114 protein-coding genes, 4 tRNA genes and 1 pseudogene (1 of these 119 only partly in view) are annotated in these 109407 nt (G+C 68.7%); 54 read left to right on the top strand and 65 right to left on the bottom strand.

From position 1 onward, the window contains the following. A protein-coding gene (locus tag DD542_RS22215) for an arginine/lysine/ornithine decarboxylase (RefSeq protein WP_066159646.1) crosses the window boundary here: on the bottom strand, nucleotides 1–231 show its 5' portion. The gene continues 2064 nt to the left of window position 1, outside the view; 231 of the gene's 2295 nt are visible here — the first part of the coding sequence; its start codon is at nucleotides 229–231; the stop codon falls past the left edge of the window. A gap of 159 nt (nucleotides 232–390) precedes the next feature. Here DD542_RS22215 and DD542_RS22210 point away from each other — a divergent pair, with 159 nt between their 5' ends. The 4 genes from DD542_RS22210 (at nucleotide 391) to DD542_RS22195 (ending at nucleotide 2862) form a co-directional block, all read left to right on the top strand. After that, nucleotides 391–816, top strand: a complete 426-nt coding sequence (locus DD542_RS22210; RefSeq protein ID WP_066159643.1) for an NfeD family protein — start codon at nucleotides 391–393, stop codon at nucleotides 814–816. A 51-nt stretch (nucleotides 817–867) separates the two neighbouring features. After that, nucleotides 868–1785: a stomatin-like protein gene (locus DD542_RS22205; protein WP_066159640.1), complete on the top strand. Its 918-nt coding sequence runs from the start codon at nucleotides 868–870 to the stop codon at nucleotides 1783–1785. A gap of 39 nt (nucleotides 1786–1824) precedes the next feature. Beyond that, a tRNA-Ser gene (locus DD542_RS22200) sits at nucleotides 1825–1914 on the top strand. A 351-nt stretch (nucleotides 1915–2265) separates the two neighbouring features. Beyond that, nucleotides 2266–2862, top strand: a complete 597-nt coding sequence (locus DD542_RS22195; protein WP_127807104.1) for a hypothetical protein — start codon at nucleotides 2266–2268, stop codon at nucleotides 2860–2862. Between the two features lie 13 nt (nucleotides 2863–2875). Here the strand turns inward: DD542_RS22195 and DD542_RS22190 are convergent, their stop codons facing one another. Beyond that, nucleotides 2876–3757, bottom strand: coding sequence for a DUF364 domain-containing protein (locus DD542_RS22190; RefSeq protein WP_127807103.1), 882 nt, complete (start codon nucleotides 3755–3757; stop codon nucleotides 2876–2878). Further along, a complete protein-coding gene (locus DD542_RS22185) occupies nucleotides 3754–4581 on the bottom strand; it encodes a helix-turn-helix transcriptional regulator (protein WP_127807102.1) in 828 nt (275 codons plus the stop codon). Before DD542_RS22185 ends, DD542_RS22190 begins: the two co-directional genes overlap by 4 nt. Nucleotides 4582–4693: 112 nt before the next feature. Between DD542_RS22185 and DD542_RS22180 the strand changes: the two genes are divergently transcribed. The 3 genes from DD542_RS22180 to DD542_RS22170 all read left to right on the top strand — a co-directional run bounded on the left by DD542_RS22180 (nucleotide 4694) and on the right by DD542_RS22170 (nucleotide 7515). Then, nucleotides 4694–5095: a hypothetical protein gene (locus DD542_RS22180; RefSeq protein WP_127807101.1), complete on the top strand. Its 402-nt coding sequence runs from the start codon at nucleotides 4694–4696 to the stop codon at nucleotides 5093–5095. A gap of 102 nt (nucleotides 5096–5197) precedes the next feature. Further along, nucleotides 5198–6361, top strand: coding sequence for a YjgN family protein (locus DD542_RS22175; RefSeq protein ID WP_164868456.1), 1164 nt, complete (start codon nucleotides 5198–5200; stop codon nucleotides 6359–6361). Nucleotides 6362–6372: 11 nt separating this feature from the next. Continuing rightward, on the top strand, nucleotides 6373–7515 hold the full coding sequence (locus tag DD542_RS22170) for a M48 family metallopeptidase (RefSeq protein ID WP_127807099.1): 1143 nt from the start codon (nucleotides 6373–6375) through the stop codon (nucleotides 7513–7515). Between the two features lie 7 nt (nucleotides 7516–7522). On the opposite strand, the gene yegQ is transcribed toward DD542_RS22170, so the two are convergent. Then, on the bottom strand, nucleotides 7523–8902 hold the full coding sequence (gene yegQ, locus DD542_RS22165) for a tRNA 5-hydroxyuridine modification protein YegQ (RefSeq protein ID WP_127807098.1): 1380 nt from the start codon (nucleotides 8900–8902) through the stop codon (nucleotides 7523–7525). A gap of 113 nt (nucleotides 8903–9015) precedes the next feature. Between yegQ and DD542_RS22160 the strand changes: the two genes are divergently transcribed. From DD542_RS22160 to DD542_RS22130, 7 genes are all read left to right on the top strand, one after another. Further along, complete coding sequence (locus DD542_RS22160) at nucleotides 9016–11916, top strand: aconitate hydratase (RefSeq protein ID WP_241559623.1); 2901 nt, start codon at nucleotides 9016–9018, stop codon at nucleotides 11914–11916. 65 nt (nucleotides 11917–11981) lie between these two features. Then, nucleotides 11982–12914 carry a trypsin-like peptidase domain-containing protein gene (locus DD542_RS22155; RefSeq protein WP_127807096.1) on the top strand — a complete coding sequence of 311 codons (933 nt, stop codon included), beginning with the start codon at nucleotides 11982–11984 and terminating at the stop codon, nucleotides 12912–12914. Nucleotides 12915–12930: 16 nt separating this feature from the next. Further along, nucleotides 12931–13932, top strand: a complete 1002-nt coding sequence (locus DD542_RS22150) for a MoxR family ATPase (RefSeq protein WP_127807095.1) — start codon at nucleotides 12931–12933, stop codon at nucleotides 13930–13932. Nucleotides 13933–13945: 13 nt separating this feature from the next. Next, nucleotides 13946–14974 carry a DUF58 domain-containing protein gene (locus DD542_RS22145; RefSeq protein WP_127807094.1) on the top strand — a complete coding sequence of 343 codons (1029 nt, stop codon included), beginning with the start codon at nucleotides 13946–13948 and terminating at the stop codon, nucleotides 14972–14974. Continuing rightward, nucleotides 14971–16038 (top strand): VWA domain-containing protein, encoded by a 1068-nt coding sequence (locus DD542_RS22140; RefSeq protein ID WP_066149801.1) that lies wholly within the window; start codon nucleotides 14971–14973, stop codon nucleotides 16036–16038. The genes DD542_RS22145 and DD542_RS22140 overlap by 4 nt, the downstream gene beginning before the upstream one ends. Before the next feature lie 168 nt (nucleotides 16039–16206). Further along, nucleotides 16207–17430, top strand: coding sequence for an FAD-dependent monooxygenase (locus DD542_RS22135; RefSeq protein ID WP_127807093.1), 1224 nt, complete (start codon nucleotides 16207–16209; stop codon nucleotides 17428–17430). 22 nt (nucleotides 17431–17452) lie between these two features. Continuing rightward, nucleotides 17453–18436 carry a tripartite tricarboxylate transporter substrate binding protein gene (locus DD542_RS22130; RefSeq protein ID WP_079366996.1) on the top strand — a complete coding sequence of 328 codons (984 nt, stop codon included), beginning with the start codon at nucleotides 17453–17455 and terminating at the stop codon, nucleotides 18434–18436. Here the strand turns inward: DD542_RS22130 and DD542_RS22125 are convergent. The 4 genes from DD542_RS22125 to kynB are packed head-to-tail and all read right to left on the bottom strand — an operon-like array spanning nucleotide 18423 to nucleotide 22342. Next, nucleotides 18423–19514 (bottom strand): crosslink repair DNA glycosylase YcaQ family protein, encoded by a 1092-nt coding sequence (locus DD542_RS22125; RefSeq protein ID WP_127807092.1) that lies wholly within the window; start codon nucleotides 19512–19514, stop codon nucleotides 18423–18425. The genes DD542_RS22130 and DD542_RS22125 overlap by 14 nt on opposite strands. 17 nt (nucleotides 19515–19531) lie before the next feature. Beyond that, entirely contained in the window at nucleotides 19532–20410 is an 879-nt protein-coding gene (gene kynA / locus DD542_RS22120; RefSeq protein WP_127807091.1) for a tryptophan 2,3-dioxygenase, read from the bottom strand. 11 nt (nucleotides 20411–20421) lie between these two features. After that, nucleotides 20422–21696, bottom strand: coding sequence for a kynureninase (gene kynU / locus DD542_RS22115; protein WP_127807090.1), 1275 nt, complete (start codon nucleotides 21694–21696; stop codon nucleotides 20422–20424). 19 nt (nucleotides 21697–21715) lie between these two features. Next, nucleotides 21716–22342 carry an arylformamidase gene (gene kynB / locus DD542_RS22110; protein ID WP_127807089.1) on the bottom strand — a complete coding sequence of 209 codons (627 nt, stop codon included), beginning with the start codon at nucleotides 22340–22342 and terminating at the stop codon, nucleotides 21716–21718. Nucleotides 22343–22533: 191 nt separating this feature from the next. Between kynB and DD542_RS22105 the strand changes: the two genes are divergently transcribed. From DD542_RS22105 to DD542_RS22095, 3 genes are read left to right on the top strand one after another with little or no spacing between them, the layout of a single operon-like run. Further along, nucleotides 22534–22842, top strand: a complete 309-nt coding sequence (locus DD542_RS22105) for a FeoA family protein (protein ID WP_079367123.1) — start codon at nucleotides 22534–22536, stop codon at nucleotides 22840–22842. Further along, nucleotides 22839–24713: a ferrous iron transport protein B gene (gene feoB, locus DD542_RS22100; protein WP_127807087.1), complete on the top strand. Its 1875-nt coding sequence runs from the start codon at nucleotides 22839–22841 to the stop codon at nucleotides 24711–24713. The genes DD542_RS22105 and feoB overlap by 4 nt, the downstream gene beginning before the upstream one ends. Continuing rightward, the gene (locus DD542_RS22095; RefSeq protein ID WP_127807086.1) at nucleotides 24710–24898 is read left to right on the top strand and encodes a hypothetical protein; all 189 of its coding nucleotides are present in this window, start codon (nucleotides 24710–24712) and stop codon (nucleotides 24896–24898) included. The genes feoB and DD542_RS22095 overlap by 4 nt, the downstream gene beginning before the upstream one ends. Before the next feature lie 6 nt (nucleotides 24899–24904). Here the strand turns inward: DD542_RS22095 and DD542_RS22090 are convergent, their stop codons facing one another. Genes DD542_RS22090 through DD542_RS22075 form a run of 4 tightly spaced genes read right to left on the bottom strand, consistent with a single transcriptional unit; the run spans nucleotide 24905 to nucleotide 28347 of the window. Then, nucleotides 24905–25834, bottom strand: coding sequence for a class I SAM-dependent methyltransferase (locus tag DD542_RS22090; protein ID WP_127807085.1), 930 nt, complete (start codon nucleotides 25832–25834; stop codon nucleotides 24905–24907). A 12-nt stretch (nucleotides 25835–25846) separates the two neighbouring features. Then, on the bottom strand, nucleotides 25847–26167 hold the full coding sequence (locus DD542_RS22085) for a YkgJ family cysteine cluster protein (protein ID WP_079366989.1): 321 nt from the start codon (nucleotides 26165–26167) through the stop codon (nucleotides 25847–25849). 8 nt (nucleotides 26168–26175) lie between these two features. Beyond that, complete coding sequence (gene argF, locus DD542_RS22080) at nucleotides 26176–27123, bottom strand: ornithine carbamoyltransferase (protein WP_127807084.1); 948 nt, start codon at nucleotides 27121–27123, stop codon at nucleotides 26176–26178. Nucleotides 27124–27141: 18 nt separating this feature from the next. Beyond that, nucleotides 27142–28347 carry an aspartate aminotransferase family protein gene (locus DD542_RS22075; protein WP_066149836.1) on the bottom strand — a complete coding sequence of 402 codons (1206 nt, stop codon included), beginning with the start codon at nucleotides 28345–28347 and terminating at the stop codon, nucleotides 27142–27144. Between the two features lie 215 nt (nucleotides 28348–28562). Between DD542_RS22075 and DD542_RS22070 the strand changes: the two genes are divergently transcribed. From DD542_RS22070 to DD542_RS22045, 6 genes are all read left to right on the top strand, one after another. Beyond that, complete coding sequence (locus DD542_RS22070; RefSeq protein WP_079366988.1) at nucleotides 28563–28892, top strand: DUF3579 domain-containing protein; 330 nt, start codon at nucleotides 28563–28565, stop codon at nucleotides 28890–28892. Between the two features lie 69 nt (nucleotides 28893–28961). Then, nucleotides 28962–29789 (top strand): TIGR00266 family protein, encoded by an 828-nt coding sequence (locus tag DD542_RS22065; RefSeq protein WP_066149842.1) that lies wholly within the window; start codon nucleotides 28962–28964, stop codon nucleotides 29787–29789. Nucleotides 29790–30109: 320 nt separating this feature from the next. Beyond that, nucleotides 30110–30292, top strand: a complete 183-nt coding sequence (locus tag DD542_RS22060) for a hypothetical protein (RefSeq protein WP_127807083.1) — start codon at nucleotides 30110–30112, stop codon at nucleotides 30290–30292. Nucleotides 30293–30397: 105 nt separating this feature from the next. Then, nucleotides 30398–30922: a GNAT family N-acetyltransferase gene (locus DD542_RS22055; RefSeq protein ID WP_127807082.1), complete on the top strand. Its 525-nt coding sequence runs from the start codon at nucleotides 30398–30400 to the stop codon at nucleotides 30920–30922. A 66-nt stretch (nucleotides 30923–30988) separates the two neighbouring features. Continuing rightward, complete coding sequence (locus tag DD542_RS22050; RefSeq protein WP_127807081.1) at nucleotides 30989–31414, top strand: GFA family protein; 426 nt, start codon at nucleotides 30989–30991, stop codon at nucleotides 31412–31414. A gap of 8 nt (nucleotides 31415–31422) precedes the next feature. Continuing rightward, nucleotides 31423–31983, top strand: coding sequence for a dihydrofolate reductase family protein (locus tag DD542_RS22045; protein ID WP_127807080.1), 561 nt, complete (start codon nucleotides 31423–31425; stop codon nucleotides 31981–31983). A gap of 24 nt (nucleotides 31984–32007) precedes the next feature. Here DD542_RS22045 and DD542_RS22040 read toward each other — a convergent pair whose 3' ends face one another. Next, complete coding sequence (locus tag DD542_RS22040; protein WP_127807079.1) at nucleotides 32008–32802, bottom strand: MBL fold metallo-hydrolase; 795 nt, start codon at nucleotides 32800–32802, stop codon at nucleotides 32008–32010. An 89-nt stretch (nucleotides 32803–32891) separates the two neighbouring features. On the opposite strand from DD542_RS22040, the gene DD542_RS22035 reads away from it, so the two are divergent. Next, a complete protein-coding gene (locus tag DD542_RS22035) occupies nucleotides 32892–33863 on the top strand; it encodes a helix-turn-helix domain-containing protein (protein ID WP_084397330.1) in 972 nt (323 codons plus the stop codon). Nucleotides 33864–33937: 74 nt separating this feature from the next. Here the strand turns inward: DD542_RS22035 and DD542_RS22030 are convergent, their stop codons facing one another. Together DD542_RS22030 and DD542_RS22025 are read right to left on the bottom strand one after the other, a co-directional pair. Beyond that, nucleotides 33938–34354, bottom strand: coding sequence for a VOC family protein (locus DD542_RS22030; protein WP_127807078.1), 417 nt, complete (start codon nucleotides 34352–34354; stop codon nucleotides 33938–33940). A gap of 102 nt (nucleotides 34355–34456) precedes the next feature. Next, entirely contained in the window at nucleotides 34457–35215 is a 759-nt protein-coding gene (locus tag DD542_RS22025; RefSeq protein WP_127807077.1) for a DeoR/GlpR family DNA-binding transcription regulator, read from the bottom strand. A gap of 99 nt (nucleotides 35216–35314) precedes the next feature. On the opposite strand from DD542_RS22025, the gene DD542_RS22020 reads away from it, so the two are divergent. Both DD542_RS22020 and DD542_RS22015 read left to right on the top strand, forming a co-directional pair. Beyond that, complete coding sequence (locus DD542_RS22020) at nucleotides 35315–35935, top strand: NUDIX domain-containing protein (protein WP_127807076.1); 621 nt, start codon at nucleotides 35315–35317, stop codon at nucleotides 35933–35935. Between the two features lie 100 nt (nucleotides 35936–36035). Further along, nucleotides 36036–36875 carry a DUF3047 domain-containing protein gene (locus tag DD542_RS22015; RefSeq protein ID WP_127807075.1) on the top strand — a complete coding sequence of 280 codons (840 nt, stop codon included), beginning with the start codon at nucleotides 36036–36038 and terminating at the stop codon, nucleotides 36873–36875. 6 nt (nucleotides 36876–36881) lie between these two features. On the opposite strand, the gene DD542_RS22010 is transcribed toward DD542_RS22015, so the two are convergent. After that, on the bottom strand, nucleotides 36882–37571 hold the full coding sequence (locus DD542_RS22010) for a DUF4286 family protein (RefSeq protein ID WP_127807074.1): 690 nt from the start codon (nucleotides 37569–37571) through the stop codon (nucleotides 36882–36884). Then, nucleotides 37568–38542 (bottom strand): LysR family transcriptional regulator, encoded by a 975-nt coding sequence (locus tag DD542_RS22005; protein WP_241559622.1) that lies wholly within the window; start codon nucleotides 38540–38542, stop codon nucleotides 37568–37570. Before DD542_RS22005 ends, DD542_RS22010 begins: the two co-directional genes overlap by 4 nt. 114 nt (nucleotides 38543–38656) lie before the next feature. Between DD542_RS22005 and DD542_RS22000 the strand changes: the two genes are divergently transcribed. Both DD542_RS22000 and DD542_RS21995 read left to right on the top strand, forming a co-directional pair. Continuing rightward, on the top strand, nucleotides 38657–39256 hold the full coding sequence (locus tag DD542_RS22000; protein WP_127807072.1) for an NAD(P)H-dependent oxidoreductase: 600 nt from the start codon (nucleotides 38657–38659) through the stop codon (nucleotides 39254–39256). 69 nt (nucleotides 39257–39325) lie between these two features. Then, nucleotides 39326–40210 carry a pirin family protein gene (locus DD542_RS21995; protein WP_127807071.1) on the top strand — a complete coding sequence of 295 codons (885 nt, stop codon included), beginning with the start codon at nucleotides 39326–39328 and terminating at the stop codon, nucleotides 40208–40210. Nucleotides 40211–40217: 7 nt separating this feature from the next. On the opposite strand, the gene DD542_RS21990 is transcribed toward DD542_RS21995, so the two are convergent. From DD542_RS21990 to DD542_RS21975, 4 genes are read right to left on the bottom strand one after another with little or no spacing between them, the layout of a single operon-like run. Beyond that, nucleotides 40218–41648, bottom strand: a complete 1431-nt coding sequence (locus tag DD542_RS21990; protein WP_127807070.1) for a phosphatidylserine/phosphatidylglycerophosphate/cardiolipin synthase family protein — start codon at nucleotides 41646–41648, stop codon at nucleotides 40218–40220. Further along, on the bottom strand, nucleotides 41648–42361 hold the full coding sequence (locus DD542_RS21985) for a YebC/PmpR family DNA-binding transcriptional regulator (protein ID WP_066155989.1): 714 nt from the start codon (nucleotides 42359–42361) through the stop codon (nucleotides 41648–41650). The genes DD542_RS21990 and DD542_RS21985 overlap by 1 nt, the downstream gene beginning before the upstream one ends. A gap of 57 nt (nucleotides 42362–42418) precedes the next feature. Then, entirely contained in the window at nucleotides 42419–43453 is a 1035-nt protein-coding gene (locus DD542_RS21980; protein WP_127807069.1) for a putative sulfate exporter family transporter, read from the bottom strand. A gap of 17 nt (nucleotides 43454–43470) precedes the next feature. Next, entirely contained in the window at nucleotides 43471–44451 is a 981-nt protein-coding gene (locus DD542_RS21975; protein WP_127807068.1) for a tripartite tricarboxylate transporter substrate binding protein, read from the bottom strand. 137 nt (nucleotides 44452–44588) lie between these two features. Between DD542_RS21975 and DD542_RS21970 the strand changes: the two genes are divergently transcribed. The 4 genes from DD542_RS21970 (at nucleotide 44589) to DD542_RS21955 (ending at nucleotide 48702) form a co-directional block, all read left to right on the top strand. After that, the gene (locus DD542_RS21970) at nucleotides 44589–45629 is read left to right on the top strand and encodes an AraC family transcriptional regulator (RefSeq protein ID WP_127807067.1); all 1041 of its coding nucleotides are present in this window, start codon (nucleotides 44589–44591) and stop codon (nucleotides 45627–45629) included. Nucleotides 45630–45748: 119 nt separating this feature from the next. Then, on the top strand, nucleotides 45749–46729 hold the full coding sequence (locus tag DD542_RS21965) for a quinone oxidoreductase (protein ID WP_127807066.1): 981 nt from the start codon (nucleotides 45749–45751) through the stop codon (nucleotides 46727–46729). 20 nt (nucleotides 46730–46749) lie between these two features. Next, complete coding sequence (locus DD542_RS21960; RefSeq protein WP_127807065.1) at nucleotides 46750–47598, top strand: TauD/TfdA family dioxygenase; 849 nt, start codon at nucleotides 46750–46752, stop codon at nucleotides 47596–47598. A 45-nt stretch (nucleotides 47599–47643) separates the two neighbouring features. Further along, nucleotides 47644–48702: a 3-keto-5-aminohexanoate cleavage protein gene (locus tag DD542_RS21955; protein WP_127807064.1), complete on the top strand. Its 1059-nt coding sequence runs from the start codon at nucleotides 47644–47646 to the stop codon at nucleotides 48700–48702. Between the two features lie 32 nt (nucleotides 48703–48734). On the opposite strand, the gene DD542_RS21950 is transcribed toward DD542_RS21955, so the two are convergent. Continuing rightward, nucleotides 48735–50879 (bottom strand): xanthine dehydrogenase family protein molybdopterin-binding subunit, encoded by a 2145-nt coding sequence (locus tag DD542_RS21950; RefSeq protein WP_079365194.1) that lies wholly within the window; start codon nucleotides 50877–50879, stop codon nucleotides 48735–48737. 2 nt (nucleotides 50880–50881) lie between these two features. Then, nucleotides 50882–51346, bottom strand: a complete 465-nt coding sequence (locus DD542_RS21945) for a (2Fe-2S)-binding protein (RefSeq protein ID WP_066155958.1) — start codon at nucleotides 51344–51346, stop codon at nucleotides 50882–50884. A gap of 185 nt (nucleotides 51347–51531) precedes the next feature. On the opposite strand from DD542_RS21945, the gene DD542_RS21940 reads away from it, so the two are divergent. Further along, on the top strand, nucleotides 51532–52797 hold the full coding sequence (locus tag DD542_RS21940; RefSeq protein ID WP_206610700.1) for an Hsp70 family protein: 1266 nt from the start codon (nucleotides 51532–51534) through the stop codon (nucleotides 52795–52797). Between the two features lie 8 nt (nucleotides 52798–52805). Here DD542_RS21940 and DD542_RS21935 read toward each other — a convergent pair whose 3' ends face one another. From DD542_RS21935 to DD542_RS21915, 5 genes are all read right to left on the bottom strand, one after another. Beyond that, the gene (locus DD542_RS21935) at nucleotides 52806–53717 is read right to left on the bottom strand and encodes a sugar phosphate isomerase/epimerase family protein (RefSeq protein ID WP_079365197.1); all 912 of its coding nucleotides are present in this window, start codon (nucleotides 53715–53717) and stop codon (nucleotides 52806–52808) included. A 3-nt stretch (nucleotides 53718–53720) separates the two neighbouring features. Continuing rightward, a complete protein-coding gene (locus tag DD542_RS21930; protein ID WP_066155949.1) occupies nucleotides 53721–54641 on the bottom strand; it encodes a 4-hydroxyphenylpyruvate dioxygenase in 921 nt (306 codons plus the stop codon). A gap of 28 nt (nucleotides 54642–54669) precedes the next feature. Next, nucleotides 54670–56163, bottom strand: coding sequence for a tripartite tricarboxylate transporter permease (locus tag DD542_RS21925; protein ID WP_079365198.1), 1494 nt, complete (start codon nucleotides 56161–56163; stop codon nucleotides 54670–54672). Continuing rightward, complete coding sequence (locus tag DD542_RS21920) at nucleotides 56160–56672, bottom strand: tripartite tricarboxylate transporter TctB family protein (protein WP_127807062.1); 513 nt, start codon at nucleotides 56670–56672, stop codon at nucleotides 56160–56162. Before DD542_RS21920 ends, DD542_RS21925 begins: the two co-directional genes overlap by 4 nt. Before the next feature lie 77 nt (nucleotides 56673–56749). Further along, entirely contained in the window at nucleotides 56750–57739 is a 990-nt protein-coding gene (locus DD542_RS21915) for a tripartite tricarboxylate transporter substrate binding protein (protein ID WP_066155940.1), read from the bottom strand. A gap of 167 nt (nucleotides 57740–57906) precedes the next feature. Between DD542_RS21915 and DD542_RS21910 the strand changes: the two genes are divergently transcribed. Beyond that, complete coding sequence (locus tag DD542_RS21910; protein ID WP_127807061.1) at nucleotides 57907–58737, top strand: IclR family transcriptional regulator C-terminal domain-containing protein; 831 nt, start codon at nucleotides 57907–57909, stop codon at nucleotides 58735–58737. Here the strand turns inward: DD542_RS21910 and DD542_RS21905 are convergent. The 3 genes from DD542_RS21905 to DD542_RS21895 form a co-directional block, all read right to left on the bottom strand. Beyond that, complete coding sequence (locus DD542_RS21905; RefSeq protein WP_066155937.1) at nucleotides 58734–59903, bottom strand: MFS transporter; 1170 nt, start codon at nucleotides 59901–59903, stop codon at nucleotides 58734–58736. The two genes, DD542_RS21910 and DD542_RS21905, sit on opposite strands and share 4 nt — an antisense overlap. Further along, nucleotides 59896–60996: a chorismate synthase gene (gene aroC, locus DD542_RS21900; protein WP_127807060.1), complete on the bottom strand. Its 1101-nt coding sequence runs from the start codon at nucleotides 60994–60996 to the stop codon at nucleotides 59896–59898. Before aroC ends, DD542_RS21905 begins: the two co-directional genes overlap by 8 nt. Nucleotides 60997–61066: 70 nt before the next feature. Further along, a complete protein-coding gene (locus DD542_RS21895) occupies nucleotides 61067–61537 on the bottom strand; it encodes a CBS domain-containing protein (RefSeq protein ID WP_066155932.1) in 471 nt (156 codons plus the stop codon). A 120-nt stretch (nucleotides 61538–61657) separates the two neighbouring features. Between DD542_RS21895 and DD542_RS21890 the strand changes: the two genes are divergently transcribed. Both DD542_RS21890 and DD542_RS21885 read left to right on the top strand, forming a co-directional pair. Beyond that, nucleotides 61658–62968 carry an O-acetylhomoserine aminocarboxypropyltransferase gene (locus DD542_RS21890; RefSeq protein ID WP_127807059.1) on the top strand — a complete coding sequence of 437 codons (1311 nt, stop codon included), beginning with the start codon at nucleotides 61658–61660 and terminating at the stop codon, nucleotides 62966–62968. Next, nucleotides 62968–63786, top strand: a complete 819-nt coding sequence (locus tag DD542_RS21885) for an alpha/beta hydrolase (RefSeq protein WP_127807058.1) — start codon at nucleotides 62968–62970, stop codon at nucleotides 63784–63786. Before DD542_RS21890 ends, DD542_RS21885 begins: the two co-directional genes overlap by 1 nt. On the opposite strand, the gene DD542_RS21880 is transcribed toward DD542_RS21885, so the two are convergent. Continuing rightward, a complete protein-coding gene (locus tag DD542_RS21880; RefSeq protein WP_066155922.1) occupies nucleotides 63723–64061 on the bottom strand; it encodes a DUF2917 domain-containing protein in 339 nt (112 codons plus the stop codon). The two genes, DD542_RS21885 and DD542_RS21880, sit on opposite strands and share 64 nt — an antisense overlap. A 358-nt stretch (nucleotides 64062–64419) precedes the next feature. Further along, nucleotides 64420–64791, bottom strand: a complete 372-nt coding sequence (locus DD542_RS21875) for a Mor transcription activator family protein (RefSeq protein ID WP_127807057.1) — start codon at nucleotides 64789–64791, stop codon at nucleotides 64420–64422. Between the two features lie 119 nt (nucleotides 64792–64910). On the opposite strand from DD542_RS21875, the gene DD542_RS21870 reads away from it, so the two are divergent. Genes DD542_RS21870 through DD542_RS21855 form a run of 4 tightly spaced genes read left to right on the top strand, consistent with a single transcriptional unit; the run spans nucleotide 64911 to nucleotide 67065 of the window. Continuing rightward, complete coding sequence (locus DD542_RS21870; RefSeq protein WP_164868455.1) at nucleotides 64911–65240, top strand: DUF935 family protein; 330 nt, start codon at nucleotides 64911–64913, stop codon at nucleotides 65238–65240. 9 nt (nucleotides 65241–65249) lie between these two features. Continuing rightward, nucleotides 65250–65537 (top strand): DUF4031 domain-containing protein, encoded by a 288-nt coding sequence (locus DD542_RS21865; protein ID WP_127807055.1) that lies wholly within the window; start codon nucleotides 65250–65252, stop codon nucleotides 65535–65537. After that, entirely contained in the window at nucleotides 65534–66403 is an 870-nt protein-coding gene (locus DD542_RS21860) for a phage minor head protein (protein ID WP_127807054.1), read from the top strand. Before DD542_RS21865 ends, DD542_RS21860 begins: the two co-directional genes overlap by 4 nt. After that, complete coding sequence (locus DD542_RS21855) at nucleotides 66400–67065, top strand: hypothetical protein (RefSeq protein ID WP_127807053.1); 666 nt, start codon at nucleotides 66400–66402, stop codon at nucleotides 67063–67065. Before DD542_RS21860 ends, DD542_RS21855 begins: the two co-directional genes overlap by 4 nt. 851 nt (nucleotides 67066–67916) lie before the next feature. On the opposite strand, the pseudogene DD542_RS21850 reads toward DD542_RS21855, so the two are convergent. From DD542_RS21850 to trpE, 12 genes and pseudogenes are all read right to left on the bottom strand, one after another. Then, nucleotides 67917–68447: pseudogene (locus tag DD542_RS21850) on the bottom strand (GTP-binding protein); the annotation flags it as partial. A gap of 43 nt (nucleotides 68448–68490) precedes the next feature. Then, nucleotides 68491–68565 (bottom strand) — tRNA-Thr (locus DD542_RS21845). A gap of 78 nt (nucleotides 68566–68643) precedes the next feature. Further along, nucleotides 68644–68717, bottom strand: a tRNA-Gly gene (locus DD542_RS21840). 33 nt (nucleotides 68718–68750) lie between these two features. Then, nucleotides 68751–68836, bottom strand: a tRNA-Tyr gene (locus tag DD542_RS21835). A 17-nt stretch (nucleotides 68837–68853) separates the two neighbouring features. Further along, complete coding sequence (locus DD542_RS21830; protein ID WP_127807052.1) at nucleotides 68854–69651, bottom strand: uracil-DNA glycosylase; 798 nt, start codon at nucleotides 69649–69651, stop codon at nucleotides 68854–68856. 9 nt (nucleotides 69652–69660) lie between these two features. Next, nucleotides 69661–70461, bottom strand: a complete 801-nt coding sequence (gene trpC, locus DD542_RS21825; RefSeq protein ID WP_127807051.1) for an indole-3-glycerol phosphate synthase TrpC — start codon at nucleotides 70459–70461, stop codon at nucleotides 69661–69663. After that, complete coding sequence (locus tag DD542_RS23625; protein WP_157576303.1) at nucleotides 70454–70597, bottom strand: hypothetical protein; 144 nt, start codon at nucleotides 70595–70597, stop codon at nucleotides 70454–70456. Before DD542_RS23625 ends, trpC begins: the two co-directional genes overlap by 8 nt. 8 nt (nucleotides 70598–70605) lie before the next feature. Then, a complete protein-coding gene (trpD, locus tag DD542_RS21820) occupies nucleotides 70606–71673 on the bottom strand; it encodes an anthranilate phosphoribosyltransferase (RefSeq protein ID WP_079367427.1) in 1068 nt (355 codons plus the stop codon). A 15-nt stretch (nucleotides 71674–71688) separates the two neighbouring features. Beyond that, the gene (locus tag DD542_RS21815) at nucleotides 71689–72342 is read right to left on the bottom strand and encodes a LysE family translocator (protein ID WP_079367426.1); all 654 of its coding nucleotides are present in this window, start codon (nucleotides 72340–72342) and stop codon (nucleotides 71689–71691) included. A 19-nt stretch (nucleotides 72343–72361) separates the two neighbouring features. Beyond that, the gene (gene ltaE, locus DD542_RS21810; protein ID WP_127807050.1) at nucleotides 72362–73435 is read right to left on the bottom strand and encodes a low-specificity L-threonine aldolase; all 1074 of its coding nucleotides are present in this window, start codon (nucleotides 73433–73435) and stop codon (nucleotides 72362–72364) included. Then, entirely contained in the window at nucleotides 73432–74025 is a 594-nt protein-coding gene (locus tag DD542_RS21805; RefSeq protein WP_079367423.1) for an aminodeoxychorismate/anthranilate synthase component II, read from the bottom strand. Before DD542_RS21805 ends, ltaE begins: the two co-directional genes overlap by 4 nt. Next, nucleotides 74022–75521 carry an anthranilate synthase component I gene (trpE, locus tag DD542_RS21800; protein WP_127807049.1) on the bottom strand — a complete coding sequence of 500 codons (1500 nt, stop codon included), beginning with the start codon at nucleotides 75519–75521 and terminating at the stop codon, nucleotides 74022–74024. The genes DD542_RS21805 and trpE overlap by 4 nt, the downstream gene beginning before the upstream one ends. A 363-nt stretch (nucleotides 75522–75884) precedes the next feature. Here trpE and DD542_RS21795 point away from each other — a divergent pair, with 363 nt between their 5' ends. Next, on the top strand, nucleotides 75885–76490 hold the full coding sequence (locus DD542_RS21795) for a chalcone isomerase family protein (protein ID WP_066156688.1): 606 nt from the start codon (nucleotides 75885–75887) through the stop codon (nucleotides 76488–76490). On the opposite strand, the gene gph is transcribed toward DD542_RS21795, so the two are convergent. Then, nucleotides 76480–77187, bottom strand: coding sequence for a phosphoglycolate phosphatase (gph, locus tag DD542_RS21790; protein WP_127807048.1), 708 nt, complete (start codon nucleotides 77185–77187; stop codon nucleotides 76480–76482). The two genes, DD542_RS21795 and gph, sit on opposite strands and share 11 nt — an antisense overlap. Further along, nucleotides 77187–77864: a ribulose-phosphate 3-epimerase gene (gene rpe / locus DD542_RS21785; protein ID WP_066156694.1), complete on the bottom strand. Its 678-nt coding sequence runs from the start codon at nucleotides 77862–77864 to the stop codon at nucleotides 77187–77189. Before rpe ends, gph begins: the two co-directional genes overlap by 1 nt. An 80-nt stretch (nucleotides 77865–77944) precedes the next feature. On the opposite strand from rpe, the gene apaG reads away from it, so the two are divergent. Genes apaG through DD542_RS21755 form a run of 6 tightly spaced genes read left to right on the top strand, consistent with a single transcriptional unit; the run spans nucleotide 77945 to nucleotide 83628 of the window. Then, on the top strand, nucleotides 77945–78346 hold the full coding sequence (apaG, locus tag DD542_RS21780) for a Co2+/Mg2+ efflux protein ApaG (protein ID WP_079367445.1): 402 nt from the start codon (nucleotides 77945–77947) through the stop codon (nucleotides 78344–78346). A gap of 25 nt (nucleotides 78347–78371) precedes the next feature. After that, nucleotides 78372–80420 carry a site-specific recombinase gene (locus DD542_RS21775; RefSeq protein ID WP_127807047.1) on the top strand — a complete coding sequence of 683 codons (2049 nt, stop codon included), beginning with the start codon at nucleotides 78372–78374 and terminating at the stop codon, nucleotides 80418–80420. A 4-nt stretch (nucleotides 80421–80424) separates the two neighbouring features. Continuing rightward, nucleotides 80425–81387 (top strand): thiamine-phosphate kinase, encoded by a 963-nt coding sequence (gene thiL / locus DD542_RS21770; RefSeq protein ID WP_079367420.1) that lies wholly within the window; start codon nucleotides 80425–80427, stop codon nucleotides 81385–81387. A 34-nt stretch (nucleotides 81388–81421) separates the two neighbouring features. Then, a complete protein-coding gene (locus DD542_RS21765) occupies nucleotides 81422–81952 on the top strand; it encodes a phosphatidylglycerophosphatase A (protein ID WP_079367419.1) in 531 nt (176 codons plus the stop codon). Between the two features lie 3 nt (nucleotides 81953–81955). Beyond that, on the top strand, nucleotides 81956–82444 hold the full coding sequence (locus DD542_RS21760) for a CinA family protein (RefSeq protein ID WP_066156705.1): 489 nt from the start codon (nucleotides 81956–81958) through the stop codon (nucleotides 82442–82444). Nucleotides 82445–82452: 8 nt separating this feature from the next. After that, nucleotides 82453–83628: a DNA alkylation repair protein gene (locus tag DD542_RS21755; RefSeq protein WP_127807046.1), complete on the top strand. Its 1176-nt coding sequence runs from the start codon at nucleotides 82453–82455 to the stop codon at nucleotides 83626–83628. An 18-nt stretch (nucleotides 83629–83646) separates the two neighbouring features. Here the strand turns inward: DD542_RS21755 and DD542_RS21750 are convergent, their stop codons facing one another. After that, a complete protein-coding gene (locus DD542_RS21750) occupies nucleotides 83647–84426 on the bottom strand; it encodes a UPF0149 family protein (protein ID WP_127807470.1) in 780 nt (259 codons plus the stop codon). A gap of 61 nt (nucleotides 84427–84487) precedes the next feature. Here DD542_RS21750 and DD542_RS21745 point away from each other — a divergent pair, with 61 nt between their 5' ends. Next, the gene (locus DD542_RS21745; RefSeq protein WP_127807045.1) at nucleotides 84488–86107 is read left to right on the top strand and encodes an FMN-binding glutamate synthase family protein; all 1620 of its coding nucleotides are present in this window, start codon (nucleotides 84488–84490) and stop codon (nucleotides 86105–86107) included. Between the two features lie 3 nt (nucleotides 86108–86110). On the opposite strand, the gene DD542_RS21740 is transcribed toward DD542_RS21745, so the two are convergent. The 8 genes from DD542_RS21740 to argS form a co-directional block, all read right to left on the bottom strand. Next, nucleotides 86111–86548, bottom strand: a complete 438-nt coding sequence (locus tag DD542_RS21740; protein ID WP_127807044.1) for a putative toxin-antitoxin system toxin component, PIN family — start codon at nucleotides 86546–86548, stop codon at nucleotides 86111–86113. Next, nucleotides 86545–87873 carry a THUMP domain-containing protein gene (locus DD542_RS21735; protein ID WP_079367415.1) on the bottom strand — a complete coding sequence of 443 codons (1329 nt, stop codon included), beginning with the start codon at nucleotides 87871–87873 and terminating at the stop codon, nucleotides 86545–86547. The genes DD542_RS21740 and DD542_RS21735 overlap by 4 nt, the downstream gene beginning before the upstream one ends. After that, nucleotides 87870–89489: an RNA polymerase factor sigma-54 gene (locus tag DD542_RS21730; protein ID WP_127807043.1), complete on the bottom strand. Its 1620-nt coding sequence runs from the start codon at nucleotides 89487–89489 to the stop codon at nucleotides 87870–87872. Before DD542_RS21730 ends, DD542_RS21735 begins: the two co-directional genes overlap by 4 nt. A gap of 12 nt (nucleotides 89490–89501) precedes the next feature. Further along, the gene (lptB, locus tag DD542_RS21725; protein ID WP_066156716.1) at nucleotides 89502–90251 is read right to left on the bottom strand and encodes an LPS export ABC transporter ATP-binding protein; all 750 of its coding nucleotides are present in this window, start codon (nucleotides 90249–90251) and stop codon (nucleotides 89502–89504) included. A 35-nt stretch (nucleotides 90252–90286) separates the two neighbouring features. Beyond that, nucleotides 90287–90886, bottom strand: coding sequence for a lipopolysaccharide transport periplasmic protein LptA (gene lptA, locus DD542_RS21720; RefSeq protein WP_066156719.1), 600 nt, complete (start codon nucleotides 90884–90886; stop codon nucleotides 90287–90289). Nucleotides 90887–91063: 177 nt separating this feature from the next. Further along, nucleotides 91064–91702, bottom strand: coding sequence for a thiol:disulfide interchange protein DsbA/DsbL (locus tag DD542_RS21715; RefSeq protein ID WP_066156722.1), 639 nt, complete (start codon nucleotides 91700–91702; stop codon nucleotides 91064–91066). Nucleotides 91703–91772: 70 nt separating this feature from the next. After that, nucleotides 91773–92441, bottom strand: a complete 669-nt coding sequence (locus DD542_RS21710; protein ID WP_066156725.1) for an SPOR domain-containing protein — start codon at nucleotides 92439–92441, stop codon at nucleotides 91773–91775. Nucleotides 92442–92455: 14 nt separating this feature from the next. Then, a complete protein-coding gene (argS, locus tag DD542_RS21705) occupies nucleotides 92456–94129 on the bottom strand; it encodes an arginine--tRNA ligase (protein ID WP_127807042.1) in 1674 nt (557 codons plus the stop codon). A gap of 115 nt (nucleotides 94130–94244) precedes the next feature. On the opposite strand from argS, the gene DD542_RS21700 reads away from it, so the two are divergent. After that, nucleotides 94245–94610, top strand: coding sequence for a PsiF family protein (locus tag DD542_RS21700; RefSeq protein WP_127807041.1), 366 nt, complete (start codon nucleotides 94245–94247; stop codon nucleotides 94608–94610). Here DD542_RS21700 and DD542_RS21695 read toward each other — a convergent pair whose 3' ends face one another. The 4 genes from DD542_RS21695 to eat are packed head-to-tail and all read right to left on the bottom strand — an operon-like array spanning nucleotide 94611 to nucleotide 99217. Then, complete coding sequence (locus DD542_RS21695; protein ID WP_079367411.1) at nucleotides 94611–95519, bottom strand: HTH-type transcriptional regulator ArgP; 909 nt, start codon at nucleotides 95517–95519, stop codon at nucleotides 94611–94613. A 43-nt stretch (nucleotides 95520–95562) separates the two neighbouring features. Continuing rightward, nucleotides 95563–96390, bottom strand: a complete 828-nt coding sequence (gene eutC, locus DD542_RS21690) for an ethanolamine ammonia-lyase subunit EutC (RefSeq protein ID WP_127807040.1) — start codon at nucleotides 96388–96390, stop codon at nucleotides 95563–95565. Continuing rightward, on the bottom strand, nucleotides 96387–97781 hold the full coding sequence (locus tag DD542_RS21685; protein WP_127807039.1) for an ethanolamine ammonia-lyase subunit EutB: 1395 nt from the start codon (nucleotides 97779–97781) through the stop codon (nucleotides 96387–96389). Before DD542_RS21685 ends, eutC begins: the two co-directional genes overlap by 4 nt. A 41-nt stretch (nucleotides 97782–97822) precedes the next feature. Then, nucleotides 97823–99217 carry an ethanolamine permease gene (gene eat / locus DD542_RS21680; protein ID WP_127807038.1) on the bottom strand — a complete coding sequence of 465 codons (1395 nt, stop codon included), beginning with the start codon at nucleotides 99215–99217 and terminating at the stop codon, nucleotides 97823–97825. Between the two features lie 240 nt (nucleotides 99218–99457). On the opposite strand from eat, the gene DD542_RS21675 reads away from it, so the two are divergent. The 4 genes from DD542_RS21675 (at nucleotide 99458) to DD542_RS21660 (ending at nucleotide 103858) form a co-directional block, all read left to right on the top strand. After that, nucleotides 99458–100471 carry a helix-turn-helix domain-containing protein gene (locus DD542_RS21675; protein WP_127807037.1) on the top strand — a complete coding sequence of 338 codons (1014 nt, stop codon included), beginning with the start codon at nucleotides 99458–99460 and terminating at the stop codon, nucleotides 100469–100471. A gap of 115 nt (nucleotides 100472–100586) precedes the next feature. After that, nucleotides 100587–101228, top strand: a complete 642-nt coding sequence (locus DD542_RS21670; protein WP_127807036.1) for a LysE family transporter — start codon at nucleotides 100587–100589, stop codon at nucleotides 101226–101228. A gap of 151 nt (nucleotides 101229–101379) precedes the next feature. Next, nucleotides 101380–103047 carry an NAD(P)/FAD-dependent oxidoreductase gene (locus DD542_RS21665; RefSeq protein ID WP_127807035.1) on the top strand — a complete coding sequence of 556 codons (1668 nt, stop codon included), beginning with the start codon at nucleotides 101380–101382 and terminating at the stop codon, nucleotides 103045–103047. A gap of 4 nt (nucleotides 103048–103051) precedes the next feature. Further along, nucleotides 103052–103858 (top strand): carbon-nitrogen hydrolase family protein, encoded by an 807-nt coding sequence (locus tag DD542_RS21660; protein ID WP_206610699.1) that lies wholly within the window; start codon nucleotides 103052–103054, stop codon nucleotides 103856–103858. On the opposite strand, the gene DD542_RS21655 is transcribed toward DD542_RS21660, so the two are convergent. From DD542_RS21655 to DD542_RS21635, 5 genes are all read right to left on the bottom strand, one after another. Then, nucleotides 103849–104640 (bottom strand): trypsin-like serine protease, encoded by a 792-nt coding sequence (locus DD542_RS21655; protein WP_164868454.1) that lies wholly within the window; start codon nucleotides 104638–104640, stop codon nucleotides 103849–103851. The two genes, DD542_RS21660 and DD542_RS21655, sit on opposite strands and share 10 nt — an antisense overlap. A 4-nt stretch (nucleotides 104641–104644) precedes the next feature. After that, nucleotides 104645–105643 (bottom strand): LysR family transcriptional regulator, encoded by a 999-nt coding sequence (locus DD542_RS21650; protein ID WP_066156759.1) that lies wholly within the window; start codon nucleotides 105641–105643, stop codon nucleotides 104645–104647. 83 nt (nucleotides 105644–105726) lie between these two features. After that, complete coding sequence (locus tag DD542_RS21645) at nucleotides 105727–106113, bottom strand: DUF4189 domain-containing protein (RefSeq protein WP_164868453.1); 387 nt, start codon at nucleotides 106111–106113, stop codon at nucleotides 105727–105729. 111 nt (nucleotides 106114–106224) lie between these two features. Next, nucleotides 106225–107142 (bottom strand): hydroxymethylglutaryl-CoA lyase, encoded by a 918-nt coding sequence (locus DD542_RS21640; RefSeq protein ID WP_127807033.1) that lies wholly within the window; start codon nucleotides 107140–107142, stop codon nucleotides 106225–106227. Between the two features lie 7 nt (nucleotides 107143–107149). Next, the gene (locus tag DD542_RS21635) at nucleotides 107150–108370 is read right to left on the bottom strand and encodes a CaiB/BaiF CoA-transferase family protein (protein WP_127807032.1); all 1221 of its coding nucleotides are present in this window, start codon (nucleotides 108368–108370) and stop codon (nucleotides 107150–107152) included. A gap of 121 nt (nucleotides 108371–108491) precedes the next feature. On the opposite strand from DD542_RS21635, the gene DD542_RS21630 reads away from it, so the two are divergent. Further along, nucleotides 108492–109406, top strand: coding sequence for a LysR family transcriptional regulator (locus tag DD542_RS21630; RefSeq protein WP_127807031.1), 915 nt, complete (start codon nucleotides 108492–108494; stop codon nucleotides 109404–109406). Nucleotide 109407: the final 1 nt, after the last annotated feature.

Here is a 109407-nt window from a genome sequence, read left to right as displayed (position 1 = left end):
TGGGTCCAGATCAGGCCCCGGGGTGAACTCCTCGTCGTCGATGGACAGGATGAAGGCGCTGGCGCGCGACTGCTGCTGCGCAAACTGTGAAAGGTCGCCGTAGCTCGTCACGCCCACCACTTCGAAGCCTTCGCTTTCAATGGCCTGTGCCAGGGCGCGGATCCCCAGGCCAGACGTGTTTTCGGAACGGAAGTCCTCGTCGATGATGACGATGGGAAAGCGGAATTTCATCGCGTATCTCCAGCCGGTGCGAGCCGGGGCGGGTGGGAAGGGCCAGGAAGCGGGCAAGTGTACGGAAATCACATGACGCTGAACTTCTGTCGCAGGGCTTTTGACGCAGAATGTGGCGCTTGCCAGACATGGTGTGGCATCTATCGAGGAGGATGTTCAATGGACGAGTCGACCATGTGGTGGTTGATGGCTGCGGCGCTGGTGGCGCTGGAGCTTTTTACCGGCACCTTCTACCTGCTCATGCTGGCGGTCGGGCTGGCTGCCGGTGCCCTCGCCGCCCACCTGGGACTCTCTTTCTCCGGACAGCTGGTGGCTGCAGCCTTGATCGGGGCGGCAGCCGTGGTCATCGGGCACCTGCAACGCCGCAAACGCAAAGGAGATCCATCGGTCCGGTCCCTGCGCAGCGTCAACCTGGACGTCGGGGAAACGCTGCACGTGGACAACTGGCAGTCCGATGGCACCGCCAGCGTGCGCTACCGGGGCGCACAGTGGACCGCCGTGCTTGAACAAGGCCAGGTGGCGGAAGCCGGCAATTACAGGGTCACGGAACTGGTGGGCAACCGGCTCAAGGTCGAGAAGGCCTGATCTCCCAACAACCTTCCATCATCAATCTTCCAACTGTACAGGGACATCACCATGGAAATCGCACTGTTTCTTTTCATCATCGCGGCGATCTTCATCATCCGGGCAGTCAAGGTCGTGCCCCAGCAGAATGCCTGGGTGGTCGAACGCCTGGGCAAGTACCACGCATCGTTGGCACCGGGTCTCAACTTTCTGGTGCCCTTCATCGACAAAGTCGCCTACAAGCACAGCCTCAAGGAGATCCCGCTGGATGTGCCCAGCCAAGTCTGCATCACACGCGACAACACCCAGCTGCAGGTGGACGGCATCCTCTACTTCCAGGTGACCGACCCGATGCGCGCCAGCTACGGCTCTTCCAACTACATCGTCGCCGTGACCCAACTCGCACAGACCTCGCTGCGCTCGGTGATCGGCAAGCTGGAACTCGACAAGACTTTCGAGGAGCGCGACATCATCAACGCGCAGGTGGTGCAGGCCATCGACGAGGCGGCGCTGAACTGGGGGGTCAAGGTGCTGCGCTACGAGATCAAGGACCTGACGCCACCCAAGGAGATCCTGCACGCCATGCAGCAGCAGATCACGGCCGAGCGCGAAAAGCGCGCACTGATTGCCGCCTCCGAGGGCCGCCGTCAGGAGCAGATCAACATTGCCACCGGCGAGCGCGAGGCCTTCATTGCCCGCTCGGAGGGTGAAAAGCAGGCCGCCATCAACCAGGCCCAGGGCGAGGCCGCAGCAATCACCGCAGTGGCTGATGCCACGGCCCAGGCCATCGAGCGCATCGCCACCGCCATCCGGCAACCAGGCGGCGAGCAGGCCGTCCAGCTCAAGGTGGCCGAACGCGCCGTGGATGCCTACGGCAAGGTGGCTGCCGACGCCACCACCACGCTCATCGTCCCCGGCAACATGAGCGAGGTCTCGGCTCTCATCGGCTCAGCCATGCAGATGATCGGCACGACCAAGGCAAAGGCCTGAAAACAACGCCCTGCAGCCTGCTACAATCGCAGGCTTCGCGGAGAGGTGGATGAGCGGTTTAAGTCGCACGCCTGGAAAGCGTGTGTGGGCTAATCCCCACCGCGGGTTCGAATCCCGCCCTCTCCGCCACGATCAACATAGGCCCCTTGTGGGCCTTTGTTTTTTAAGGACTTTTTGGAAATCAACAGCTTGCGGTAGGTCGTCATGGGTGTCGGCGCCGACTGAATCTTGACCCACCCTGCCGATTGAACTTTGACCCAGGGCTGGTGGCCGGAACCGCGTGATAGCAATGCCCCGCAACTCACGTTGCGAGGCATTGTGCACAGCTCTTCAGCGTCTTGTTAGTGTTCTGACACGGACTGTTCGGGGCCGTTTTTCATGGCTGGTGACGGTTTGGCACAGGGTGGCCGCCGCTAACATCCGGCCCGGACGTGGCGGGACGTCCTGCCACGCCTTTCAATACATCAGGAGGAACTCACAATGAACAAGCCATTCCGCTATCCCGCGCTGAGCCGTCGCCAGCTGGGTCTGGGTCTTCTGTCCGGCCTCGGGCTGGCGCTGACCGGTTGTGGTGGTGGCGATGACGGCGACGACCAGCCGCTCTCCGCCGCCTTCAACGACCTGCGCGCCGGCATGACCCGGGACGATGTGCAGCGCCTGGTCAACCGGGCGCCGGTGTCCGGTACCTCGGCCTCGGTGCTGCGCTGGGAGACCGATACAGAAATCCTGGAGGTGACTTTCTCCGGCGACCGGATCGCGACGGCCCGCTGGACCGACCGCACCACCGGGCGCTCCTATCTGCGCACCTTCCGCTTTGCGGGCAATGGCGGTGGCGGCACCGGCACCCTCTACCAGGCCTTCCTGGCCTTGCGCCCTGGCATGACCCGGGGGGAAGTGATCCAGCGGGTGCCCGTGGCCGTGTCGCAGGGGGGCACCACCAGCCAGGTGCTGTGGATCGATGGTGAGGAGGCGCTGGGCGTGCGCTTCAACGGCTCCTCCGACGGTTCCACCATCACCTTTGCGCAATGGGGACTGTCCATCGCGGCGGGCAGCCGCAACGAAACGCGCACCTTCTGATCGGGTGTCCGTTTCAGGCCGGGCCGCCCGTGAAGGCCGCCCAGCCCGGCCAGCCGTCGCGCGCAATCGCAAACTTGCGGCTGGCAGAACTCCACGACGCACCGGTGGCCATGGCCTCGGCGAAGGATGCGCCATCGATCACCTGGGTGCCGCCCAGCAGGCTCACCCCGCGCTCGAACAGTGCGTCAGGCCAGAGGCCGGCCGAAGGGCCGATGACGGCGAAGCGTGTGGCGTTCGGTGCCGCCGCCAGCATCTCGTCCAGAGAATCGTTGAGCAGCATGGTCGAGGTGCCGACCACGGTGTTGCAGGCGGCCAGCGGCGAGCGGTCCAGCGTGATGTGCACCTTCGGAAAACGCTCCCGCTGCCGCGCCACCATCTCCGCGTTCATCTCCACCACGGTCAGGCGTCCGCCGGCTTCGTCGACACGCCGCACCAGCGGCGGGAAGAAGCCGATCATGCCCAGGTGGTCCTGCGGACCGAGCACCACATCGCCCAGCGAGTTGCCGGCCGGCGGTGGCGTGTAGCCGATGCGTCGCCAGACCGAGTCGGTCAGCGCGTTGACCGCGGCCAGCGCGACCGCGCGCTCCACCTCGTCGCCACCGGCCAGCCGCTGCGCCAGTGCCATCGGGTCGGCGCCCGCCAGCGCGTCGTGCCGGTCGCTGCCGTGCCGGGCGAGCAGGTGGTCGAGCGTGCCCCCGAGCAGGATGTAGGACAGGCCGAAGGCGCCGTCTTCCAGCTCGATGGCGCAGAACTCGGCGTCGTGTTCGCCCGGTTCGCCGGGGCGCTGCGGGATGTGCAGGCGCCGGACCTTCGGACTCGGCCATCGGGTGGCGATGGCGGCGAGCTGCTGGAGCAGGGCGGTGGAGATCGGAGTCCGGTTCTGGCGCTGGTTCATGCGGCCATGGTAGCGGCGAGCGCGCGCAGCGCCTGTGCCGTGGCTTCGTCGCCGGGAAAGAAGGTCTCCAGCGCCAGCTCCTGCAAGGTGATGTCGGCGGGCGAGCCGAACACGGTGGTGGTGCTGATCAGGTGCAGCACGCCGGCCGGGGTATGGACCAGGAAGGGCATCAGCACCCCCGGGTGCTCGCCGGCCAGGCGCGCGGCGGACCCCGGCGCCTGCCCCGGGTAGGCGCGCAGCTCGGCGAGCAGGTCCGCCAGGGCCTCGTCGCCGGTGGCGCGGATCTGCTGCTGCAGCCGCGCGAACAGGTGCTCGCGCCACTGGTCGAGGTTGGCAATGCGCGGCGCCAGGCCGCCTGGGTGTAGGCTCACGCGCAGCAGGCTCACCGGCGGCTGCAGCAGGGCCGGGTCGACGCCGCTCAGCAGCGGCGCGACCATGCGGTTGGACAGCACCATGTGCCAGTGGCGGTCGAAGGCCACGGCGGGCCAGGGTTCGTGGCTGTCGAGGATGTGCTGCACCGCTCGCCGCGCCGCGTCCATCACCGGCTCGTCCAGCCGCTGTTCGCGGTACATGGGCGCGTAGCCGGCCGCCACCAGCCACGTATTGCGCTCGCGCAGCGGCACTGCCAGCCGTTCGCACAGGCGCAGCACCAGCTCGCGGCTGGGGCTGGCTTTGCCGGTCTCGACACAGCTCAGGTGCCGGGTCGAGAGCTCGGCGTCGAGCGCGAGGTCCTGCTGGCTGAGGTGGCGCAGCTGGCGCCAGTGGCGCAGGTGGTCGCCGACCGAGAGGCGGCTGCTGGCGTGGGGAAGGGCGGCGTTCGACATGGGCACATGGTAGGCCCGGACGCCGCTTGAACCATGACCTGCGAGGTCATGGACGCCATGCCCTGCGGCGCCGAGCATCGGGCTCCCATCGTTTCACTTCAAGGAGTCCACCATGTTCACCATCTCTGCTTCCACCCTGCGCCGCGTGCTCTGGCTCGATGCCGCCAGCGGCCTGGGCATGGGCCTGTCCCATCTGGCGCTGTCCGAACCGCTGTCCGGCTGGACCGGCATTCCGGCCGCCTGGCTGCAGGTGGCGGCGCTGGTCGTGTTCGGCGCGGCCTCACTGGCCGGCTGGCTCGCGAGCCGGGCCGAACCCCCGGCTGGCGGCGTCAGGCTGCTGGCGGCGGGCAACTTCGCCTGGGTCGCGGCGAGCCTCTGGCTGGCCTTCGGTGCCGGCCTGCCGCTGACCGTACTGGGCCTGGGTTGGGTGCTGGTGCAGGCGCTGCTGGTGCTGGTCATGGCCGAGCTGGAGTGGGCCGGTGCCCGCCGGGCGCAGGGCCTGGCGATGGCCTGAGCCCTCGGCCCGCCGGGCGGGTTCCAGGAGGCGACAGCCGCGGCGGGACGCGGGTGGCGGGCGGGCACAATGCCGCGTCTGTCACCACTGTCCCGCTGTCACATGCCCTTCAACGACAACCACGTCGAGCCTTCCACCGTCGCCACCGTCCGCCGCCTGCCCATCGAATTCACCGGCTCCGGCAGCGAGTACTTCCGCATCTGGATCGTCAACCTGCTGCTGCTCCTGGTCACCCTGGGCCTGTACTGGCCCTGGGCCAAGGTGCGGCGGCAGCGCTACTTCTGGGGCAACACCCTGGTCGACGGCGATCCGCTGGGCTTTCACGGCGACCCCAAACAGATGTTCAAGGGCTGGGCGCTGGTCGGGGTGCTGTTCGTGCTCTACAACTGGGCCAGCAGCTTCTCCGCCGTGGCGAGCCTGGTGGCCTTCGTGGCGCTGGCCGCGCTGTGGCCCGCCCTGTGGCGCTCGTCGATGGCCTTCCGCATGGGCAACACCAGCTGGCGGGGCCTGCGGTTCCGCTTCGTGGGCTCGCTGCGCGACGCCTACCTCGCGCACCTGCCGCCGTTTCTGGTGGTGCTGCCGATGGTGCTGCTGACCTTTGCCATCCCCGAAGACCCGGAGCAGGCCCCGCCCGAATGGGTGATGGCGTCCTTCGGTGGGGCGTTTGTGCTGCTGGTGCTGACGCTGCCGTGGCTGCTGTGGCGCATGAAGGCCTACCAGCACCGGCACTACGCGCTCGGCCCCTTGCAGACCGATTTCCGCGCCAGCGTGGGTTCGTTCTACCTGCTGGCGATCAAGCCCTTCCTGCTGTTCGCCGGGGTGATGGGGCTGATCGCGCTGTACGTCGTCACCAGCTTCGGCAGCGCCGACGCGCTGGGCGGCTTGCTGGGCGAGATGATGTGGGTGCTGCCTGTCCTGGTGGTCGGCTTCTGGGTGCTCATGTTCCTGGGCATCGGTCCCTGGATCACCACCCGCCTGCAGAACCTGGTCTGGACCAAGACCGGCAATGGCCAGATGCGCTTCATCAGCCAGCTGCGTTTTCGCGACATGCTCTGGCTGAGCGTCAAGAACGGGCTGCTGATCGGCATTACCCTGGGGCTGTACTGGCCCTTCGCCAAGGTGGCCATGGCGCGCCTGCGGCTGGAGGCGGTGCACGTGCGCACCGTCACCGACATGCAGGCCCTGCTGGCTGCGGAACATGATCGGCCCGCCGAGGCGGCGGGTGACGCGGCCGGCGATTTCTTCGGTCTGGACGTGGGCCTCTGAACACGACCCGCATGGATGCCTCTACCCCGCCCGCCAACCGGGGCCTCACGGTCCGCTATTTCGACGGCCGCAGCAGCCGGCCACGTGGGGTGCAGGCCACGCTCGCAGCGGGCCGGCTGCACCTGAAGGGGCCGGACGTGGACCGCACGATCGAGGCCCGGCGGGTGCAATGGCCCGAGCGCACGCGGCGCGGGCCCCGCATCGCCCAGCTGCCCGACGGCGGCAGCATCCAGTCCGACGACGCGGCGGCCTGGGACGCCTGGGTCCGCGATGCGGGTCACGTGGAATCGGTGGTGGTGCGGCTGCAGCAGAGCTGGCGCGGCGTGCTGGCCAGCCTGCTTCTGCTGGTGGCGGTGAGCGCGGCGGGCTACGTCTGGGGCCTGCCCTGGGCGGCGCGTGCGGTGGCCGACCGCTTCCCGGAAGGTGTCGAGCAGCAGATCGGCGAGACGGTGCTGGATCAGGTCGACGATTTGTTGAAGCCCAGCCAGCTGAGCGCCCAGGAGCAACAGGCCATCGAGCAGGCCTGGCAGCGGGTGCTGCGCGCGCACACGGCGGCCCAGGCAGCGCGCGGCGTGGCGGTGCGGCCCTCGCGCCTGCTGATCCGCGCCAGCGAGGACATCGGCCCCAACGCGCTGGCTCTGCCGGGCGGCACCATGCTGCTGACCGACGACATGGCGCGGCTGCTGCAGCACGACACCGAGGTGATCGCGGGCGTGCTGGCGCACGAACTGGGCCATGTGCAGCATCGGCATGGCGTGCGCATGCTGGTGCAGGTGGGCGTGCTGGGCTTCGTCACCTCGACGCTCTGGGGCGACTACAGCGGCGTGCTGGCCACGGTACCGCTCTGGCTGGGCCAGGCCCACTACTCGCGCGAGGCCGAGCGCGAGGCCGACGCCTACAGCGTGACCGTGCTGCGCGACGCGGGTCTGTCGCCAGCGGTGATGACCCGGCTGTTCGAGCGCTTTGCGCTGTTCAAGCGCTGCGGCGACGACATCCTCAAACCCGTGCCGGCGGGCAGCGCGCCGGTGTGCAAGGCCGAGCAGAAGACGGGCTCCGACGGCGATGAGGACATGGGCGGCTTCTGGGGCCTGGGCTTCGCCTCGCACCCGGCAGACGAGGACCGCACCGCCTTCTTCCGCGACGCGGCGCGCTGAAAGCCAATCAGGCGATCAACCGGGCGATCAGCGCGCCTTCGCTGGGCGCCGCCAGAGGCACCCAGACCTTGATGGGGCTGCCCTGGGCCACGTCGATGGCCTCGCCGTCCTGGTTGCGCATGGCGTCCAGCTGCACCACGCGGTTGCCGCTGGGGTGGATGACTTCCAGCCGGTCACCGACGGCGAAGCGGTTCTTGGTCTCGACCTGTGCCCAGCCGTCTTCGCGCACCTGCAGCACCTCGCCCACGAACTGGCTGCGGTGGCTTTCGCTGTGGCCGGTGATGTAGTTCTGGTAGTCCTGCGCCGGGCGGCGCTCCATCAGGCCGCCGGTGTAGCCGCGGTTGGACAGACCTTCGAGTTCGAGCAGCAGCTCGGGGTTGAACGGCTTGCCGGCCACGGCGTCGTCGATGGCGCGGCGGTAGACCTGCGCGGTGCGCGCCACGTAGTAGTGGCTCTTGGTGCGTCCCTCGATCTTGAGCGAGTCGATGCCCATGGCGGCCAGCTTGCCCACGTGCTCGACGGCGCGCAGGTCCTTGCTGTTCATGATGTAGGTGCCGTGCTCGTCTTCCATGATGGGCATCAGCTCGCCGGGGCGGCCGGCTTCCTCGATCAGCCAGACCTTGTTGGCCTCGGGGTGGCGCTGGCCGCTGCCGGTGGTCGAGAAGGCGCTGGCGGCTTCCTCGTCTTCCTGCGCGAAGTTGAAGCCGTCGAGCTTAGCCACCGGGGCAGCGTCGCCGGTGTCGGTGTCGGTGGTCGCGGCCTGGGTCTTGTATTCCCAGCGGCAGGCGTTGGTGCAGGTGCCCTGGTTGGGGTCGCGCCGGTTGAAGTAACCGCTGAGCAGGCAGCGGCCCGAATAGGCGATGCACAGCGCGCCGTGCACGAAGACTTCCAGCTCGATGTCCGGGCAGTCGTTGCGGATCGCCTGCACCTCGTCCAGGCTCAGCTCGCGGCTGAGGATGATGCGGGTCACGCCCTGCTTCTGCCAGAACTTCACCGCCGCGCTGTTGGTGGTGTTGGCCTGCACCGAGAGGTGGATCGGCACCTCGGGCCAGAGGCCTTTTTCCATCTGCTCGCGCACCAGCATGATCAGGCCGGCGTCGGCCATGATCAGCGCGTCGGGCCTGAGTTCCACCACCGGCTGCAGGTCGCGCAGGTAGGTGCGCAGCTTGTCGTTGTGGGCGATCAGGTTGCTGGTGACGAAGAACTTCTTGCCGCGCTGGTGCGCCTCGGCGATGCCCTCCGCAATCTGTTCGAGGCGGAATTCGTTGTTGCGCGCGCGCAGGGAATAGCGCGGCTGGCCGGCGTAGACGGCGTCGGCGCCGAAGTTGTAGGCGGCGCGCATGCGGTGCAGCGAGCCGGCGGGCAGGAGCAGTTCGGGGGCTTTCATCAGGGTGTGGATTGTCCCGCATCGACCGGTTGTGTGCTTGCCGGATACCCGCGCGCCCCGCACAGGCATTCGCCCTGACCACAATGGGCCGCGTATTCCAAGGAGACGCCCCCGTGCCGAACACCCGCTTCCAGCATCCGTTTTCCAGCACTGTCAAGACCTTCCGCACCGCGTCCGGCAAGTCGGGGCGCTTCTATTCGCTGCCTGCCCTGGCGCAGCAGTTCCCCAATGTGAGCCGGCTGCCGGTGTCGCTGCGCATCGTGCTGGAGAGCGTGCTGCGTCACTGCGACGGCGAGAAGGTGCTGCCGGAGCAGGTGTCGCAGCTGGCCAACTGGCAGCCCAACGCACCCCGCACCGACGAGATCCCGTTCATGGTGGCGCGGGTGGTGCTGCAGGATTTCACCGGCGTGCCCCTGCTGGCCGACCTGGCCGCCATGCGCAGCACCGCGCAGCGCCTGGGCCACGATCCGAAGCGCATCGAACCCCTGGTGCCGGTGGACCTGGTGGTGGACCACTCGGTGATGGTGGACCACTACGGCACGAAGAACGCCCTGGACCTGAACATGAAGCTGGAATTCCAGCGCAACAAGGAGCGCTACCAGTTCCTCAAGTGGGGCATGCAGGCCTTCGAGACCTTCGGCGTGGTGCCGCCGGGCTTCGGCATCGTGCACCAGGTCAATCTCGAACACCTGGCGCGCGGCGTGCACCTCAAGGGCGGGCTCTACTACCCCGACACCCTGGTGGGCACCGACAGCCACACGACGATGATCAACGGCATCGGCGTGGTGGGCTGGGGTGTGGGCGGCATCGAGGCCGAGGCCGCCATGCTGGGGCAGCCAGTGGCCTTCCTCACGCCCGATGTGGTGGGCTTCGAGCTGACCGGCCGCCTGCGCGAGGGCTGCACCGCGACCGACCTGGTGCTCACCGTCACCGAGATCCTGCGCCAGCACAAAGTGGTGGGCAAGTTCGTCGAATTCTTTGGCGAGGGCACGGCCTCGCTGTCGCTGCCCGACCGCGCGACCATCGCCAACATGGCGCCCGAGTACGGCGCCACCATGGGCTTCTTCCCGGTCGACGGCAAGACCATCGACTACTTCCGAGGCACCGGCCGCAGCAGCGTCGAGATCGAGGCCTTCGAGGCCTACTTCCGCGCCCAGGGCCTGTTCGGTGTGCCGGGGGCCGCGGGGGCCTCTCAGGCGGCGGGCGACATCCACTACTCGCAGGTGGTGCGGCTGGACCTGGGGCAGGTGACGCCCAGCCTGGCCGGTCCCAAGCGCCCGCAGGACCGCATCGAACTCGGCCATGTGGCCCGGCAGTTCGCCGACCTGTTCAGCCGGCCCGCCGCCGAAAACGGCTTCAATCAGCCGGCGGCGCTGCTGCACACGCGCCACCAGCCCGATCCGGGTGAGCCGGCCGACACCCTGGCACCCGAGAACGCCACGCCCACCCCGCCTGGCGCACCACGCTTCGTGGCCGAGATGGAGGCCAACAAACCCGCGCGCGCCACCGCCCACGCCCCGGCCGATCCGCCCCTGCCTGCGGCGCAGAAGAAGCTGACCATCGGCAATGGCGATGTGCTGATCGCCGCCATCACCAGCTGCACCAACACGAGCAACCCCAGCGTGATGCTGGCCGCCGGGCTGCTGGCGAAGAAGGCCGTCGAGGCCGGGCTGAAGGTGCAGCCGCACATCAAGACCTCGCTCGCGCCAGGTTCGCGGGTCGTCACCGAGTACCTGACCAGAACCGGCCTGTTGCCGTACCTGGAGAAACTGGGTTTCGCCCTGGCCGGCTATGGCTGCACCACCTGCATCGGCAACGCGGGTGACCTGCGGCCCGAGATCGGCGAGGCCATCGCCCGGAACGACCTGGTCTGCGCGGCCGTGCTCTCGGGCAACCGCAATTTCGAGGCGCGCATCCATCCTCGGCTCAAGGCCAATTTTCTGGCCAGCCCGCCGCTGGTGGTGGCCTATGCCATCGCCGGTACCGTGCTGCGCGACCTCATGACCGAGCCGGTCGGCTTCGGCACCCGGGGCCAGGCGGTGTACCTGGGCGACATCTGGCCCTCCAGCGACGAGGTGCATGCGCTGATGAAGGCCGCGATGCACGGCAAGGCCTACCGGGAGAACTACGAGCGCATTGCCACCGAGCCGGGCCCGCTGTGGGAGCGCATCCGTGGCGTGGACGGGCTGGCCTACACCTGGCCCCAGAGCACCTACATCGCCGAGCCGCCGTTCTTCGACGGCTTCGCGCTGCAGGCGCCGGAACAGACCGACCCCGGCGTGCGCGCGGCGCGCGTCATGGCGCTGTTCGGCGACTCGATCACCACCGACCACATCTCGCCCGCGGGCTCGATTGCCGAAGCCTCGCCGGCCGGCCAGTGGCTGCTGGCCCACGGTGTGCAGAAGGCCGACTTCAACAGCTACGGCGCACGGCGCGGCCACCACGAGGTGATGATCCGCGGCACCTTTGCCAACGTGCGCATCAAGAACCTGATGCTGCCTGCTGGCCCCGACGGCTCGCGCGAGGAGGGCGGCTGGACGCTCTACCAGCACGAGGGCACGGGCCAGGGCCAGAAGATGAGCATCTACGACGCGGCCATGCGCTACCGCGCGGCCGGCGTGCCGACGGTGGTGTTCGCGGGCGAGGAGTACGGCACCGGGTCGAGCCGCGACTGGGCCGCCAAGGGCACGCAGCTGCTGGGCATCCGGGCGGTGGTGGCGCGCAGCTTCGAGCGCATCCACCGCAGCAACCTGGTGGGCATGGGCGTGCTGCCGCTGCAGTTTGCGCCGGGCGATTCCTGGGAGTCGCTGGGCCTGCGCGGTGACGAGCAGATCGACGTGCTGCCCCGGCCCGACCTGAGGCCGCTGAGCGAAGCCACCCTGGTGGTGACCCGCGCCGATGGCACGCGCCTGACCCGTCCGCTGGTGCTGCGCATCGACACGCCGGTGGAAGTGAACCAATTCCGGGCCGGCGGAATCCTCCCCTACGTGTTGAGGCAGTTGCTGGGCGCTTGAGCCCGGCGCCGCAAACCGGCATCATCCGTTCAACGCGCCCGCGCCGGGCGCATCAGGAGTCCGCCATGCGCCAGACCCCGCTCTACAGCCGATCGGCCCGCCCCGGCCCAGCGCCGGAGGCGGCGCGGGTGAAGAGCGATGTGGTCCAGGGCGAGGCGCCACCGGCACCGGCACCCGCAGCGCCCCGGCCGCACTGGCGCCAGCGGCTGGCCGGCGCCGGCCGGGACCACCGCGTGATCTGGAGTGCTTGGCTGCTGGTGCTGGCACTGCTGGGCGGTCTCTGGTGGCAGCAGTCCGCGAAGGCGCCCAGGGCCCTGACACAGAAGGACATCGACGCCGCCGTCCTGCGCACCCTCACCACCCAGAACCTGCCCTCGCGCGCCGCGCGCGCCGCCGAGAAGATCCGCCCCGCCGTGGTGCGTGTGGTGGCTTACGACAAGGACAAGAAGGGCGAGGAAGTGGAGCAGGGCGTGGGCACCGGGGTGGTGATCCAGGACGAGGGCATCATCCTGACCAATCTGCATGTGGTGCAGTCCGCCCAGGGCATCAAGCTGACCTTCGCCGACGGCAGCGAGTCCCGGGCCAGTGTGGCGGGCATTCAGGCCCAGCACGACCTGGCCGTGCTGCAGGCCCACACCATTCCCGACGACCTGCACGCGGCCACGCTGCGCACCACCGCGGACCTGGTGCCCGGCGATGAGGTGGTGGCGGTGGGCTTCCCCTTCGGCATCGGCCCCTCGACCTCGGCCGGCGTGATCTCCGGCCTGGGCCGCTCCTTCAAGTCGCCCGAGGGCACGCAGGAGATTGACAACCTGATCCAGTTCGACGCCGCCGCCAACCCCGGCAACTCCGGCGGACCGCTGGTCACCATGGATGGCGAGGTGGTCGGTGTGGTCACCGGCATCCTCAACCCGACCCGCGCCCGGACCTTCCTGGGCATCGGTTTTGCTGTGCCCATCGAGAGCGCGGCCTCCGCCGCCGGACTTCCTCCCTTCTGACACCAAGGAGCGTTTCATGAGCGACCACACCAGCCCCGACACCGCCCAGCTCATGGAGCAGATCCTCTACGAGGTCAAGCGCGTGGTGGTCGGGCAGGACCGGTTCCTGGAGCGCGTCATGGTTGCGTTGCTGGCGCAGGGGCACCTGCTGGTCGAGGGCGTGCCCGGCCTGGCCAAGACACTGACGGTCAAGACCCTGGCGAACGTTGTGCAGGGCCGCTTCAAGCGCATCCAGTTCACGCCCGATCTGGTGCCCGCCGACCTGGTGGGCACGCGCATCTACAACCAGAAGACGGGCGACTTCTCCACCGCGCTCGGCCCGGTGTTCGCCAACCTGCTGCTGGCCGACGAGATCAACCGCGCGCCGGCCAAGGTGCAGAGCGCGCTGCTGGAGGTGATGCAGGAGCGGCAGGTGACCATCGCCGGCGAGACGCACCGTGTGCCCGAGCCTTTCCTGGTGATGGCGACGCAGAACCCGATCGAGACCGAAGGCACCTACCCGCTGCCCGAGGCGCAGGTGGACCGCTTCATGATGAAGGTGCTGGTGGACTACCCGACCGACGAGGAGGAGTACGTCATCGTCGAGCGCGTCACCGGCCCGGCGGTGCAGGTCAACGCCGTGGCCACCACATACCAGCTGGCGGCGCTGCAGGCCCAGTGCCGCGAGGTGTATGTCGATCCTTCACTGGTGCAGTACGCGGTGAAGCTGGTGTCGGCCACACGCACGCCCGAGAGGCACGGGCTCAAGGACGTGGGGCGCCTGATCACCTACGGCGCCAGTCCGCGCGCCACCATCGGCCTGGTCGAAGGGGCGCGGGCGCTGGCCCTGCTGCGCGGCCGCAGCTACGCGCTGCCCGAGGACATGGTGGCCCTGGTGCCCGACGTGCTGCGCCACCGCGTGGTGCTGTCCTACGAAGGCCTGTCCGAAGGACTGAGCAGCGACGCCCTGATCGAGCGCATCATGAAGGCGGTGCCGGCCCCGGCCAAGCCGCTGGAGCACGAGCGCAAGGTGGCCTGACCGGAGCACCGCCATGCTGCTGAGCCTGTTCAAGCGAAAGGCGCCACCGCCACCGGCCGATCTGCCGGTGGACGACGGCGGGCGCACGGAAGCCTTGCTGCGGCGTCTGGAATGGACGGTCCTGAAACGGCTCGACGGCCTGCTGCAGGGCGACCACCGCACGCTGATGCGCGGCACCGGGCTGGACCTGGCGGACCTGCGCGAATACCAGCACCACGACGACGTGCGCCACATCGACTGGAACGTCACCGCGCGGCTGCAGACGCCGCACGTGCGCGTGTTCACCGAGGACCGCGAGATGGCCGCCTGGTTCCTGCTGGACCTCAGCCCCTCGGTCGATTTCGGCTCGGGCGAGCAGCGCAAGCGTGAGCTGCTGCAGGGCTTTGTCGGCGTGCTGGCGCGCCTGATCAGCCGCCACGGCAACCGCGTCGGCGCGATGCTCTATGGCGCGCGCGGTGGTGCCGCGGTCGACACCGTGCTGCCCGCGCGCGGCGGGCGCCTGCAGGTCTTGCGGCTCTTGCAGCTCATCGGCGCCGATGCCTCGGCGCCGCCCCCGCGTGGCACGAAGGAAGCGGGTGCCACCCGCCTGGCCGACCTGCTGCACGCCGCGACGCTCAGCGTGCGCCAGCGCTCCACGGTGTTCGTGGTGTCCGACTTCATCAGCGAGCCCGGCTGGGAGAAGCCGCTGGGTGAGCTGGCGCGGCGCCACGACGTGGTGGCGGTGCGCCTGCTGGACCCGCTGGAGCTGGAACTGCCCGACCTTGGCATGATCCCCATCCGCGACGCCGAAACCGGCGAGCAGCTGATGGTGGACACCGCCGACAAGGGCTTCCGCCAGCGCTTTGCCCGCCTGGCCGCGCAGCGCGAGGCCACGCTGCGCGAGAGCCTGGGCCGCGCTGGCGTGGACACGCTGGAGCTGTCCACCGGCGACGACCTGGCCGACGCCATCCTGCGTTTCGTGGACCTGCGCAAGCGCCGCAGCAGCCTGTGGCAGGGCCGGCCCGCCCACCTCGCGCCCACGCTTTCCGGAGCCGCCGCATGAAGGACCTGCCCGTCAACTTCCTCTGGCCGCAGTTCCTCTGGCTGCTGGCCGTGCTGCCCCTGCTGGTGCTGCTGTACTGGTGGATCCTGCGCCGCCGCAAGAAGGTGGCGCTGCGCTACGCCAGCCTGTCTATCGTGCGCGAAGCCATGGGCCGCACAACCGGATGGCGGCGCCACATCCCGCCCCTGCTGCTGCTGCTGGCGTTTGCCGCCATGCTGCTGGCCGCGGCGCGACCGGTGGCCACCGTCACGCTGCCCTCGACCCAGCAGACCATCATCCTGGCCATGGACGTCTCGGGCAGCATGCGCGCCACCGACGTGCAGCCCAACCGCCTGGTGGCCTCGCAGAACGCGGCCAAGGCCTTCCTCAAGGAGCTGCCGCGGCATGTGAAGGTGGGCATCGTGGCCTTTGCCGGCTCGGCCCAGGTGGTGCAGCCGGTCACGCTCAGCCGCGAAGACCTGAACGTCGCCATCGACAAGTTCCAGCTGCAGCGCGCCACGGCCATCGGCAGCGCCATCGTGGTCGCCCTCTCCGAGCTGTTTCCGGGCGAAGTCGATCTGGCCAGTGTGACCTACGGCCGTGCCAGCAACGACCCGTTCGCGCCGCAGGGCCGGGCCATCGACCAGCCGCAGACCGAGAAGAAACCGTTCGAGCCAGTGCCGCCGGGCTCCTACGGTTCGGCCGCGATCATCCTGCTGACCGACGGCCAGCGCACCACCGGTGTCGACACGGACGAGGCGGCCAAGATGGCGGCCGACCGCGGCGTGCGCGTCTACACCGTGGGTGTGGGCACGGTGGACGGCGAGGTGATTGGTTTCGAGGGCTGGTCGATGCGGGTGCGGCTGGACGAGGACACGCTCAAGGCGGTGGCGCGCGACACCAAGGGCGAGTACTTCTACGCCGGCACGGCCGAGAACCTCCAGCAGGTGTACGAGTCGCTGAGCACGCGGCTGACGGTGGAGAAGAAGGAGACCGAGGTCTCGGGCCTGCTGGCGCTGGCGGCGGCGGTGCTGGTTCTGTTGTCTGCGGGCTTGTCGCTGTTCTGGTTCAACAGGGTGCTGTAGCCCCCACGATCCGTCGCTGCGCGGGTCGCTGCCCCAGGACCGGGGAGGGCCCCGGTCCTTGCCGGGTCCGGGGGCTGGTCCGGCTTGGGGCGGCCCGGCGCCGGACCGTCGCAAACAACCCTGACATTCGTCAACGCCGGCGGGTGGCGCACCGGCACAATCGCCGCCATGAATCAAAAGGTCGTCGTCGCCGGTGGCGGCATCGGTGGGCTGGCGTGTGCGCTGGCCCTGTCGCGCGCTGGCGTGGGGGTGGACCTGCTGGAGCAGGCCGCCGCGTTCGGTGAGGTGGGGGCCGGTCTGCAGCTTGGTCCCAACGCCGTCCGGGTGCTTGAGGCCTGGGGCCTGTCCGGTGCGCTGCGCGCCTGCGCAGCCTTCCCCGAGTCGCTGCAGGTGCGCGACGCGCACAACGCGGCCTCGCTGGGCATCCTCCGTCTGGGGGCCGTCAGCCGGGCGCGCTACGGCGCGTCCTACGCCACCATCCACCGCGCCGACCTGCACGGCCTGCTGCTCGAAGCGGTGCAACGCGAGCCCCGCATCCGGCTGCATCTGGACACCCGGCTGGCCGGGTACGAGGAGGCGGCCGACGGCCTGCGCGTGACCTGCGAGAGCGACGCCGTCTACGAGGCCGATGCCCTGGTCGGGGCCGACGGGCTCTGGAGCCGGGTGCGCATCGGCCTGCTGGGCAACCGGCCGGCGCGGGTGAGCGGCCACCTGGCCTACCGCGGCATGGTGGCGGCCAACGAGTTGCCGGACGTGATGCGAGCACCGGTGGTCACCGCCTGGCTTGGGCCCCGCCTGCACGTGGTGCACTACCCGGTGCGGCGCGGTGAGTGGTTCAACGTGGTTGCGGTGGTCGAGGGGCTGCTCGGTCGCGGCCACGGCGGCCCGCCCGGCAGCGACCCCCAGAGCTGGAGCCACCAGGCGCGGCAGGCCGACCTGTTGCGCGCGCTGGGGCCGGTCTGCCCGGACCTCAGGGCCATGCTCGACCGGGTGGGGGAGTGGAAGCTCTGGGCGCTGAACGACCGCTCGCCGGTGGCCGGACCCGGCGAACACGCCCGCGGCCGCGTGGCCCTGCTGGGCGATGCGGCCCACCCGCTGCGGCCCTACCTGGCGCAAGGAGCGGCCATGGCCATCGAAGACGCCTGGACGCTCGGTCGCCTGGCCGGCGCGGCCCAGGGCCCCATCGACTGGGCCACGCTGTTTGCGCGCTACGCGCAGACCCGCTGGCAGCGCAACGCGCGCGTGCAGGCCCGCTCGCAGCGCAACGGCACCATCTTCCACGCCAGCGGGGCCCTGCGCCTGGCGCGCAATGCGGCCATGGCGGTGCTGGGCGAATCGCTGATGGACAATCCCTGGCTGTACAGCGGGCCGCCCGATCCCCTCGCGGCCTGATCACTTTCCAAGGAGCCGACCCATGCCCAGCCAGCCACGCCGCCAAGCCATTGCCGCCACCATCGCCGCAGGGATGTTTTTTGCACTCGGTGCGTCGTCCACCTTCGCCCAGACCGCCTGGCCCAGCAAGCCGCTGAAGATGGTGGTCGGTTTCCCGGCCGGATCCTCGCCCGACCTGACCGCGCGCCTGCTGGCCGAGCCGCTGTCGCAGGCGCTGGGCCAGCCGGTGATCGTCGAGAACAAGGCCGGCGCGGGCGGCAACATCGGTGCCGACGCCGTGGCCCGCGCCACCGACGACCACACCATCGGGCTGATGATCAACGGCAACCTCACCATCGCCAAGATCCTCAACCCCGCCACCACCTACGACCCGCTCAAGGACCTGCAGCCGGTCTCGCTGATCGCGGTCTCGCCGCTGGTGCTGGCGGCGCCCGCAGGCGCACCGGTCGGCAAGGCCTTCTTCGACCAGGCCAAGGCGCAGGGCGACAAGCTCAACTACGGCACCCCCGGCGTGGGCACGGTGGCCCACCTGGGCATGGAACTGCTCAAGGCCAAGGCCGGCATTGCGCCGGTGCATGTGCCCTACCCGGGCAACCCGCAGGTGATCACCGGGCTGATCGGCGGCCAAGTCCAGATGGCGCTGCTGCCACCAGGACTGGCGATGGCCCAGGTCAAGGGCGGCAAGCTGCAGGCTGTCGGCGTCACATCCACGGGCCGCAGCAGCGTGGTGCCCGAGGTGGCGAGCCTGGCCGACGCGGGTGTGCAGGGTCTGCAGCTGGAGATCTGGAACGCGGTGGCCGCACCGGTGGGCATGCCCAAGGCCCATGTGCAGAAGCTGGCCACGCTGCTGGCCGAGATCGTGCGCCGCCCCGAGATCCGCCAGAAGATCCTGAACCAGGGCTGGCAGGTGGCGGGCACGTCGCCGGAAGGTCTGGCCAAGCGCATCGCCGCCGACACCGCGGCCATGGCCGACGTGATTCAGAAGAACAACATCAAGGCGAATTGACGCCGAGACAGGCGGCCATGTCCGCCAGCTCGGCATCCAGCGCCTGCCGGAACTCCTGGTCTTTCGGCGCCTGTCCATTGACATGGCCGATGTCGGCCTGCAGGCGCCCACCCACCACCGACAGGTTGCCCCAGCCGATCACTTCGTCGCGCCACAGCAGCGGCAGCGCGTAGTAGCCGCGCACGCGCTTCGCGGGCGGGGTGTAGGCCTCGAAGCGGTAGGCCCAGCCCCAGAGGCGCTCGAAGCGGCCGCGGTCCCAGACCACGGGGTCGAAGGGGGCGAGCAGGCGCACGCGCTCTTCCACTTTCCAGCGGCGCGCGGCGGGGTCTTCGCCCTCAGGCCAGAACCAGCGCACGCCGTCCAGCTCGGCATTCGGCAGGCGCTGGGTGGCGCGTTGCAGCGCCGCGCGCAACAGGCCCTTCCACTGCGGCACCGCGTGCTGCAGCATGGCCACCAGCTGGCGCAGGCCGGGCTGGGGCAGGGGCGCGTACTTGTTCACCAGCACGTCCACCAGCCGGTCCAGCGTGGCGGGCACATCGTCGGGCGCGGTCTGCGGCTGGTGAGCCGTATAGAGGCGGATGCCGTTGTCGCGCCGCGCCACGCGCAGCAGGCCGCGGTAATGCATCGCGTCCAGCAGCTGGGTGCTGGCCTTGGACCGACCACCGAAGCCGTTGGTGGTGTGGCCGTGGGCGAAGTGCTCGTCCACCTCGCGTGGGTGGGCCTCGCCGCGTGCGTGCACGAAGTGCCAGACCGCCTCGGCCTGCGCCCAGCGTTCGGCGGGCCATTCGCGCAGCGCGCTGCGCGGGTGCATGAGCGCGTGCAGCTCGGGTGTGACGAAGCCGTAGTTGACGAAGAAGTCCTCTTCGATCGCGAGCTTCGGGTAACGCCGTTCCAGGTCGCCCACCCGGTAGCCCTGGACTCGGTGGCGCAGCGTCAGGTCCTGTGCGCGGGTGGGCGAACGGATCGGGTCGGCCTGCACAAACCCCAGGCGATCGATGGCTTTGGGCAGGGTGGTGGGGGCGAAGAGGCTGCGCGCCACGGCGTGGCGGCGCAGGTGGGCGAGGGTGATGGCGGCCATGCGCCATCATGCCGGAGTCAGAGTGCTGTTCTGAGTGTCCAGATCTCGGGGAACAGCACCACGTCCAGCATCTTGCGCAGGTAGCTCACGCCACCGGTGCCGCCGGTGCCGCGCTTGAAGCCGATCACGCGCTCGACCGTGGTCACGTGGCGGAAGCGCCAGAGGCGGAACGCATCCTCCAGGTCGGTGAGTTCTTCGCCGAGCTGGTAGAGGTCCCAGTGCTGCCTGGGGTTGCGATAGACCTGCAGCCAGGCCTGCTCGACCGCCTCGTTGGCCTCGTAGGGCTGGGTCCAGTCGCGCTGCAGATGCGAGGCCGGCACCGCGATGCCGCGGCGCGCCAGCAGGCGCAGGCTCTCGTCGTACAGCGAGGGCGCTTCGTAGGCCGCCTGCACCATGGCCGCGCGCTCCGGGTGGTGCGCATGGGGCTTGAGCATGGCGGCGTTCTTGTTGCCCATCGCGAACTCGATGCAGCGGTACTGGAAGCTCTGGAAGCCGCTGGAGTGACCGAGGTAGGGCCGGATGGCGCTGTACTCGGGCGGTGTCATGGTGGCCAGCACGTCCCAGGCGTGCACCAGCTGTTCCATGATTTTCGAGACGCGCGCCATCTGCTTGAAGGCGGGGTTCAGCTCGTCGGCCGCGATGTTGCGGATCGCGGCGGTCAGCTCGTGCAGCATCAGCTTCATCCAGAGTTCGCTGGTCTGGTGCTGCACGATGAACAGCATCTCGTCGTGCGCGGGTGAGAGCGGCTTCTGCGCGGTCAGGATGGCGTCAAGCTGCAGGTAGTCGCCGTAGCTCATGTCGTGGCTGAAATCCAGCTGCGCCTTCTCGTCGCGCACGATGGATTCGGTGGCCGAGGCGGGCGTGCTGCCGCCGGTGTCGTGGTAGGGGCAGGTCATGGCGTCTCCTCTCAGGTCACCGCATGTTTCTGGTTGAACTCGGGGCGCTTCCACTCGCCCGATTCGAGCACCTGCTTCAGGTACTCGACCGCGTTCCACACGTCGACAAAGCCGATGTACAGCGGCGTGAAGCCGAATCGCAGGATGTCCTTGTGGCGCCCGCCGTCGCCGGCGCGGTAGTCGCCGATCACGCCGCGCGCGATCAGGGCCTGCACGATGGCGTACGCCCCTTCGTCTCGGGTCAGACAGACCTGGGAACCGCGCAGCGCGTGTTCCCGTGGCGTCGCCAGACCCAGGCCGTGGCCCGCGCAGCGCTCTTCGACGAGTTGAATGAAGAGGTCGGTCAGCGCCAGCGACTTGGCGCGCAGCGCGGCCATGCCGCCGAAGGGCTCGGCGCCCAGCACGGTGTCCACACCGCATTCCAGCGCGGCCAGGCTGATCATGGGTTGCGTGCCGCACTGGTAACGCGTGATGCCCGGTGCGGGCTGGTAGTCGGGCGTGAAGGCGAAGGGCGCGGCGTGGCCCCACCAGCCGGCCAGCGGTTGCCAGAAGCGGTCGGCGTGCAGCGGGTTGACCCAGACGAAGGCGGGCGCGCCGGGGCCGCCGTTGAGGTACTTGTAGCCGCAGCCGACCGAGAAGTCGGCCTTGGCCTTCTTCAGGTCCACCGGCACCGCGCCCGCGCTGTGCGCCAGGTCCCACACGGTCAGGATGCCCTCGGCGTGCGCGGCCGCGGTCACGGCCGCCATGTCGTGCATGGCGCCGGTGCGGTAGTTCACGTGCGTGAGCATGAGGATGGCGACCTCGGCGGTCAGCGAGGCGGCAATCTCCTCGGGCTCGACCAGCACCAGTTCCATGTCGTGCTGCTTGCACAGCGCCTCGGCGATGTAGAGGTCGGTCGGGAAGTTGCTGCGCTCGCTCACGATGCGCTTGCGCTGGGGTGCGTCGGCGGCGGCGATGTTCATGGCCGCGCTCAGCACCTTGAACAGGTTGACCGAGGTGCTGTCGGTGGCCACCACCTCGCCCGGGCCGGCGCCGATCAGTCGGGCAATCTTGTCGCCCACCTTGCCCGGCATCTGGAACCAACCGTGCTTGTTCCAGCTTTGAATCAGGTCGGTGCCCCATTCCTGCGTCACCACCTGGGCCACGCGGCCGGGGGCGGCCCGCGGCATCACGCCCAGCGAGTTGCCGTCGAGGTAAATGGTGTCGACGGGCAGGTTGAACTCGTCGCGCAGGTCGCGCAGCGGGTCCTGGATGTCCCTCTGCAGGCAGTCTTCTTTGGTGGTCATCGGTGGGTCTCCTTCGGGTTCACAGTTCACGCAACACCGCGCGCACCGGGCTGGCGTCGGCGGTGGTCAGCTTCATGGGCAGGGCAATCAGCTCGTAGTCGCCCTCGGGCACGTCGTCCAGCAGCAGGTTCTCCAGCACGCGCAGGCCGCGCCGGCGGATGGTCTGGTGGCTGTCCAGGGTCTTGCTCTCGGCCGGGTCGATGCTGGCGCTGTCGATGCCGATCAGCACCACGCCGCGGTCGGCCAGCAGGGCCACGGTCTCGGGTGCGAAGGCGGGCAGGGCGGTATCGAAGCGGTCCTGCGGCATGCGCTCGTAGACCCTGACCAACACCCGTGGCGGGAGGCCGTCCATCGCGTGCGCGATGTGCTCCGGCCGCACCAGCGGCCCGCAGCCGATGGCGTGGACCACCCGGCACGGGCCGATGAAGGCCTGCAGGTCCACAGCGCCGATGGCCGCGCCCTCGGGGTCGTAGTGCAGCGGCGCGTCGGCGTGGGCGCCCACGTGCGGGCTCAGCGTGATGGCACTCACGTTGACCGGGCAGCCGGGGCCGATGCGGGCCACCCACTGTTGCGAATAGGCCGTGTCGCCCGGAAACACGGGCGATCCGGCATGCACAGGAGGGGAAATGTCCCAGAGCTTTTTCATGGTTAGCGGAAGGTAGCACCCACGAAAAAACCGTGGTGTCGGTTATTCCCAACGATCAGACAATAATTTAAACCTAAAGCAAATCGGATGCAGGGCAAAGAAATCCGGCCAGACTTTGATTAAAAGCAAATGAGAACCACTCTCGTTTGATTACATTGAAAACATCTCTTCTTCCAATGTCGGGTTCCACCATGTCCACTGCCCCGTCCCCTTCCTGCACCGGCGCCTGCCCGGACGCCCGCGACACCGCGCCGCGTACCCTCGACGCCTGGCCCCTGCGCACCCCGGCGCTGCTGCAGGGTTTTGCGACGGTGCACGACCCCGAGGTTCGCCGGACCCTGCACCGCCTGGCCGAGATCGGCTTCCTGCCCGGCGAGGTGGTCGAAATCGTGGCGCGCGCCGGCGGCCGTGGTGGGCCGATCGCCGTGCGCGTGGGTGGCTCGACCTTCGCGCTGCGGGCCCACGAGGCGGCGCTGCTGCGCGTGCGGGAGGCGGCATGAACGGCGCTGTGGCACTGCCCCGCCTGGCGCTGCTGGGCAACCCGAACTGCGGCAAGACCGCGCTGTTCAACCTGCTCACCGGTGCGCGCCAGAAGGTCGCCAACTACGCCGGCGTGACGGTCGAGCGCAAGCAGGGCTGGCTGGAAACCCCGCAGGGCCGGCGGGCCCAGGTGCTGGACCTGCCGGGCACCTACAGCCTGGAGCCGCTGAGCCAGGACGAGTCGGTCACGCGCGACGTGGTCACCGGCCGGCTGCCCGGCGAGGCGCGGCCCGACCTGCTGGTCTGCGTGGTCGACGCCACCCACCTGCGGCTGAACCTGCGCCTGGTGCTCGAAGCCCAGGCGCTGGGCCTGCCGATGGTGCTGGTGCTGAACATGGCCGACGTGGCGCAGGCGCGCGGCGTGCGCATCGACATGGATCGCCTGGCGGAGGAGCTGGGCCTGCCGGTGGTCCCGGCCGTGGGTGTGCAGCGCGACGGCGCCCAGGCCCTGCTGCGCCAGCTCGACGAGCTGATGGCGGCCGGTCTGCCGCCAGCGCAAGCACCCGGCGACCTGGGCGTGGCGACCGACCCCGGGCACCTGAACCTGCGCGTGCGCACGCTGCTGGCCGCGGTGCTGGACGAGCCGCCGCGCCGCTGGACCGCCGACGACCGCATCGACCGCTGGGCGCTGCACCCGGTCTGGGGCTATGCGCTGCTGGCAGGCCTGCTGCTGCTGATGTTCCAGGCGGTGTTCGCCTGGGCCGCCTGGCCCATGGACCTGATCGAGGCCGGCATGGGCTGGCTGGGCGAACAGGTGGCTGCGCACATGGCCGAGGGGCCGCTGCGCAGCCTGCTGGTCGACGGCGTGATCGCGGGCGTGGGCGGCGTGCTGGTGTTCCTGCCGCAGATCCTGGTGCTGTTCCTGTTCATCTTCCTGCTCGAAGATTCGGGGTATCTGCCGCGCGCGGCTTTCCTCATGGACCGGCTGATGGGCAGCGTGGGGCTCTCGGGCCGCTCGTTCATTCCACTGCTGTCCAGCTTCGCCTGCGCGGTGCCGGGCATCATGGCCACGCGCACCATCAGCCACTGGCGCGACCGCTGGCTGACCATCCTGGTGGCGCCGCTGATGACCTGCTCGGCGCGGTTGCCGGTGTATGCGCTGCTGATCGGCGCTTTCGTGCCGCAGCGCACGGTGGCGGGCCTGTTCAACCTGCAGGGTCTGGTGCTGTTCGGCCTGTACGCGCTGGGCATCGCCAGCGCGATGGCGGTCGCCTTCATCGTCTCGCGCCGCGGCGCCGGCGGCCGGTCGACGCCGCTGCTGATGGAACTGCCGGCCTATCGCTGGCCCAGCGCGCGCAACATCGCCCGTGGCCTGTGGGAGCGCGCGCTGATCTTCATCAGGCGCGTGGGCGGGATCATCCTGGCGCTGATGGTGCTGCTGTGGTTCCTCTCCAGCTACCCGGCGCCGCCTGAGGGATTCACCGGCGCGGCGGTCGAGGCCAGCTTCGCCGGCCGCCTGGGCCTGTTCCTGGCACCGCTGTTCGCGCCGCTGGGCTTCGACTGGCGCATCGTGGTGGCACTGATCCCCGCGATGGCGGCGCGCGAGGTCGTGGTCGCGGCGCTGAGCACGGTCTACGCGCTGAGCGCCAGCGGCGACCAGGTGGCCGACGCGCTGGGGGGCCTGATTGGCAGCCAGTGGTCGCTGGCCACGGCGCTGTCGCTGCTGGTGTGGTTCGTCTACGCGCCGCAGTGTGTGGCCACGCTGGCGGCCATCCGGCGCGAGGCGGGCGGCTGGCGCCACGCGGCCATCGTCACGGTCTACCTGTTCGCCCTGGCCTGGGCGGCCTCGTGGCTCACCTACCGGCTGGTGCTGGCCTGGAGCGGTTCATGAACATCCAGTTTCTGATCGTCTTGCTGTGCGTGGGGGCTGCCCTGGTGTTCCTGCTGCGGCCCTGGTGGCGCCGTGTGCGCGCCGGTTCGCAGCAGCCGGCCAAGGCGGCGGGTGCCGAGGCCCCACCGTCCTCGGCCTGCGGAGCCTGCAAGGGCTGCAGTGGCCGCTCGGGCGGCTGCCACTGACGAGCGTCAGGCCAGCGCCGGCAGCCGCACCACCAGCACCTTGAGCGCGCGGTCGGGCGACACGTCGGCAAAGGCGGCGGGGTTGGGCAGGCGCTGCTCGATCACCAGTACCGGCGCTTCGGCGGCCAGCTGGTCGCGCAGGAACTGCTCGGGAATCTCCGGCGCGTTCAGGCAGAGCAGGGCACGGCCGCCGGGCTTGAGCAGGTCGGGCAGGCGGCGCAGCAGGCGCGGCCAGTCCTTGGTCGCCACGAAGCTGCCCTTCTGATAGCTCGGTGGGTCGGCGACCACCAGGTCGTATGGCCCCATTCGCGTGACCTTGCCCCAGGAGCTGAACAGGTTGTGCGCCAGGAACTTCGCGCGGCCGTGCATGCCGTTGAGCTGGTGGTTCTGCTGGCCGGTGGTCAGCGCACCCTGCGCCATGTCGAGGTTGACCACTTCCTTCGCACCGCCCTGCAGTGCGGCCACCGAAAAGGCGCAGGTGTAGGCGAACAGGTTGAGCACCTTGGCGCCGTTCGCGTGGGCGCGCACCCAGCGCCGGCCTTCGGCCATGTCGAGGAACAGGCCGTGGTTCTGGCCGCGCTGAACCTGCACGCGGTAGCGCGCACCGTCTTCGGTCACCACATGCGGATCGGGCACGCCGCCGGCCATCACGTCGGTGACGGGGCGGCTGACCGGCCCATCGGGCTGGCGGCGCTGGAACACCCAGTTCAGCGGCTGGCCGGGTGCGACTTGGGCCTGCCGGGCGGCCAGCGCCGCACCCACGGCACGGGCCTCGTCGTCGGTGGCCTCGCCGAACTTGGTGAGCACCCACACAGGCGGGTACCAGTCCAGTGCCCAGTCTTCGCAGCCGGGGTGCAGGCCGCCGCGGCCATGGAACAGGCGTTGCGCGTCGGAGCCCGGTGTGGCGCGGGCGATGGCGTCGAGCAGAGCTTGCATTGGGGCGCGTGTTCAGAGAGACCGGCCATCGCCCAGGGCAGGCAGGCCGTGGCGGCGGCGCGCCGACGCACAGGCGTCGCTGCCTTCCTCGAACTCGCGGCAGGGGCTGGGTCGCCATTCGTAGATCCCGCAGGTCGCCTTCTGGCCCACGGGGCCGTACAGCGCCGCGCAGCGCGGGCGGCCGTGGTCCGTGCCGCGCATGCGGCTGATGCCGTCGGTCACCGGCACCCACAGGCCATCGGGCACGCTGCCGCCTTCGGATTGCGTCTCGAACACCGAGAAGTCCACGCGGAAGCTGGCGCAGCAGGCGCCGCAGGTCGTGCAGGCGCTCACGGGGCGGCTCAGGCCAGGTGGCCCAGCAGCAGGTATTCCATCAGCGCCTTCTGCACGTGCATGCGGTTCTCGGCCTCGTCCCAGACCACGCTCTGCGGGCCGTCGATGACCTCGGCGGTCACTTCCTCGCCGCGGTGGGCGGGCAGGCAGTGCATGAACAGCGCGTCGGGCTGGGCCACGGCCATCATGGCCTCGTCCACGCACCACTGCTTGAAGGCGGCACGGCGCACCTCGTTCTCGGCCTCGTAGCCCATGCTGGTCCACACGTCGGTGGTCACCAGGTCGGCGCCCTGGCAGGCTTCCTTTGGGTCCTTGAATACCTTGTAGCAGGCCGGGTTGCTGATGCCGGCCAGCTTCGCGTCCACCTCGTAGCCGCTGGGCGTGCTCACGTGCACCGTGAAGCCCAGCAGCTCGGCCGCCTGCAGCCAGGTGTTGGCCATGTTGTTGCCGTCGCCCACCCAGGCCACCACCTTGCCGCGGATGGCGTCCAGCGGGTCGCCGCTGGGGGCCGGGCGGTACTCGGTCAGCGTGAACAGGTCGGCCAGGATCTGGCAGGGGTGGAACTCGTTGGTCAGTCCGTTGATGACCGGCACGCGCGAGAACTGCGCGAACTTCTCCAGCTTGTCCTGGCCGAAGGTGCGGATCATCACGATGTCGACCATGCGGCTGATCACGCGCGCGCTGTCTTCAATCGGCTCGGCGCGGCCGAGCTGGCTGTCGCCGGTGGTCAGGTGCACCACCGAGCCGCCCATCTGGTACATGCCGGCCTCGAAGCTCACGCGGGTGCGCGTGCTGGCCTTCTCGAAGATCATGGCCAGGGTGCGGTCCGGGTCGGCGAAGGGCTGGTACTTCTCGACCGCCTTGAACTTGGCCTTGATGAAGGCGGCGCGGCGCAGCAGGTAGCCGTATTCCTCGGCGCTGAAATCCTTGAACTGCAGGTAGTGGCGGATGCTCATGCGGTGCGCTCCGGGCGGTCAGCCCTGTTCTTTCAGGAAGGTCTCGATGATCGGCAGCAGGCGGGCGACAATTTCGTCGGCCTCGGCGCCGCTGATGATCAGCGGCGGCACCAGTCGGATCACGTTGTCGGCCGTGACCGACAGCAGCAGGCCGGCGTCGGCCGCGCGCTGCGTGATCACGCCGCAGGGCTGCTCCAGCTCGATGCCGATCATCAGGCCTTGGCCGCGCACCTCTTTCACGCCCTTCTTGCCCATCAGGGCGGTGACCAGTTTGGTCTGGATCAGCGTGCCCATCCTGGCGGCGTTCTGCAGCAGGCCGTCTTCTTCCATGATGCGGATGGTCTCGATGCCCGCGCGCATGGACAGCGGGTTGCCACCGAAGGTGGTGCCATGGTTGCCCGGACCGAAGATGTTCGCGGCCTTGGGGCCGGCGACGACGGCGCCGATCGGCACGCCCGAACCCAGGCCCTTGGCCAGCGGCATCACGTCGGGTTTGATGCCGGCCCACTGGTGGGCAAACCACTTGCCGGTGCGGCCCATGCCGCACTGCACCTCGTCGATCATCATCAGCCAGTCGTTGGCGTCGCACAGCGCGCGCACGCCCTGCAGGTACTCGGCGCGCATGGGGTTGATGCCGCCTTCGCCCTGGATGGTCTCGAAAAACACGGCGACCACGTTCGGGTTGCCCTGGGTCGCTTTCTTCAGTGCCTCCAGGTCGTTGGCCGGCACGCGGATGAAGCCTTCGACCAGCGGGCCGAAGCCGGCCTGGACCTTGGGATTGCCGGTGGCCGAGAGGGTGGCGATGGAGCGGCCATGGAAGGCCTTCTCGTAGACCACGATCTGCGGCTTCTCGATGCCTTTGTCGTGGCCGAACTTGCGCGCCAGCTTGAGAGCGGCCTCGTTGGCCTCCAGCCCGGTGGAGCAGAAGAAGGCATTGGTCAGGCCCGAACGCTCCACCAGCAGCTTGGCCAGTTCTTCCTGGCCGGGCACGTGGTAGTAGTTGCAGCAGTGGATCATGTCCGCCACCTGCTGCTGCAGCGCTTTCACCAGTTTGGGGTGGCCGTGCCCCAGGGTGTTCACGGCGATGCCGGCCAGTGCGTCCAGGTACTCCTTGCCGTTGACGTCCCAGACGCGGCATCCCTTGCCGTGCGTCAGCGCGATCGGCAGGCGGCCGTAGGTGTTCATCACATGGGGCGAAGACGGAACGATGGGGGCGGCTTTCATGAGGGAACTCCGGAAGCAGGGGCCAGAAAAAGAAGCGGCTCAACGCAGGTTGAGCCGTTGAAAGGCGATTTTAGGGGCAGGCACCGGCATCTTCTTTGCTTGTTCTGCATCACAGAGATGCGGCACAGTACCGTCAGCCGCCGTCGGCCGGGTTAACCCTGATCTCAAGTCTTATATAAGATAGAATACCGCCATCCGCAACGGCATTCCATTCCATGGCCGACCGCCCCACCACCAAACAAGTGTTCATCCAGGGAATCACCCGGGATGGGCGCACGTTTCGCCCCAGCGACTGGGCGGAGCGTCTGGCGGGCGTGATGAGCCCGTTCGGCCCGGGTGGTGCGTCCGGCCGCATCGGCAGCCACATCGCCTACTCGCCCTGGTGCGTGCCGACGGTGATGAACGGCACCAAGGTGGTGATCGTGCACACCGACCTGCGCGAGGCCGAGCCCATGGCCTGGGACTTCGTCATGAACTTCGCCAAGGACAACGACCTGCAGGTCGTCGAAGGCTGCCTGCTGCCCGAGCCGCCCGCCAAGGGCTGAAGCCCGCGTTTCTTCGCGGGTATGCTCCCGCTCCGGATTTCTTCCCAACCGAATCAGGAGCGTGTTCCCATGGCAATGGACGTTGTTGACTACTACCTGCACGGCGACGACATGCAGTTCGTCGAGATCGAGCTGGACCCGGGCGAGGCCGCGATCGGCGAGGCCGGCAGCATGATGTACATGGAGGACGGCATCGGCATGACCACCGTCTTCGGTGACGGCTCCGCCGGGTCGGGCGCCGGCGGTCTGTTCGGCAAGCTGCTGGGTGCGGGCAAGCGCCTGATCACCGGCGAGTCGCTGTTCACCACGGTCTACACCAACCAGGGCAGCGGCAAGCGCAAGGTGGGGTTCGCGGCGCCCTACACCGGCAAGATCATTCCCTTCGACCTGTCCCAGATCGGTGGCACCCTGATCTGCCAGCGCGACGCCTTCCTCTGCGCGGCCAAGGGCGTGTCGCTGGGCATCGCCTTCCAGCGCAAGCTGGGCACCGGCTTCTTCGGCGGTGAAGGGTTCATCATGCAGAAGCTCGAAGGCGACGGCCTGGCCTTCGTGCACTCGGGCGGTACGGTGCTCAAGCGCGATCTGGCGCCGGGCGAGGTGCTGCGGGTGGACACCGGCTGCGTGGTGGCCTACACCACGGGCATCGATTTCGACATCCAGTTCGTGGGGGGCGTGAAAACCGCGCTGTTCGGCGGCGAGGGCCTGTTCTTCGCCACCCTGCGAGGCCCCGGTACGGTCTGGATCCAGTCGCTGCCGTTTGCGCGCCTGGCCTCGCGCATCTTCGCGGCGGCGCCGCGCACGCAGGGCGGCGGTGGCTCGGGTGGCGAGCAGGGCGGTCTGGCCGCGGGCATCCTGGGTGGCGGCCTGCTGGGTGGGCTCATCGGCGGGGATGACTGAATGAAGCCCCCCCCTGCGCCGCTGACGCGGCTTCCCCCCTGCTGCGCGGGGGGACGCACCCTGTGGCCTGGCAAAGCCAGTTCCACGGGTGCCCTGGGGGGCGGTCACGCGCGCCGGAAACCTCTCCTGTCGGTTGTCGAGCGCCCAAAGAAAAACCGCCCCGGACAGTCCGTGTCAGAACACTAACAAGACGCTGAAGAGCTGTGCACAATGCCTCGCAACGTGAGTTGCGGGGCATTGCTCTGGATTTCTTCATGTAGAGACTCCGTCTTGGGGAATTCTCTACTTCCGGGTGGTTCAGGTTTTCAAGGGGACTTCACATGAGCGCAGCGGAGATTGCGAAGTTGAAGCAAGGACAACCTGATCCGAGTGAGCTGTTTCGTTACCCGCTAAACAAGAGCAGCGAGCCTTGGCATGGAGTTCATGGGTTTGAAGCCGGCAGTTTCTCGACAGTATTGGCGACACTTCGCGCTGACTTCACGCGCATTCTTGCCGAGCTGTAACTCCCACAGATCGTTTGGCGGTGCGCACCACGGAGGCAAAACTGCGTTCAACAGCTGCTCTGCGACGGAACATTGACCGCTCCTGCCCGATACCACACCAAACCCATGTTCGAAGTCTTCGAATTCCGCCGCGCAACACCCGCTGACTCCCTGCCCCTCCGCACACTCGCTACCCAAGTCTTCCTCGACACCTACGCGACCCACGGGATCAACGAGGCCCTCGCCCGGGAAGTGGCCACGGTCTACTCCGCCGAGGTGTTTGATCGGCGGCTGCGGGGCGCGGATGTCGAGTTGCTGCTCGTCACATCGGGCGGGTACACGGTGGGTTTCGTGGATATTTCCTTTGCCACAAGCTGTCCCGTTCCAGACGTGCGCGGCGCCGAGGTGTTCCGGCTGTACGTGCAGCGCCCGTTCCTGCGCCGTGGTCTGGGGCGCAGCCTGTTGGCCAAGGCCGAGGCGTCGGCCCGCGCCCGGGGTCTGGACACCCTCTGGCTCACCGCCTGGGCCGGCAACCACAGGGCGCTGGCGTTCTACCAGTCGCTCGGCTTCCGGGACATCGGGACGACGGAGTACGTCATCGATGGCGTGGGCCATGAGAACCGTGTGCTCCGCAAGACCTTGGCCCGGTAGACGCATGTGCTTGCGGTCTGTAGGCTCTGCCGCTGGTGCCGAATTCGAGACTGACAAGGAGCTCACATGAAGTCATTCACCGGCGGTTGCCTCTGTGGCGAGATTCGATATGAGATCACCGCAGAGGCCGGCCCATCCAGGATCTGCTGGTGCAGGGATTGCCAGAAGATCTCGTCCAACGGAACGGTCAACGTCATCTTCCCCAGCGATGCCATCCAGATCTCGGGAGCGCCGGGCCAGCACGAGAAGACAGCCGACAGCGGCAACACGGTGACCCGCCGGTTCTGCGCGAGCTGCGGCACCCAACTGTTCTCCGACTCCAGTGGTCGCCCGGGCCTGACGGTGGTTCGGGTGGGCACGCTGGACGAGCCATCGACGGTCAAGCCGACCACCAACATCTGGGTGGCCAGTGCGCCCAGTTGGGCTTGCGTTGATCCATCGCTGGAGCAATTCGAAGGCCCGCCAGTGGTGGCGCCGCAGCCCAAGGCGTGATGCCCACCATGGGCCTCCTGACCTTCAGCCTCAACCTCACCCTGGACGGCTGCGTCGACCATCGGGAAGGCATTGCCGACGAGGAGACGCATGCCTTTTTCACGCGCCTCATGGACGAGAGCGGCGCGATGCTGTGGGGCCGCACCACCTACGAGATGATGGAAAGCTTCTGGCCGGCGGTGGCCCGGGGCGAGACCGAGGCGCCGCCCGCGGTGCGCGAGTGGGCGGTGAAGCTGGAGGCCAAGCCGAAGTACGTGGTGTCGTCGACGCGAAACGACTTTCCGTGGACCCACAGCCACCACATCGCCGCCGGTGACCTGCGCACCGGTGTGCAGGCGCTCAAGGACGCCACGCCGGAGGGTGTGCTGCTAGGCAGCGGCCTGCTCGCCACCGCGCTCGACCGGCTGGACCTGATCGACGAGTACCGTTTTCTCCTTCACCCCCGGATCGCCGGTCACGGCCCGGCGCTGTACGCGGGCGGCCTGCCCGGCACGCGCCGGCTGGAGCTGGTGTCTGCACAGCCGCTGCGCTGCGGCGCGGTCGCCCTGCACTACCGGCGCGGACGCTGACCGCGTCGAGCACCCGGCCCGGCATCACCGTCCGTGGCCCTGCAGATCGAACCGGAGGCAAGCGCCATCTTCAGGAACCTGCACACGGTCCTGCAACCCGCGCCGGCGCGCTTCCAGGCGCAGATCGCTGCGCCGGGTGGGACAGTGGTCCAGTGCCTCCAGGTGGTTCAGCACGACATGCCCGCACCCGCCCGCCGCGGCGCGCAGCGCCTGGTCGGCGTCCATGATCAGTTCGCCGCCGAAGTCCATGGCGGCGCCACCAGCGGGCAGCACGCTGACCGAGTCGGCCGGCAGGGCGGCCATGACACGGAACACCTCGTCGGTCAGCACCGTGTCACCCGCCAGATAGAGGGTGGGTTCGCCCGGCCATTCCATGATGTAGCCGTGTCCGTGCGCCATCAGCTTGCCGACCCACCCGCGACCGTGCAGGCAGGGCACTGGCGTGATGCGCCCGCCCGCCACCTCGGTCGACTCGTGGGCATTCAGCACCTGCACGGCCAAGCCCCGGGTGCGCAGGTAGTCCTCGTCTTCCGGCATGCACAACACCGGCTGCTGGCGTTCGCGCAGCCAGCGCTTGCCTGCCCGGTCGAGGTGGTCGAAGTGTCCTTTCTGGCAATGGGTGATCAGGGCGTGTGTGGCGCTGTCCAGCAGCGCGTCGACCCCCTCGGGCAGCGCCACGACGGGATTGCGGCGCCGCTGTCCGACGAGGTACTTCAGTGACGGCAGGGCGCCCTGCGGCGCCAGCATCGGATCAACCAGCACCCGGTGGTTGGCGATTTCAACCAACAGGGTGGCGTTGCGTATCTGCGTGATCTTCAAGGGTTCTCTCCGGGTCATTCAGTGGCCTGCATTCTGTGCAGTCAGGCTTAGGCGTACCATGGCTCAAAACGACACAATGGAGTCATTTCATGCCAACGCCTTCGCGATTCGATGTGGGGCTGCTGATCTACCCCGGCTGCATGCCGGCCGGGCTGTTTGCGGCGGCGGATCTTTTGTCCGCCGCGGCGCTGCGCTCAGGGGCCCGGCACTGGAAGGTGCACTGGGTGGGTTTGAAGCGCGGGCCGGTGGCCTGTGCGCACGGTATGTCGTTGAGCGCGGAAGCGGCACTGGACGCGCAACGCTGGGATGCCCTGCTGATGCCCGGTTTCTGGGCAGGTTCGCCGGCGCAACTGGATCAGGGGCTGACGACACTGCGGCCGCTGCAGCAGTCGCTCAGGGCGTTGGGTCGCAAGGTACCGCTGTGGACCTGGTGCACCGGCGTGGCGCTTGCCGCCGCCAGTGGCCGGCTCGACGGGAAGTCCGCCACCGGCACCTGGTGGATGGCGCCAGTGCTGTCGCAACGGCATCCGTCGGTGAACTGGCAATGGCAGCAACCGATGGTCAGCGGCCCGAACCTGGCCACCGCCTCTGGCGTGCACGGCTACCTGTCCATCCTGAGCGAGCAGATGGAACAGCGCATCAGCCCCGAGGCCTGGCGGGACGTTCAGCGCCTGATGGTGTTGCCACGCCCGCAGCCCGCGGCGAGCGTCTTCGACGCCATGCTGACCCTGCACGGAACCGATCCATTCCTGGCACGCCTTCGCCAGCTGGTCGAGCGCCTGCCTGCCACCCACACCACACTGGAGGTGTTGTCCCGATCGCTCGCCTGCTCTTCGCGAACCCTCGCGCGCAAGGTGAACGACCTCGCGGGCATGCCGGTGGGTCGCTTCGTGCGGCTGGTCAAGCTGCACCAGGCGGGCGAACACCTGCTGCACAGCGGGTGCAGCGCGGCCCAGGTGAGCCACACGTTGGGCTTCGCGGACGAGTCGGGGTTCCGGCGCAGCTTCAAGGCGGCGACTGGCCTGACACCGCAGGAGTACGTCAACCGCTACCGCATGTAGACCGGCCGCACGGAGGTGCCCGTTTGATGCGGAAGGTCAGGCCAAAGACGCATCAGCCTTCTGCACCACCGGGGTCAGCGCTGATCTGCGTGCGGTATTGCGGCCGGGTCCATCCAGAGCGCGGCCCACAGGTGCCCGTCGGGGTCGGCCAGATCGCGCGTGTACATGAAGCCTGTGTCTTCCGCCGGGTTCACGTCGGCTTGCCCACCGTGTGCCGCGGCGGCCTGGTTCATCGCGTCCACAGCGTCACGGCTGTCCAGGGCCAGCGAGAGCATCAATCCGGCGGTTCCGGCCGGAGGGAATGGTCGCTGCGTGAACGTGCGCCACTTTGCGTGCGTGATGAGCATCACGCAGATCGCCTCGCTCCACACCATGCAGGCGGCGGAGTCGTCGCTGAATTGCGGGTTTCGCTCGAAGCCCAGGGCCTTGTAGAAGGCCACGGAAGTTTCGAGGTTTGCCACTGGGAGGCTGACAAAGATCATCTTGGGCACGGGGTTCTCTCCTTGGTGGTGTGCGGGTTGAGCGCCAGGCTCTCCACACGACGAACCACACCTGCTGGAATCGACATACGCTCGCTGTCGATCAACACCTTTTCAATCAGCCTTCTGCACCGCCACGCCCCCCGCCCGCAGCGTATTCACGGTCTTTGCGGGCGTGCCGTCCGGCACCACCAGCAGTGACAGCGCCTTCATCGGCGCGATGACGAAGGCCGATGCGCTGAGCAGCTTCTCGCTGGACGCGAGCACCACCGTCTCCGCCGCGCGGGCGTGCAGCGCGCGCTTCACGTCGGCCTCTTCGGCGTCGCCGGTGCTGAGCCCCGCCTCGGGGTGCACGCCGGTCACGCCCAGGAAGAACAGGTCGGCCCGGAAGCGCGAGGCGGCTTCGATGACCGACGCGCCGACGTTCACCATGGAGTGGCGGAACAGGCGCCCGCCAAGCACGATGATGTCCACGTGCCGGTGCGCGGCCAGCTCCACGGCCACGTTGGGGCTGTGGGTGATCACCGTGGCGCGCAGGTCGGCCGGCAGCTGCCGCGCAACCTGGATGGCGGTGGTGCCGCCGTCGAGCATGACCACCTGGCCGGGCTTGATGAGCTGCGCGCCGAAACGCCCCAGCGCCTGCTTCTCATCGGACGACACCTGTTGCCTCACCCGCAGGTCGCCGGTGGCCGCGGACGCAGGCAGCGCCCCGCCGTGCACGCGCTGCAACTTGCCTTGTTGCGCCAGCTCGCGCAGGTCGCGGCGGATGGTGTCTTCCGAGGTGCCGAGTTCCACAGCCAGCTCCCCGGCCACGATCTGACCATGCGTGGCGAGGCGGCTGAGGATGAGCTGTTTGCGCTGGGCGGTGAGCATGTGGAGCCTCTTTTGGAGCGTCTCTTGCGATGTCTTGTGCAATGAAGTCGGGCGCGCTACGATTGCACGATATTACACGACACTGCACGAAGTTAAACAATGACCAGACCCCACCACCGAGAGATCCCGCTGCCCGCGAACGAGCGCGTGCGCATCGTCGAACAGCGCGTGCTGGCCGACGACTGGTTCGTGCTGAAGAAGACGACCTTCGACTACCGCCACAGCAACGGGCGCTGGCAGCGGCTGCAGCGCGAAACCTACGACCGCGGCGATGGCGCGGCCCTGCTGCTGTTCAACCGGGCGCGGGGCACGGTGGTGCTCACCCGCCAGTTCCGTTTTCCGGCCTACGCCAACGGCCTGGCCGACGGCATGCTGGTGGAAGCCTGCGCCGGCCTGCTGGACAACGAGGCACCGGAGGTCGCCATCCGGCGCGAGGTGCAGGAAGAAACCGGGTTTGCGGTGCGCATGCCGCGCAAGGTGTTCGAGGCCTTCATGAGCCCAGGCTCTGTCACCGAGCGACTGCACTTCTTCGTGGCGGAATACGAGCCCGGTGACCGCGTGGGCGATGGCGGCGGCAACGCCCATGAGGGCGAGGACATCGAGGTGCTGGAGCTGCCGCTGGACCGGGCGCTGGCCATGATCGGCCGCGGCGAGATCCAGGACGGCAAGACCATCATGCTGCTGCAGCACGCGGCGCTGGTGGGGCTGGAGCGCCTGTAGGGTGGGCGGCCACCGGGCGGCACAACTCGTAACCCATGCCACCCGCACCGCGGCGTCACAATATGCCCCGGCTTTTTCGCCGCTGCCTCACGCGTCTTTCATGTCTTCTGCTCTCTCCCCGCGCTCGCCCCGCCTCTGGGCCTCCCTGCTGGCCCTTTTTCTGAGCGCCTGCGCCACCGCCCCCACGCCCTCTGCCGACGGAACCGACGACACCACCGCGGAGGCCGACGAGGCCAGCCCCAAGCAGCGCCCGGTGATCCTCGACGGCACAGCCTGGCAGGCCAGCAACCACATCGACGGCGCCGCGCCGGCCACGCCCTGGGAACACCAGGTCTTCATGAGCCGCCGCCCCACGCGCTACCAGGCCACCGAACACGAAGGTCGGCCGGCCGTGCGGGCCGAGGCCATGGGCTCCAACAGCACGCTGAACCTGCTGCTCAAGCCCGCCCCCGGCGCGCAGGCCAAGCGCCTGCACTTCTCGCTGTTCGTGCCGGCGCTGAACCCGGCGTTTAATCTGGGCGAAAAGGGCGAGGACGATTCGGTGGCGCGGCTGATCCTGAGCTTCGACGGCGACCGCCACAACGGCACCTGGAAGGCGCGCGACCACATCGTCTCGGAGCTGTCGGGCCTGATCGCCGGCAAGCCCCTGCCCTACGCGTCGATCATGTATGTGTGGGACAACCGCTACCCCGCCGGCACGGTGATTCCCAACCCCTACACCGGGCGCATCCGCCAGATCGTGGTGGAGTCGGGACCAGCGCGGCTGAACCAGTGGGTGGACTTCGACCGCGACGTGGAGGCCGATTTCCGGCTGGCCTTCGGCGAGGCGCCGGGGCCGATGATCGGCCTGGGCCTGATGACCGATTCGAACAACTCGGGCGCCGCGGTCACGGCCTGGTACGGACCGCTGCAGCTGACGATGTCGGCGCCGGCGAACTGAGCCTGCTCAGTTGGCGCCATCCAGCCCGGCCAGCCGCCGGTCAAGCTGGAAGCTGGCGCTGAACAGCTGCGGGTCGCTCACCCCGGCGCCCGCCAGTTCACGACCCAGCAGCCCGTCCAGCGCCGCCTGCGCGCCTGCCGCGTGCAGCGCCTCGACCACCAGCACGCCGTCGAACACACCCTCCACGCTGCGGCGCATGGACTTCTCCTTGGTCTGCACGCCAGTGCCGGCCGCGTCCACCTGCATCAGCCAGACCTGGGCCACAGCGTCCAGCCCCGCGACTTTCTGCACCAGCGCTTGCTGCGCGCCAGCGTCTTGCAGGCCCGCCGCGGCAAGGTCCAACCGCAGCGGCGCCACCACCGATCCATTGCCCAACCCCGCCCTTGCCACCACCGGCCCGCCGCCGCGCGCAAAGTTCTGCAGGATGGGCATGGTGCGCTGCGACCAGGGCGTGGGCGCGTTCAGCCGGGCGAGGTACGAGAGGCCGGCCAGCACGCCAGCGTCCTGCAGCTCGTAGGTAATGAAGAAGCGGCGCTTGCCACCGGCCTCGGCGCGGAACACGCGACCCGAGAGAAAGCCGTCGACGCCGACGCGCTCCAGCACGTGCTCGCGCGTGAGCCAGTGCAGGTAGTCGGTTTCCTGGCCGGGTTCGATGTCGCTCCAGATGGCGAGCTGGGCTTGTCCGCGGTGGGTCATGGTGTCTCCTGGGTGAGGTTGGAAGGGGGAATGCGCGCCATGTCGCAGCGCGCCAGCGCGGCCTTGAGCATGTCCACGAACGCGCGGGTCTTGGGCGGCACCAGCTTGCGCCCTGGGTAGACCGCCCAGGCCGGCGCTTCGGGCAGGCACCAGTCGGGCAGCACGCGGCGCAGCTGGCCGGCGTTCACCGCTTCTTCGGCGAAATGGTTGGGCAGCGCGGCGATGCCGGCGCCGGCGCGCGCCATGCGCATCAGCAACTCTGGCGAGTTGGCGCTGACCTGCCCGCGCGGCACCGCCGACCAGCGCTCGCTGCCGCGGCTCAGCGGCCAGACGGCCGGCTCGCCGTTGCCGCGCATCAGCCGCAGCGCCGTGTGGCCGGCCAGATCGTCGGGGTGCTGTGGCTCGCCACGCGCTTGCAGGTAGCCTGGCGCGGCATACAGCCCGTTGGCAAACACCGCGAGCCGCGTGGCCACCAGCAGGTTGTCGTCGGGCAGTTCGCCCATGCGCACCACCACGTCGAAACCCTCACCCAGCAGGTCGACCCGACGCGGCGAGAGGTCCAGGTCGAGCGTGATCGCCGGGTGCAGCGCGGTGAAGGCGGCCAGGCTGTCGGCCAGCATCAGGTTGGCGAAATCGCTGGGCATGGACACGCGCAGCCGGCCGCTGGGCGCGGCACGGCGCTGCTCGCGCAGGCTGTGCACCGCCTCCAGTTCGGCCACCACCTGCCGGGCGTGTTCCAGCAGCTGCAGGCCGAACTCGGTGAGCGACTGGCGGCGCGTGGTGCGCAGCAGCAGGCGCTCCCCCATCAGCCGTTCCAGCGCGGCCACGCGGCGTGAGACGGTGGATTTGGGCAGGCCCAGGCGCACGGCGGCCTGGCTGAAGCTGCCCAGCTCGGCCACCCGGGCAAAGATGAGCAGATCGGTCGGTTCGATGGCGTCGGGGCCACATTCGCGCAATGATTGTTCCACCATAGGAACAATCCTATCCATTTCGACGGATTTTCAAAAGGATTCACAACCCATAAAGTCGAGTCCATCGGTCAACTACTGACCGTTTCCGAATCACCCAACTCCCAGGAGCCCGCCATGAAGATTCTGCAGATCAACGCCAGCCCCCGCCGCGAAGCCGGCAATTCCACCAAGCTCGCCAACAGCGTGAGCGAGCGCCTGGTGGCCGCCCACCCGGGCAGCACCGTCACCCTGCGCGACCTGGGCACCACGCCCGTGACCGTGCTGGACGAGACCGCCCTGGGCGCCCTGTTCACCCCCGCCGAGCAGCGCAGCGCCGAACAGGCCGCCGTGGTGGCCGAGTACGACGCGCTGATCGCCGAACTGCAGGCGCACGACGCCGTCGTGCTGGGCGTGCCGATGTACAACTTCGGCGTGCCGGTGCAGCTCAAGGCCTGGATCGACGCGGTCGCCCGCGCCGGCGTGACCTTCCGCTACACCGAGAAGGGCCCCGAGGGCCTGGTCAAGGGCAAGACGGTGTACCTGGCGCTGGCCCGCGGCGGCCTCTACCGCGACCAGCCGCACGACAGCCAGACGCCCTACCTGAAGACCGTGCTGGGCTTCCTGGGCCTGACCGATGTGCGCTTGATCTACGCCGAAGGCCTGAACATGGGCCCCGAGGCCGCCGCCAAGGGCTTTGCCCAGGCCGAGGCCGACCTGGCCGCCGCCATCGGCTGAGCGCACGCCTGCACTGCGGCTGCGCGGGGTGGCCGCTTCTTTGACACCCCGCACCTTCAGGAGACCACCATGACCGCCACCCTCACCCCCCGCCTGCAGCAGCCCCGCCGCGTCGAGCGGCTGGTGGCCGGCATACCCACCTCCGACGGTGCGGGCGTCAAGCTCACCCGCGTGCTGACGCAGAACCTGCAGCGCCGGCTGGACCCGTTCCTCATGCTCGACGCCTTCGGCAGCGACCGGGCCGACGACTACATCGCCGGCTTCCCGGACCACCCGCACCGCGGCTTCGAGACCGTGACCTACATGATCGCGGGCCGCATGCTGCACCGCGACAGCGCCGGCCACGAAGGCCTGCTGGAAAACGGCGGCGTGCAGTGGATGACCGCCGGCCACGGCGTGATCCACTCCGAGATTCCGCAGCAGGAAGAAGGCCTGATGGAAGGCTTCCAGCTCTGGCTGAACCTGCCTGCGCGCGACAAGCTGTGCCCGCCCTGGTACCGCGACTTTGCCAACGCCGACCTGCCGCAGTTCACCACGCCCGAAGGCGTGGCGGTGACGGTGATCGCCGGTGAGAGCCACGGCGTGACCGGTGCGGTGACGCGCGAGGGCACGCAGCCGCTGTACCTGGACCTGCACCTGGCCGCCGGCTCGCACTTCGAGCAGGCGCTGCCGGGCACGCACAACGCCTTCGTCTACGTCTACCGCGGCGAGGTGAGCGTGAACGGCACGGCGGTGCCGGTGCAGCGCATGGCGCTGCTGGCCAACGACCCGGCCAGCGACGGTGTGCGCATCGAGGCCTCGGCCGACGCCAGGGTGCTGCTGATCGCCGGCCGGCCGCTGAACGAACCCATCGCCCAGTACGGCCCGTTCGTGATGAACACCACCGACGAGATCTACCAGGCGCTGGCCGATTTCCGCGACGGCCGCCTGGGCGAGCAGCGCGCCACGGCCTGAGCGGCGGCTACAGCAGGAAGTCCAGGAAGCTGGCGAAGGGGCGGACCATGCGCATCTGGAAGATGGTGTCCGGGTCCGCGCCCTCGATCAGCGCGTCGTAGCCGCGCGCGCCCGGCGCGCCGGTGATGGCGCGCGACTGCGCCAGCCGTGCCTTCAGGCTCGCCGTCATGGCCGCGGCCAGCTCGGGGTTGTTGCGGCAGATCACGATCAGTTCCGAGTTGAGGTTGGCCGAGCGCGGGTCCATGTTGTAGGTGCCCACCACCACGGTGCGGTCGTCGAACACGGCGCGCTTGCCGTGCACGCCCCAACGCTCGGACGCGGGCGGGCGGGCGTTCTGCTTCAGCGGCCGGCCGTCGTAGCCCCAGACCTCCAGGTTCGCCTGCGCGAAGCGGTCCAGCGAATCGGCCAGGCTGGCCACGGCGTAGAACGCGTCGGTGGAATGCAGGGTGTTGGTGAGGAACTGCAGCTTCACGCCACGCTGCAGCACCCCCTGCATCAGCGCCACGCCGTCGTCGCGCAGCACCAGATACGGGCTCTCGACCACGATGTGCTGCTTCGCCTCCTGCACCAGCGAGGCAATCGCCGTGTAGACCTTGCGCCGCTCCACGCCCGAGCCGGGGTAGTCGGTGACGAAGTGCGTGTCGCGGCAGGTGCTGAACCGCGGCGCCGCGGTGTGCTGGCGCAGCTCGGCGCTGATGCGCTCTTCGGCCACCGTGCGGTTGCCCAGCAGGTTGATGCGGGGCGCATCGGTCTCGTCCACCGCGATGTCCTTGGGCTCGGTCACCCAGTCCGACGCCCAGTACAGCTCGAAGCTGTCGACGATGGCGCCCGCGATCGGCCCCTGGATCAGCAGGTCGCTGTCGAGGAAGTTGTAGTGGGTGGACAGGTCGAAGTAGTCGTTGCCGATGTTGCGGCCGCCGATGATGGCCTTCTGCCGGTCCACCACCAGCAGCTTGCGGTGGGTGCGGTGCTGCATGGCGAAGAAGCGCGCGATGCCCGAGGTGTTGTAGTAGCGCACCTGCACACCCGCCTGCTCCAGCGTGCGCGCCACCTGCGGCGCCAGCTTGAACACCGGCATCGCGAAATCCACCAGGATGCGCACTTTCACACCCTGCGCCGCCTTGCGCGCCAGCGCCTGGCTGATCAGGCGGCTGGACTCGTCGAGTTCGTAGATGAAGAACTCCAGCTCGATGGACTGCTTCGCTTCCTCAATCAGCTTCAGGCGCGCGGCCAGCGAGTCGAAACCCACGTCCAGCAGGGCCACCGCGTGCGGCTCGCGCGAGCGCACGTCGATGGCGGCGTGCTGCGGCGCCTGGCCCAGCCACTGGCGCTCGCTCGCCTCCTGGATGCCCAGGAAGGCGATGGCGAACACCACCGGCACACCGACCAGCAGCACCAGCAGCGCGATGCCGGTCCACCGGACGAGCCGCCAGATCATCAGCCGTCCAGCCCGGCGAAGATGTTCTGCACGTCGTCGTGTTCGTCCAGCGCCGCCAGAAAGGCCTCCACCTCCTCCAGCGCCTCGGCGCTCAGGCTGGCCGGGTCCACCGGGTTCTTGGGCTTGTAGCCCAGCTTGGCCGACAGCACGGTGAAGCCCTGGGCGGGCAGCGCACGGCTCACGAGGTCGAGGTCGGTCGGGTCGGTGAGGAACACGCACACGCCCTCGTCGTCGGCGGGCTCGAAGTCCTGCGCGCCGGCCTCGATGGCAGCCACTTCGGCGTCGGCGTCCTTGTTCGTGGCTTCGGCTTCGATGATGCCGACGTGGTCGAAGTCCCAGGACACCGAGCCGCTGGTGCCCAGCTGGCCCTTGCGGAACAGCACGCGCATCTCGGGCGCGGTGCGGTTCACGTTGTCGGTCAGGCACTCCACCATCACCGGCACGCGGTGCGGCGCAAAGCCTTCGTAGATCACGTGTTCGTAGTGCACCGCCTCACCCGTGAGGCCGGCGCCTTTCTTGATGGCGCGCTCCAGCGTGTCCTTGGGCATGGACACCTTGCGCGCCTGTTCGACCACCAGGCGAAGGCGGGCGTTGGCCGCGGGGTCGGCGCCGTTGCGGGCCGCAATGATGATGTCCTTGACCAGCTTGCCGAACAGCTTGCCTTTCGCGTTCGCCGCGATGTCCTTGTGCTTGGCTTTCCATTGCGCGCCCATGGGGTTCCCCTTCCGTGTGAACCCGGAAGTGTAGTGGGCCGGGTACGCGGCGCCGGGCTACGACAGCTGCAGCAGCCCGCAGAACAGCCCCGCCAGGAAGGCGGTCTCCAGCACCATCAGCGCCACCGGCTTCCAGCCCACGGTGACGATCTCGCGCAGCTGGGTCTTCATGCCGATGGCCGCCATCGAGGCCACCAGCAGGAACTGCGACGTGCCCTGCCCCGCCTGCACCAGCGCCGCTGGCAGCCAGCCGCTGCTGTTGACCAGCACCAGCACCGCGAAGGCCACCGCGAACCAGGGCAGCAGCGGTGGGCGTGGACCGGCCGGCACATCGCCGCCCTGCGCGCGCTCGTAGCGCCGCGCCAGCACCGCGGCCAGCGCGATCACCGGCAGCAGCATGGCCACCCGCATCAGCTTGACCAGCGTCGCCGCATCGCCCGCCTCGTGCGAGAGGCTGTAGCCAGCGCCGACCACCTGGGCCACGTCGTGGATGGTGCCGCCGATGAAGAAACCGGCCATCACCGGCGGCATGTCCAGCGCGTGGGTAAGCATGGGGTAGAGCACCATGGCCAGGGTCGAGAGCGTGCTCACGCCGATCACGGTGAACAGGGTGGCGCGCTCCTTGAGCGGGTGCGCGGGCATGGCCGCCGACAGGGCCAGCGCCGCCGACGCGCCGCAGATCGCCACCGCGCCGCCGGTGAGCAGGCCGAAGAACAGGCGGAAGCCCATCAGCCGCGCCAGCACCATGCCCACCGCAATCGTCGCGGCCACCGAGACCAGCACCATCAGCACCGGCGACCAGCCCAGCGCCGCCACCTGCGCCACCGTGATGCGCAGCCCCAGCAGGGCCACACCCAGGCGCAGCAGGGTGCGCGCGGTGAACTGGATGCCGGGGCCGGCCTTGCCCTCGGTGGAGAGGAAGTTCAGCGCCATGCCCAGCAGCAGCGCGAACAGCATCACCGGCGCGCCGTAGTGGGCGCCCAGGGCCATGGCGGCCACCGCCACCACCGCGCTGAGGGTGATACCGGGGCCGAGCTCGGCCACCTGGGCGCGCAGCCGGGGCCAGCGCGCAGGCGCGAGGGGCGTGCTCATGGTGGGCACCGGCAGGCTCACTGGTTGAGCTTGATGTCGAAGGCCTTGACGATGGCCGCGTTGCGCTCGAAGTCGGCGCGCAGCGACTGCGCCATCTGCTCGGCGGTCTCGTCGCCACCCGCATCGAAGCCCGCTCCCAGCAGGCGGTCGCGCACCTTGGGCGAGGCCGCCGTCTTGTCCACCGCGGCATTGATCTTCTGCACCAGGGCGGGTGGCACGCTGCTGGCCACGATGATGCCGACCCAGTTGGTGAAGTCGAGGTCGGGGTAACCCTGTTCGGCCATGGTGGGCACGTTGGGCAGGTGCGGTGAGCGCTTTTTCCCGGCGACGCCGAAGGCCTGGATCTTGCCGGCCTCGACCATCTTCTTGGAGGTGGCCATGCCGTCGAACATCAGTTGCACCTGGCCACCCATGAGCTGTGCCAGCGCGGGCGGCGAGCCTGCGAAGGGCACGTGCTGCATGTCCAGCCCGGCCTTCTGGTTCAGGATCATGCCGGCGTAGTGCGAGCTGGTGCCCGTGCTGTACGACGCGAAGCTGACCTTGCCGGGGTTGGCCTTGACCCAGGCCACCACACCCTTGACGTCCTTGGCCGGCACGGTGGGTGCCCCCACCATGACCATGGTGGCGCGGGCGATGGCGGTCACCGGCTTGACGTCCTTGAGCGGGTCGAAGGCCGTCTTCATGACGTGCGGGATCTCGGTGAGGATGTTGCTCGCCGTCATCATGATGGTGTGGCCGTCGGGCGGCGCGGCCAGCATGGCCTGCACCGCGATGGCGCCGCCGGCGCCGGGCTTGTTCTCCACCACCACCGGCTGGCCGATGTCGGCCGCAAGCTGGTCGGCCACGATGCGGGCCACAACGTCCATGGTGCCGCCGGCCGGCGCGGGCACCAGCATGCGAACCGGCTTGTCGGTCCAGGCCATGGCGGCCGGCAAGGCGAATGCGAGGGCGGCGGCGCAGGCGGCGCGGCGCAGGGGCGGGAAACGGAAGGTGGTCATGGCGTGTCTCCAGTGTGGCGCAGGCCATCGGGCGGGCCTGTCGTGGCCCGGGTGTCGGACCGTGGGGCAAATCCTAGGCCTGCACCCCCCACTGTGCTTGTCCAATCGGGACATCGACTTTCGAAATTGGGACATTCATGGATTACCCCTACGTGCCCGTGGTGCGCAGCGCCAGCCTCTCCGGCTACGTCGAGCTGGCGCAGTCGCTGGGGCTGGATGCGCGCGCCCTGCTGCGCAAGGCCGGACTCTCGCCACGGGCGCTGGACGATCCCGAAACGCCGCTGAGCGCAGCGGCGGTGCGGGCGCTGCTGGAAGACAGCGCGCAGGCCAGCGGCGTGGACGACTTCGGCCTGCGCATGGCGGCGCGGCGCCACCTGGCCAACCTCGGCCCGATCAGCCTGGTGCTCAAGGAGGAGCCCACCGCGCGCGCCGCGCTGGACACGCTGTGCCGCTACCTGCGCCTGCTCAACGCCTCGCTGCTCACGCGGGTGGAGGACCACGGGCCGTTGGTGATCATCCGCGAGGAGATCCTGGTCGAGCAGTCGGCCAGCACGCGCCAGTCGATGGAGCTGGCGGTGGGCGTGATGTACCGCATCGTGCGCGAGCTGCTGGGCGGGCCGTGGAAGCCGGTGCGCGTGTGCTTCAAGCACCGGCCGCCGAAGGACGCGAAGGCGCACAAGGCCTTCTTCGGCACCTCGGTGGACTTCAACAGCGAGTTCAACGGCATCGTCTGCACCGCCGCCGACCTGCAGACCCCGCTGCCCGGCAACAACCCCGAGATGGCGCGCTTCGCCCGCCAGTACCTGGACCGCGCGCTCTCGGGCCGCCACCAGAGCACCAAGGCCACGGTGCAGCAACTGGTGGCCGCGCTGCTGCCCGGCGGGCGCTGCACCTCGCAGCAGGTGGCGCAGCACCTGGGCGTGGACCGCCGCACCATCCACCGCCACCTGGCGCGCGAGGGCGAGAGCTTCGCCACGCTGCTGCAGGCGGTGCGTTCCGAACTCGTGCTGCGCCAGGTGCAGGACAGCGACCTGCCGCTGTCCGAGGTGGCGCAGCTGCTGGGCTTCGCCGCGCCGGCGGCGTTTTCGCACTGGTTCCGCCACACCTTCGGCTGCAGCGTCACAGCCTGGCGGGCCCAGGAGAAAGCGAAAGCGGCGGTGCGTCAGGGTCAACCCTGACTGTCCCAAATTCGCAAATCAATGTCCCAGTTTGACAAGCATTCAAGGGTGGTGACTCCTACGATGCGTTCCATGGCCCGGACACCCGGCCCCCCGAACGCAACAAGGAGACACCCCCCATGGCCACTGCCATCCGCATGCACCGCACCGGCGGCCCCGAGGTGCTGGAGATCGAACAGGTCGAGGTGGGCGACCCAGGCCCGGGCCAGGTCCGCCTGCGCCACGCCGCCGTCGGCCTGAACTACGCCGACACCTACTTCCGCAACGGCACCTACCCCATGCCCCTGCCCGCCGGCATGGGCGTGGAGGCGGCGGGTGTGGTCGAGGCCGTCGGCCCCGATGTGAGCAACGTCGCCGTGGGCGACCGCGTCACCTACACCGGCTTCCTCAACACCCTGGGCGCCTACGCCACCGAGCGCCTCATCGCCGCGGCACCGCTCATCAAGCTGCCCGACGGCATCGGCTTCGAGACCGCCGCCGCCATGACCATGCGCGGCCTGACCTCGGCCTACCTGATGCGCCGCATCCACCCCTTCAAGGCCGGCGACACGCTGCTGCTGCACGCAGCGGCGGGCGGCGTGGGTCTGATCGTGGCGCAGTGGGCCAGGCTGCTGGGCATCACCGTCATCGGCACCGTGTCCACCGACGCCAAGGCCGAGGTCGCCAGGGCCCACGGCTGCACCCACACCATCAACTACAGCCACGAGGACGTGGCCGCCCGGGTGAAGGAACTCACCGGCGGACGCGGCGTGGACGTGGTGTTCGACAGCGTGGGCAAGACCACCTTCATGGCCTCGCTCGACTCGCTCAGGCGCCGCGGCCTGATGGTCTGCGTGGGCACGGCCAGCGGCCCCATCGAGGGCTTCAACCCCAACCTGCTGGCCATGAAGGGCTCGCTCTACCTCACGCGCCCGGCCCTGGCCGACTACATCGCCGACCCGGCCGAGAAGGCCGAACTCGCCGCCGAAGTGTTCGGCCACGTGGCGGCCGGCCGCATCCGCATCGACATCCACCAGCGCTACGCGCTCGGCGATGCGCAGCAGGCGCACCGCGACCTGGAGTCGCGCAAGACCACCGGTTCGTCGGTGTTCGTGATCTGAACCGCCCGAGGAGACACCCCATGAAGATCGAGCAACTCACCTGCGCCATCGGCGCGGAAGTCAGCGGCGTGAGCCTGGCCGATGCGGCGCGCGACAACGCGCTGTACGAGGAGATGAAGGCCGCGCTGCTCAGGCACAAGGTGCTGTTCCTGCGCGACCAGGACATTTCGCGCGCCGACCACGTGGCCTTCGCGCGCCGCTTCGGCGAGCTGGAAGACCACCCGGTGGCCGGCAGCGACCCGGAACACCCGGGCCTGGTGCGAATCTACAAGACGCCCGACGCGCCCAACGACCGCTACGAGAACTCGTGGCACACCGACGCCACCTGGCGCGAGGTGCCGCCCATGGGCTGCGTGCTGCGCTGTGTGGAATGCCCGCCGGTGGGCGGCGACACCATGTGGGCCAATATGGCGCTGGCCTACGAGCGGCTGCCCGAGCCGGTCAAGCAGCAGATCGCCGGCCTGCGCGCGCGCCACAGCATCGAATGCACCTTCGGCGCGGCCATGCCCATCGAGCGCCGCCTCGCGCTCAAGGCCCAGTTTCCCGACGCCGAGCACCCGGTGGTGCGCACCCACCCCGAGACCGGTGAGAAGGTGCTGTTCGTCAACGGCTTCACCACCCACTTCACCAACTTCCACACGCCCGAGAACGTGCGCTATGGGCAGGACTTCACCCAGGGCAGCTCGGCCCTGCTGCAGTACCTGATCAGCCAGGCCGCGATTCCCGAATACCAGGTGCGCTGGCGCTGGAAGCCCAACAGCGTGGCCATCTGGGACAACCGGTCCACCCAGCACTACGCGGTGATGGACTACCCCCCTTGCCACCGAAAGATGGAACGCGCCGGCATCGTCGGCACGCCCACCTTCTGACCGTTCACCTTCTGATCGCCCCATTCAACGCACCCGGAGACAACCATGAACTTCCTCGACGGTCACCTCTTCCCCGAGAACCAGCAACCCCTGGTCATCACCGCCGCCCCCTACGGTCCCGAGTGGATTCCTTCGGACTTCCCCGAGGACATCGCCGTGACCATGGAAGAGCAGGTACAGAAAGCCGTGGACTGCTACAACGCCGGCGCCACCGTGCTGCACCTGCACGTGCGCGAGCTGGACGGCAAGGGCAGCAAACGCCTGTCCAAGTTCAACGAGCTGATCGCCGGCGTGCGAGAGGCGGTTCCCGAGATGGTGATCCAGGTCGGCGGATCGATCTCGTTCGCGCCGGTCGGCGAAGGCGAGATCGCCAAGTGGCTGTCCGACGACACGCGCCACATGCTGGCCGAGCTGACGCCCAAGCCCGACCAGGTGACCGTGACCGTCAACACCACCCAGATGAACGTGACCGAACACATGGAAGAGGCCGACATCGCCGGCACCTCCATGGCCACGCCCGAGGGTCGCCGCGCCTACACGGAGATGGTGGTGCCCTCCACGCCCAGCTTCGTCGAGGAACACGTCAGGCGCCTGTCCGCCGCCGGCATCCAGAGCGCCTTCCAGTTCTACAACCTCAACAGCTTCGAGACCGTGGAGCGCCTGATCCGCCGCGGTGTCTACAAGGGCCCGCTGGTGTGCAACTGGGTCGCCATCAGCGGTGGCATGGACGCGCCCAACATCTACAACCTGGCCAACTTCCTGCGCGCCATCCCCGACGGCACCATGCTCACCGTCGAGAGCAGCATGCGCAACACCCTGCCGATCAACATGATGGGCATGGCCATGGGTCTGCACGTGCGCTGCGGCATCGAGGACAACCTCTGGAACCAGAGCCGCACCGAGAAGATGAGCACCGTGCAGCAGATCCGGCAGCTGGTGCGCGTGGCCAACGAGTTCGGTCGCCCCGTCGCCAACGGCCAGCAGGCGCGCGAGATCCTGAAGATCGGCGTGTTCTACGACACCGTGGAAGAGACCCTGGCGGCCAACGGCTTCTCGCCCAACGCACCGGGACGCCAGCAGGGTTTCCTGCGCAAGGTGGCCTGAAAGAAAAAGGGGGCCATCGGCCCCCTGTGCGATCAGGCTTTCTTGAGCTGCGAGGTGTCGAACGGCAGGCTGCGCAGGCGCTTGCCAGTGGCCGCGAAGATCGCGTTGGCCACCGCCGGCGCCACCGGTGGCGTGCCGGGCTCGCCGATGCCGCCGGGCTTCTCGGTGCTCTTGACGATGTGCACCTCGACCTTGGGCATCTCGTTGTGGCGCAGCACCGGGTAGTCGTGGAAGTTGCCCTGTTCGACCCTGCCGTCCTTGAGGCTGATCCTGCCGTACAGCGCGGCCGACAGCCCGTAGACGATGGCGCCCTCGACCTGGCGCTCGATGATGGTGGGGTTCACCGTCATGCCGCAGTCCACTGCGGCCACCACGCGGTGCACCTTGGGCGTGCCATCGGCGTTGATCGAGACTTCGGCCACCTCGGCCACATAACTGCCGAAACTCTGCACCACCGCGATGCCGCGGAACACGCCCGCCGGCAGCGGCTTGCCCCAGCCGGCCTTCTCGGCCGCCACTTCCAGCACCTGCCTGTAGCGCGGCTGCTGGTCCATCAGCGCGCGGCGGAACTCGAACGGGTCCTTGCCCGCGGCGTGCGCCATCTCGTCGATGAAGCCTTCCATGAAGAAGCTGTTCTGCGAGTGGCCGACCGAGCGCCAGAACCAGACGCTGGGCCCAGGCTCGCGCCGGCCGTAGGTGATGAGCTGGTTGGGCACGCTGTAGGGGTGGTCGTTGATGCCCTCCATCGCAAAGCTGTCGACGCCGCTCTCGGGGATCTTCATGAAGCCCGAGGCCGCCATGATGGACGGCGAGCCCACGCCGGCCTTGAGCAGCACCGCGTTGCCCTGGGCGTCCAGGCCGCCGGTGAACTTGGCCACCGAAGCCGGGCGGTAGAAGCCGGCGGCCATGTCGTCCTCGCGGGTGTAGACCAGCTTGACCGGCGCGCCGCTGATCTTGGACAGCAGGGTGGCGTCGATCACGAAGTCGGGCGCGAAACGCCGGCCGAAGCCGCCGCCCAGCATCATGGTGTTGACCTTGACCTTGCCCGGGTCGACCGAGGCCACCTGGCTAAGGATGCCCTGCACCGGCCCCTGGCTCTGCGTGCCGGCCCAGATTTCCACGCCGTCGGGCTTGACCCAGGCGGTGCAGTTCATCGGCTCCATGCAGGCGTGCGCGAGATAGGGCGCCTCGTAGGTGGCCTCGACCAGCTTGGCCGGGGTGATGCCGGCGTCGCCCGCCTTGAGCGCCACCGCGTCGGCCTTGCTGGCGCCGTCGGTCAGCATGGCCGTGACCTTGGCCGAATCGAGCCCGGCCTTGTCGCCAAAGTCCCAGTCCACCTTCAACGCGTCGCGGCCCTTCTTCGCCGCCCAGTAACCCGTGGCCAGCACCGCCACACCGGTGGGCAGCGTGATCACCTGCTTCACGCCCTTGACCGCCTTGGCCGCCGTGTCGTCCACCTTGGCCACCTTCACGCCCGGCAGGGGCGCGCGCGCCATCACGGCCACCAGCATGCCGGGCAGGTTGACGTCGATGCCGAACTTGGCCGAACCGTTGGTCTTGCCCGCCGTGTCCAGCCGGGCCTTGCGCTGGCCGAGGATCTTGAAGTCCTTCGGGTCCTTCAGCGCCACCTTCTCGGGCGCCTTCTGTTTTGACGCCGCCTCGGCGAGCTGGCCGTAGCTCAGCTTCTTGCTGCCGTGCATCACGTGGCCGGCCTCGGTGCGGCATTCGCCGGCCGGCACCTTCCATTGCTCGGCCGCGGCCGCCACCAGCATGGCGCGCGCGGTGGCGCCGGCGTTGCGCATCACGTCCCAGTGGCCGCGCACCGTGGTCGAACCGCCGGTCGCCTGCATGCCGAAGGCGGGGTTGTTGAAGGCCTGGCTCACCGGCGCCTGCTCCACGCCCACCGTGGCCCAGTCGGCGTCCAGCTCTTCGGCCATCAGCTGCGGGATCGCGGTCAGCACGCCCTGCCCCATCTCGGAGCTGCCGCAGACCACGGTGACGCGGTTGTCGGGCGTGATGCGCAGCCAGGCGTTGGGCGTGAAGGCGGTGTCGGTCGCTGCCAGAGCCCGGCCGCCCATGGACGGCAGGGTGAAGCCGACGACCAGGGCGGCGCCTGAACCGGCCATGAAGCCGCGGCGGCTGGTCTCGAAGGCGTGGGAATCGTTGGTGGTGCTCATGATCAGGCTCCCTGCAGGGCGGTCGCAGCGTCCTTGATGGCCGCCTTGATCTGGTTGTAGGTGCCGCAGCGGCAGATGTTGCCGCTCATGGCCTCGTCGATGTCCTTGTCGCTGGGCCTGGGCTTGGCGGTCAGCAGCGCGGTGGCGCTCATGATCTGGCCGCTCTGGCAGTAGCCGCACTGCGGCACGTCGTGCTTGACCCAGGCGGCCTGCACGGCCTTGCCGGCCTTGCTGTTGCCAATGGCCTCGATGGTCACCACTTTCTTGCCGGTGGCGGCCGACAGCGGGGTGGAGCAGGAGCGCACCGGCTGACCGTCCAGGTGCACGGTGCAGGCGCCGCACAGCGCCATGCCGCAGCCGAACTTGGTCCCGGTGAGTTGCAGGTCTTCGCGCAGCGCCCAGAGCAGGGGCATGTCGGGTTCGGCGTCGAGCGACGCCGCTTTCCCGTTGACAGTGATGTTCAACATGGGGTGTGTCTCCTGTAGGGTTCGCCCGGCGATCAAGGCGCCAAGGTCGTTTTGCAATGTAACGAGCAGCCACCCGGCCCCTGAGCCGGGCAAACCCTTGTCCTACGTTGGTGTGGGGACAAGCTGTTCCGTTTCGGGTCACCCGGCGCGGTGGCAGAATGCCGCTCCCCTTGTTGGCCCCATATATGCATCCAGACTCCCACGGCACCCTCGGCATCGACTTCGGCACCTCCAACTCCGCCATGTCCTGGGCCGCCCCCGACGGCCTGTCGCGCCTGATCCCGCTCGAAGGCGACGCCGTCTCCATGCCCACCGCCGTGTTCTTCAACAGCGAAGACCACCGCACCCACTTCGGCCGCGACGCCGTGGCCCAGTACCTCGCCGGCACCGAAGGCCGGCTGATGCGCTCGCTCAAGAGCCTGCTGGGCAGCCCGCTGATCCACGAAAGCACCGAGGTCAACCACCGCCCCGTCAGCTTCCTGGAGATCGTGACCACCTTCCTGGCCGAACTGCGCGAGCGCGCCACCCGCTCGCTGGGCAGCGCGCCCGGGCGCGTGGTCATGGGCCGGCCGGTGCACTTCGTGGACGACGACCCGGCGCGCGACGCGGCGGCCCAGCAGTCGCTGCTGGAAGCCGCGCAGGCCGCCGGCTTCCGCGAGGTGCGCTTCCAGCTCGAACCCATCGCCGCCGCGCTGGACCACGAGCGCCGCCTGGCGCGCGAATCCCTGGTGCTGATCGTAGACATCGGCGGCGGCACCTCCGACTTCACCGTGGTGCGCCTGGGCCCTGATCGCATCGCGCGGCCCGACCGGGCAGACGACGTGCTGGCTACCACCGGCGTGCACATCGGTGGCACCGACTTCGACCACCGGCTCAGCCTGGAACAGGTGATGCCGCTGCTGGGTTACCGCCACCTCGGCCCGCAAGGCCGCGAAGTGCCCAGCCGCACCTTCTTCGACCTTTCCACCTGGCACCTGATCCAGTGGCTCTACCTGCCCAAGGCGGTCAGCCAGGCGCAGTCGCTGCGCGTGAACTACAGCGATGTGCGGCTGCACGAGCGGCTGATGCGCGTGCTGCGCGAGCGCCACGGCCACCACATCGCCCACGAGGTCGAGCAGGCCAAGATCCGCTGCTCGATGGCCGACGCCGACACCACCGTGGACCTCTCCATCGTCGAAGCCGCCCTCACGGCGCCGCTGGGCACGGCCGCGCTGCGCGAGCACCTGGGCGGGCTGCTGGATCGCACCGTGGTCTGCGCTCGGGAATGTGTGCAACGCGCCGGCCTGCGAAACGACCAGCTCGATGCCGTCTACCTCACCGGCGGCTCCTCCGCCCTGCGGCCGTTCCAGCAGACGCTGCGCGCGGCGTTCCCGGGCGTGCCGCTGATCGAGGGGGACCTGTTTGGCGGCGTGGCGTCGGGGCTGGCGTACGGCACCGGGCGTTCAGCGTAACGCCCGCTTCAGCCCACCGACTTCAGCCGCATCTGGTTGGGCAGCGGCACCGAGCGGCGCAGCACGTCCTCGGCCAGCCAGAGCGCGGCGCGCTTGCCGCGCTCGGCCACCATGGGCAGCGGCATCTGCTGGTAGTCGTCGTTGAATACCTCGAAGCTGTAGTCGCCCGCGTAGCCGAGCCTGTCCAGCCGCAGCACGAGGTCGACGATCTGCTCGCTGTGCACCCCTTCGCCGGGGAAGACGCGGAAGGTGCGCGCGGTCGCCATGCGCTCCTCGAAGGTCTTGGCCTCCTGCCACATGAAGTCGGAGAGCTGCACCAGGAAGATCTTGCTCGGGTCGAGGTAGTCGATCTCGTCCAGCGCCGTCTTGGCCGCGAAGATGTGGAACGAGTCCAGGCCAATGCCAAGGTTCGGGCAGTCGGCGCGGCAGACCACGTCCCAGGCGGCGGTGAACTCGTTGATGGTGCGGCCCCAGGACAGGCCTTCGTAGGCGATCCGGATGCCCAGCGGCAGCGCCAGCATGGCCAGCTTGCGCAGGTCGCGCGCGAGGTGGTCGAGGTCCTGCGTGGCGTGGGCCGAGGTGGACGAGCAGGCCAGCAGCACCTTGCAGTCCAGCGCCGCGCACATCTCCAGCATGGCCTTGGCGATGTCGATCTTGTAGTGGTGCAGATGGCCCGAGAGGCCCTCGAAGTCGCGCAGCACCTGGAAGCCCGTGCCGCGCAGACCACTGGCCTTGACGGCCGCGACGGCGGCCTCGATGCCGCCCGGGTGGCCGTTGATGTCGTTGGCCTTGAGCATGACCTGCGAGAAACCCGCGGCCTTCATGGCGGCCAGCTTGGCTTCGAGCGGGCCGGCGAGCGTGATGGTGTCCATGCCGAAGCCGGAGATGGCTTCGACGATGGCGGCGTGGGAAGGCTTCATGGCTCAGCCTCCGGCGCGCTCGCTGTGCACCAGCTCGAACACCACCGAACCCAGGTAGGTCTTGGTGATGGCGCCGCGCTGCTCGGTGTGCGCCGCTTCGGTCTCGACGAACTCGACGCCCAGCGCGCGCAGCGCCTTCACCGCCGCCAGCACGTCGGGCACGCCCAGGCCGATGCGCTGCAGCTTCTCGTCGGCGTCGTACACGTTCACCGGCGGCTCCACCAGCTGCAGCATGAAGCGCTGCGACGGGTCCAGCGCCGGGGTGCGCAGCAGCGTGCCCTTGGGCATGATGCCGAAGCGCTGGTCGTCGGGAATGACCTCGGTGCCGAACAGCTCGTCGTAGAAGGCGATCCAGTCGTTGCTGCGCTCCGGGCCGATGTACTGCACGATGCCGAAGAAGTGGATGCCGGCGGTGGCGGGCGGCTTCTGGTCCACCGTGGGGATGGGCACGAAGTCCACGTCGTAGATCGAGAACTCCTTGTAGCGGTCCACGAAGTAGATGCGGCTGCCGCCGGCGCCGTGGATGGCCGGGATGTTCAGCTCCATCACCTCGGCGTGCGTCGGCACCGACCAGGCGCCGCGCTCCAGCACATAGTGGTAGGCGGCACGCGCATCGCGCACGCGCAGCGCCATCGCGGAAATCGAGGGCACGTCGCTGCCGTGGCTGGCGCCCTGGGCATCACTGGGGTGGGCGTTGACGACGATGTTCAGCCCACCCTGGCGGTAGAGCAGGATCTCGCGCGAGCGGTGGCGCGCCACCGGGCGGAAACCCATCATCTCCAGCACCTGGCCCAGGGCCTGGGGTTTGGTGGTGGCGTATTCGATGAACTCGATGCCGTCCAGGCCCAGGGGGTTGGCGGCGTCGCTGAACGAAGCCTGAAGGGGCTCGCGGCCAGCGGCGGTGTTGAGCAGCAGATCACTCATGGCAAGACTCCATGCAAAAAAGGGAATATCAGGTGCGACCGCGCAACCGCTTCCAGCAGGTCGACTGGCTGGCGATGGTCAGTGTCAGCGCGATCAGGATCACGAGCGACAGCGGCGATGTGAAGAATTCGCCCGCAAACTGCACCGGGTTGCCCTCGGCCGAGATCATGGCCTGTCGGTAGCTCTTGTCCATCAGCGGACCCAGGATCATGCCCAGGATCACCGGCCCCACCTGGAAGCCGTACATCTTCAGGAAGTAACCGAGCACGCCGAAACCGAGCATCCAGTACACATCCACCGGGTTGTTGTTGATCGCGTACGCACCCACGGCCGACAGCACCAGGATCACCGGCAACAGGATGGGTTTGGGCGTTTCGACGATCTTGGCGAACAGCCGGATGCCGGTGAGACCGAACACCAGCAGGAAGATGTTGGCCAGTGTGAGACTGCCCACGATGAACCAGAACAGGTGCGGCGTTTCCACCATCAGCATCGGGCCGGGCTTGAGACCGTGGATGTACATGGCACCGATGATCACGGCGGTGACGGCGTCGCCAGGTATGCCCAGCGTGAGCATCGGGATGTAGGCGCCGCCCACGGCCGCATTGTTGGCCGACTCCGGCGCCACCAGCCCTTCGTAGGCACCCTCGCCGAACGGCCGCGACGGGTCTTTGACCGTGCGCTTGGCGTGGTCGTAGGCCATCAGTGCGGCAATGTCGCCACCGGCGCCGGGCAGCGCGCCCACCACCACACCGATGGTGGAGGTGCGCGCGGTCAGCGGCAGGTATTTGCGCAGCAGGCTCCAGGACGGCAGGATTTTCGAGACGTCCTGCTTGATCGCCTGGAGCTTGAGTTCGTGCAGCTGGCACAGCACCTCGGCCACGCCGAAGAAGCCGATCATGGCTGCCACATAGGAGATGCCCGCGGTCAGCTGCAGGCTGCCAAAGGTGAAGCGCGACTCGGCGGTCATCGGGTCGAGCCCGACCGAGCCGATCAGCACGCCCAGGGCCCCGGCAAAAATGCCCTTGGCCAGCGAGCCACCCGAGAGACTGCCCACCAGCAGGATGCCCCAGATGGCCAGCATCAGGTAGTCGCGCGGCGCGAACTGGAGCGCCAGATCCGCCACCGCCGGCGCGGCCACGGCCAGCGCCAGGATGCCGATGAAACCACCCACCACAGAGACCACCGTGGTCAGCCCGATGGCGGTGCCGGCCTCGCCCCGCTTGGCCAGCGGGTAGCCGTCCAGCCCGGTGGCAATGGCCGAGGGCGCGCCGGGAATGTTCAGCAGGATGGCGCTGCGCGAGCCGCCATAGACGCCGCCCAGGTAAATGCCCGAGATCAGCGCCAGCGCCGAGTTGACCTCCCATTTGAAGGTGAACGAGATCAGGATGGACACCGCCATCGTCACCGACAGGCCGGGAATGGCGCCGATGTAGATGCCGGCGAAGGTGCCCGCCGCGGTCAGCAGCAGCAACCGGACGTCGACCCAGCTGATGAAGAAATAGTTGAGCGCTTCGATCACGCGGCGGCTCCGTTGAACAGGCCCTGCAGCAGGGTGCCGCTGGGCAGCACCACCGAGAACAAGGTCTGGAAGATCCCGTAGATCGCGGCCAGTGCCAGCGCCGACACCAGCAGGTTCAGGCCCCAGCGGCGGCTGCCCAGCAGCGCCATCGACACCACCAGGAACAGGTAGGACGCCAGCAGAAAGCCCAGTGGTTGCAGCAGCACCATGTACAGCGCGATGGCGACCGTGAAGCCCACCACCACTGGCGGCGTGAGGCGCCGCACGAATTGCGCCGCCAGCGACTCACCGGCCCGAGTCTCGGTCGGTGCCGAGCGCGCCGCATCCCGCAGGATCAGCACGGCGCAGACCACCATGATCGCTGCAGCGAACATCGGGAACGCGCCCGCAGACGTGAGCGACTCGAACTTCGAGATGCCGTACGCCGTCCACAGAAGAAAGAGGCTGGCCAGCAGCAGCACGGCCAGAAAGCTCAGCTCGCCAGGGAGCCGTTGTCGGGTGGGTTGCATGGTGGGTTACGCAAGGGTTCAGGCACAAACGCGCAGCCGTCCGGCCGGGACCGGACAGGCTGCGGACAGGCGGACGCTCAGGGCTTGGCGATGCCCAGCTCGGCCGGGTTCTTCTTAGCGACGCCCACTTCCTGGTAGGTCCAGGAAGTGACCGACTGCCACTTCTTGAGGAAAGCGTCGGCTTCGGCGCCCGAGATGTTCATCATCACGTTGCCACGGCTGGCCATCAGTTCGCGGAACTTCGGATCGTCGCCGGCCTTCTTGAATGCCGCCGTCAGCCTGGCCTTGACCGCATCCGGCACATCGCGCTTGACGAACACGCCGTAGAACGGCCCCCAGGGCAGGTACTTCTCCAGCGTCGGCAGGTCCTGTGTGATCGGCGGCACATCGCCGAACGGCTTCTCATCCACCACCGCCAGGGCCTTCAGGCGGCCGGCCTTGATGTGCTCGGCGGCCGCGCCCGCACCCACGAACATGAAGTCCACATGGCCGCCCAGCAGCGCCGTCAGACCCGGGCCGTCGCCATCGAACGGCACCGAGGTGACCGGAAATTTGGTGGCTGTCGACACCATGGCCCCCACGGTGAAGGGCAGGCCGCCGGCGCCGGTGGACCCCTGCTTCACCTTGCCAGGATTGGCCTGGATCTCGGCCAGCATGTCCTTGAAGCCCTTCCAGGGCTTGGCGGCGTTGGTCACCAGCAGCACATTGCCGCGGGCGGCGATGGTGACCGGGTAGAACTTGCTGTAGTCCAGCTCGCTGATGGCCAGCACCGGGTGCAGCTGCGGGTTTTCGGCACCAAACAGCAGCGTGTAGCCGTCGCTGGGCTGCTGGTACACGAAGTTCGTGGCGATGGCGCCGACGCCGCCCGGCTTGTTCTGCAGCACGATCTTCTTGCCCAGCGCCTCCTCGGCCACCGGCGCCAGCGCGCGGCTGACCACGTCGCTGGCGCCGCCGGCGCCCCACTGGATCACCCCGCTCAGTTCACGGTCAGGAAAGCCCTGTGCGGCACCGATCGTGGAAAAGGCGGCCAGCGCGACCGTGGCCAGGAATTGACGGCGAAGGTTCATGGTGATGTCTCCAAGGTTGGGTGGAAAAACGGAAATAGCCGGGAACACCCGAGCACTCTATGAAAGGAACGGCCAACTTCCTACTTCTGGGCCGCCCAAGTGATCGATAATCGATCGATATCGATCAATCATCGATCATTTCTGGTACTTCCCCCAATGCCTCCCCCATGAACTCCCGGACCACCATCGACAGTGCGCGCGCGGCAACGGCGGCTGCGTCTGCGCCCGGGCGGGGGCATCCCGCGCTTGAACGCCGCGACTGGATCGCCGGTCTTGAAAAAGGGCTGGCCATCATCGAAGCCTTCGACGACCAGCACCCGCGCCTGACCGCCAGCCAGGCCGGCGCGCGCTGCGGCCTGACCCGCACCGCTGCGCGGCGTTACCTGCTGACCTTGGCACACCTGGGCTATGTGGGCACCGACGGCAAGCTGTTCTGGCTGATGCCGCGCATCATGCGGCTGGGGCATGCGTATCTGGAGTCGGCGCGCCTGCCAAGACAGGTGCAACCCTTTCTCCAGCGGATCGTGGGCGGCACCCAGGAGATCGCGTATCTCGCGGTGCTGGACGGCGAGGACGCCGTCTACATCGCCCGCGGTGGGTCGCCAAGGCACATGTTCGAAGGCTACATGCTGGGCACGCGCGTGCCCGCCCAGGTCACCGCTGCCGGCCTGGCCATTCTGTCGATGCTCAGCGAGCCCAGCCTGAACGAGTGGCTGCTGGCGCATCCATTGCGCGCCTTCACCTCGTTCACCGTCTCCAGCAAGGACCAGCTGCGCGCAGAACTCAAACGCTGCCGGCGCCAGGGCTGGGTGTTGTCGGAACAGCAGCTGGAACTGAACCACCGCGGTATCGCCGTGCCTCTGCTGGACCGCAACAACAATGTGCACGGCGCGATCAGCGTCACCATGCCGATCAACCAGGAAAGCAGCGAGGATGCGGTCAAGCGCGTGCTGCCGGTGCTGCAGGAAGCGGCGCGCGGGCTGCGCAACCTGATCTAGGCGCGGTGCTCCAGCCGGCGCAGGCGCCAGGCGCACAGCGTCGCCACCCCCGCCAGCGCGCCCGCCAGCCAGAACACGCTGGCCAGGCCCAGCGCCGACGACAGCACGCCGCCGCCCAGCCCGCCGAGCGTGCCCGGCAGGCCGTAGCCGATCACGGTGTACAGCGCCTGGCCGCGCCCGCGCAGCCGGCCGGGAAAGTGGTGCGAGATCAGTGCGATGCAGACCGTGTGGTGCGCCGCGAAGGTGATGGCGTGCAGCGCCTGCGCGGCCAGCAGCAGCGGCCAGACCTGCGGCAGGCCGGCGGTCAGGCCCATGCGCAGCACCATCAGTGCCGAGGCCAGCACCAGCCAGCCGGTCAGGCTGAGCCGGGGCAGCCAGCGCCCCTGGGTGAAGAACCAGCCGATCTCGATCAACACCGACACCGCCCACAAGAGTCCGATCACCGTCTTGCTGTAGCCCAGGCTGTCCAAGTAGAGCGAGAAGAAGACGTAGATGGCGATGTGCGCGAGGATGTGGAAGAACACCGACGCGAAGAACCAGCGCACCGCGGACTGCCTGAGCAGCGGCCAGATGGCGGGGTGGTCGTCGTCGTGGTGCGCCGCCTCCTTGTGGTCGGGCAGCCACCAGACGCTGGCCACCACCGCCACCAGGGTCAACAGCGTCCATGCCGGGAAATGACCGAGCCCGAAGTGCTCGAACCACCAGCCGGCGACCATCACCGTGAGCAGGAAGCCCAGCGAGCCCCAGAGCCGCACACGGCCGTAGCGTTTTGCGTCGAACGCCCCGCCCTGGCTGACCAGGTGCGCCAACGCGGCCTCGCTCATCGGCATCATGGCGCTGGTATGGGTGAACATCAGCAGCAGCACGGCAAACAGCGCAACCGGGCCCAGCGGAAACCACAGCGCCAGCGAGAAGACCAGCGCCGCCGTGGCCCCATAGCGCAGCAGCTTGACGCGTTCGCCCGTGCGGTCTGACAGCGTGCCCCAAGCGTAGGGTGCGAACAGGCGGGTCGCTGACTGCACCGAGGTCAGCACGCTGATGGCGAACAGCCCGAACCCCAGGTCTTTCAGCCAGAGCGGCAGGTAGGGGTTGAAGAAGCCGATGTGCGCGAAGTAACTCGCGGACAGGGCAGCGAAGGGCAGGAGTTGCTTGCGCTGTTCAGGCACGCGACGCGGCAGCGATATCCGGTGTCTCGACCGTCACATCGCCGCACTGCGCACGGTGGCGCAGCGCGTGGTCCATCACCACCAGGGCCAGCAGGGCTTCCATGATGGGCGCGGCGCGGATGCCGACGCAGGGGTCGTGGCGGCCCTTGGTGATGACCTCGGTCGGCTGGCCTGACACGTCGATGGAGTCGCGTGGGACCAGGATGGAACTGGTGGGCTTGATGGCGACCGACACGTCCAGGTCCTGCCCGGTGCTGATGCCGCCGAGCACGCCGCCCGCCTTGTTGCCGACGAAGCCGTTCGGGGTGAGCGAGTCGCCGTGGGTGCTGCCCTTGTCGGCCACCGACGCAAAACCGGCGCCGATCTCCACACCCTTGACCGCGTTCAGGCCCATCATGGCGTAGGCGATGTCGGCGTCCAGCTTGTCGTACAGCGGCTGGCCCAGGCCCACCGGCATGTTCTTCGCGACCACGCGCAGGCGCGCGCCACACGAATCGCCGCTCTTGCGCAGTTCGTTCATGTAGGCCTCCAGCGCCGACACATCGGCCACCGGGGCGAAGAACGGGTTGTTGGGCACATGCTCCCAGCTCTCGAAACCGATCGGTACCTCGCCGATCTGCGTCATGCAGGCGTGGAAGGTGGTGCCGAACTTCTCCTTGAGCCACTTCCTGGCGACGGCGCCGGCCGCCACCGTGGGCGCCGTGAGGCGGGCCGAGCTGCGGCCACCACCGCGCGGGTCGCGGATGCCGTACTTCTGCCAGTAGGCGTAGTCGGCGTGGCCGGGGCGGAAGGTCTGCAGGATGTTGCCGTAGTCCTTGCTGCGCTGGTCGGTGTTGCGGATCAGCAGGGCAATCGGCGTGCCGGTGGTCCGGCCCTCGTACACGCCACTGAGAATCTCGACGGCGTCGGGCTCGTTGCGCTGGGTGACGAACTTGCTGGTGCCGGGGCGGCGGCGGTCCAGGTCGTGCTGGATGTCGGCTTCGGTCAGCGACATGCCGGGCGGGCAGCCGTCGATCACGCAGCCGATGGCCGGGCCGTGGGATTCACCGAAGTTGGTGACGCAAAACAGGGTGCCGAAGGTGTTGCCGCTCATGGGCTCCGATTATCGCCAAGCAAAACGCCCCGCGAGCGGGGCGTTTTGCTTCGGGTCACGGACAGACCCATCAGGGGAAGTTCGGCTCGTTCTTGCCTTCGGACTCTTCCTCCGGCCAGTCGCGGATGTAGGCCTTGAGCATCTTGTTCTCGAAGTTCTGCGCGTCCACCACGGCCTTGGCCACGTCGTAGAAGCTGATCACGCCCATCAGCATGCGGTTCTCGATCACGGGCATGTAGCGGGCATGGCGGTCGAGCATCATGCGGCGGACCTCGTCCATCTCGGTGGCCATGGTGCAGGTCAGCGGGCCTGGGTCCATGGCGCGGTAGACGGTGGTGGTGCCCAGCTGGCCGCCGTTCTTGACCAGCGTCTTGATGACCTCGCGGAAGGTGAGCATCCCGACCACCAGACCGTTGGACATCACGACCAGCGAGCCGATGTCCTTCTCGTCCATGAGCTTGACGGCGTCGGCCAGGGAGTCCTCGGGGGTGACGGTGTAGAGGGCGTTGCCCTTGACGCGCAGGATGTCGCTGACCTTCATGGCACTTCTCCTTGGGATGGATGCTGTCGCCAGCTGAGCAGGCGTGGAGATGAATATAGCCCACAATCGGCGCGAACAACACACCGGGACTGCCCGGACGTTACCTTCGGAGACACACGCATGCCCGGCCATTCAGACCCCGGCTTCGACACCCTGGCGCTGCACGCCGGTGCGGCCCCAGACCCCTCCACCGGCGCCCGCGCCGTGCCCATCCACCTGACGACCTCGTTCGTCTTCGAATCCAGCGACCACGCCGCCGCCCTGTTCAACCTCGAACGCGCCGGCCACGTCTACAGCCGCATCAGCAACCCCACCAACGCGGTGTTCGAGCAGCGCATGGCCGCGCTCGAAGGCGGCATCGGCGCCATCTCGGTGGCCAGCGGCCAGGCCGCGCTGCACCTGTCCATCGCCACCCTCATGGGCGCCGGTTCGCACATCGTCGCCAGCACCGCGCTGTACGGCGGCAGCCAGAACCTGCTGCACTACACGCTGCGCCGCTTCGGCATCGAGACCACCTTCGTCAAGCCCGGCGACATCGACGGCTGGAAGGCCGCGGTGCGCCCAAACACGAAACTGTTCTTCGGCGAGACCGTGGGCAACCCGGGCCTGGACGTGCTGGACATCCCGACCGTGGCGCAGATCGCGCACGAGGCCAAGGTGCCGCTGCTGGTGGACAGCACGCTGACCACGCCCTACCTGATCAAGCCGTTTGAGCACGGTGCCGACCTGGTCTACCACTCGGCCACCAAGTTCCTCTCCGGCCACGGCACCGTCATCGGCGGTGTGGTGGTGGACGCCGGCAGCTTCGACTGGGACGCGTCGGGCAAGTACCCCGAGCTGACCGAGCCCTACGACGGTTTCCACGGCATGACCTTCAGCGAGGAAAGCACCGTCGGCGCCTTCCTGCTGCGCGCGCGCCGCGAGGGCCTGCGCGACTTCGGCGCCTGCCTGAGTCCGCACAGCGCCTGGCTGATCCTGCAGGGTCTGGAAACCCTGCCGCTGCGCATGGAACGCCACATCAGCAACACCGAAAAGGTGGTTGCTTTCCTGGCCAGCCATCCGCTCGTGGGCAGCGTCGGTCACCCGTTGCTCGAATCGCACCCCAGCCATGCGCTGGCCAACCGCCTGCTCAGGCACGGCGCCAAGGGCGCGGGCTCGGTGTTCAGCTTCGACATCCAGGGCTCGCGCGAACAGGGCAAGGCCTTCATCGAAGCGCTCAAGATCTTCAGCCACCTGGCCAACGTGGGCGACTGCCGCTCGCTGGTGATCCACCCGGCCAGCACCACGCACTTCCGCATGAGCGACGAGGCGCTGGCGGGCGCCGGCATTGGCCCGGGCACCATCCGCCTGTCCATCGGGCTGGAGGATGCGGACGACCTGATCGACGACCTCAAGCGTGCCCTCAAAGCCGCAGAAAAGGCAGGTGCGTGATGGAACTCACCGTCAACGGCGCCACCACCTACTGCTACACCGGCGGCAAGCCTTTCGACCCCGCCAGGCCCACGGTCGTGTTCATTCACGGCGTGCTCAACGACCACAGCGTCTGGATCTTGCAGAGCCGCTACCTGGCGAACCACGGTTTCAACGTGCTGGCGGTGGACCTGCCGGGTCACTGCCGCAGCGCAGGCGAGGCGCCCTCCACCGTCGAGGAAGCGGCCGATTTCATCGGCGCCCTGCTCGACGCGGCCGGCGTGCAGAAAGCCGCGCTGGTCGGCCACAGCTGGGGTTCGCTGATCGCGATGGAAGCGGCGGCTCGGCTCAAGGACCGTGTCACGCACACGGTGCTGGTCGGCACCGCCTTCCCGATGAAGGTGTCGCCCGCGCTGATCGAGGCCTCGCTGAACGAACCCGAGAAGGCGCTGACCATGGTCAACGTGTTCTCGCGCTCCACCCTGGCCGCGCCGCCCTCGGCTCTGGGCCCGGGCACCTGGGTCTACGGCGCCGGCATGGCGCTGGGCCGGCGCGTGTTGCGCAGCAATCCCAAGGTGAATGTGTTCCACCGCGGCTTCGTGGCCTGCGACCGCTACGCGGGCGGCGAGGCCGCCATGGCGGCCCTCACCTGCCCGGTGCTGTTCCTGCTGGGTGGCGTGGACCAGATGACCCAGCCCAAGGCTGCACAAGGGTTGATCAAGACCTCCCAGGCGGCGGGCAAAACCGTGCAGGTGGTGACCCTGCCGGTCGGCCATCACCAGATGACGGAGACCCCGGACCTCACCCTGTTCGCGATCCGCGACTTCCTCAAGCGCTGAAACCAGGACGGTGCGGGCGCCACCAGCGGCATGAGCAGGTACTCGCTGTAGTGCTCCTGCGGCGTGTGCGAGGGTTCGGCGTCGGCACCGATCACCACCCAGTCCTGCTGCAGATCAATCACCGAGCCCGGGCCGAGGAACAGGTCCTGCGCCATGTTCGGCTGCGTCAGCCAGAGCCGGCCGCTGACCACGCGCAGCCGCAGGCCGGCGCTGGCGTGGATCACGCGGGTCTGCAGCGGGAACAGGCGGGTGGTGGGGGGCTGGCTGGTGGACATGTCGGACCTTTCGTGAATGAGGCCCCACTGTCCGGCGTTCCGCCCCACCGCAACAGACACAGCGGGCCGGCAGCATGCCCGCTCAGCGCCGCACAGATCCGCATCTGTGTGGTCGGCTTGCCGGCCAACTGTGCTGGTCGGCGGCAGACCACCGGCGGCGCCGGCTGGCCGGCGCTCGGTTAGCTGAACAGAGGAGAGATAACCCACCGCTGAACCATTGGATAAATGGGATTTGGCGGGAAAAAGGGGGAAAAATCGGGACGGCTGTGAATAACTGAGTTACTCCAAATGAAACAGGCCGCGCGGGTGATTTTGCACCCTGCGCGGCCTGTTGTTTGTGGCGGTCTGTTGCCGCTGATCAGGACGTCTCGAACAGCTGCGGGTGGCCCTTGGCGTTGCGGCGCAGGCGCTCGCGCACCCTGGCCAGGATCTTGTACACGCCGCGCTCGGTCAGGCCGAACTCGCGGGCCAGGTCGCCGTGGTTGCTGCCCGTGTAACGCTCGTACAGCTCCAGCTCGCGCTTGCTGAGCTTGCGCAGGTGGTCCTTCGGGAAACAGAAGTTCTGGCCACCCCACTGGTCGGCCAGGTAGTCGGCCAGCTGATTGGCCGCTAGCTCGGCGCCCTTCTCGTCGACGCCCAGATCGGTCAACACCTTGGCCGTGTGGCCGACGATGTCCTCGTAAAGTTCGGCGCGCTTCCTCTCGAAGCGGTCTGTGTGGCTGTGACTCATTTCCCCTGCCCCCTGAACGACTTCACCAGCTGCCAGAGGTCGACGTACTCATCGACCAACTGCACCCGGCCCTTCTGCAACCCGGCATGGAGCCTTGTAACGGCTTGTATCCAATTCTGATGCCAGATTGGATCCATGTGCGCGGCCCAGGTGGATGCCGGCTGGCGCAGGTGCCCGAATACGCCGAGCGCGAGCGCGACGCCATCGACGAACTGGTCGACGCCGAGCTGGCCGAGAGCTGGCAGAAGGCCATGGCCCCACTGGTGGACCCGGCCCAGCAGCTGCTCGACCAGGCCGCCGCCGAAGGCTGGACCGCCCAGCAGCTCATCGACCGCCTGCCCGCGCTGCTCGAACAGATGGACCCGGCCCAGCTGGCCGAGAGCCTGACCCGCGCCACCGCCACCGCCCGCCTGGCCGGCGCGGCTGGTATCCCTCCCGCCGCTGAATAGAGGCCCAGGATGGCTGTCTACGTTGACAACATGCGGGCACCTTTCGGCCGGATGGTGATGTGTCATCTGGTTGCCGACAGCCTGGACGAGCTGCACGCGATGGCGGACAAGATCGGCGTGGCGCGGCGCTGGTATCAAGGCCCACCGAAAACCCGGTGGCCCCACTACGACATAGCGCTCACTAAGCGGGCCGCTGCTGTCGCTGCCGGCGCCATTGAAATCGAGATGCGCTCTGCGCCCGCCGTGGCCCGCCGTTGCCTTGTCTCGATGGCCGGTGAATCAGCGAGCGCCGCATGACCCCCGCCCAAGCCTTCGCCGCACTGCGCCGCCTGACCCCCGAAGGCGCGCTCGCCTGGCTCAAGGAACGCCAGCAGATCACCCAGACCTGGAGCTGGGCCGACCTGCGCGCCGAGGAACACGCGCTGCAGTTCACCGTCTCGCGGCTGGCCTCGGTCGACCTGCTGGCCGAGCTGCGGCAGATGATCATCGACAGCGTGGAGGGCGACCTCTCCCGAACAGACTTCGTGCGCGATGCCCGCGCGGCGCTGGCCCGCAAGGGCTGGTGGGGCCTGAACGAAGTGGAAGACCCGTCCACGGGCGAGGCCGTCACCACCCGGTTCAACCCCACCAGGTTGAAACTGATCTACGACACCAACGTGCGGCAGGCGGCCGTGGCCGGTCAGTGGGACCGCGCGCAGGCCACCAAGCGCCTGTTCCCGTACCTTCGCTATGTGACCATGGCCGACGAGAAGGTGCGCGAGAGCCACGCCCGCTGGCACAACCTGGTGCTGCCGGTGGATGACCCGTGGTGGGACACGCACATGCCGCAGAACGCCTACCGCTGCCGCTGCTACGTGCGCCAGGTCAGCCGGCGCGAATACGAGCGCGGCGTCACGCCCACCGGGCAGCGCATGGACAAGACCGCGCCGGCCGACAAGATGCGCGAGTGGGAGAACCCGCGCACCGGCGAGACCCAGCTCGTGCCCGACGGCGTGCACCCGGCCTTCGCCGGCAACCCGGGCAAGGACCGCGCCGCCTCTCTGCAGCGTGCCAGCGCCGACAAGACGCGCGCCCTGCCGGCTGACCTGGCGCGCGCCGCCCGCCGCCTGCTCGACGACGGCACCGACACCCGTTCACTCACCGACCAGGAGCCCTCCAAATGAACCGCACCATCGCCAAGCTGATCCTCGTCGCTGCGTCCGCCCTGGCGCTCGCGGCTTGTCAAACCAACCCGGCCAAGCCCGAACCGGCGGCCCCGCCGCCCGCGCCGAAAAAGACGCTGGCCGAGATGGAGTACGAGCTGCGCATGAAGGAGATCGACGCGCAGACCGCCCGTGAGGAGCGCTCGCAGAAGGCCCTGATCAAGTTCGCCGCCGAGTCTGACAGCGACTTCGCCAAGGGCGTGGTGGCTGGTCTGCTGGGTGGGCGCCAGTCGTCCGCGCCGGCGGAAGCGCCGCGCCGCAGCCTGCTGGACTCGCAGGTGCAGGCCGATGCCATTGAACTCAAGAAGATGGATATCGCCGACCGGAACAGCGGCTGGAACCGCTTTCTGCAGGCCTATGACCGCGTGGAGCGGGCGGTGTTCTTCACGCAGGGCCTGAAGTTCCGCAAGTTCGAGATCAACACAGCGAACGAGCAGGAGCGCTACCGCCTCGACACCGTGCGCGGCGCGCAGGCCGATGGCTTTGCGGCCGGCAGCGGCGCCACCCTGGGCGGTGTGACCGCCGGCCACAACACCACGTTGTCCGGCTTCGCCGCCGCGCGTCAGCCCGCGCCCACCGCGCCGCCCGCTGACGACACCACCCCCGAAACGCCTGCCGAGTAAGCCGCCATGCCCATTCAGTCTGACGACCTGGTCATCCTCAAGTCGGCCGTGATGGCCGACGTGCCCGAAGGCGGTGGCGGCGCCACCGGCACGCCCGTGGTGGACGGGGTGTCCAACAACATCTTCCCCGACGTGTCCGACGACAACCGGGCCGGCGGCGCCTTCCACTTGCGCAAGGTGTTCGGCAAGGTGCTCACCGACGACCAGGACATGCTGCTGGGCTCGGGCTTCGTGGTGCTGGACCCACCCGAAGATCCGGCCGTGGACGTGACGCTGTTCGAGACCGACGGCTGGTTCGATGAGCGCACCGCGGCGGTGGCGCTGGTCGAGTCCACCATGGTCAAGGGCCCGCGCCTGCTGTGCCGTGTGCAGGACACACACTATGCCGGTGTGTCGCTGCTGCAGCTGTACAACGTGGCGCCCGGCACCAGCTTCCCGGCGGCGGGCGAGTCCATCGTGCTCAAGAACCCGGCAGGCACCGAGGTGAAGGTGCGCGCGCTCAAGGTCACGCTGAGCACGGCAGTGGTCTTTGACGCAGGTGGTGAGTACACCATCAACCTCGCCACCTGCGAACTCAACAAGCCACTGCCGTTTGACATCCTCGGCGCTCCGGTGCAGCGCACGCCGCCCAGCGCCAGCACGGCCGCCACGGTTTTCAGCACGGCGCCTGCCGTGGGCGCGCGCTTCCATGGCGTCAAGCCGCTGGCTACAGCCATCACCCTCGGCCCGACTCCGATTCGCGAAGTCACCGTCAGCGGCGGCATCTTTTCGCAGTTGGTGCCCGCCAGCACCGTGCCCACGCCGGTGGTGGACATCTATCCGCTGGTGGAGCGTCCGACGCTCAGCCGCACGAGTTTGGCCGAACCCTTGACGATGGGGGTGTCGTCGCCGGGGAAGTCGTACTTGGAGAGCAGCTCGCGCACTTCCATTTCAACCAGCTCCAGCAGCTCGGCATCGTCCACCATGTCGCACTTGTTCAGGAACACGATGATGTAGGGAACACCCACCTGACGCGCCAGCAGAATGTGCTCGCGAGTCTGGGGCATCGGGCCGTCGGCGGCGGAGCACACCAGGATGGCGCCGTCCATCTGGGCGGCACCGGTGATCATGTTCTTGACGTAGTCGGCGTGGCCGGGACAGTCCACGTGGGCGTAGTGGCGCGTGGCCGTCTCGTACTCCACGTGCGCGGTGTTGATGGTGATGCCGCGCGCCTTCTCTTCAGGAGCCGCGTCGATCTGGTCGTAGGCCTTGGCGGCGCCACCAAACTTGGCAGCCAGCACCGTGGTGATGGCAGCCGTCAGCGTCGTCTTGCCGTGGTCCACGTGACCAATCGTGCCCACGTTCACGTGCGGCTTGGTCCGCTCAAATTTCTCTTTTGCCATTTTTCAGCTCCAAAACAAAATTGCCGAAACACCAGAACAAAGATGGTGCCCTTGGCGGGAATCGGACCCGCGACCTCTCCCTTACCAAGGGAGTGCTCTACCACTGAGCCACAAGGGCCAAGACATCCGACACACGCCGGATACCCTGAAATTCAAAATCCACGCCCGCTGGTCAGGCGGAGTCAACAACCAAAGATGGAGCGGGAGACGGGAATCGAACCCGCGTCATCAGCTTGGAAGGCTGGGGTTCTACCATTGAACTACTCCCGCACAGATTTCCATCGCTCTCACATCTGCAGTCATTGGTGGAGGGGGCTGGATTCGAACCAGCGTACTCGCAAGAGGGCAGATTTACAGTCTGCTGCCATTAACCACTCGGCCACCCCTCCACAAACGCAGCCCGACATTATGCCACGGTTTTTTTGACCGTGTCACTCAACGCCATCAACGACCAGTCAATTGGAGCAACACCCTGCTCCGCCAGCCACCGGTTCGCCGCACCAAAGTGGCCACACCCCAGAAACGGGACCGGACCGCGACTGGCAGACAAGGGTGACGGGTGGTTGGCACACAGCACCTTGTGGCGGGACACATCGATCAAGTCGGCCTTCTTCTGGGCGTGAGCCCCCCACAACAAAAACACCTTTGGCACGGCAGATGCACTGCAAGCCTCGATGACGGCATCGGTGAGCACTTCCCAGCCCTGCCCTGCATGACTACCCGCCTGACCATCCTCCACCGTCAGGCAGGTGTTGAGCAGCAACACGCCTTGTCGCGCCCACGGCGCCAGTGAGCCATCTTCCGGCTCCGGCAGTCCGAGGTCACGGCATAGCTCCTTGAAGATGTTGCGCAGGCTCGGGGGTTTGCGCACACCCGACGCCACTGAAAACGCCAGCCCTTCGGCCTGACCTGGCCCGTGATAAGGGTCCTGCCCGACGATCACCACACGGACATCGGCCGGACCTCCCCAGGACAAGGCCCGCAAAGGTTCTGGCGGATAGATCACCGCGCCGACCCGCAGGCGTTCGCGAAGGAAAGCCAGCAGCCCCTGTCCGGCCTTGTCCGACCAGAATCGGTCGAGCACCGGGCGCCAGGTCTCTGCGACCGGCCAACGCGCCGGGTCGATCTCCCTGAGCCAGGGCACCGGATCGGTCGATGGCCGCGTCGGCGCCACGCCGTCCCATTCAAAAGATTCCTGTCGCATGAACGCGATTCAGGAAAACAGCTCGGCCAGCGCCAGCCCGGGCTCGGGTGCACGCATGAAGGCCTCGCCTACCAGGAAAGCGTGCACACCAGCCTCGCGCATGGTTCGCACATCCTCTCGCCCGAGGATCCCGGACTCGGTGACCAGCAGCCGGTCGGCCGGCACCTCGGGCAGCATGTCCAGGGTGGTTTGCAGGGTCACTTCGAAAGTGCGCAGGTTTCGGTTGTTGATGCCCAGCAGTGGCGTTTTCAGCCTGAGCGCACGATGCAGTTCGTCGCGGTCGTGCACCTCGACCAGCACCGTCATGTTCATGCCCATGGCGATGGCCTCCAGGTCGGCCATCTGCGCATCGTCCAGGCAGGCGGCGATCAGCAGGATGCAGTCCGCCCCCATGGCCCGGGCCTCGTAGACCTGGTAGGGGTCGACCATGAAGTCTTTGCGCAGCACCGGCAGATCGCAGCTGGCTCGCGCCTGCTTGAGGTAGTCCGCGCCGCCCTGGAAGAACTGGCGGTCGGTCAGCACCGACAGGCAGGCTGCACTGACCCGGCCATCGCCCTCGGCATAGCTCTGGGCAATGTCGGCGGGAATGAAGTCCTCGCGAATCACGCCCTTGCTCGGACTGGCTTTTTTTATCTCGGCAATCACCGCCGCTTGTCCCGCGGCGATCTTGGCGCGCAACGCACCTTCGAAATCGCGGGTCAGCACACGGCTTTCGGCATCAAAGCGCATCGCCTCCAACGGCTTCTTCTTGCGCGCGGCGGCGATCTCTTCGCGCTTGACCGCGACGATCTGGTTCAGGATGTCACTCATGTTTCTGCGATTCCTCGGGCCGCGGAGTCTGCAGCACCTTCTTGATGACGCGGTGCATGACCACACCGGCGATGATGAACAGGGCGGAGACGCCCAACGCAATCCAGGCGCCTTCGCTCTGCAGCCACACGGGCACGGAGCACCTCAGACGCCCGCGCCAGCGACAGCCGACTGGGTGAACACCTGCAGCTCGCGCAGCTTGGCCGCCGCCGCGCCCGATTCAAGGGTTCGGCGCGCCAGCGCAATGCCCTGCGCCATGTCGGGGGCGACGTTGGCCGCGTAGAGCGCCACGCCGGCGTTGAGCGCCACGATGTCGCGGGCCGCCTTGAGCACTGGATCGTCCCGGTTCTCCAGCACGCCCAGCAGCATCGCCTTGGAGTCCTCGGGCGTCTCCACGCGCAGCGCGCGGCTGCTGGCCATGGTCAGGCCGAAATCCTCGGGGTGGATTTCGTACTCGGCGATCTCGCCGTTCTTAAGTTCCCCCACCATGGTGGCAGCGCCCAGCGACACTTCGTCCATGCCGTCCCGGCCATAGACCACGACCGCATGCTCGGCGCCCAGCCGCTGCAGCGCGCGCACCTGAATGCCGACCAGGTCGGGGTGGAACACGCCCATCAGGATGTTGGGCGCCGAGGCCGGATTGGTCAGCGGGCCAAGAATGTTGAAGATGGTCTTGATGCCCAGCTCGCGGCGCACCGGCGCCACGTTCTTCATGGCCGGGTGGTGGTTGGGGGCGAACATGAAGCCCACACCCACCTCGGCGATGCTGCGCGCGATCACGTCCGGCGGCAGGTTGATGTTGATGCCCAGGCTCTCCAGCACGTCGGCGCTGCCGCTTTTGCTGGAGACACTGCGTCCGCCGTGCTTGCTGACCTTGGCGCCCGCAGCGGCAGCCACGAACATGGAGCAGGTGGAGATGTTGAACGTGTGCGAGCCGTCGCCGCCCGTGCCCACGATGTCCACCAGGTGCGTCTTGTCGGCCACATGGACCTTGGTCGAGAACTCGCGCATCACCTGAGCAGCGGCGGTGATCTCGCCAATGGTTTCTTTCTTCACGCGCAGCCCGGTGATCAGGGCCGCCATCATCACGGGCGACATCTCGCCACCCATGATCATGCGCATGAGGTGCAGCATCTCGTCGTGGAAGATTTCGCGGTGCTCGATGGTGCGCTGCAGGGCTTCCTGCGGGGTGATCTTGTGGGCGTGGGGCATGGGGGTCTCCGGAAATCAGCGGGAAGGATTGTCGGACAGGGCGAGCTTGAGGCCAAAGCCGATGAACATGAGGCCGGCCGCGCGGTCCATCCAGTGCATGGCGCGCTGCACCGCACCAACGCGGCGCGAGGCCCAGCCGGCCAGCCAGGCGTAGCCGAAGTTGATCGGCAGCGAGTTCAGGTTGAACAGCAGACCCAGCAGCAGAAAGGCGGTCACCTTGTCCTCGGTGCCCGGCGCGATGAACTGCGGCACAAAGGCCAGGAAGAACAGCGCCACCTTGGGGTTCAGGACATTGGTCAGAAAACCTTGGCGGTACACGCGCCACAGATTCACCGCCGCCACCTCCGCGCTCACGCCCGCCGGCACGATGGAAGAATCACCGCCCTTGGCCAGCAGCAACTTGACGCCCATCCACATCAGGTAAGCCGCACCCGCCCACTTGAGCAAGGTGAAAGCTGTGGCTGAGGTGGCCAGCAACGCGCCGACGCCGAGGGCGGCGGCAAACACGTGGACGAAGCAGCCGCTGACGATCCCCAGCGCGGCCACCATGCCGGCCCGCACACCGCTCTTGAGCGCGCTGCTGACGATGTAGAGCACATCGGGGCCGGGCGTGAGGTTGAGCAGCCAGCCCGCCGCGATGAACATGAGAAGTTGCGTCGAATCGGGCATGGCGTTGTTCCTGGACCGATCAGTAAGGGCCGGTGCGCCCGGCTGCGGTGCCCGCTGCGGGCGCCTCGACAAAGAAGCGGCGCACGGTGGCGAGGGCATGGTCGATGCCAGCGGTGTCCACATCGAGGTGGGTCACGAAACGCAGGCCGATCAGCCCGGTGGCCAGCACGCCGTTCGCTTTCAAGAACTCCAGCAACGCGGGGCCTTGGCCATCGGCCACGTCGACGAAGACGATGTTGGTTTCAGCCGATTTCACCGTCAGACCATCGATGCCGCGCAGGCCGTCGGCCAGCCGCCGTGCGTTGGCGTGGTCATCGGCCAGGCGATCCACATGGTGGTCCAGCGCGTGCAGCGCGCAGGCGGCGAGCAGCCCCGCCTGGCGCAGCCCGCCACCGGCCATCTTGCGGATGCGGCGGGCGCGGGCGATCAGTTCGCGCGAGCCGCACAGGGCCGAACCGACCGGCGCGCCCAGGCCCTTGCTGAAGCAGACCGACAGGCTGTCGAAATGGTCGGCGATCTCGCGCAGGCGGGCGAACGTGGTCTGCTCCGGCGCGGCCGACGCGACAGCAGCGTTGAATACGCGCGCGCCATCCAGATGGGTGTTGAGGCCCCTCTCGCGCGCCAGCGCCGCGGCACCGCGCAGGTAGTCGTCGGGCATCACATGGCCGTTCCAGGTGTTTTCCAGGCACAGCAGGCGGGTGCGCGCGAAGTGCGGATCGTCGGGTTTGATGGCCGCGGCAATGTCGGGGAGCGCCATGCGACCCTGGGCATCCTGCGTCAGCGGCTGCGGCTGGACACTGCCGAACACCGCCGCGCCGCCACCCTCGTAGCGGTAGGTGTGGGCCAGCTGACCGACGATGTACTCGTCACCGCGTCCGCAATGCGCCAGGATGCCGCAGAGGTTGCTCTGCGTGCCCGAGGGCATGAACAGCGCGGCCTCCTTGCCGGTCAGCGCTGCCATGTGTTCCTGCAGCGCGTTGACCGTCGGATCATCGCCGAACACATCGTCGCCCAGCGGCGCGGCCATCATGGCCTCCCGCATGGCGGCCGTGGGTTGGGTGACAGTGTCGCTGCGCAGATCGACAGTTTTCATGCCTGCTCCAGGAAGTTCTTGAGCATGGCGTGCCCGTGCTCGGTCAGGATGCTCTCGGGGTGGAACTGAACGCCTTCGATGGCCAGGGTCTTGTGCTTGACGCCCATGATCTCGCCGTCCGGCGTCCAGGCCGTGACCTTGAGGCAGTCGGGGCAGCTTTCACGTTCGATGGCCAGCGAGTGGTAGCGGTTGACCGTGAACTGCTCGGGCAGGTTCGCGAACACCCCCTCCTGCGTGGTGGTGATCACGCTGGTCTTGCCGTGCATCAGCTCCTGCGCCCGGATGATCTTGCCGCCGAAGGCTGCTCCGACAGCCTGATGACCCAGGCAGACGCCGAGGATGGGCAGCTTGCCGGCAAAGTGCTGGATGGCCGGCACCGAGATGCCGGCCTCGGCCGGCGAGCAGGGGCCGGGCGAGATGACCAGGCGGTCGATCTGGCCGGCGTCGAGCCGGCGCTGGATCTCGTCCACCGTGATCTCGTCGTTGCGCACCACGGTCACGTCGGCACCCAATTCACCGAAGTACTGCACGATGTTGAAGGTGAACGAGTCGTAGTTGTCCACCATCAGCAGTTGAATCTTCTTGCTCATTCCAGCCCCTCCTCGACCAGTTCCGCGGCGCGCAGCAGCGCCCGCGCCTTGTGTTCGGTTTCCCTCCATTCCATCTCGGGCACCGAGTCGGCCACCACACCGGCCGCGGCCTGCACGTGCAGGGTCTGGTCCTTGATGATCGCGGTGCGGATGGCGATCGCCACGTCCATGTCGCCGGCGTAGCTGAGATACCCGCAGGCGCCGCCGTAAATGCCGCGCTTGACCGGCTCGAGCTGGTCGATCAGTTCCATGGCATGCACCTTGGGCGCACCGGTCAGCGTGCCGGCCGGGAAGGTGGCCTTGAGCACGTCCATGTTGGTCATGCCGTCGTTCAGCACGCCCTCGACGTTGCTCACGATGTGCATGACGTGGCTGTAGCGCTCGACCACGAAGGCCTCGGTCACCTTGACCGTGCCGATCTTGGCGATGCGGCCGATGTCGTTGCGCGCCAGGTCGATCAGCATCACATGCTCGGCGCGCTCCTTGGGATCGGCCAGCAGCTCGACCTCGGTCGCCTTGTCCTTCTCGGGCGTGGCGCCGCGCGGGCGGGTGCCGGCCAGCGGGCGGATGATGACCTTCTGCCCCTCTTCCGTGTGCTCCTGGCGCACCAGGATCTCGGGCGACGCCCCCACCACGTGGAAGTCCCCGAAGTGGTAGTAGTACATGTAGGGGCTGGGGTTGAGCGAGCGCAGCGCGCGGTAGAGCGACAGCGGCGACTCGGTGTAGCGCTTGCTGATGCGCTGGCCCACCTGCACCTGCATGAAGTCGCCCGCGGCGATCAGTTCCTTGGCGCGTTCGACCGACTTCAGGTAGTCGTCCTTGGCGAAGCTGCGCTGGGCCGGATGGCTCTGGCTGGGTTTGACCACCGGCGCCGCCACCGAGTACTTGAGTGCCTCCTTGAGCTCGCGCAGGCGCTTCTTGGCGTTGGCGTAGGCCTCCGGCTGGGCCGGGTCGGCGTAGACGATCAGGTAGAGCTTGCCCGAGAGGTTGTCGATGACCGCCAGTTCCTCGCACTGCAGCAGCAGGATGTCGGGCGTCCCCAGGGAGTCGGGCGGGCAGGTGTTTTCGAGTTTTTTCTCGATGTAGCGCACCGCGTCGTAGCCGAAGTAGCCTGCGAGGCCGCCGCAAAAACGCGGCAGCCCGGGCCGCAGCGCCACTTTGAAGCGCTGCTGGTAGGCGGCGATGAAGTCCAGCGGGTTGCCGTGGTTCGTTTCGACCACCACGCCGTCGCGGACCACCTCGGTCCTGGCCTCGGCACCGAAACCGCTGGCGCGCAGCAGGGTGCGGGCAGGCAGGCCGATGAAGCTGTAGCGACCGAAGCGCTCGCCGCCAACGACGGATTCGAGCAGGAAACTGTTGGCGCCATCGCCCCGGCCATGGGCCAGCTTGAGGTACAGCGAGAGCGGGGTTTCGAGGTCCGCGAAGGCTTCGACCATCAGCGGGATGCGGTTGTAGCCCTGTTGCGTGAGGCTCTTGAATTCGAGTTCGGTGATCACGGTTCTTGCTCCGGGGTGCCTGGGCGGTGCCAGGGACCGTCTGTGAGGGATGCAGCCGGATCGGCTGCAGGCTTGCGGGGCGCTGGACGGACGCTGCGGGCCGGCCCGTGCCCCTTCAGAGGGGGGAGTGCACGTTTACGCTGGCTTGCGCCAGGGCCAGGCTCCCCGACCATTGCGGCCAGGTGCGAAACCTGCAAAGAACGTGAGAGAAGCGAACATGACGGCGCAGTGTAGCAAAGCGCGTCGCCTGCGAGGCGCCGGTCATCGACCGGCAAACACCTCAGGGTCATCCCGAGCTTGTTTCCGGTTCCGGGTTTGCGGACAATGCAAAAACGAACGATCGTTCTATTTGGAGCCATCCCCATGAACACGCCACGTCTTCACCTGTTTGTGCCCCGGCTCGTCCTGGCGAGCGCCTTGGCCGTGGCCAGCCTGCCGACCCTGGCTGCGACGGTGGAGGTGGCAGGCGTCAAGCTCGAAGACCGGGTGACATTGGCCGGAAAGCCCCTGACCCTCAACGGTGCCGGCGTCCGCTACAAGGCGGTGTTCAAGGTCTACACCGCTGGCTTCTACGTGGAGAAGCCCGCCAGCACAACCGACGCGCTGCTGGACCAGCCCGGCCCCAAGCGCATGACCATCACCATGCTGCGCGACATCGACTCGGCAGAACTGGGCAAGCTGTTCTCCCGCGGCATGGAAGACAACATGGAAAAGGGCAGCTTTGCCAAGCTCATCCCGGGCGTGATGCGCATGAGCCAGGTGTTCACCAACCACAAGGTGCTCAAGACAGGCGAGAACTTCATGCTCGACTGGATTCCCGGCACCGGGACCGTGCTCACGGTCAAAGGCCAGGTGGAAGGCGAGCCGTTCCGGGAACCGGAGTTCTTCGAGGCCCTGATGCGCATCTGGCTCGGCCCCAAGCCGGCCGACTGGCAGCTCAAGGACGCCCTGCTCGGGATCAAGAAGTAAGGCGCTCCGCCAGTTCAAGCAGCGAGTCCACCAGCAGGTCGTGCGGAGCCCGCGCCACCGGCTGGCCGTGGTTGTAGCCGTAGGTGACCAGCGCGACCGTGCAGCCCGCCGCACGCGACGCCAGGGCGTCGTTCTGGGAATCCCCGACCATCAAGGCCCGTCCGGGCTCGACGCCCATGGCGGCGCAGGTGCCCAGGATGGGCATCGGGTCGGGCTTCTTGCGCTCGAAACTGTCGCCACCGAACACCCAGCCGAAATACCCGTCGAGCGCCTTGGCCTTGAGCAGGCCCTGCGCAAACGCCAGCGGCTTGTTCGTCAGGCAGGCCATCGGCAGCCGCATTGACTTCAGTATCGCCAGCCCCTCGACCACACCCGGGTAGACCGCGGAGAACTCGCCGTTGATGCGCAGGTAGTGGTGCTGGTAGCGCTGCCAGGCGGGCTCGTAGAGCGTGTCGACGCTGCGCGCCTGGCAGACATTGGACAGCCCGGTCACCTCGGGCAGGGCCAGCTGATGCGCAAGCACCGACCGGATCAGGTGCTCCGAACCTTTGCCGACGGTGCGCTCAATCAGGGCGCGCGTGACCGGCGGCAGGTCCAGGTCGGCCAGGGTGCGGTTGAGGGCCTCCTCGAAGTCGCCCAGCGTGTCGACCATGGTGCCGTCGAGATCGACGATCACCGCCTTGATGCCGGCCAGCATCAGGCGAGCGCAGCGCGCATCTGATCGATCACAGCCTTGTAATCCGGCTTGCCAAAAATCGCGCTGCCGGCCACGAAGGTGTCGGCGCCGGCGTCGGCCACGCGGCGGATGTTGTCGGCCTTGATGCCGCCGTCCACTTCCAGGCGGATGTCCTTGCCGCTGGCTTCGATGCGCTTGCGCGCCTGCTCGATCTTGCGCAGCGCCGAGTCGATGAAGCTCTGGCCGCCGAAACCTGGGTTGACGCTCATGATGAGGATCAGGTCGATGTCCTCGATCACCCAGTCCAGCACATCCAGCGGCTGAGCGGGATTGAAAGTCAGGCCGGCCTGGGCACCTTTGGCCTTGATGGCCTGCACGCTGCGGTGCACGTGGGCACTGGCGTCGGGGTGGAAGCTCACCAGATCGGCACCGGCGTCGATGAAGGCGCCGGCCAGCGCATCCACCGGCTGGATCATCAGGTGCACGTCGATCGGCACCGGCGTGCCGTCGGGCTTTTTCGCGTGTGGCTTGAGCGCCTGGCAGACCATGGGACCGAAGGTCAGGTTGGGCACGTAGTGGTTGTCCATCACGTCGAAATGGACCCAGTCGGCGCCGGCGGCGATGACGTTCTTCACCTCCTCCCCCAGGCGGGCGAAGTCGGCGGACAGGATGGACGGGGCAATGCGGTAGGTGGTCATAAAAAGGGTCCGGATGGGCGCAATTCCGCCATTTTCGCAGGGCCTGCCGGGTTATGCGGCGCCGCGGTAACATGCCCGCCATGCCGAAATACCAGTTCACCTGCGAGGTCGAGCCTCAGTACCTGGCCGAACAGTCCGCGCCGGACGAGGACATCTACGCCTTCGCCTACACCATCACCATCACCAACACCGGTGACGTGACGGCGCAGCTGATTTCGCGCCACTGGATCATCGACGACGCCCGCGGTCACACCGAGGAGGTCAAGGGTCTGGGCGTGGTCGGCCACCAGCCGCTGCTGCGGCCGGGTGAATCGTTCCAGTACACCAGCGGCACCCGCCTGGGCACGCGCTCGGGCAGCATGCGCGGCAGCTACTTCTGCGTGGCCGAAGACGGCGAGCGCTTCGAGGCCGAGGTGCCCGAGTTCGCGCTGGTGGCCGACGGCGGCGGTGGCAGCGACCAGCCGCCGCGCGTGCTGCACTGACGCAGGCCGGGCTGTGACCAGCGCTGTGGACCCGGTCCGACTGCTCGACCGGCTGGACCCCGGGGCGCCGCTGGCCGAGCGGCACCTGTGGCTGATCGAGGTGCTGCAATGGGTGCGCGGCACCGACGGCGATGCCCGGGCCAGCGTGGCCCGGCTGCAATTGCTGCTGGACACCGCCGAGGCCCACCCCGGCTGGCTGCGCCGCTGGCGCGCCTGGTGGTGCCGCTTCACCGACACCGTGGACCTGGCGCCGCTGCTGGCGGACCACGGCTTCGCGCCACGCACCGCCTTCCTGAGCGAATTCGGCCACCGCATGCGCAAGAAGCTGCTGCCCGGCACGCCCGAGACCACCGACCTGGGCGCGCTGTTCGACCTGCTGCTGCCCGCGGCCGACGATGTGCGCTGGCTGCGCGCCCTGGACAGCCAGACGCTGCACCGGCTGCACGCGCTGCTGTTCAGCCCGGGTCCGGACGAACCGGCGACCACCGGACCCGGCCTGTGGGAACGGTCCCTGCTGGATGCGCTGGTGTTCTGCGTGGGCCAGATCACGGCCACCGGCTACGCCGCCGAGATCCGCGTGCGCATGTCCGAGGCCGCCAAGTCGGAGCGCACCTTCCACCAGCTGCCGGTCGACATGGAAGACCTGCGCGACGCGGTGCTGGCCCATGGCGTGCACAGCGCCGAGGTGCAGGCCGCGGCCACCCACCTGCGCACGCAGCTGGATGCCTGCCGCCACGCGGCCTACTCGGTCTACACCCACCTGGACGCCCACGGCGTCTCGGTCGGCATCGTGTTCCGGCTGCGCCAGCTGCGCGAGCGCGTGCTGCGCGCCAAGTCCCTGCTGGACTGCCTGCAGTCGGCCCAGCCCGAGCGCGCCACGGCGGCCCTGCTGGCCGACCTGGCCCAGATGGGCCACGACAACCGCAGCCTGCGCGCGCTGATCGCCAGCAGCTCGCACCTGACCGCGGCCAAGGTGGCCGAGCGCAGCGCCGAGAGCGGGGAGCACTACATCACCCGCGACGCGGCCGAATACCGGCAAATGCTGGGCAAGGCGGCCGGCGGCGGCGCGCTGATCGGCATCACCACCTGGGTCAAATTCGCGCTGTATGGTCTGGGCCTGTCGCTGTTCTGGAACGGCTTTGCCGCCGGCCTGAACTACGCCTTCTTCTTCGTGCTGGTGCAGCTGCTGCACTGGACCGTGGCGACCAAGCAGCCGGCGGTGACGGCGCCGGCCATGGTGGCCAAGCTGCGCGACATCCGCCAGCCCGGCGCGGTGCGGCGCTTCGTCGACGAGGTGGCCAACCTGCTGCGTTCGCAGATCGCGGCCATTCTGGGCAACGTCGGCCTGGTGATCCCGGTGGTCATGCTGATCAGCGGTCTGCTGAGCGCGTTCACCGGCGCGTCCATGATCGACGCCGAGAAGGCGCGGCACGTGCTGCACGACATGCAGCTGCTGGGGCCGACCGCGCTGTTCGCCGCCTTCACCGGCGTGCTGCTGTTCTCCTCCAGCATCATCGCGGGCTGGGTCGAGAACTGGTTCGTGTTCCACCGCCTCGACTCGGCGATCCGCCACAACCCGCGCACCACCCGCTGGCTGGGGCGCGCGCGCGCCGACCGCTGGGCCGGCTTCCTGCGCCGCAACATCTCCGGTCTGGCGGCCAACATCTCGCTGGGCCTGATGCTGGGCATCGTGCCGGCCTTTGCCGAGTTCTTCGGCCTGGGCCTGCAGGTGCGCCACGTCACGCTGTCTGCCGGTCAGGTGGCGGCAGCCGCCATGTCGCTGGGCGGGGACGTGCTGCGCGAGCCGGCGTTCTGGTCGGCCGTGGCCGGCGTGGCCGTGGTCGGCCCGATCAACCTGGCGGTGAGCTTCTACCTGGCGTTCCGGCTGGCGCTGAAGGCACAGGCGATCAACGACGCGCACCGCAGCCGCATCTACGCCGCCCTGCGCCACCGCCTGCGCCACGCACCGCTGAGCTTCCTGCTGCCGCCGCGCCCTGGCGCGGAACCACCGCCGGACGCGAGCGACGACGGTTTGAGCGCCGACGCCCCCGACACCGAAACCACACGGGGCTGACGGCGTGGGCGAGTTCGAGCTGATCCGTCGGCATTTCCAGCGCGCGAAGTCCGGGCCGGCGGTGGCGCTGGGCATTGGCGACGACTGCGCCCTGCTCACGCCCAGCCCTGGTCACCAGCTCGCCATCTCCAGCGACATGCTGGTAGAGGGTCACCACTTCTTTCCCGATGTCGACCCGCAAGCACTGGGCCACAAGGCGCTTGCGGTCAATCTCAGCGATCTCGCGGCCATGGGCGCCCGGCCCCTGGGTTTCACGCTGGCGCTGGCCCTGCCCCAGGCCGACGACGGCTGGCTGCACGCCTTCTCTGACGGCCTGCTGGCCCTGGCCGATGACCACGGCTGCCCTCTGGTGGGCGGCGACACCACGCGTGGCCCGCTGAACCTCTGCATCACGGTGTTCGGCGAAGTGACACCCGGACACGCGCTGCGCCGCGATGCCGCCCGGGCCGGCGACGAGCTCTGGCTGAGCGGTCGCACCGGCGAGGCGCGGCTGGCGCTGGAGCGGCTGCGTGGCACCGCCTGGGCGCTGGCGGCACCTGACGACGAGGCCCTGTGCCGCCAGCGGCTGGAGCGGCCAGCGCCCAGGCTGGCGCTGGGCCAGGCGCTGGCCGGTGTGGCGCACGCCGCCCTTGACCTCAGCGACGGACTGGCCGGTGACCTCGGCCACATCCTCGCGGCCAGCGGCGTCGGCGCCGAAATCGACCTGGCCGCGCTGCCGGTGGCGCCGGCCCTGCAACCGCTGGCCGACGCGGACCGCCTGGAGTGTCTGCTCAACGGCGGCGACGACTACGAGCTGCTGTTCACCGCTCCCGCGTCGGCGCGGGACCACATCCTGCGCGCGGGCACCGCCAGTGCCACCCCGGTGCAACGCATCGGTTGCATCACCGCCGAAGCAGGGTTGCGCCTGCTCGGACCGGACGGCCGCGTGCGGCCGATGAGCGCCCGCAGCTACGACCATTTCGCCTGAGTGCTGGCCGCGACGCGGAACCGATAATCCCGCCATGTCCGAGACCCTGGCCGCCGACGCTCCCACACCGGTCATTCACCGGCCCGACCTGAAATTCCTGCTCGCCCACCCGGCGCACTTCATCGCCCTGGGCGCCGGTTCGGGCCTGTCGCGCGCCGCGCCCGGCACCGTCGGCACGCTCTGGGCCTGGGCGGCGTTCGTGCTGCTGCAGCCCCTCATGACCGACCTGCGCTGGGCGGCGCTGATCGGGGCCGCCACCCTGGTCGGCTGGTGGGCCTGCACCGTCACCGCGCGGCACATGCGCATCGCCGACTCGGGCCACATCGTCTGGGACGAGGTGGTCGCCTTCTGGCTGGTGCTCTGGCTGGTGATGCCCACGGGCTTCTGGGGCCAGCTCGTCGCCTTTGCGCTGTTCCGGCTGTTCGACGCCGTGAAGATCGGTCCCATGGCCTGGGCCGACCGCACCTTCAAGGGCTTCGGCCCGCGCGGCGGCTTCGGCATCCTGCTCGACGACTTCGCGGCCGCCCTGTGCACGCTGCTCGTCATCGCCCTCTGGAAGTACTGACCCATGCACCCCATTCCGACCCTGGTGGAACAGCTGGCCATGGCCCTGCGGGCGCGCGGCCAGATGATGGCGACCGCCGAGAGCTGCACCGGCGGCCTGATCGCCGGCGCCTGCACCGAGATCAGCGGTTCCAGCGACTGGTTCGAGCGCGGCTTCGTGACCTATTCCAACGCCGCCAAGTGCGAGCTGCTGGGCGTGCCGGCCGCGCTGATCGAGGCGCATGGCGCGGTCAGCGAGGCGGTCGCCCGCACGATGGCCGCGGGCGCGGTGGCGAACGCGCACGCGCACTGGTCGGTGGCGGTCACCGGCATCGCCGGCCCCACGGGCGGCACCGCCGACAAGCCGGTGGGCACGGTCTGGTTCGGCTGGGCCACGCCCGAAGGCGTGTTCACCGAGCACCGCCGATTCGACGGCGACCGCGCCACCGTGCGGCAGGCCACCGTGGCGCACGCGCTGGACGGGCTGCTGCGGCGGCTGTCGCAACACCCCTGAGCCGCGGCATGGCCGAGCCGTTCAAGAACCTGATCAGCACCCGCACCGTCGACACCGCGGGCCACCACCTGCAGCGCGTGTGGCCCCGCTTCAACCGCGCTGCGTTCGAGCAGCAGGCGGCCAGCGGGCTGGATGCGCTCGAATTCAAGGCCCGCGCGATGCAGCTGGCCGACGCCCTGGAGGCCACGCTGCCGGACCGCTTCGCACACGCCGCGGACCTGATCGAGGCCAGCCTCGCACCACCGACCGCGCTCGACGCCGAGGGCGAACCGGTGGGCCTGGCCAACAACGAACACGGCGAGACCGACGAACCCGGCCTGCGCGGCTGGGTGGTCTGGTCGCTGGCGGAGTTCGTGGCGCGGCGCGGCATGGGCGACCTGCCCCGTGCCCTGGCCTGCCTGCACGCCCTGACCCAGCGCTTCTCGTCCGAGTTCGCGATCCGCCCGTTCATCCAGCGCCATCCGGACGCCGTGTTCGCGAGCCTGGCACAGTGGGTTCATGATCCCAGCGCCCACGTGCGCCGGCTGGTCAGCGAAGGCTCGCGCCCCCGCCTGCCCTGGGGCCTGCGGCTGCAGGCGCTGGTGGCCGATCCGGCGCCGACGCTGCCCCTGCTGCGCGCCCTGCAGGACGACCCCAGTGCCTATGTGCGACGCAGCGTCGCCAACCACCTCAACGACATCGCCAAAGACCATCCGGACCTGGTCGCAGCCTGGGTGCAGACCCACCGGCCCAGCGCGGGCGCACAGCGGGAGGCGCTGCTGCGCCACGCCAGCCGCGGCCTGATCAAGCAGGGCCATGCGCCCACCCTGGCGGCCTGGGGCCTGGCGCGCGGACTGGAGGGCGAGGCCCGGCTGCAGCTGTCGGCACACCGCGCCCCCATCGGCGGGCACATCGGCCTGGAGGTGCAGTTGCACAGCACCGCGACCCGCCCGCAGACCCTGGTGGTCGACTACCTGGTGCACCACGTGCGCGCCAACGGCGGCACCAGCCCCAAGGTGTTCAAGGGCTGGAAGCTGGTGCTGGCGCCGGGCGAACGCTGCACCCTGAGCAAGCGCCACAGCCTGCGCCCGGTCACCACCCGCACCCTCTACCCGGGCCGGCACCGCATCGAGCTGCAGGTCAACGGCGAGGTGTGCGCCGAGGCCGCGTTCGAACTCACGGCCCAGGAACCGGAAGGCGGCTGAGCCCCTTTCGGGTGGCGCTCAGGCGCCGTGGCACTTCTTGAATTTCTTGCCGCTGCCACAGGGGCATGGGTCGTTGCGGCCGGGTTCGGCCGACTTGCGCACGGGGTCCACGCGCGGCCCCAGGCTCTGCCAGATCTGGTGCAGGTCGTAGACCGCCCAGATCGCCGACCCGAAGGCGTTGGCACGCGCCTCGCTCACGCTCGGCGGCCCCTCTTCGGCGTGCATGTTGAACGCGGGCTGGCCGGTGTCGTCTTCGGTCAGCACCACGATGGCGTCGAGCGCCTCATCGATCCAGCCGGCGGTCTCGGCGTCGCGCGGCGGCATCCACTCCTCTTCCCAGTTCTCGACCACGAACATGAAGCCCAGCGCCCAAACCTGGCCGAAGGCCGGCAGCGGCTGGTCCGCGATCTCGGCCCGCTCCGCCTCGGGCAGCATCGCCACCGCGCCGCGCACGTCCATCACCTCGGGGTGGTAGGCGCGGTCGTCGTCCAGCGATTCCACCTTCGCCGCGAGCGACGCCGCCACCTCGTTCCAGCGCCTCGTCCACAGGTCCCTGAACAGGGTGGCCTGCTCGGCGTCCTTGAACGACAGGTCGCCCTCGTCGTCACCGACGCCCACCACCACGGGCAGGGCTTCTTCGGCGCTCACCGGGCGGCGGGTGCACAGCAGGGCCGCGATCGCGCCTTCGCAGAACTCCCATTGCGGCACCTCCTCGTCGCCGACACGAAGGTCGTCCAAGATCGCCTCCAGGGCATCAAACTCGGCGTTGTCCATGGGGGGCAGGTTGTCAAAGCTCATCGGATCGGGGTGGGGTCTTAAGATGCGGGCCAGTGTAGCCGCGCCACCCAGGATGCCCGACATGCTCGACCGCCTCAACGCCCTCTATCCCGTGCGGTACACCGCCCTCGCGCTGTGCGTGGTGTGCGCCCTGCTGAGCCTGTTCACCCTGGTCGGCTTCGGCATCGGCGGCTTCTGGTTCCTGGTGTTCACCGGCCTCTCGGTCCTGGGCTACCGGGACCTGCGCCAGACCAAGAGCGCGGTGCTGCGCAACTATCCCGTCATCGGCCACCTGCGCTTCATGCTGGAAAAAATCCGGCCCGAGATGCGCCAGTACTTCATCGAAGGCGACACCGAGGCCGCACCGTTCTCGCGCAGCCAGCGCAGCCTGGCCTACGCGCGCGCCAAGGGCGAGACCGACAAGCGGCCCTTCGGCACCCAGCTCGATGTCAAGGCCGATGGCCATGAGTGGCTGAACCACTCGCTGGTGCCGACCCACCTGGACTCGCACGATTTCCGCATCACCATCGGCGGCCCGGCCTGCGCCCAGCCCTACGAAGCGAGCGTGTTCAACATCTCGGCCATGAGCTTCGGCGCGCTCTCGGCCAACGCCATTCAGGCGCTCAACAGCGGCGCGCAGCAGGGGCGCTTTGCCCACGACACCGGCGAAGGCTCCATCAGCAGCTGGCACCGGCTGCACGGCGGCGACCTGGTCTGGGAAATCGGCTCCGGCTACTTCGGCTGCCGCGACGAACAGGGCCGCTTCAACGACGACCGGTTCAAGGCCAACGCGCTGGACCCGCAGGTGAAGATGATCGAGCTCAAGCTCAGCCAGGGCGCCAAGCCGGGTCACGGCGGTGTGCTGCCCGGCACCAAGGTGACGCCCGAGATCGCGGCCGCGCGCGGGGTGCCGGTGGGCCAGGACTGCATCTCGCCGGCGGCGCACAGCGCGTTTTCCACGCCCATCGAGATGCTGCGCTTCATCGCCCACCTGCGCGAGCTCTCGGGCGGCAAGCCCACCGGCTTCAAGCTCTGCATCGGCCACCCCTGGGAGTGGTTTGCCATCGTCAAGGCGATGCTGGAAACAGGCCTCACGCCCGACTTCATCGTGGTCGATGGCGCCGAGGGCGGCACCGGCGCCGCCCCGCTGGAGTTCACCGACCACGTGGGCGCGCCGCTGCAGGAGGGCCTGCGCCTGGTGCACAACACCCTGGTGGGCGTGAACCTGCGCGACCGCATCAAGATCGGCGCCTCCGGCAAGATCGTCAGCGCCTTCGACATCGCGCGCGCCATGGCCATCGGCGCGGACTGGTGCAACAGCGCACGCGGCTTCATGTTCGCGCTGGGCTGCATCCAGGCCCAGAGCTGCCACACCGGACAGTGCCCGACCGGCGTCAGCACGCAGGATCCGATGCGCCAACAGGCCCTGGTGGTGCCCGACAAGGCCACGCGGGTCTTCAACTTCCACCAGAACACGCTCAAGGCCCTGCAGGAGCTGGTGCAGGCCGCCGGGCTCCAGCACCCCGGCGAGATCAGCGCCCAGCACATCGTGCGCCGCGTCAACGAGAACGAGGTCCGGCTGCTGTCCAACCTGCTGCCCACTGTGGCGCCCGGCGCGCTGCTGGGCGACATCCACAGCCTGCACCCGGTGTTCACCACCTACTGGCCCAGCGCCAGCGCCGAACAGTTCGCGCAGGTCTGAGGGTCAGGCGCCCGGTGTGCACGCCGGCCACTGCCGGCCGACCGCCACACCCAGCGTCGCCAGCCGCTTGCGCATGCACAGCACCGCCTTGTCCTTGCTCAGCAGCGTGGCACCGTGCTGCACGGCGAGGTCGATGAACTGCTGGTCGTCGCCGTCCTTGCAGGTGTAGGGCGCCTTGGGCGCCAGGTCCACGATCTGCACGCGCGCGTCGAACGCCGCCAGCACCCCCTCGGCGGTCAGGGCGCGGGACGCCAGGCGCCTGACCACCTGCGGGTAGTCCAGCACGCGCCGCAGTTCCTCGCGCATCACCGGCGTCGCCAGCCAGCGCGTCTGCGCGTCGGCCAGCCGCTCGCGCAGCGGCACCGTGGCCGGGTCTTCGTAGACGAAGAGGTCGAGCACGACGTTGGTGTCGAGCACCAGCACCGCCGTCGAGGCGGTCATGCCGATGGCTCGGCCGGCGCGCGCCGTGCGGTGAGGTCGAAGCGGAACAGCCGGCACTCGATGGGACCGTTCCACAGCGGCACGCGGCGCGACTCCTTGAAACGCATCTTGCCGGGCAGCTTGAGGTCGGGCGTGAGCAACCAGGCGCTCCAGCCGGCGTAGTGGCTCTTCCAGTGCGTGGCCAGCTGTGCGAAGAAATCGCTGCCGTCGCTGCCATCGGCCATCTGGGCGCTCTCGCGGCCTAAGCCGGGCTCGGGAGCGGCCTTGGCACCCACGGTGAAGGTGCGGGGCGCACGCGCACCGCGTTCGGCCGCCCGCACCTGGGCGCTCTGCCCTGCCACCCCGGCAGCCGCAATGCGCTCGCCATAGGGCGGGTTCAGCAGCATCACGCCGGGCTTGTCGGTCGGCGGCATGCGCTGCAGCGCGTCACCGCCACGCAGCTCCATCGCGAAGGCCACACCCGCGCGTTCGGCGTTGCGCTGCGCGAAGTCGACCATGCGGAAGGCCACGTCACTGCCGAACACGATGGGCTTGCGCCCGGCCGGCCACTCGCGGCGCTGCTTCGCGGCCTCGTCCTTGAGGGCGTGCCAGACGTGTGGCTGGAACGGCAGCAGCTTCTCGAACGCGAAGCGGCGCTGCAGACCGGGAGCGACCCGCAGCGCGATCTGTGCCGCTTCGATCGCCACCGTGCCGCTGCCGCAGCAGGGGTCGTACAGCGGCACGATGTCGTCCAGCGATTCGGCCTCGGCGCCGTTCCAGCCGGTGGCGGCGATCATGGCCGCGGCCAGCGTTTCCTTCAGCGGCGCGTCGCCTTTGTCCTCGCGCCAGCCGCGCTTGAACAGCGGCTCGCCCGAGGTGTCGATGTAGAGGCTCACCGTGTCGGTGGTCAGGTGGGCGTAGAGCCGCACGTCGGGCCAGGTGGTGTTGACGCTGGGGCGCTCGCCGCGCTTGTCGCGGAAGCGGTCGCAGACTGCGTCCTTGATCTTGAGCGCCGCGAAGTTCAGGCTCTTGAGCGGGCTGTGCTGCGCCGTGACCTCGACCTTGATGGTCTGCTGCGGCGTGAACCAGATTTCCCAGGCGACCTCGCTGGCGGCCGCGTACAGGTCGTTCTCGCTGCGGTAGCCACCGTGCCAGAGCTGCACCAGCACGCGCTGCGCGAGCCGGCAGTGCAGGTTGAGCTTGAGCGCGTCGCGCCAGGACGCCAGCAGCGCCACACCGGCGCGCGACTTCTGCACCGCGGTCTCGCCCGTGATGCGCGTGACTTCGGCGGCGAGGTAGTCCTCCACGCCGGCGGCGCAGGGGAGGAAAAGATTCAATTGGTTCAAAGCGCTTTTCTCAGGTTCGCCGGCGCGATGCGCAGCGCCTCGCGGTATTTCGCGACCGTGCGGCGCGCGCACTCGATGCCCTGCTCCTTGAGCAGGTCCGAGAGCTGGTTGTCGGACAGCGGCTTGGTCGGCTCTTCGGACGCGATGAACTGCTTGAGCAGGGCGCGCACCGCCGTGCTCGACGCATTGCCGCCGGTCTCGGTTCCCAGGCTGGAGCCGAAAAAGTACTTGAGCTCGTAGGTGCCGAACGGCGTGGCCATGTACTTGGCCGTGGTCACGCGGCTGATGGTCGACTCGTGCAGGCCCAGCTCGTCGGCGATCTCGCGCAGCACCAGCGGGCGCATGGCCAGTTCGCCGTGCATGAAGAAGTTGCGCTGGCGCTCGACGATGGCGCTGGAGACGCGCAGGATGGTGTCGAAGCGCTGCTGGATGTTCTTGATGAACCAGCGCGCTTCCTGCAGCCGCTGCTGCATGGCCGCGTGGCCCGCTTCGCCGCCGGCCTCGCGCCGCCCCCGCAGGGCGTTGGCATAGACATCGTGCACGCGCAGGCGCGGCATCACCTCGGCGTTGAGCGAGACCTTGAAACCGCGACCGGCGCGGGTGACGATCACGTCGGGCACCACGACGTTGCGCTCGACGTCGACGAAGCGCCGGCCCGGCTTGGGCTCCAGGCGGGCGATCAGCGCCAGCGCGGCGCGCACGGTCTCGTCGTCGTGCCCGGTGGCCGCACACAGGCGCTTGATGTCGCGCTTGGCCATCAGCTCCAGCGGCTGCTCGCAGATCGCCAGCGCCGTGCGGGCGGCGGGCGTGTTGCGCAGCTCCATGATCTGCAGCCGCAGGCACTCGCCCAGGTCGCGCGCGCCCACGCCCGTGGGCTCCATCTGCTGCAGCCACTGCAGGGCCATGCCCAGGCGCTGCTCAATGGCCTCGACTTCGTCGAAGCGCGGCTCTTCGTCGGCCGGCCGGCCCGCGGTCAGGCGCCAGCAGGCGCGCGCCAGCTCGTGCAGGCTGTCCTCCAGATACCCGTCGTCGTTGAGCGACTCGATCAGGAAAAACAGCGCCGCGCTGTCCTCGTCCGACAGGCGCAGGCAGCGCGCCTGCTCGTGCAGCTGGTCCTGCAGGCTGACCGGCACACGGGCCAGGTCGGCGGCCGTGGCGGTGTCGTCGTCGTCCCCACCGGAACCGCTGTTGCGCGCGGGTGCATCGCCGCCCCATTCGCTGTCGTCGGGCGCCATCTCGACGGTGCCGTCGCCTTCCCAGCTTTCTTCGACCGGCGCGGCGCCGTCCAGCCGGCTCTCGACCTCGTCGCTGGCGCTGTCTGCGCTGTCGGCCTGGGTGGTGCGGGTGTCCGGTTCGGCGCTGCGCAGCTCGACCACCGGCTGCGCCGCTTCTTCCAGCTGCTCGCCGGCGACCACCGGTGCGTCCGCGGTCTGCACGCCGAAATCTTCGCGATCGGCCACTTCCTCGCCCCGTTCCAGGAACGGGTTCTCGTCGAGCATCTGCTCGACTTCCTGAGCCATCTCCAACGTGGACAGCTGCAACAGGCGGATCGACTGCTGCAATTGCGGCGTGAGCGCGAGGTGCTGCGACACCCGCAGCGACAGACCTTGCTTCATCGGCTCATTCCGTCACATGCGGAAGTTCTCGCCCAGGTAGACGCGGCGCACCTCGGCGTTTTCGATGATCTCGGCGGTGGTACCGCTGGCCAGCACATGACCGTCGCTGATGATGTAGGCGTGGTCGCAGATGCCCAGGGTTTCGCGCACGTTGTGGTCGGTGATCAGCACACCGATGCCGCGCGACTTGAGGAAACTGATGATGTGCTGGATCTCCAGCACCGCGATCGGGTCGATGCCGGCGAAGGGCTCGTCCAGCAGGATGAACCGCGGCCGGGTGGCCAGCGCGCGGGCGATCTCCACGCGACGGCGCTCACCGCCCGAGAGGGCGGGCGCGGGCGAATCGCGCAGGTGGTCGACGCGCAGCTCCTTGAGCAGCTCGTCCAGCCGGGCATCGATCTCGCGCGCGGACAGCGGCTGGCCGTTCGCGTCCTGCTGCAGCTCCAGCACGGCGCGCACGTTCTGCGCCACCGTGAGCTTGCGGAAGATCGAGGCTTCCTGCGGCAGGTAGCCCAGCCCCAGCCGGGCACGGCGGTGGATGGGCAGGGACTCGATGCGGTGACCGTCCAGCAGGATCTCGCCACCATCGGCCCGCAGCAGGCCGACGATCATGTAGAACGACGTGGTCTTGCCGGCGCCGTTGGGACCCAGCAGTCCCACCACCTCGCCCTTGTCCACCGACAGGGACACGTCCTTGACCACCTTGCGGCTGCCATAGGACTTCTTGAGTCCCCGGACCTCCAGACGGCTGTGCGACGGCATGCCGCCCGACGGACTGGCGCTGGCGACGGTCTCCGTCACTTCTTGGGCTCGGTGATCTTGCCGCTGGGACGCAGCGTGGCCGGATCGGTCGCCGGGGCGGCGGGGCCGTTCTTCTCCTCTTCCGGGATCGGCGTGAGCATGGCGCGCACGCGGCCGGTGGGGTTGGCAGCGGTCTTGCTGGTGTCCCCACCCTTGACCGTGAACACCTCGGTCAGGCTGTTGTAGAGGATCTCGCTGCCCACGCTCTGGTCGTTGAGCAGGGTGCCGCGGTAGCGGCGCAGCACCGCGCGACCGGTGAACAGCACCGTCTGCGCCTTGCTGTCGTATTCGATGCGATCACCCTCGCCCTCGATCCATTCGTCCACGCCTTCCCGCTTCTGGCGGAAGAAACCGGCCTTTTCGGGGGTGCCCAGCAGCAGACCGTACTGATTGCCTTGCGGGTCCTGGCGCACGTCCAGCTTGGCACCGCGCATCAGGATGGTGCCCTTGGTGATCACCACGTTGCCTGTGAACACGCTGGTCTGGCGTGTCTCTTCGTAGCGCAGCGCATCGGCCTCCACGTTCATGGGCTTGTCCTTGTCGGCCTTTTCGGCCTGCGCCAGCAGGGGCAGCATCAGGCCAATGACGGCCAACATCCGGGCGATGGAACGGGGGGTTGGTGCGTGTGGGTGCATGGCGTTTGAGGGCACAGATCTTGCATTCATTGTAGCGGCGCCCAGAGCGTTTCGCCGCTGCGCCGGCACATTGTGCCCGCCATGAAACCAGGAAGCCCGCACAGGGCGGGCTCCGAAGGGAAGAGGGTCAGAAACCGGTCAGCCTTTGCGGGCCTCGGCAATCAGCGAGTCCGCCACCAGCAGGGTGCGCGGCCCTTGTCCGCCCACATAGAACTTGCCGGCGATGCCCAGGGCGGGCGTGCCTTCCACCTGGTAGGCGTCCTGCAGACCAACGGCCTTCTCCGCCAGCTTGGCAGCCTGGCCATTGAAGATGCCCAGAAACTGCTCGCGGTTGACACCCTGTTTTTCGATCCAGGCGGTGATGGCGGGCGCGGTCGTCAGCGGCTGGCGCTCTTCGTGGATCGCCTTGAACACCTTGACGTGCAGCGTGTCCACCAGGTTCAAGGCCTCCAGCGTGAAGTACAGGCGCTGCATCGGCACGAAGTTCTGGTTGAAGGCCACCGGCATGCGGCGCACCGTCACATGGGCCGGTTTGCGCTTGATCCACTCATGAAAGACCGGTTCAAAGTTGTAGCAGTGGATGCAGCTGTACGCGAAGAACTCGACCACCTCGACCTGCCCCGCCGGGCTCTCGGTCGGCGCCGGCTTGGCCAGCCGCTGGAAATCGGTGCCTTCCTTGAAGGCCACGCGCTGGGCCAGGGCCGGCGACAGGGTCAGCCCGCTGGCGGTGGCGGCACCAGCCACCAGGAGGCTGCGCGAAAAATCTCGACGATGCATGGAATCGGACTCCTTGAAATGACCTGAATCAGGCTCCCGGGACAGCGAAAAGTTCCTCGGTACCGTGCAATCAGCGCTGCACCCGCACCAGCGCCGCTTCCACCCCGTTCACCTCCAGCTGTTCGCGCGTGGCCTCGGCCATGGCCTTCTGGCCAAATGGTCCCATGCGGACACGGAACACGGTGCGCCCCGCCTGCTCGCGTTCGGTGATGGTGGCGTCCATGCCCAGCATGGCCAGCCGTGCTTTCTGCGCCTGCGCCTCTTCGGGAGACTTGAATGCCCCCGCCTGCACGAAGTAGGAGAAGGGGTCGGCCCCCTGCGCAGCCGCGGGCTCCGACGCCCCTCCGGCCTTGGCCCTCATGAGGTCGCCCAGCGGATCGCTGTCCGGCTTGGTGGCCGCGTCAGCGGCTTTGGCGGCCGGCGCCTTGTCGGGCTCCGCCGCTGAGGCGTCCTTCGGTGCCGCGTCGCCGGCGGCCGGCGGGGTCGTTTCGACTGGAGCCGGCAGCGGCGGCGGCTTGTTCACCAACCCGGCGTTCGGGTTCCAGCCCTTGTTGCGTTCGGCCTCGGCCGCATCGTCGGCCGGCTTGCGGGTGACACCGCGGTCCACGAATGGCACCGGCACGCGCGTCACATACACGGCCACCGAGAGCGCCAGGCCCAGGCCGACGAGCAGGCCGACCACAAAGCCAACCAGGGTGCCGCCACGCTGAGCGCGGGCCTGCGGGAATGAAATGTTCATGGGAGGTGGGAGGTTCACATCTTCTGCGGGGCGCTCACGCCCAGCACGGCCAGGCCATTGTGCAACACCTGTGCCGTTGCCCGGACCAGCGCCAGACGGGCGCGTTTGACCGCTTCGTCGTCCACCAGGATGCGCTCGGCGTCGTAGTAGCTGTGGTAGGCCGCGGCCAGCTCGCGCAGGTAGAAGGTCACGTCGTGCGGCGCAAAGCCCTCGGCCGCTGCGGTCAGCATGGCCGGGTACTTGGCCAGCAGCAGCATCAGCGACTGCGCGGCCGGCGTGTGCAGGGGCGACAGGTCGGCGCCGGCGAGCGAGTCCACGTCACCGCCCCAGGCCGCCAGCACCGAGCAGATGCGCGCGTGGGCGTACTGCACGTAGTAGACCGGGTTGTCGTTGTTCTTCTGCACCGCCAGATCGACGTCGAAGGTGTATTCGGTGTCGGGTTTGCGACTGAGCAGGAAGAAGCGCACCGCATCCTTGCTGGTCCACTCGATCAGGTCGCGCAGCGTCACATAGCTGCCGGCACGCTTGCTGATCTTGACCTCTTCGCCGTTGCGCACCACGCGCACCATGGTGTGCAGCACGTAGTCGGGGTAGCCCTGGGGGATGCCCACGCCCGCGGCCTGCAGGCCGGCGCGCACGCGGGCGATGGTGCCGTGGTGGTCGGTGCCCTGGATGTTGATGACCTTGGTGAAGCCGCGCTCCCACTTGGCGATGTGATACGCCACGTCGGGCACGAAGTAGGTGTAGGACCCGTCGCCCTTGCGCATGACGCGGTCCTTGTCGTCGCCGTAGTCGGTGGACTTGAGCCACAGCGCGCCATCCTGCTCGTAGGTCTTGCCCGCCTCGCGCAGCTTCTGCACCGCCGCGTCCACACGGCCACTGGTGTAGAGGCTGGACTCCAAGTAGTAGTTGTCGAACTTCACCGCGAAGGCCTTGAGGTCCAGGTCCTGCTCGTGGCGCAGGTAGGCCACGGCGAACAGGCGGATGTCGTCCAGCGCCTCGGGGTCGCCGCTGGCGGTGAATTCGCGGTCGTCGGAATGCACCGTCTTCTTGGCCAGGTAGTCGTTGGCGATGTCCTGGATGTAGTCGCCGTTGTAGGCGGCCTCGGGCCATTCGGCATCACCGGGCTTGAAGCCCTTGATGCGCAGCTGCGTGCTGGTGGCCAGCGTCCCGATCTGCACGCCCGCGTCGTTGTAATAGAACTCGCGGTACACGTCCCAGCCCTGGGTCGTGTAGAGGTTGCAGATCGCGTCGCCCAGCGCGGCCTGGCGGCCGTGGCCCACGTGCAGCGGGCCGGTGGGGTTGGCCGAGACGAATTCGACCATCAGGCGCTGGCCGTTGGAGGGCTGGACACCGAAGGCCTCGCCCGCCTGCAGCACCTCGGTCACGATGGCCTGCTTGGCCGCGGGCTTGAGCCGCAGGTTCAGGAAGCCGGGACCGGCGATCTCAATGTCGGCCACCCACTGCTGGTAGACGGGCAGCGCCATCAGCGCGGCCTTGAGCTGCTCGCCCAACTGGCGCGGGTTGGCCTTCAGCGGTTTGGCCAGCTGCATGGCGGCCGTGACGGCGTAGTCGCCATGGGCCGCGACCTTGGGCGATTCGAAAGCCGCCTTGTCGCCGGCGCCGGGTGAGAGCTGGTCCAGGGCCTGGGCAAGGCCGGTCAGCAGTTCCTGTTTGATCTTGAGCATAGGGACGGGATTTTAGGTTCGGGAAAGCCCTGCCCCCGGCTGTCAGACCGCCTTAAGACAAACGCGGGTATCGTTTCCGGGCCCGTTTCGGGCGCTTCATCCCACAAGGCACGACATGAAACAACTGCTGACCCTGCTCGCCCTGACCGGAACCCTCTCCCTGGCCCTCGCCCAGACGGCGGCCCCTGCGGCCGCACCCGCTGCGGCACCCGCTCCCGCCGCGGCACCGGCGGCGGCCCCCGCGGCCGACAAGAAACCGACCGCCCAGCAGAACCGCATGAAGACCTGCAACGCCGACCCGAAAGCCAAGACGCTCAAGGGCGACGAGCGCAAGGCCTTCATGAGCAAGTGCCTGAGCGGCGAGGAAGAGGCCGGCAACAGCCAGCAGAACAAGATGAAGACCTGCAACGAGGAGGCCGGCAAGAAGGCGCTCAAGGGCGATGTGCGCAAGAAGTTCATGAGCGAGTGCCTGAAGGGCTGATCAGCCCGCCACGGGCGGCAGGGCGGCATGCGCAGCCGCTTTGACCGCCTGCGTCAGCCGCTGCGCCGACAGCGGCTCGCGCGCCCAGTGCTGCCAGTACAGGGTCACGTCCACCGTGGCGCCGGGCAGCACTTCCTGCAGGCCCGGCCGCCCGGGCAGGTTCTGTTCGGGCACCATGCCCCAGCCCAGCCCCAGTTCGATCGCCCGCTCGAAGGCGTCCACCGCCGGCGCGTAGTGGCGCGGGTAGCTGGGCTGCCTCAGGCCGAAGTGCTGCAGCAGGAAGGCGTCCTGCAGCGCGTCCTTGCGGTTGAAGATCACCGCCGGCTGGGCCAGCAACCGGTGGGGCGACACCGCCCCGCGCGGTGTGCGGCAGCGCTGCACCACCTCGGGCGCCGCCACACAGCGGTAGCGCATCACGCCCAGCGGCTCGGCCACGCAGCCGCGCATGGGTTCGGCCAGGGTGGTGACGCAGCCGATCACGTCGCCGCTGCGCAGCAGGTCGTGGGTGTGGTCCTGGTCGTCGATCATCACGTCCAGCAGCAGCCGGTGTTTCTGCAGCACCGGCGCCACGCCGGGCAGGAACCAGCTGGCCACGGAGTCGGCGTTGGTCGCCACGCTCAGGCTCTGCCAGGCCGCACCGGCCCGCGACTCGGCCCCGCCCTGGAGCCCCGCCAAAAGGTCGGCCTCCATCATCTGCAGCTGCTTCACATGGGCCAGCAGGGCCTGGCCGGCGGCCGTGGCGCGCACCGCCTTGCCGCGCACCAGCAGGCGCTGACCCAGGTGTTCTTCGAGCGACTTGATGCGCAGCGACACCGCCGCCAGCGTGAGGTTCAGGGCCTGGGCGGCCGGACCGAAGCCGCGGTGCTCGACCACGGCGGCCAGGGCTTCGAGTTGGCGGGCGTCCAGCATGTCTGATTGAAGCTTGAGCGAACCAGAAACGGTTCAGCCCAGTTTAACCAGACAGCCCTTGCGTGGAAGTGGCCGCCACCATGGGCAGGCCGCTGTGGTCCTTGAGGCCGACGCCGGTCAGGCCCAGGCGCAGGCCTTCGTGAACCAGCCAGGCCAGGCGCCGCGCGGCGGTCACCGGGTCCTGGCCGGCCGGGCGCACGTTGGAGATGCAGTTGCGTTCGGCGTCGGTGCGGCCGACGCGCGGCGCGTGCGTGAGGTAGATGCCCACGCTGTCGGGCGAACTCAGCCCGGGGCGCTCGCCCACCACCATGGCCACCATGCGGGCACCCAGCAGCTCGCCCACCTCGTCGGCCACCGCCACCCGGGCCTGGCCTACCAGCACCGGCGGGCTCTGCACGAAGGCGCCGCCCAGCGCCTCGCGGATGGCACCGAACAGGGCCACGGTGTGGCGCTGGATGCCCAGGGCCGACAGGCCGTCGCCCACCACCAGGGCCAGGTCGGGCGCGGGGTTGTCGGCGCGCCAGGCCTGCATCGCGGCGACGCTGGCCTCGTCCAGACGGCGCCCCAGATCGGGGCGCAGCAGGTACTCGTGGCGGTCGTGCGCGCGGCTGCGCAGCCGCTGCGGCGCGGGCCAGCCGTCGGCCTGCAGCTGCCCGGCCAGCAGGTCCAGGTCCAGCGGCAGGTGGATGGCGTCGCGCGCCTGCGCATGAGCGAGGGTGAAGTCCAGCACCTCGCGCGTAGGCAGGCTGGCGCCGGCGCGCCCGAGGGCGATGCGCGCGGGCGTGAAACGTCTGAGGTGGGCCCAGGGGTCGGCGCTGACCTCGATGGTGTGGCGCGGTTCGTCCGGCACAGGCGAGAGGTCCTTCGTCATGCGGGCTCCGGCAGGGTCCACAGGCGCTGCGTGAGCGCGCCTTGGGCAGCAGCGGGCAGCAGGCGGCCGTCGGCGCCGGTCACTCCCACACGCTGCAGCCAGGCCTCGAACTCGGGTGCGCGCTTCAGGCCCAGCAGGTCGCGCAGCACCAGGGCGTCGTGGAACGAGGTGCTCTGGTAGTTGAGCATCACGTCGTCGGCGCCGGGCACGCCGATCAGGAAGTTCAGCCCCGCGCTGGCCAGCAGCACCATGAGGTTGTCCATGTCGTCCTGGTCGGCTTCGGCGTGGTTGGTGTAGCAGATGTCGCAGCCCATGGGCAGGCCCAGCAGCTTGCCGCAGAAGTGGTCTTCCAGGCCGGCACGGATGATCTGCTTGCCGTCGTAGAGGTATTCCGGGCCGATGAAGCCGACCACGGTGTTGACCAGCATGGGCCGGTATCGCCGCGCCACCGCGTAGGCGCGCGCCTCGCAGGTCTGCTGGTCCACGCCGTGGTGGGCGTTGGCCGACAGCGCACTGCCCTGCCCGGTCTCGAAATACATCACGTTGTCGCCCACCGTGCCGCGCTTCAGTTCGAGCGCGGCACCGTGCGCCTCGTCCAGCACCGACAGGGTGATGCCGAAGGAGCGGTTGGCCGCCTCGGTGCCGGCGATGGACTGGAACACCAGGTCCACCGGTGCGCCGAGCTGGATCGCCTGCAGCGTGTTGGTGACGTGGGTGAGCACACAGCTCTGCGTGGGCACGGCGCCGCGCTCAATGACCTCGGCCAGCACGTGGTTCAGACGCACCAGGTCGGGCACGCTGTCGGACACCGGGTTGACGCCGATCACCGCGTCGCCCGCGCCATGCAACAGGCCGTCGATCAGGCTGGCGACGATGCCGGCCGGGTCGTCGGTCGGGTGGTTGGGCTGCAGCCGAACGCTCAGGTGGCCGCGCAGGCCCACCGTGTTGCGAAAGCGCGTGACCACCTCGCATTTGCGCGCCACCAGCATCAGGTCCTGGTTGCGCATGATCTTGCTGACCGCGGCCACCATCTCGGGCGTGAGGCCGGGCGAGAGTCGTTCCAGCACCGCGGGCGTGGCCGCATCACTCAGCAGCCAGTCGCGGAAGCCGCCCACGGTCAGCCCGCTGACCGGCGCGAAGGCGTCTTGATCGTGGCCGTCGATGATCAGCCGCGTGACCTCGTCGCTCTCGTAGGGAATCAGCGCCTCGTCGAGGAAGCGCTGCAGCGGCACCTCGGCCAGCACCCAGCGCGCGGCCACCCGCTCCTGTTCGGTGGTGGCGGCCAGCCCCGCCAGGGCGTCGCCCGAGCGCAGCGGCGTGGCCTTGGCCATCACCTCGCGCAGGCTGCCGAAGCGAAAGGTCTGGTGTCCCAGCGTCGCGCTCAAGTTCACGTCAGCGGCTCCTCGGTGGGGGTCGGATCAAACGGTGGATTTCATTCTGCCGCAGCGGCCAGCATCGCGTCGTGCGGCGCGGCGTCGCGCTGCGCCGAGGTCAGGCGGAAGTAGAGGTAGCAGACCGCCATGAAGCCCAGGAAGATCAGCGACAGCAACTGGTTGAAGTACACCACCGCGGCCAGGCAGACCAGGCCACAGACGATGGCGATGGCCGGGAACAGCGGGTACAGCGGCGCACGGAAGGGGCGGTCCAGCTTCGGCTCGGTGGCGCGCAGCTTGAACAGCGAGGCCATGGACATGATGTACATCACCAGCGCGCCCAGCACCGCCATGGTGACGATGTTGGCCGTCAGCGGCAGGCCGCCGATGGTGACCCACTGGTCGCTGAACACGGCCGCGATGCCCACGATGCCACCGCCGACCAGCGCATTGACCGGGGTGCGGAAGCGCGGGTGGACCTTGGCGAACCAGGCCGGCAGGTAACCGGCGCGGGCCAGCGCGAACATCTGGCGCGAGTAGCCCAGCACGATGCCGTGGAACGAGGCGACCAGGCCGAACAGGCCGATCCACACCAGCATGTGCAGCCAGCCGCTGGACTCGCCCACCACCATCTTCATGGCCTGGGGCAGCGGGTCGTTGATGTTGGACAGCTTGGACCAGTCGCCCACGCCGCCGGCCATGACCATGACCAGGAAGGCCAGCGCCACCAGCGTCAGGATGCCGGTGATGTAGGCGATGGGGATGGTGCGCCTGGGGTCCTTGGCCTCTTCGGCGGCCATGGCCGCACCCTCGATGGCCAGGAAGAACCAGATGGCGAACGGGATGGAGGCGAAGATGCCGGCCCAGGTGCCCATGCTGAAGTCGGGCGAGCCGGCCCAGCCGTTGGCGGTGAAGTGGGCCAGCGACCAGCCCGGCGCGACCACGCCCGCGAACACCAGCAGCTCGATCACCGCCAGGATGGTGACGAACAGCTCGAACGCCGCCGCGATGCCCACGCCCACTGCGTTGAGGCCGATGAAGATCACGTAGGCGCCGACCGCCGCCCACTTCGGGTCCAGCGCCGGGTACTGCACGTTCAGGTACGCGCCGATGGCCAGCGAGATGGCCGGCGGCGCGAACACGAACTCCACCAGGGTGGCGAAGCCGGCGATGAAGCCGCCGGTGGGTCCGAAGGCCCGGCGCGCGTAGGCGAAGGGGCCACCCGCGTGCGGGATGGAGGTGGACAGCTCGGTGAAGCTGAAGATGAAGGTGGTGTACATCAGCGCCACGAACAGCGTGGCCAGCAGGAAGCCCAGGGTGCCGGCACTGGCCCAGCCGTAGCTCCAGCCAAAGTACTCACCGGAAATGACCAGACCGACGGCGATGCCCCAGAGGGAAAAGGTGCCCAGCACGGGCTTGAGTTCCCGGCTGACCTGAGTGGATGCGGTGGACATGGGATGTTCTCGTGTGGAGTGGAAAAAGGCCCGAACGGCTCGGGCGGCCTGGCGCGCAGTGTGGTTCGCCGGCCCGCGGCGCCCTATCCCGGATCGGAAACACGCCCCGCCGTGGCGCACTTTTTCCGAAACGGGATAGCCCGGACGGCCACACCTCCGGGTTTTCCAGCAGGCCGGGCGTGGCACGGAACTTGATACTCCCGCTGCACCCCGGCGCCGCGTGCGCCGAAGGAGCCCGCCATGCCCGTCGCCAGCCCCACCCCGCCGACCGCCTTCCGCGTCAAACGCACACGCGAGGTGGACGTGCACGCCCGCAACCTCGACGCCTGGGACCAGGACTACGTGCAGACCTCGCCCGGCGTGTTCCAGGGCCAGGTGCGCGAGCTGTTCGACGGCCCGCTGCAGGCCTTCGAGGAGGAGGCCAACTGCGCCACCAGCCAGCACTGCCGGCCCTGGCGCGGCGGCGTCTGGCTCGGCCTGTCGGTGCCCGAGCGCCCCGAGGGCCTGCGCTTCATGGGGCGGCCGGTGGGCGGACACGAACTGATGATTTCCGACGGCAGCGAGGCCTTCGACCTGCAGGTGCCGGCCGGCCACGGGCTCTATGGCCTGGTGTTCGACCCGGCCGAGCTGCAGGCCCATGTGCGCACCCGCGACCAGATCGACGCGCCCCCTGCCCGCGGACCCGGGGTGCGCGTGCAGACCCTCACGCCCACCCAGCGCTACCGCCTGGTGGGACTGATGCGCGAGGTGCTGCGCGGCCTGGAGGCCGACCCGGGCGCGCTGCACCACGAGGCCAGCCGCCGCAGCCTGCGGGAGGCGCTGTTTTCGGTGCTGGGCGACACCCTCATGCCCGACGGCCAGGCCGACGCCGTGACGCCGCGCCAGCAGCGCCGGCAGGACGTGGTGCGCCGCGTGCGCGAGCTGGTGACCGAACAGCCGCAGGAGTACCTGGGCGTGGAACGCCTGTGCGAGGCGCTGCACATCACCCGCCGCACACTGCAGAACTGCTTCCAGGACAGCCTGGGCATCAGCCCCGCCAGCTACCTGCGCCTGGTGCGGCTGAACGCGGTGCGGCGCGAGCTGCGCGACGCGGACGCCGACCAGACCATCGGCGACGTGGCGGCGCGCTGGGGCTTCTGGCACATGGGCCATTTCAGCCACGACTACAAGGCGCTGTTCGGCGAGACACCCTCGAATACACGTGAGCCCCCACGCTCCGCCGCTGCGCGGGTCGCTGCCCCCCGAGGGGGCTGATCCGGCTTGGGGCGGCCCGGCGCCGGATCGCCGATCAAATCAAGCTGAATTTAACCAACTCGATTTCGAGTTGAAATGGTTTAACAGAACGGCGCGGGGCGGCAGACTCCTGCCCATGACCCTCGCATTCCCCACCTTCACCGCCGGCATGGTGCTCAGCATGTCGCTCATCATGGCCATCGGCCCGCAGAACGCGCACGTGCTGCGCATGGGCCTGCAGCGCCAGCACCTCTGGCTCACCGTCGCCGTCTGCGCGCTGGCCGACATCGTGCTCATCTCGCTGGGCGTGTTCGGCCTGGCCCAGCTCGGCGGCCTCTCCGACAAGCTGCTGGGCGCGCTGATCGGCGCCGGTGTGCTGTTCCTGGGCGTGTACGGCTGGCAGGCGTTCCAGCGCTTCCTCAGGCCGCAGGCGGCCGCCCCCCTGGCCACCGCCAACACCGCGGGTCAACCCGCCCCCGCCCCGCTCAGCCAGCGCCAGGCCATCCTGTCGGCACTGGCCTTCTCCTGGCTCAACCCGCACGCCTGGCTGGACACCGCCGTGCTGATCGGCACCGCCTCGCTGGCCTATGGCCCGGGCAGCAAGGCCTTCGGCCTGGGCGCCGCCACCGGTTCGGTGGTGTGGTTCCTGGTGCTGGGCGCCGCCGCGTTCTGGCTCGGCCGGCGGCTGAACTCGCTGCACATCTGGCGCGTTCTGGATGGTGCCGTGGCGCTGATGATGTGGGGCACCGCCGCCTGGCTGGTCGCCGGGCTGTTTTGACCCACCCCCGCGCCGCGCTGCGCGCGTTACACCCTCAAGGGGGCAACACCAGCGGCCCGGCAAAGCCGGTTCCGCGGTGTTCTGGCACCAGCCATCTCTTTCGTTGTGAATCTGATCAAAACAGCAATGACTGCAACCCAAGGTTGAGCCCATGACCACCCTTCGCTCCGCTTCCGCCCCGATCACCATCTTCGGCCCGGACTTTCCCTTCGCCTACGACGACTGGCTGGCGCACCCGCAAGGCCTGGCCACGCTGCCGGCCAGCGCGCACGGAACCGAGGTCGCCATCGTCGGCGCCGGCATGGCCGGCATGACGGCGGCCTACGAGCTGATGAAGCTGGGCCTCAAGCCCGTCGTCTACGAGGCCTCGCGCATGGGCGGGCGCCTGCGCTCGCAGCCCTTCGAGGGCGGCCAGGGCGTGGTGGCCGAACTGGGCGGCATGCGCTTCCCGGCCTCGTCCACCGCGTTCTTCCACTACGTGAAGCTGCTGGGGCTGGAGTCGAAGCCCTTCCCCAACCCGCTCACGCCCGCGGCTGGCAGCACGGTGGTCGATCTGGAAGGCCAGACCCACTACGCCCGCACCCTGGCTGACCTGCCACCCCTGTTCCGGGAAGTGGCCGACGCCTGGGCCGACGCGCTCGATGAACTGGGTTTCGGCGACCTGCAGCAGGCGCTGCGCCAGCGCGACGTGCCCAGGCTCAAGGCGCTGTGGGACGCGCTGGTGCCGCTGTGGGACGACCGCACCTTCTACGACTTCGTCGCCCAGTCCGAGGCGTTCTCCAAGCTCTCGTTCCGCCACCGCGAGGTGTTCGGCCAGGTCGGCTTCGGCACCGGTGGCTGGGACTCCGACTTTCCCAACACCATGCTGGAAATCCTGCGCGTGGTGCTGACCGGCTGCGACGAGGACCAGCACCTGATCGTGGGCGGTGTGCAGCAGGTGCCGCTGGGCCTGTGGGCGCACGCGCCCGAACAGATCACCCACTGGCCGGCCGGCACCTCGCTCGCCCGCCTGCACGGCGGCGCCACGCGGCCGGGCGTCACCGCCATCCGCCGGGCGGCTTCGGGCCAGCTCGCGGTCACCGACAGCTGGGGCACCGAGCGCGAATACCCCGCCGTGCTGGTCACCTGCCAGAGCTGGCTGCTGACCACGCAGATCGCGGTCGAAGAATCGCTCTTCTCGCAGAAGCTGTGGATGGCGCTGGACCGCACGCGCTACATGCAGTCGAGCAAGACCTTCGTGATGGTGGACCGGCCGTTCTGGAAGGACGTCGACCCGGCCACTGGTCGCGACACGCTGAGCATGACGCTGACCGACCGGCTCACGCGCGGCACCTACCTGTTCGACAACGGGCCGGACAAACCCGCGGTGATGTGCCTGAGCTACGCGTGGATGAGCGACGCGCTCAAGATGCTGCCGCACCCGCCCGCCAAACGCGTGCAGCTGGCGCTGGATGCGCTGCGCAAGATCTACCCCACGGTGGACATCGCCGGCCACATCGTCGGCGACCCGATCACGATCTCGTGGGAGGCCGACCCCTACTTCCTGGGTGCCTTCAAGGGCGCCCTGCCCGGTCACTACCGCTACAACCAGCGCATGTACGGCCACTTCATGCAGGACAGCCTGCCGGCCGCGGAGCGCGGCATCTTCCTGGCCGGCGACGACATCTCGTTCACGCCCGCCTGGGTCGAGGGCGCGGTGCAGACCTCGCTGAACGCGGTCTGGGGCATCGTGCACCAGCTGGGCGGGCAGTGCCCCGCCGACAACCCCGGGCCAGGTGAGCTGTTTCCCACACTGGGTCCTGTGGCCTTGCCAGAATGACGGCGTGAACGACCTGCACATCGCCCTCTGGCAGACCCCGCACCCGGCCAGCACCGCCGAGGCGCTGCAGCGCCTGGACGCGACCTGCGCACAAGCGCGGGCGCAAGGCGCGGAGCTGCTGGTCACGCCGGAGATGTTCCTCACGGGCTACGCCATCGGCGCCGAACGCGTGGCGGCACTGGCCGAACCAGCGGATGGCCCGCTGGCGCAGGCGGTGAGCGCCATCGCGCAGCGCCACGGCATCGCGGTCGTGTACGGCTACCCGGAGCGGAATCCGCAAGGCCAGCCGTTCAACGCGGCACAGACCATCGGCGCCGACGGCGCGCGGCTCATGAACTACCGCAAGACCCACCTGTTCGGCGACCTCGACCGCGCGCAGTTCAGCCCGGGCGGCGCGGCGTCGCTGGCCTTCGAGTGGCGCGGCTGGCGCCTGGGCCTGCTGATCTGCTACGACGTGGAGTTCCCGGAAACCGTGCGCCTGCTGGCACTCCAGGGTGCCGACGCGGTGCTCGTGCCGACCGCCAACATGGTGCCGTTCGACGAGGTGCAGCGCGTCCTGCTGCCCGCGCGGGCGCTGGAGAACCGCCTGTTCCTGGCTTACGCCAACGCCTGCGGCCGGGAAGGCGGGCTGCACTACAACGGCCTGAGCCAGGTGAACGCGCCGGACGGGAGTGCCACGGCCCAGGCCGGCGCGGGTGAAGCCCTGCTGAGGGCCACCCTGCAAGCCTCGGCGCGGACCGCCACTCCCGCGGCGCAGTTGCAGGACCGGCGCAGCGACCTCTGCGGGCCGCTGGCGCAGTCTCAGAGGTAGGCCGCTTCGGGTGCCTGGGCGCGGATGAAGTTGATCACCGACGGCCCCTGGGCGTTGGTGAACAGCGAACCGTCGCCCTTGCCGCAGTCGACCACCGTGCCCGAGGACGTGATGCCGATCAGCGCCGGCTGGCCGCCCACCGTGCGGTAGGCCGGACCACCCGAATCGCCACTGCAGGTGTTGCTCAGCTCACCCGAGTAGGTGTAGCCGATGCTGGTCTCATTGACCGTGGTCAGCGTGGCAAAGCCGACCGCCAGGTCGAAGCCGGGCGCGCCCCAGCCGGCCACGTAGATCGGCTGGCCGGGCGAGGACGGCTGGCTCACCAGCAACGGCATGGTCGGGTTGGGCAGCGCCTGCTGCAGCACGATCACCGCCGCATCGTTGAGCAGCGCGTTGGTGCTGCGCTGGTACTGCGGGTGCACGGCCCAGCGGCTGGCGGGCACGCCGACCACGGTGCCGTCCCCACGCCAGAGCCCCGCCAGCACCCGCCGGGTGCCACCCGGCAGGCAGTGCGCCGCCGTGAGGATCTTGGTGGGGGTGATCAGCGTGCCAGAACACACCGCCGTGCCCGAGCTGGTGGCCACGTTGAGCAGGATGACCGACGAGCGCTCCGGAGTCCCGCAGTTGGCGCCATTGAGCACCTTGGGTTGCAGGCCCATGCTGCCGCACATGGACTCCGCGCTGGGCAGCGAGGCGTCGTCGCCGCCCCCGCAAGCCGCCAACAACACCGCCGCAGCGGCGGCTGCCACCGTGGCCATCACTCCCTTGCCGATCCTGTTCATGGATTCACCCTGTTGGTTGAGAAATGGGGAAGGGCCGACCCGCCGGCCCCGTCGCAGCCGCCAATGTACCGCCGGCCCAGAAGTCGGCCTGCGCATAGTGGTGCTTGAGGAAGTCGATCCACAGCCGCACCCGCAGCGCCAGGTGCTTGCGCTGAGGGAACAGCGCGTAGATGCCGTTGGGCGGCGCGGCGTACCCGTCCAGCACGGTTTCGAGCCGGCCTGCCGCGATGTCGGCCTCCACCTCCCAGGTGCTGCGCCAGGCAATGCCGTAACCGGCCAGGCACCACTCGCGCAGCACCTGCCCGTCCGAACAGTCCAGCGGCCCACCGGGGCGCAGGTGCACGATCTCGGCCTCGGCTCCTTCGGAAGCGCCTTCGCCGGGCGGCATGCGAAAGGCCCAGCCCCGGGTCTGGGACGCGTCGGACGACAGGGTCAGGCAGTCGAAGCGTGCCAGGTCGGCCGGGTGGGCGGGGCGGCCGTGCCGCCGCAGGTAGTCGGGCGTGGCCACGCACATGCGGCGGTTGTCCGCCAGCCGCACGCTCACCAGGGACGAGTCCGGCAGGTCGCCGACCCGCACCGCGCAGTCGTAGCCCTCGCCCGCGAGGTCGACCACCCGGTCGCTGAGATTGAGCGAGATCGTGACCTCGGGGTGCAGTTCGCGAAAACGCGGCACCAGCGGCGCCACGTGGCGGCGCCCGAAACCGGCAGGGGCCGTGATGCGCAGGTGGCCGCTGGCCTTGACGCCGCCCGCGCTGACGCTGGCCTCGGCGTTGGCCAGGTCGGTCAGCAGGCGCTGGCAGTCCTCGATGAAGGCGCTGCCCTCGTGGGTCAGCGTGATGCGGCGCGTGGTGCGCACCATGAGCTTGACGCCGAGGCGGGACTCCAGCGCATCCAGCCGCCGGCCGATGATGGCCGGCGCCACGCCCTCGGCCTTCGCGGCGGCCGTCAGGCTGCCGCGCGTGGCCACCGAGACGAAGGTTTCGAGCTGCTTGAGCTTGTCCATGGGCCCGCAGATTACCCCATCAAAAGGAGGCAATCAACGGGACTTCCGGACAGATTTTTTACCTGGGTGTTACGCCGGAGCGATCAGTTGCACTGGGCAGGCAGGTTGGGAATCTCGGTGCAAGCCTGTCCGCCCTTGGCCGCACAGGAATTGTTCGCCGCGGTCTGCGCGTCGAAGGCCGAGCCCCCGGCGCCCACACCCCAGACCCAGGCACCGGATGCCGTCTGTCCCTGGGCGATGGCACCGCACTCCTCGAACTGCAACACCACCTGGCAGTCGCCGGCGTCGCACTCGTCGCGCGCTGCGTCGTTGGCGATCGACTGGGTCAAGGCTTCGGAAGCAATGCCCACCCGGTTGGTCGACGCACTGACAGCGATGGAGCCGTAGCCATTGCTGTCGCCGCCCCCCCCGCAAGCCGCCAGCGTCACGGCGGCGATCAGGGCCGCCCCCCAGGTCCACAACTTCTTCATGGGTTTCCTCCTCAGGAATGGATGAACATGGACGCCCGATGCGCCCATCGCGAGCAGTCTAAGACAGCTCGCGCTCCACGTCTTGATCCAGATCGCCACTTTGCGCACGAATCAGAGGGGCCACCCCTTGGGCAACCCGGCCTCGGGCGTCATGCCGTACACCGGCTCGCCGGGCAGGCCCACTTTCAGCGGTTCGCGCGCGGCGATGAGTTTGTGGATGTCCACACCCGTGGACACGCCCATGGCCTCGAACATGAACACCAGGTCTTCCGTCACCACGTTGCCGCTGGCGCCCGGCGCGTAGGGGCAGCCGCCCAGGCCGCCGAGCGAGCTGTCGAAGGCGCGCACGCCCACGTCGTACGCCGCCAGGCAGTTGGCCAGACCCAGGCCACGCGTGTTGTGCATGTGGGCCGCGCCGGCCCTCTCGCCCAGTTCGGCGCGCAGGCGGGTGAACAGGCGCCTGACTTGGGCCGGATTCGCCATGCCGGTGGTGTCGGACAGGCCGACCTCGTCCACGCCCGCGTCCACGCAGGCCACGGCCAGCGCGATCACCTCGTCCTCCGGCACCAGCCCCTGCAGGGTGCAGCCGAACGCGGTGGAGAGGCCGACCTCCACCGGCACGCCGGGCGCGACCTCGTTGCGCAGCGCCACCACCTCGCGCAGCTCGGCCACCATCTGCTCGCGCGTCTTGCGCACGTTGGCCAGCGAATGCGCCTCGCTGGCCGAGACCGGCAGCGTGAGCTTGTGCACCCCGGCGGCCAGCGCGGCCTCGGCGCCGCGGCGGTTGGGCACCAGGGCCATCACCGTCAGACCCGGCAAGGTGACGGCGTGGCGCACCACCTCGGCCACGTCGGCCATCTGCGGCAGCAGCCTGGCGGGCACGAAAGAACCCACTTCGATTTCGCGCAGGCCGGCCGCGGCCAGCGCGTCGATCCAGCGGTACTTGTCCGCCGTCGGCATGGTGGCCTTGACGGACTGCAGGCCATCGCGCGGCCCCACCTCGCTGATGTGAACGTCGGGTGTGCTCATGCCGGCCTCACGCGACCACCGCCTGCTGGCGCAGACGTTCGATGTCGGACGCCGCGTAGCCCAGGCCGTGCAGCAGCTCGGTGGTGTGCGCGCCCATGCGCGGTGGGTCCAGCCGCACGCCGGGGCGCTGGCCGTCCAGCGTGAACGGGAACAGCGTGGTCTTGACGGTCTGGCCGGCGCGCTCGCCGTCGGGCAGGGTGATGTCGGCCAGGCCACCGGTGGCCAGCAGGTGCTCGTCGGCATACAGCTCTTCGGGCTTGCGGATCGGGGCAAACGGCAGGCCGACCTTCTCGAACAAGGCCGCCAGGTCGGCCGCGCGCCAGCCGGCCAGGCGCTCGCGCAGGATGGGCAGCAGCTGCGAACGCAGCTTCACGCGGGCGTTGTTGTCGGGGTACCGCGGGTCGGCCTTGAGGTCGGCAAAACCCAGCGCGTCGCAGAAGGTCACCCACTGCGCGTCGCTGACGGCCGCCAGGAAGATCTGCTCGCCGTCCTTCACGGTGAACACGTCGTACACCGCCCAGGCCGATATGCGCTCGGGCATGGGCGCCGCCGGCTTGCCGGTGATGGCGTACTGCAGCATGTGCTGGCCCACCAGGAAGACGTTGTTCTCGAACAGCGCGCTCTGCACCTCCTGGCCCTTGCCGGTGATGCCGCGCTGGATCAGCGCACCCAGCGCCCCGATGGCGCCGAACATGCCACCCATGATGTCGTTCACGCTGGTGCCCGCGCGCAGCGGGTCGCCGGGCCGGCCGGTCATGTAGGCCAGGCCGCCCATCATCTGCACCACCTCGTCCAGCGCGGTGCGGTGGTCGTAGGGGCCGGGCAGGAAGCCCTTGAGGCTGATGTAGATACAGCGCGGGTTGACCTGCGAGAGGGCCGCGTAGTCCAGCCCGTACTTGACCATGGTGCCGGGCTTGAAGTTCTCGGCCACCACGTCGGCGCTGGCGGCCAGGCGGCGCGCCACCTCGGCGCCCTCGGCCTGGCGCAGGTCGATGGCGATGCTCTTCTTGTTGCGGTTGAAGAGCGGGAAGAAGCCCGCGCCCGAACCGATCAGGTGGCGGGTGCGGTCGCCGTCGATGGGTTCGACCTTGATGGTCTCGGCCCCCATGTCGGCCAGCACCATGCCGCAGGTGGGGCCCATGACCATGTGGGTGAATTCAACGACGCGCAGGCCGGTCAGTGGCAGCGGGCGGGTGGGGGCAGCGGCGTCCCCGGCGGTCTGATTCATGCAAGTCTCCGTTCTGGGCGCCTGGGTGTCGGGCCCGGTGATTGGCAGTTTAGGCTTTACCAAAACAGTGCAAAGAGGTATTTTTTCGCCCTTGGTTTTCCAATATGGAAATTCTTGACCCATGCGCGACCTGGATCTCACCAATTTGCGGCTGTTCGTGGCCGTCTGCGACCACCGCAACATCGTCCGCGCGGCCGCCGAGGCCCACCTGACGGCCAGCGCGGTCAGCAAGCGCCTGGCCCAGCTGGAGGCGCAGATCGGCACGCCGCTGCTGACCCGGCGCCGCCACGGGGTCGAGCCCACGCCCGCCGGCGAGAGCCTGCGCGAACACGCGCGCGAACTGCTGCTGGGCGCCCAGCGCATCGAGCGCGACATGGCGGCCTTCGCGGCCGGCGTGCGCGGCCAGGTGCGCCTGCTGGCCACCGCGTCGGTCATGGCGGCGCCCCTGCCGGGCGATGTGGCCGGCTTCCTGGCCCAGCCGGGCCACGAAGGCATCCAGGTGGAGCTGGCGTCGCGGTCGGGTGCGCAGGTGGTGCAGGGCATCCGCGACGGCGTGGCCTCGCTGGGCATCTGCTGGCACAGCCCGCACGGCGCCGACCTGCGCGGCCTGGCGCACGCGCCCTACCGCAGCGACCGGCTGGGGCTGGTGGTGCCCCGGGGGCATGCGCTGGCCGGGCTGGCGCGGGTGCGGCTGGCGCAGGCGCTGGACAACCCCTTCGTCGGCCTGCCGGTGGACAGCGCGGTGCAGGCGCTGATGCTGCGCGCCGCGACCGAGCTGGGCCACACACTGCGCTACCGCATGATCGTGACCGACTTCGAGGCCGCGCTGCGCGTGGTGGCCACCCGGCTGGCGGTCAGCGTGATGCCGGTGGCGGTGGCCCTGCCCCGGGTCGACAGTCTGGACCTGGCCGTGGTGCCGCTGGACGAGGACTGGGCCGAACGCCGCTTCGCGATCTGCTACCGGGACGAATCCGACCTGGGCCCGGCCGCCCGCCTGTTGCGGGACCATCTGGTGCGAGAGGCCGCCTCCAGTTAAT

Origin of the sequence: Hydrogenophaga sp. NH-16 (assembly GCF_004006415.1) — a bacterium.
Lineage (GTDB): Bacteria > Pseudomonadota > Gammaproteobacteria > Burkholderiales > Burkholderiaceae_C > Hydrogenophaga > Hydrogenophaga pseudoflava.
Note: the sequence above shows the minus strand (reverse complement) of the source record. Positions and strands in the feature narration are given on the sequence as shown.

Coding starts and splice junctions, on each gene's coding strand:
- DD542_RS21765 (WP_079367419.1), top strand. CDS start 81,422: ATGTCCGAGACCCTGGCCGCCGACGCTCCCACACCGGTCATTCACCGG.
- DD542_RS22005 (WP_241559622.1), bottom strand. CDS start 38,542: ATGGTGGAACAATCATTGCGCGAATGTGGCCCCGACGCCATCGAACCG.
- DD542_RS21795 (WP_066156688.1), top strand. CDS start 75,885: ATGAACACGCCACGTCTTCACCTGTTTGTGCCCCGGCTCGTCCTGGCG.
- DD542_RS22210 (WP_066159643.1), top strand. CDS start 391: ATGGACGAGTCGACCATGTGGTGGTTGATGGCTGCGGCGCTGGTGGCG.
- DD542_RS21885 (WP_127807058.1), top strand. CDS start 62,968: ATGGAACTCACCGTCAACGGCGCCACCACCTACTGCTACACCGGCGGC.
- DD542_RS22105 (WP_079367123.1), top strand. CDS start 22,534: ATGTCCACTGCCCCGTCCCCTTCCTGCACCGGCGCCTGCCCGGACGCC.
- DD542_RS22135 (WP_127807093.1), top strand. CDS start 16,207: ATGAATCAAAAGGTCGTCGTCGCCGGTGGCGGCATCGGTGGGCTGGCG.
- trpD (WP_079367427.1), bottom strand. CDS start 71,673: ATGCCCCACGCCCACAAGATCACCCCGCAGGAAGCCCTGCAGCGCACC.
- yegQ (WP_127807098.1), bottom strand. CDS start 8,902: ATGAAAGCCCCCGAACTGCTCCTGCCCGCCGGCTCGCTGCACCGCATG.
- DD542_RS21805 (WP_079367423.1), bottom strand. CDS start 74,025: ATGAGCAAGAAGATTCAACTGCTGATGGTGGACAACTACGACTCGTTC.
- DD542_RS22180 (WP_127807101.1), top strand. CDS start 4,694: ATGTTCACCATCTCTGCTTCCACCCTGCGCCGCGTGCTCTGGCTCGAT.
- DD542_RS22070 (WP_079366988.1), top strand. CDS start 28,563: ATGGCCGACCGCCCCACCACCAAACAAGTGTTCATCCAGGGAATCACC.
- gph (WP_127807048.1), bottom strand. CDS start 77,187: ATGCTGGCCGGCATCAAGGCGGTGATCGTCGATCTCGACGGCACCATG.
- DD542_RS21880 (WP_066155922.1), bottom strand. CDS start 64,061: ATGTCCACCAGCCAGCCCCCCACCACCCGCCTGTTCCCGCTGCAGACC.
- DD542_RS21915 (WP_066155940.1), bottom strand. CDS start 57,739: ATGAACCTTCGCCGTCAATTCCTGGCCACGGTCGCGCTGGCCGCCTTT.
- apaG (WP_079367445.1), top strand. CDS start 77,945: ATGCCGAAATACCAGTTCACCTGCGAGGTCGAGCCTCAGTACCTGGCC.
- DD542_RS22155 (WP_127807096.1), top strand. CDS start 11,982: ATGCGCCAGACCCCGCTCTACAGCCGATCGGCCCGCCCCGGCCCAGCG.
- DD542_RS21640 (WP_127807033.1), bottom strand. CDS start 107,142: ATGAGCACACCCGACGTTCACATCAGCGAGGTGGGGCCGCGCGATGGC.
- DD542_RS21645 (WP_164868453.1), bottom strand. CDS start 106,113: ATGAAGAAGTTGTGGACCTGGGGGGCGGCCCTGATCGCCGCCGTGACG.
- DD542_RS22015 (WP_127807075.1), top strand. CDS start 36,036: ATGTCTTCTGCTCTCTCCCCGCGCTCGCCCCGCCTCTGGGCCTCCCTG.
- DD542_RS21695 (WP_079367411.1), bottom strand. CDS start 95,519: ATGCTGGACGCCCGCCAACTCGAAGCCCTGGCCGCCGTGGTCGAGCAC.
- DD542_RS21980 (WP_127807069.1), bottom strand. CDS start 43,453: ATGAGCACGCCCCTCGCGCCTGCGCGCTGGCCCCGGCTGCGCGCCCAG.
- DD542_RS22205 (WP_066159640.1), top strand. CDS start 868: ATGGAAATCGCACTGTTTCTTTTCATCATCGCGGCGATCTTCATCATC.
- DD542_RS22190 (WP_127807103.1), bottom strand. CDS start 3,757: ATGAACCAGCGCCAGAACCGGACTCCGATCTCCACCGCCCTGCTCCAG.
- lptB (WP_066156716.1), bottom strand. CDS start 90,251: ATGCCGTCGCACAGCCGTCTGGAGGTCCGGGGACTCAAGAAGTCCTAT.
- DD542_RS21890 (WP_127807059.1), top strand. CDS start 61,658: ATGCCCGGCCATTCAGACCCCGGCTTCGACACCCTGGCGCTGCACGCC.
- DD542_RS21730 (WP_127807043.1), bottom strand. CDS start 89,489: ATGAAGCAAGGTCTGTCGCTGCGGGTGTCGCAGCACCTCGCGCTCACG.
- DD542_RS22000 (WP_127807072.1), top strand. CDS start 38,657: ATGAAGATTCTGCAGATCAACGCCAGCCCCCGCCGCGAAGCCGGCAAT.
- DD542_RS22075 (WP_066149836.1), bottom strand. CDS start 28,347: ATGAAAGCCGCCCCCATCGTTCCGTCTTCGCCCCATGTGATGAACACC.
- DD542_RS22185 (WP_127807102.1), bottom strand. CDS start 4,581: ATGTCGAACGCCGCCCTTCCCCACGCCAGCAGCCGCCTCTCGGTCGGC.
- DD542_RS21875 (WP_127807057.1), bottom strand. CDS start 64,791: ATGAGTCACAGCCACACAGACCGCTTCGAGAGGAAGCGCGCCGAACTT.
- DD542_RS21830 (WP_127807052.1), bottom strand. CDS start 69,651: ATGCGACAGGAATCTTTTGAATGGGACGGCGTGGCGCCGACGCGGCCA.
- DD542_RS22090 (WP_127807085.1), bottom strand. CDS start 25,834: ATGCAAGCTCTGCTCGACGCCATCGCCCGCGCCACACCGGGCTCCGAC.
- DD542_RS21945 (WP_066155958.1), bottom strand. CDS start 51,346: ATGTTGAACATCACTGTCAACGGGAAAGCGGCGTCGCTCGACGCCGAA.
- DD542_RS22045 (WP_127807080.1), top strand. CDS start 31,423: ATGGGCCTCCTGACCTTCAGCCTCAACCTCACCCTGGACGGCTGCGTC.
- DD542_RS22020 (WP_127807076.1), top strand. CDS start 35,315: ATGACCAGACCCCACCACCGAGAGATCCCGCTGCCCGCGAACGAGCGC.
- DD542_RS22175 (WP_164868456.1), top strand. CDS start 5,198: ATGCCCTTCAACGACAACCACGTCGAGCCTTCCACCGTCGCCACCGTC.
- DD542_RS21970 (WP_127807067.1), top strand. CDS start 44,589: ATGGATTACCCCTACGTGCCCGTGGTGCGCAGCGCCAGCCTCTCCGGC.
- DD542_RS21700 (WP_127807041.1), top strand. CDS start 94,245: ATGAAACAACTGCTGACCCTGCTCGCCCTGACCGGAACCCTCTCCCTG.
- DD542_RS22170 (WP_127807099.1), top strand. CDS start 6,373: ATGGATGCCTCTACCCCGCCCGCCAACCGGGGCCTCACGGTCCGCTAT.
- DD542_RS22140 (WP_066149801.1), top strand. CDS start 14,971: ATGAAGGACCTGCCCGTCAACTTCCTCTGGCCGCAGTTCCTCTGGCTG.
- DD542_RS21715 (WP_066156722.1), bottom strand. CDS start 91,702: ATGCATCGTCGAGATTTTTCGCGCAGCCTCCTGGTGGCTGGTGCCGCC.
- argS (WP_127807042.1), bottom strand. CDS start 94,129: ATGCTCAAGATCAAACAGGAACTGCTGACCGGCCTTGCCCAGGCCCTG.
- DD542_RS21910 (WP_127807061.1), top strand. CDS start 57,907: ATGAACTCCCGGACCACCATCGACAGTGCGCGCGCGGCAACGGCGGCT.
- DD542_RS22035 (WP_084397330.1), top strand. CDS start 32,892: ATGCCAACGCCTTCGCGATTCGATGTGGGGCTGCTGATCTACCCCGGC.
- DD542_RS21895 (WP_066155932.1), bottom strand. CDS start 61,537: ATGAAGGTCAGCGACATCCTGCGCGTCAAGGGCAACGCCCTCTACACC.
- DD542_RS21745 (WP_127807045.1), top strand. CDS start 84,488: ATGCTCGACCGCCTCAACGCCCTCTATCCCGTGCGGTACACCGCCCTC.
- DD542_RS21960 (WP_127807065.1), top strand. CDS start 46,750: ATGAAGATCGAGCAACTCACCTGCGCCATCGGCGCGGAAGTCAGCGGC.
- DD542_RS21665 (WP_127807035.1), top strand. CDS start 101,380: ATGACCACCCTTCGCTCCGCTTCCGCCCCGATCACCATCTTCGGCCCG.
- DD542_RS21940 (WP_206610700.1), top strand. CDS start 51,532: ATGCATCCAGACTCCCACGGCACCCTCGGCATCGACTTCGGCACCTCC.
- DD542_RS22130 (WP_079366996.1), top strand. CDS start 17,453: ATGCCCAGCCAGCCACGCCGCCAAGCCATTGCCGCCACCATCGCCGCA.
- DD542_RS21975 (WP_127807068.1), bottom strand. CDS start 44,451: ATGACCACCTTCCGTTTCCCGCCCCTGCGCCGCGCCGCCTGCGCCGCC.
- DD542_RS22125 (WP_127807092.1), bottom strand. CDS start 19,514: ATGGCCGCCATCACCCTCGCCCACCTGCGCCGCCACGCCGTGGCGCGC.
- DD542_RS21855 (WP_127807053.1), top strand. CDS start 66,400: ATGAACCGCACCATCGCCAAGCTGATCCTCGTCGCTGCGTCCGCCCTG.
- DD542_RS21985 (WP_066155989.1), bottom strand. CDS start 42,361: ATGGGCGCGCAATGGAAAGCCAAGCACAAGGACATCGCGGCGAACGCG.
- DD542_RS21815 (WP_079367426.1), bottom strand. CDS start 72,342: ATGCCCGATTCGACGCAACTTCTCATGTTCATCGCGGCGGGCTGGCTG.
- DD542_RS22150 (WP_127807095.1), top strand. CDS start 12,931: ATGAGCGACCACACCAGCCCCGACACCGCCCAGCTCATGGAGCAGATC.
- aroC (WP_127807060.1), bottom strand. CDS start 60,996: ATGAGCGGCAACACCTTCGGCACCCTGTTTTGCGTCACCAACTTCGGT.
- DD542_RS22060 (WP_127807083.1), top strand. CDS start 30,110: ATGAGCGCAGCGGAGATTGCGAAGTTGAAGCAAGGACAACCTGATCCG.
- DD542_RS21990 (WP_127807070.1), bottom strand. CDS start 41,648: ATGATCTGGCGGCTCGTCCGGTGGACCGGCATCGCGCTGCTGGTGCTG.
- DD542_RS22145 (WP_127807094.1), top strand. CDS start 13,946: ATGCTGCTGAGCCTGTTCAAGCGAAAGGCGCCACCGCCACCGGCCGAT.
- DD542_RS21965 (WP_127807066.1), top strand. CDS start 45,749: ATGGCCACTGCCATCCGCATGCACCGCACCGGCGGCCCCGAGGTGCTG.
- DD542_RS21935 (WP_079365197.1), bottom strand. CDS start 53,717: ATGAAGCCTTCCCACGCCGCCATCGTCGAAGCCATCTCCGGCTTCGGC.
- DD542_RS21675 (WP_127807037.1), top strand. CDS start 99,458: ATGCCCGTCGCCAGCCCCACCCCGCCGACCGCCTTCCGCGTCAAACGC.
- DD542_RS21755 (WP_127807046.1), top strand. CDS start 82,453: ATGGCCGAGCCGTTCAAGAACCTGATCAGCACCCGCACCGTCGACACC.
- DD542_RS21955 (WP_127807064.1), top strand. CDS start 47,644: ATGAACTTCCTCGACGGTCACCTCTTCCCCGAGAACCAGCAACCCCTG.
- DD542_RS21635 (WP_127807032.1), bottom strand. CDS start 108,370: ATGAATCAGACCGCCGGGGACGCCGCTGCCCCCACCCGCCCGCTGCCA.
- kynU (WP_127807090.1), bottom strand. CDS start 21,696: ATGACCACCAAAGAAGACTGCCTGCAGAGGGACATCCAGGACCCGCTG.
- DD542_RS21930 (WP_066155949.1), bottom strand. CDS start 54,641: ATGAGTGATCTGCTGCTCAACACCGCCGCTGGCCGCGAGCCCCTTCAG.
- DD542_RS21995 (WP_127807071.1), top strand. CDS start 39,326: ATGACCGCCACCCTCACCCCCCGCCTGCAGCAGCCCCGCCGCGTCGAG.
- DD542_RS21630 (WP_127807031.1), top strand. CDS start 108,492: ATGCGCGACCTGGATCTCACCAATTTGCGGCTGTTCGTGGCCGTCTGC.
- DD542_RS21740 (WP_127807044.1), bottom strand. CDS start 86,548: ATGACCGCCTCGACGGCGGTGCTGGTGCTCGACACCAACGTCGTGCTC.
- eutC (WP_127807040.1), bottom strand. CDS start 96,390: ATGACGAAGGACCTCTCGCCTGTGCCGGACGAACCGCGCCACACCATC.
- trpC (WP_127807051.1), bottom strand. CDS start 70,461: ATGAGTGACATCCTGAACCAGATCGTCGCGGTCAAGCGCGAAGAGATC.
- DD542_RS21760 (WP_066156705.1), top strand. CDS start 81,956: ATGCACCCCATTCCGACCCTGGTGGAACAGCTGGCCATGGCCCTGCGG.
- DD542_RS22050 (WP_127807081.1), top strand. CDS start 30,989: ATGAAGTCATTCACCGGCGGTTGCCTCTGTGGCGAGATTCGATATGAG.
- DD542_RS21865 (WP_127807055.1), top strand. CDS start 65,250: ATGGCTGTCTACGTTGACAACATGCGGGCACCTTTCGGCCGGATGGTG.
- argF (WP_127807084.1), bottom strand. CDS start 27,123: ATGAGCATCCGCCACTACCTGCAGTTCAAGGATTTCAGCGCCGAGGAA.
- DD542_RS21750 (WP_127807470.1), bottom strand. CDS start 84,426: ATGAGCTTTGACAACCTGCCCCCCATGGACAACGCCGAGTTTGATGCC.
- DD542_RS21650 (WP_066156759.1), bottom strand. CDS start 105,643: ATGGACAAGCTCAAGCAGCTCGAAACCTTCGTCTCGGTGGCCACGCGC.
- DD542_RS21950 (WP_079365194.1), bottom strand. CDS start 50,879: ATGAGCACCACCAACGATTCCCACGCCTTCGAGACCAGCCGCCGCGGC.
- DD542_RS22065 (WP_066149842.1), top strand. CDS start 28,962: ATGGCAATGGACGTTGTTGACTACTACCTGCACGGCGACGACATGCAG.
- DD542_RS21920 (WP_127807062.1), bottom strand. CDS start 56,672: ATGCAACCCACCCGACAACGGCTCCCTGGCGAGCTGAGCTTTCTGGCC.
- kynA (WP_127807091.1), bottom strand. CDS start 20,410: ATGACCTGCCCCTACCACGACACCGGCGGCAGCACGCCCGCCTCGGCC.
- feoB (WP_127807087.1), top strand. CDS start 22,839: ATGAACGGCGCTGTGGCACTGCCCCGCCTGGCGCTGCTGGGCAACCCG.
- DD542_RS21870 (WP_164868455.1), top strand. CDS start 64,911: ATGCCAGATTGGATCCATGTGCGCGGCCCAGGTGGATGCCGGCTGGCG.
- DD542_RS21710 (WP_066156725.1), bottom strand. CDS start 92,441: ATGAACATTTCATTCCCGCAGGCCCGCGCTCAGCGTGGCGGCACCCTG.
- DD542_RS21655 (WP_164868454.1), bottom strand. CDS start 104,640: ATGAACAGGATCGGCAAGGGAGTGATGGCCACGGTGGCAGCCGCCGCT.
- DD542_RS21670 (WP_127807036.1), top strand. CDS start 100,587: ATGACCCTCGCATTCCCCACCTTCACCGCCGGCATGGTGCTCAGCATG.
- kynB (WP_127807089.1), bottom strand. CDS start 22,342: ATGAAAAAGCTCTGGGACATTTCCCCTCCTGTGCATGCCGGATCGCCC.
- eat (WP_127807038.1), bottom strand. CDS start 99,217: ATGTCCACCGCATCCACTCAGGTCAGCCGGGAACTCAAGCCCGTGCTG.
- rpe (WP_066156694.1), bottom strand. CDS start 77,864: ATGACCACCTACCGCATTGCCCCGTCCATCCTGTCCGCCGACTTCGCC.
- DD542_RS22010 (WP_127807074.1), bottom strand. CDS start 37,571: ATGACCCACCGCGGACAAGCCCAGCTCGCCATCTGGAGCGACATCGAA.
- lptA (WP_066156719.1), bottom strand. CDS start 90,886: ATGTTGGCCGTCATTGGCCTGATGCTGCCCCTGCTGGCGCAGGCCGAA.
- DD542_RS22195 (WP_127807104.1), top strand. CDS start 2,266: ATGAACAAGCCATTCCGCTATCCCGCGCTGAGCCGTCGCCAGCTGGGT.
- DD542_RS22095 (WP_127807086.1), top strand. CDS start 24,710: ATGAACATCCAGTTTCTGATCGTCTTGCTGTGCGTGGGGGCTGCCCTG.
- ltaE (WP_127807050.1), bottom strand. CDS start 73,435: ATGAAAACTGTCGATCTGCGCAGCGACACTGTCACCCAACCCACGGCC.
- DD542_RS22055 (WP_127807082.1), top strand. CDS start 30,398: ATGTTCGAAGTCTTCGAATTCCGCCGCGCAACACCCGCTGACTCCCTG.
- DD542_RS22025 (WP_127807077.1), bottom strand. CDS start 35,215: ATGCTCACCGCCCAGCGCAAACAGCTCATCCTCAGCCGCCTCGCCACG.
- DD542_RS21860 (WP_127807054.1), top strand. CDS start 65,534: ATGACCCCCGCCCAAGCCTTCGCCGCACTGCGCCGCCTGACCCCCGAA.